Annotated in this window: 107 protein-coding genes and 2 riboswitches (1 of these 109 cut by a window edge); of the genes, 61 read left to right on the top strand and 46 right to left on the bottom strand. The window is 72.6% G+C overall.

Going from position 1 to position 112874, the window contains the following annotated elements; genetic code table 11:
• The first annotated feature begins 68 nt into the window (after positions 1 to 68).
• On the top strand, positions 69 to 875 hold the full coding sequence (locus ACZ50K_RS02085) for a hypothetical protein (protein ID WP_468896301.1): 807 nt from the start codon (positions 69 to 71) through the stop codon (positions 873 to 875).
• 62 nt (positions 876 to 937) lie between these two features.
• Entirely contained in the window at positions 938 to 2416 is a 1479-nt protein-coding gene (locus tag ACZ50K_RS02080) for a PepSY-associated TM helix domain-containing protein (protein ID WP_468896298.1), read from the top strand.
• Positions 2417 to 2476: 60 nt separating this feature from the next.
• Here the strand turns inward: ACZ50K_RS02080 and ACZ50K_RS02075 are convergent, their stop codons facing one another.
• Complete coding sequence (locus ACZ50K_RS02075) at positions 2477 to 3118, bottom strand: winged helix-turn-helix domain-containing protein (protein WP_468896295.1); 642 nt, start codon at positions 3116 to 3118, stop codon at positions 2477 to 2479.
• A gap of 482 nt (positions 3119 to 3600) precedes the next feature.
• A complete protein-coding gene (gene glnII, locus ACZ50K_RS02070) occupies positions 3601 to 4629 on the bottom strand; it encodes a glutamine synthetase (RefSeq protein WP_468896293.1) in 1029 nt (342 codons plus the stop codon).
• A gap of 183 nt (positions 4630 to 4812) precedes the next feature.
• Here glnII and ACZ50K_RS02065 point away from each other — a divergent pair, with 183 nt between their 5' ends.
• The gene (locus tag ACZ50K_RS02065; RefSeq protein ID WP_468896291.1) at positions 4813 to 5760 is read left to right on the top strand and encodes a Gfo/Idh/MocA family protein; all 948 of its coding nucleotides are present in this window, start codon (positions 4813 to 4815) and stop codon (positions 5758 to 5760) included.
• 48 nt (positions 5761 to 5808) lie between these two features.
• On the opposite strand, the gene ACZ50K_RS02060 is transcribed toward ACZ50K_RS02065, so the two are convergent.
• The 5 genes from ACZ50K_RS02060 to ACZ50K_RS02040 form a co-directional block, all read right to left on the bottom strand.
• On the bottom strand, positions 5809 to 6399 hold the full coding sequence (locus ACZ50K_RS02060) for a hypothetical protein (RefSeq protein ID WP_468896288.1): 591 nt from the start codon (positions 6397 to 6399) through the stop codon (positions 5809 to 5811).
• A gap of 53 nt (positions 6400 to 6452) precedes the next feature.
• Positions 6453 to 7874, bottom strand: coding sequence for a MocR-like pyridoxine biosynthesis transcription factor PdxR (gene pdxR / locus ACZ50K_RS02055; RefSeq protein WP_468897171.1), 1422 nt, complete (start codon positions 7872 to 7874; stop codon positions 6453 to 6455).
• Between the two features lie 111 nt (positions 7875 to 7985).
• Positions 7986 to 9230, bottom strand: a complete 1245-nt coding sequence (locus ACZ50K_RS02050) for an FAD-dependent oxidoreductase (RefSeq protein WP_468896286.1) — start codon at positions 9228 to 9230, stop codon at positions 7986 to 7988.
• Positions 9231 to 9516: 286 nt separating this feature from the next.
• Entirely contained in the window at positions 9517 to 10437 is a 921-nt protein-coding gene (locus ACZ50K_RS02045; protein ID WP_468896281.1) for a TIGR01777 family oxidoreductase, read from the bottom strand.
• A 9-nt stretch (positions 10438 to 10446) separates the two neighbouring features.
• Positions 10447 to 11112, bottom strand: coding sequence for a VIT1/CCC1 transporter family protein (locus ACZ50K_RS02040; RefSeq protein ID WP_468897169.1), 666 nt, complete (start codon positions 11110 to 11112; stop codon positions 10447 to 10449).
• 277 nt (positions 11113 to 11389) lie between these two features.
• Between ACZ50K_RS02040 and ACZ50K_RS02035 the strand changes: the two genes are divergently transcribed.
• Positions 11390 to 12475, top strand: coding sequence for a PP2C family protein-serine/threonine phosphatase (locus tag ACZ50K_RS02035; RefSeq protein WP_468896278.1), 1086 nt, complete (start codon positions 11390 to 11392; stop codon positions 12473 to 12475).
• Between the two features lie 112 nt (positions 12476 to 12587).
• Here the strand turns inward: ACZ50K_RS02035 and ACZ50K_RS02030 are convergent, their stop codons facing one another.
• Positions 12588 to 12842, bottom strand: coding sequence for a hypothetical protein (locus ACZ50K_RS02030; protein WP_468896275.1), 255 nt, complete (start codon positions 12840 to 12842; stop codon positions 12588 to 12590).
• Positions 12843 to 12941: 99 nt separating this feature from the next.
• On the opposite strand from ACZ50K_RS02030, the gene ACZ50K_RS02025 reads away from it, so the two are divergent.
• Positions 12942 to 13313, top strand: a complete 372-nt coding sequence (locus tag ACZ50K_RS02025) for an ArsC/Spx/MgsR family protein (protein WP_468896272.1) — start codon at positions 12942 to 12944, stop codon at positions 13311 to 13313.
• A 41-nt stretch (positions 13314 to 13354) separates the two neighbouring features.
• Here the strand turns inward: ACZ50K_RS02025 and ACZ50K_RS02020 are convergent, their stop codons facing one another.
• Entirely contained in the window at positions 13355 to 14794 is a 1440-nt protein-coding gene (locus ACZ50K_RS02020) for a regulator (protein WP_468896269.1), read from the bottom strand.
• A 184-nt stretch (positions 14795 to 14978) separates the two neighbouring features.
• On the opposite strand from ACZ50K_RS02020, the gene ACZ50K_RS02015 reads away from it, so the two are divergent.
• The 5 genes from ACZ50K_RS02015 (at position 14979) to ACZ50K_RS01995 (ending at position 18363) form a co-directional block, all read left to right on the top strand.
• Positions 14979 to 15269 (top strand): hypothetical protein, encoded by a 291-nt coding sequence (locus ACZ50K_RS02015; protein ID WP_468896266.1) that lies wholly within the window; start codon positions 14979 to 14981, stop codon positions 15267 to 15269.
• Positions 15270 to 15312: 43 nt separating this feature from the next.
• The gene (gene lipB, locus ACZ50K_RS02010; protein ID WP_468896263.1) at positions 15313 to 16134 is read left to right on the top strand and encodes a lipoyl(octanoyl) transferase LipB; all 822 of its coding nucleotides are present in this window, start codon (positions 15313 to 15315) and stop codon (positions 16132 to 16134) included.
• Between the two features lie 110 nt (positions 16135 to 16244).
• Positions 16245 to 17222, top strand: coding sequence for a lipoyl synthase (gene lipA / locus ACZ50K_RS02005; protein WP_468896260.1), 978 nt, complete (start codon positions 16245 to 16247; stop codon positions 17220 to 17222).
• Between the two features lie 234 nt (positions 17223 to 17456).
• Positions 17457 to 17654 (top strand): SCO2195 family GlnR-regulated protein, encoded by a 198-nt coding sequence (locus ACZ50K_RS02000; RefSeq protein WP_468896257.1) that lies wholly within the window; start codon positions 17457 to 17459, stop codon positions 17652 to 17654.
• A 10-nt stretch (positions 17655 to 17664) separates the two neighbouring features.
• Positions 17665 to 18363, top strand: a complete 699-nt coding sequence (locus tag ACZ50K_RS01995; protein ID WP_468896254.1) for a DUF4191 domain-containing protein — start codon at positions 17665 to 17667, stop codon at positions 18361 to 18363.
• A 123-nt stretch (positions 18364 to 18486) separates the two neighbouring features.
• Here the strand turns inward: ACZ50K_RS01995 and ACZ50K_RS01990 are convergent, their stop codons facing one another.
• Positions 18487 to 18954: an RDD family protein gene (locus tag ACZ50K_RS01990; RefSeq protein WP_468896251.1), complete on the bottom strand. Its 468-nt coding sequence runs from the start codon at positions 18952 to 18954 to the stop codon at positions 18487 to 18489.
• A gap of 184 nt (positions 18955 to 19138) precedes the next feature.
• Here ACZ50K_RS01990 and glnA point away from each other — a divergent pair, with 184 nt between their 5' ends.
• Positions 19139 to 20548 carry a type I glutamate--ammonia ligase gene (gene glnA, locus ACZ50K_RS01985; RefSeq protein WP_468896248.1) on the top strand — a complete coding sequence of 470 codons (1410 nt, stop codon included), beginning with the start codon at positions 19139 to 19141 and terminating at the stop codon, positions 20546 to 20548.
• 152 nt (positions 20549 to 20700) lie between these two features.
• Here glnA and ACZ50K_RS01980 read toward each other — a convergent pair whose 3' ends face one another.
• A complete protein-coding gene (locus ACZ50K_RS01980; RefSeq protein ID WP_468896245.1) occupies positions 20701 to 21654 on the bottom strand; it encodes a hypothetical protein in 954 nt (317 codons plus the stop codon).
• 272 nt (positions 21655 to 21926) lie between these two features.
• On the opposite strand from ACZ50K_RS01980, the gene ACZ50K_RS01975 reads away from it, so the two are divergent.
• The 3 genes from ACZ50K_RS01975 (at position 21927) to ACZ50K_RS01965 (ending at position 24633) form a co-directional block, all read left to right on the top strand.
• Positions 21927 to 23261 (top strand): hypothetical protein, encoded by a 1335-nt coding sequence (locus tag ACZ50K_RS01975; RefSeq protein WP_468896242.1) that lies wholly within the window; start codon positions 21927 to 21929, stop codon positions 23259 to 23261.
• Between the two features lie 233 nt (positions 23262 to 23494).
• A complete protein-coding gene (locus ACZ50K_RS01970; RefSeq protein ID WP_468896239.1) occupies positions 23495 to 24403 on the top strand; it encodes a hypothetical protein in 909 nt (302 codons plus the stop codon).
• Positions 24400 to 24633 (top strand): hypothetical protein, encoded by a 234-nt coding sequence (locus ACZ50K_RS01965; protein ID WP_468896236.1) that lies wholly within the window; start codon positions 24400 to 24402, stop codon positions 24631 to 24633. Before ACZ50K_RS01970 ends, ACZ50K_RS01965 begins: the two co-directional genes overlap by 4 nt.
• A 29-nt stretch (positions 24634 to 24662) precedes the next feature.
• Here the strand turns inward: ACZ50K_RS01965 and ACZ50K_RS01960 are convergent, their stop codons facing one another.
• Positions 24663 to 25319, bottom strand: coding sequence for a TetR/AcrR family transcriptional regulator (locus tag ACZ50K_RS01960; protein ID WP_468896233.1), 657 nt, complete (start codon positions 25317 to 25319; stop codon positions 24663 to 24665).
• Positions 25320 to 25405: 86 nt separating this feature from the next.
• Between ACZ50K_RS01960 and ACZ50K_RS01955 the strand changes: the two genes are divergently transcribed.
• Positions 25406 to 26176, top strand: coding sequence for an SDR family NAD(P)-dependent oxidoreductase (locus ACZ50K_RS01955; protein WP_468896230.1), 771 nt, complete (start codon positions 25406 to 25408; stop codon positions 26174 to 26176).
• 25 nt (positions 26177 to 26201) lie between these two features.
• Here ACZ50K_RS01955 and ACZ50K_RS01950 read toward each other — a convergent pair whose 3' ends face one another.
• The 6 genes from ACZ50K_RS01950 to ACZ50K_RS01925 all read right to left on the bottom strand — a co-directional run bounded on the left by ACZ50K_RS01950 (position 26202) and on the right by ACZ50K_RS01925 (position 35599).
• Positions 26202 to 26720: a DUF4240 domain-containing protein gene (locus ACZ50K_RS01950; protein ID WP_468897167.1), complete on the bottom strand. Its 519-nt coding sequence runs from the start codon at positions 26718 to 26720 to the stop codon at positions 26202 to 26204.
• A gap of 149 nt (positions 26721 to 26869) precedes the next feature.
• The gene (gene aceE, locus ACZ50K_RS01945; protein ID WP_468896227.1) at positions 26870 to 29554 is read right to left on the bottom strand and encodes a pyruvate dehydrogenase (acetyl-transferring), homodimeric type; all 2685 of its coding nucleotides are present in this window, start codon (positions 29552 to 29554) and stop codon (positions 26870 to 26872) included.
• 214 nt (positions 29555 to 29768) lie between these two features.
• Positions 29769 to 30392, bottom strand: a complete 624-nt coding sequence (locus ACZ50K_RS01940; RefSeq protein ID WP_468897165.1) for a GntR family transcriptional regulator — start codon at positions 30390 to 30392, stop codon at positions 29769 to 29771.
• 191 nt (positions 30393 to 30583) lie between these two features.
• Positions 30584 to 32347: a 2-oxoglutarate dehydrogenase, E2 component, dihydrolipoamide succinyltransferase gene (sucB, locus tag ACZ50K_RS01935; protein ID WP_468896224.1), complete on the bottom strand. Its 1764-nt coding sequence runs from the start codon at positions 32345 to 32347 to the stop codon at positions 30584 to 30586.
• A 58-nt stretch (positions 32348 to 32405) separates the two neighbouring features.
• Positions 32406 to 33794, bottom strand: coding sequence for a dihydrolipoyl dehydrogenase (lpdA, locus tag ACZ50K_RS01930; protein WP_468896221.1), 1389 nt, complete (start codon positions 33792 to 33794; stop codon positions 32406 to 32408).
• Between the two features lie 266 nt (positions 33795 to 34060).
• The gene (locus ACZ50K_RS01925; RefSeq protein ID WP_468896218.1) at positions 34061 to 35599 is read right to left on the bottom strand and encodes a leucyl aminopeptidase; all 1539 of its coding nucleotides are present in this window, start codon (positions 35597 to 35599) and stop codon (positions 34061 to 34063) included.
• Between the two features lie 376 nt (positions 35600 to 35975).
• On the opposite strand from ACZ50K_RS01925, the gene ACZ50K_RS01920 reads away from it, so the two are divergent.
• From ACZ50K_RS01920 to ACZ50K_RS01900, 5 genes are all read left to right on the top strand, one after another.
• Positions 35976 to 37994: a hypothetical protein gene (locus ACZ50K_RS01920; protein ID WP_468896215.1), complete on the top strand. Its 2019-nt coding sequence runs from the start codon at positions 35976 to 35978 to the stop codon at positions 37992 to 37994.
• A 118-nt stretch (positions 37995 to 38112) separates the two neighbouring features.
• Positions 38113 to 39627: a GT4 family glycosyltransferase PelF gene (gene pelF / locus ACZ50K_RS01915; protein ID WP_468896212.1), complete on the top strand. Its 1515-nt coding sequence runs from the start codon at positions 38113 to 38115 to the stop codon at positions 39625 to 39627.
• Entirely contained in the window at positions 39624 to 41228 is a 1605-nt protein-coding gene (locus tag ACZ50K_RS01910; RefSeq protein WP_468896211.1) for a hypothetical protein, read from the top strand. The genes pelF and ACZ50K_RS01910 overlap by 4 nt, the downstream gene beginning before the upstream one ends.
• Before the next feature lie 46 nt (positions 41229 to 41274).
• Positions 41275 to 41931: a spherulation-specific family 4 protein gene (locus ACZ50K_RS01905; RefSeq protein WP_468896209.1), complete on the top strand. Its 657-nt coding sequence runs from the start codon at positions 41275 to 41277 to the stop codon at positions 41929 to 41931.
• Positions 41928 to 42749 (top strand): endo alpha-1,4 polygalactosaminidase, encoded by an 822-nt coding sequence (locus tag ACZ50K_RS01900; protein ID WP_468896207.1) that lies wholly within the window; start codon positions 41928 to 41930, stop codon positions 42747 to 42749. The genes ACZ50K_RS01905 and ACZ50K_RS01900 overlap by 4 nt, the downstream gene beginning before the upstream one ends.
• Positions 42750 to 42789: 40 nt before the next feature.
• Here ACZ50K_RS01900 and ACZ50K_RS01895 read toward each other — a convergent pair whose 3' ends face one another.
• The 5 genes from ACZ50K_RS01895 to ACZ50K_RS01875 all read right to left on the bottom strand — a co-directional run bounded on the left by ACZ50K_RS01895 (position 42790) and on the right by ACZ50K_RS01875 (position 49063).
• Complete coding sequence (locus ACZ50K_RS01895) at positions 42790 to 44040, bottom strand: sensor histidine kinase (protein ID WP_468897163.1); 1251 nt, start codon at positions 44038 to 44040, stop codon at positions 42790 to 42792.
• 22 nt (positions 44041 to 44062) lie between these two features.
• Positions 44063 to 44728, bottom strand: a complete 666-nt coding sequence (locus ACZ50K_RS01890) for a hypothetical protein (RefSeq protein WP_468896205.1) — start codon at positions 44726 to 44728, stop codon at positions 44063 to 44065.
• 68 nt (positions 44729 to 44796) lie between these two features.
• Positions 44797 to 46635, bottom strand: coding sequence for a phosphatidylglycerol lysyltransferase domain-containing protein (locus tag ACZ50K_RS01885; RefSeq protein ID WP_468896203.1), 1839 nt, complete (start codon positions 46633 to 46635; stop codon positions 44797 to 44799).
• Positions 46636 to 46716: 81 nt separating this feature from the next.
• Positions 46717 to 47808 carry a nicotinate-nucleotide--dimethylbenzimidazole phosphoribosyltransferase gene (cobT, locus tag ACZ50K_RS01880; RefSeq protein ID WP_468896200.1) on the bottom strand — a complete coding sequence of 364 codons (1092 nt, stop codon included), beginning with the start codon at positions 47806 to 47808 and terminating at the stop codon, positions 46717 to 46719.
• A gap of 43 nt (positions 47809 to 47851) precedes the next feature.
• Positions 47852 to 49063, bottom strand: a complete 1212-nt coding sequence (locus ACZ50K_RS01875) for a bifunctional adenosylcobinamide kinase/adenosylcobinamide-phosphate guanylyltransferase (RefSeq protein WP_468896197.1) — start codon at positions 49061 to 49063, stop codon at positions 47852 to 47854.
• A gap of 105 nt (positions 49064 to 49168) precedes the next feature.
• Between ACZ50K_RS01875 and ACZ50K_RS01870 the strand changes: the two genes are divergently transcribed.
• The gene (locus ACZ50K_RS01870) at positions 49169 to 49381 is read left to right on the top strand and encodes a hypothetical protein (RefSeq protein WP_468896194.1); all 213 of its coding nucleotides are present in this window, start codon (positions 49169 to 49171) and stop codon (positions 49379 to 49381) included.
• Positions 49382 to 49479: 98 nt separating this feature from the next.
• Here the strand turns inward: ACZ50K_RS01870 and ACZ50K_RS01865 are convergent, their stop codons facing one another.
• Complete coding sequence (locus ACZ50K_RS01865; protein ID WP_468897161.1) at positions 49480 to 50232, bottom strand: class I SAM-dependent methyltransferase; 753 nt, start codon at positions 50230 to 50232, stop codon at positions 49480 to 49482.
• Between the two features lie 32 nt (positions 50233 to 50264).
• Positions 50265 to 50876: a DUF3043 domain-containing protein gene (locus ACZ50K_RS01860; RefSeq protein WP_468896191.1), complete on the bottom strand. Its 612-nt coding sequence runs from the start codon at positions 50874 to 50876 to the stop codon at positions 50265 to 50267.
• Between the two features lie 236 nt (positions 50877 to 51112).
• Here ACZ50K_RS01860 and ACZ50K_RS01855 point away from each other — a divergent pair, with 236 nt between their 5' ends.
• Complete coding sequence (locus ACZ50K_RS01855; RefSeq protein WP_468896188.1) at positions 51113 to 51913, top strand: PspA/IM30 family protein; 801 nt, start codon at positions 51113 to 51115, stop codon at positions 51911 to 51913.
• A 12-nt stretch (positions 51914 to 51925) separates the two neighbouring features.
• Complete coding sequence (pspAA, locus tag ACZ50K_RS01850; protein WP_468896185.1) at positions 51926 to 52204, top strand: PspA-associated protein PspAA; 279 nt, start codon at positions 51926 to 51928, stop codon at positions 52202 to 52204.
• 70 nt (positions 52205 to 52274) lie between these two features.
• On the opposite strand, the gene ACZ50K_RS01845 is transcribed toward pspAA, so the two are convergent.
• The gene (locus ACZ50K_RS01845) at positions 52275 to 53045 is read right to left on the bottom strand and encodes a hypothetical protein (protein WP_468896182.1); all 771 of its coding nucleotides are present in this window, start codon (positions 53043 to 53045) and stop codon (positions 52275 to 52277) included.
• A gap of 79 nt (positions 53046 to 53124) precedes the next feature.
• Here ACZ50K_RS01845 and ACZ50K_RS01840 point away from each other — a divergent pair, with 79 nt between their 5' ends.
• Entirely contained in the window at positions 53125 to 53964 is an 840-nt protein-coding gene (locus tag ACZ50K_RS01840; protein ID WP_468896179.1) for an adenosylcobinamide-GDP ribazoletransferase, read from the top strand.
• A gap of 12 nt (positions 53965 to 53976) precedes the next feature.
• On the opposite strand, the gene ACZ50K_RS01835 is transcribed toward ACZ50K_RS01840, so the two are convergent.
• Positions 53977 to 54111, bottom strand: coding sequence for a hypothetical protein (locus ACZ50K_RS01835; protein WP_468896176.1), 135 nt, complete (start codon positions 54109 to 54111; stop codon positions 53977 to 53979).
• 116 nt (positions 54112 to 54227) lie between these two features.
• Here ACZ50K_RS01835 and ACZ50K_RS01830 point away from each other — a divergent pair, with 116 nt between their 5' ends.
• Positions 54228 to 54953: a response regulator gene (locus ACZ50K_RS01830; RefSeq protein WP_468896174.1), complete on the top strand. Its 726-nt coding sequence runs from the start codon at positions 54228 to 54230 to the stop codon at positions 54951 to 54953.
• Positions 54954 to 55031: 78 nt separating this feature from the next.
• Here ACZ50K_RS01830 and nadA read toward each other — a convergent pair whose 3' ends face one another.
• The gene (gene nadA / locus ACZ50K_RS01825; RefSeq protein ID WP_468896171.1) at positions 55032 to 56219 is read right to left on the bottom strand and encodes a quinolinate synthase NadA; all 1188 of its coding nucleotides are present in this window, start codon (positions 56217 to 56219) and stop codon (positions 55032 to 55034) included.
• A 255-nt stretch (positions 56220 to 56474) separates the two neighbouring features.
• Between nadA and erpA the strand changes: the two genes are divergently transcribed.
• The 3 genes from erpA to ACZ50K_RS01810 all read left to right on the top strand — a co-directional run bounded on the left by erpA (position 56475) and on the right by ACZ50K_RS01810 (position 60041).
• Positions 56475 to 56831 (top strand): iron-sulfur cluster insertion protein ErpA, encoded by a 357-nt coding sequence (erpA, locus tag ACZ50K_RS01820; protein ID WP_468896168.1) that lies wholly within the window; start codon positions 56475 to 56477, stop codon positions 56829 to 56831.
• 389 nt (positions 56832 to 57220) lie between these two features.
• Positions 57221 to 59494, top strand: a complete 2274-nt coding sequence (locus tag ACZ50K_RS01815) for a hypothetical protein (RefSeq protein WP_468896165.1) — start codon at positions 57221 to 57223, stop codon at positions 59492 to 59494.
• Entirely contained in the window at positions 59475 to 60041 is a 567-nt protein-coding gene (locus ACZ50K_RS01810; RefSeq protein WP_468896162.1) for a hypothetical protein, read from the top strand. The genes ACZ50K_RS01815 and ACZ50K_RS01810 overlap by 20 nt, the downstream gene beginning before the upstream one ends.
• 67 nt (positions 60042 to 60108) lie before the next feature.
• Here ACZ50K_RS01810 and ACZ50K_RS01805 read toward each other — a convergent pair whose 3' ends face one another.
• Together ACZ50K_RS01805 and ACZ50K_RS01800 are read right to left on the bottom strand one after the other, a co-directional pair.
• Positions 60109 to 61779, bottom strand: coding sequence for a hypothetical protein (locus tag ACZ50K_RS01805; RefSeq protein WP_468896159.1), 1671 nt, complete (start codon positions 61777 to 61779; stop codon positions 60109 to 60111).
• A gap of 104 nt (positions 61780 to 61883) precedes the next feature.
• Positions 61884 to 62135, bottom strand: coding sequence for a hypothetical protein (locus tag ACZ50K_RS01800; protein WP_468896156.1), 252 nt, complete (start codon positions 62133 to 62135; stop codon positions 61884 to 61886).
• Positions 62136 to 62268: 133 nt separating this feature from the next.
• On the opposite strand from ACZ50K_RS01800, the gene ACZ50K_RS01795 reads away from it, so the two are divergent.
• The gene (locus ACZ50K_RS01795) at positions 62269 to 63246 is read left to right on the top strand and encodes a carbohydrate kinase family protein (RefSeq protein WP_468896153.1); all 978 of its coding nucleotides are present in this window, start codon (positions 62269 to 62271) and stop codon (positions 63244 to 63246) included.
• 66 nt (positions 63247 to 63312) lie between these two features.
• Here the strand turns inward: ACZ50K_RS01795 and ACZ50K_RS01790 are convergent, their stop codons facing one another.
• Entirely contained in the window at positions 63313 to 64782 is a 1470-nt protein-coding gene (locus ACZ50K_RS01790; RefSeq protein ID WP_468896151.1) for an aminotransferase class V-fold PLP-dependent enzyme, read from the bottom strand.
• Between the two features lie 283 nt (positions 64783 to 65065).
• Here ACZ50K_RS01790 and ctaC point away from each other — a divergent pair, with 283 nt between their 5' ends.
• From ctaC to ACZ50K_RS01770, 4 genes are all read left to right on the top strand, one after another.
• Positions 65066 to 66073 (top strand): aa3-type cytochrome oxidase subunit II, encoded by a 1008-nt coding sequence (gene ctaC, locus ACZ50K_RS01785; RefSeq protein ID WP_468896148.1) that lies wholly within the window; start codon positions 65066 to 65068, stop codon positions 66071 to 66073.
• The gene (ctaD, locus tag ACZ50K_RS01780; protein WP_468896145.1) at positions 66070 to 67794 is read left to right on the top strand and encodes an aa3-type cytochrome oxidase subunit I; all 1725 of its coding nucleotides are present in this window, start codon (positions 66070 to 66072) and stop codon (positions 67792 to 67794) included. Before ctaC ends, ctaD begins: the two co-directional genes overlap by 4 nt.
• Positions 67791 to 68189, top strand: coding sequence for a cytochrome c oxidase subunit 4 (locus tag ACZ50K_RS01775; protein WP_468896142.1), 399 nt, complete (start codon positions 67791 to 67793; stop codon positions 68187 to 68189). The genes ctaD and ACZ50K_RS01775 overlap by 4 nt, the downstream gene beginning before the upstream one ends.
• A gap of 114 nt (positions 68190 to 68303) precedes the next feature.
• The gene (locus ACZ50K_RS01770) at positions 68304 to 69554 is read left to right on the top strand and encodes a L,D-transpeptidase (protein WP_468896139.1); all 1251 of its coding nucleotides are present in this window, start codon (positions 68304 to 68306) and stop codon (positions 69552 to 69554) included.
• A 41-nt stretch (positions 69555 to 69595) separates the two neighbouring features.
• Here the strand turns inward: ACZ50K_RS01770 and ACZ50K_RS01765 are convergent, their stop codons facing one another.
• The gene (locus ACZ50K_RS01765) at positions 69596 to 69997 is read right to left on the bottom strand and encodes a hypothetical protein (protein WP_468896136.1); all 402 of its coding nucleotides are present in this window, start codon (positions 69995 to 69997) and stop codon (positions 69596 to 69598) included.
• Between the two features lie 210 nt (positions 69998 to 70207).
• On the opposite strand from ACZ50K_RS01765, the gene ctaE reads away from it, so the two are divergent.
• The 6 genes from ctaE to ACZ50K_RS01735 all read left to right on the top strand — a co-directional run bounded on the left by ctaE (position 70208) and on the right by ACZ50K_RS01735 (position 77386).
• Positions 70208 to 70828 carry an aa3-type cytochrome oxidase subunit III gene (gene ctaE, locus ACZ50K_RS01760; RefSeq protein WP_468896133.1) on the top strand — a complete coding sequence of 207 codons (621 nt, stop codon included), beginning with the start codon at positions 70208 to 70210 and terminating at the stop codon, positions 70826 to 70828.
• Positions 70829 to 70905: 77 nt separating this feature from the next.
• Positions 70906 to 71715: a cytochrome bc1 complex diheme cytochrome c subunit gene (gene qcrC / locus ACZ50K_RS01755; protein WP_468896130.1), complete on the top strand. Its 810-nt coding sequence runs from the start codon at positions 70906 to 70908 to the stop codon at positions 71713 to 71715.
• Positions 71712 to 72764 carry a cytochrome bc1 complex Rieske iron-sulfur subunit gene (qcrA, locus tag ACZ50K_RS01750; RefSeq protein ID WP_468896128.1) on the top strand — a complete coding sequence of 351 codons (1053 nt, stop codon included), beginning with the start codon at positions 71712 to 71714 and terminating at the stop codon, positions 72762 to 72764. The genes qcrC and qcrA overlap by 4 nt, the downstream gene beginning before the upstream one ends.
• On the top strand, positions 72761 to 74389 hold the full coding sequence (gene qcrB, locus ACZ50K_RS01745; RefSeq protein ID WP_468896125.1) for a cytochrome bc1 complex cytochrome b subunit: 1629 nt from the start codon (positions 72761 to 72763) through the stop codon (positions 74387 to 74389). The genes qcrA and qcrB overlap by 4 nt, the downstream gene beginning before the upstream one ends.
• Positions 74390 to 74523: 134 nt before the next feature.
• On the top strand, positions 74524 to 75588 hold the full coding sequence (gene trpD / locus ACZ50K_RS01740; protein ID WP_468896122.1) for an anthranilate phosphoribosyltransferase: 1065 nt from the start codon (positions 74524 to 74526) through the stop codon (positions 75586 to 75588).
• A gap of 82 nt (positions 75589 to 75670) precedes the next feature.
• A riboswitch (SAM riboswitch) is annotated at positions 75671 to 75787 on the top strand.
• Between the two features lie 210 nt (positions 75788 to 75997).
• Complete coding sequence (locus tag ACZ50K_RS01735; RefSeq protein WP_468896119.1) at positions 75998 to 77386, top strand: aminotransferase class V-fold PLP-dependent enzyme; 1389 nt, start codon at positions 75998 to 76000, stop codon at positions 77384 to 77386.
• 64 nt (positions 77387 to 77450) lie between these two features.
• Here ACZ50K_RS01735 and ACZ50K_RS01730 read toward each other — a convergent pair whose 3' ends face one another.
• Both ACZ50K_RS01730 and ACZ50K_RS01725 read right to left on the bottom strand, forming a co-directional pair.
• A complete protein-coding gene (locus tag ACZ50K_RS01730) occupies positions 77451 to 77732 on the bottom strand; it encodes an Lrp/AsnC family transcriptional regulator (protein ID WP_468896116.1) in 282 nt (93 codons plus the stop codon).
• A complete protein-coding gene (locus tag ACZ50K_RS01725) occupies positions 77729 to 78451 on the bottom strand; it encodes a rhomboid family intramembrane serine protease (RefSeq protein ID WP_468896113.1) in 723 nt (240 codons plus the stop codon). Before ACZ50K_RS01725 ends, ACZ50K_RS01730 begins: the two co-directional genes overlap by 4 nt.
• Positions 78452 to 78583: 132 nt before the next feature.
• Here ACZ50K_RS01725 and ACZ50K_RS01720 point away from each other — a divergent pair, with 132 nt between their 5' ends.
• The 5 genes from ACZ50K_RS01720 (at position 78584) to ACZ50K_RS01700 (ending at position 83998) form a co-directional block, all read left to right on the top strand.
• Positions 78584 to 78823 (top strand): hypothetical protein, encoded by a 240-nt coding sequence (locus ACZ50K_RS01720; RefSeq protein ID WP_468896110.1) that lies wholly within the window; start codon positions 78584 to 78586, stop codon positions 78821 to 78823.
• Between the two features lie 36 nt (positions 78824 to 78859).
• Positions 78860 to 80224: an NYN domain-containing protein gene (locus ACZ50K_RS01715; protein ID WP_468897159.1), complete on the top strand. Its 1365-nt coding sequence runs from the start codon at positions 78860 to 78862 to the stop codon at positions 80222 to 80224.
• 210 nt (positions 80225 to 80434) lie between these two features.
• Positions 80435 to 81460, top strand: coding sequence for a C40 family peptidase (locus ACZ50K_RS01710; protein ID WP_468896107.1), 1026 nt, complete (start codon positions 80435 to 80437; stop codon positions 81458 to 81460).
• Positions 81461 to 81750: 290 nt separating this feature from the next.
• Positions 81751 to 82785, top strand: a complete 1035-nt coding sequence (locus ACZ50K_RS01705; protein ID WP_468896104.1) for a C40 family peptidase — start codon at positions 81751 to 81753, stop codon at positions 82783 to 82785.
• Between the two features lie 64 nt (positions 82786 to 82849).
• Complete coding sequence (locus tag ACZ50K_RS01700; protein WP_468896101.1) at positions 82850 to 83998, top strand: hypothetical protein; 1149 nt, start codon at positions 82850 to 82852, stop codon at positions 83996 to 83998.
• Here the strand turns inward: ACZ50K_RS01700 and ACZ50K_RS01695 are convergent.
• Entirely contained in the window at positions 83986 to 85254 is a 1269-nt protein-coding gene (locus tag ACZ50K_RS01695) for a glycosyltransferase 87 family protein (protein WP_468896098.1), read from the bottom strand. The genes ACZ50K_RS01700 and ACZ50K_RS01695 overlap by 13 nt on opposite strands.
• Positions 85255 to 85341: 87 nt before the next feature.
• On the opposite strand from ACZ50K_RS01695, the gene ACZ50K_RS01690 reads away from it, so the two are divergent.
• Both ACZ50K_RS01690 and ACZ50K_RS01685 read left to right on the top strand, forming a co-directional pair.
• Positions 85342 to 86484, top strand: a complete 1143-nt coding sequence (locus tag ACZ50K_RS01690; protein WP_468896095.1) for a glycosyltransferase family 4 protein — start codon at positions 85342 to 85344, stop codon at positions 86482 to 86484.
• A 96-nt stretch (positions 86485 to 86580) separates the two neighbouring features.
• Positions 86581 to 88197, top strand: coding sequence for a GMC oxidoreductase (locus tag ACZ50K_RS01685; protein WP_468896092.1), 1617 nt, complete (start codon positions 86581 to 86583; stop codon positions 88195 to 88197).
• A 24-nt stretch (positions 88198 to 88221) separates the two neighbouring features.
• Here the strand turns inward: ACZ50K_RS01685 and ACZ50K_RS01680 are convergent, their stop codons facing one another.
• The gene (locus ACZ50K_RS01680) at positions 88222 to 90018 is read right to left on the bottom strand and encodes an AMP-dependent synthetase/ligase (RefSeq protein WP_468896089.1); all 1797 of its coding nucleotides are present in this window, start codon (positions 90016 to 90018) and stop codon (positions 88222 to 88224) included.
• A 226-nt stretch (positions 90019 to 90244) separates the two neighbouring features.
• Here ACZ50K_RS01680 and ACZ50K_RS01675 point away from each other — a divergent pair, with 226 nt between their 5' ends.
• The 6 genes from ACZ50K_RS01675 (at position 90245) to ACZ50K_RS01650 (ending at position 95255) form a co-directional block, all read left to right on the top strand.
• Positions 90245 to 91090: a metallophosphoesterase family protein gene (locus tag ACZ50K_RS01675; protein ID WP_468896086.1), complete on the top strand. Its 846-nt coding sequence runs from the start codon at positions 90245 to 90247 to the stop codon at positions 91088 to 91090.
• Between the two features lie 82 nt (positions 91091 to 91172).
• Entirely contained in the window at positions 91173 to 91613 is a 441-nt protein-coding gene (locus ACZ50K_RS01670) for an SRPBCC family protein (RefSeq protein ID WP_468896083.1), read from the top strand.
• Positions 91614 to 91642: 29 nt separating this feature from the next.
• Entirely contained in the window at positions 91643 to 92824 is a 1182-nt protein-coding gene (locus ACZ50K_RS01665) for an ArsA family ATPase (protein WP_468896080.1), read from the top strand.
• 71 nt (positions 92825 to 92895) lie between these two features.
• A complete protein-coding gene (locus tag ACZ50K_RS01660) occupies positions 92896 to 93372 on the top strand; it encodes a DUF5304 domain-containing protein (protein ID WP_468896077.1) in 477 nt (158 codons plus the stop codon).
• 61 nt (positions 93373 to 93433) lie between these two features.
• Positions 93434 to 94375, top strand: coding sequence for an ROK family glucokinase (locus tag ACZ50K_RS01655; protein ID WP_468896075.1), 942 nt, complete (start codon positions 93434 to 93436; stop codon positions 94373 to 94375).
• Positions 94376 to 94445: 70 nt separating this feature from the next.
• Positions 94446 to 95255 carry an endonuclease/exonuclease/phosphatase family protein gene (locus ACZ50K_RS01650; RefSeq protein WP_468896072.1) on the top strand — a complete coding sequence of 270 codons (810 nt, stop codon included), beginning with the start codon at positions 94446 to 94448 and terminating at the stop codon, positions 95253 to 95255.
• Here the strand turns inward: ACZ50K_RS01650 and ACZ50K_RS01645 are convergent.
• On the bottom strand, positions 95252 to 95836 hold the full coding sequence (locus ACZ50K_RS01645; protein ID WP_468896070.1) for a hypothetical protein: 585 nt from the start codon (positions 95834 to 95836) through the stop codon (positions 95252 to 95254). The genes ACZ50K_RS01650 and ACZ50K_RS01645 overlap by 4 nt on opposite strands.
• Entirely contained in the window at positions 95829 to 96620 is a 792-nt protein-coding gene (locus ACZ50K_RS01640) for an alpha/beta hydrolase (protein ID WP_468896068.1), read from the bottom strand. Before ACZ50K_RS01640 ends, ACZ50K_RS01645 begins: the two co-directional genes overlap by 8 nt.
• Positions 96621 to 96805: 185 nt before the next feature.
• Between ACZ50K_RS01640 and ACZ50K_RS01635 the strand changes: the two genes are divergently transcribed.
• The 5 genes from ACZ50K_RS01635 (at position 96806) to ACZ50K_RS01615 (ending at position 101708) form a co-directional block, all read left to right on the top strand.
• Positions 96806 to 97588 (top strand): lysophospholipid acyltransferase family protein, encoded by a 783-nt coding sequence (locus tag ACZ50K_RS01635; protein WP_468897157.1) that lies wholly within the window; start codon positions 96806 to 96808, stop codon positions 97586 to 97588.
• Between the two features lie 33 nt (positions 97589 to 97621).
• Positions 97622 to 98833 (top strand): MacS family sensor histidine kinase, encoded by a 1212-nt coding sequence (gene macS, locus ACZ50K_RS01630; RefSeq protein ID WP_468896065.1) that lies wholly within the window; start codon positions 97622 to 97624, stop codon positions 98831 to 98833.
• Positions 98830 to 99501 carry a response regulator gene (locus tag ACZ50K_RS01625; RefSeq protein ID WP_468896062.1) on the top strand — a complete coding sequence of 224 codons (672 nt, stop codon included), beginning with the start codon at positions 98830 to 98832 and terminating at the stop codon, positions 99499 to 99501. The genes macS and ACZ50K_RS01625 overlap by 4 nt, the downstream gene beginning before the upstream one ends.
• 127 nt (positions 99502 to 99628) lie before the next feature.
• The gene (locus ACZ50K_RS01620) at positions 99629 to 100657 is read left to right on the top strand and encodes a 6-phosphofructokinase (RefSeq protein WP_468897155.1); all 1029 of its coding nucleotides are present in this window, start codon (positions 99629 to 99631) and stop codon (positions 100655 to 100657) included.
• A gap of 58 nt (positions 100658 to 100715) precedes the next feature.
• Positions 100716 to 101708 carry a 2-hydroxyacid dehydrogenase gene (locus ACZ50K_RS01615; RefSeq protein WP_468896059.1) on the top strand — a complete coding sequence of 331 codons (993 nt, stop codon included), beginning with the start codon at positions 100716 to 100718 and terminating at the stop codon, positions 101706 to 101708.
• Here ACZ50K_RS01615 and ACZ50K_RS01610 read toward each other — a convergent pair.
• Both ACZ50K_RS01610 and ACZ50K_RS01605 read right to left on the bottom strand, forming a co-directional pair.
• Positions 101663 to 103675, bottom strand: a complete 2013-nt coding sequence (locus ACZ50K_RS01610) for an anthranilate synthase family protein (protein WP_468896056.1) — start codon at positions 103673 to 103675, stop codon at positions 101663 to 101665. The two genes, ACZ50K_RS01615 and ACZ50K_RS01610, sit on opposite strands and share 46 nt — an antisense overlap.
• A gap of 109 nt (positions 103676 to 103784) precedes the next feature.
• Positions 103785 to 103841, bottom strand: coding sequence for a trp operon leader peptide (locus ACZ50K_RS01605; RefSeq protein ID WP_468897154.1), 57 nt, complete (start codon positions 103839 to 103841; stop codon positions 103785 to 103787).
• A gap of 99 nt (positions 103842 to 103940) precedes the next feature.
• On the opposite strand from ACZ50K_RS01605, the gene ACZ50K_RS01600 reads away from it, so the two are divergent.
• Positions 103941 to 105296: a class II 3-deoxy-7-phosphoheptulonate synthase gene (locus ACZ50K_RS01600; RefSeq protein ID WP_468896053.1), complete on the top strand. Its 1356-nt coding sequence runs from the start codon at positions 103941 to 103943 to the stop codon at positions 105294 to 105296.
• 174 nt (positions 105297 to 105470) lie between these two features.
• Entirely contained in the window at positions 105471 to 105719 is a 249-nt protein-coding gene (locus ACZ50K_RS01595; RefSeq protein ID WP_468896050.1) for a (2Fe-2S)-binding protein, read from the top strand.
• 21 nt (positions 105720 to 105740) lie between these two features.
• On the opposite strand, the gene bfr is transcribed toward ACZ50K_RS01595, so the two are convergent.
• Positions 105741 to 106217 carry a bacterioferritin gene (gene bfr, locus ACZ50K_RS01590; RefSeq protein ID WP_468896047.1) on the bottom strand — a complete coding sequence of 159 codons (477 nt, stop codon included), beginning with the start codon at positions 106215 to 106217 and terminating at the stop codon, positions 105741 to 105743.
• A gap of 163 nt (positions 106218 to 106380) precedes the next feature.
• On the opposite strand from bfr, the gene ACZ50K_RS01585 reads away from it, so the two are divergent.
• Positions 106381 to 107013 (top strand): sulfite oxidase-like oxidoreductase, encoded by a 633-nt coding sequence (locus tag ACZ50K_RS01585; protein WP_468896045.1) that lies wholly within the window; start codon positions 106381 to 106383, stop codon positions 107011 to 107013.
• A gap of 48 nt (positions 107014 to 107061) precedes the next feature.
• Here the strand turns inward: ACZ50K_RS01585 and ACZ50K_RS01580 are convergent, their stop codons facing one another.
• The 5 genes from ACZ50K_RS01580 to thiO form a co-directional block, all read right to left on the bottom strand.
• On the bottom strand, positions 107062 to 107931 hold the full coding sequence (locus ACZ50K_RS01580; RefSeq protein ID WP_468896042.1) for a deoxyribonuclease IV: 870 nt from the start codon (positions 107929 to 107931) through the stop codon (positions 107062 to 107064).
• A gap of 6 nt (positions 107932 to 107937) precedes the next feature.
• Entirely contained in the window at positions 107938 to 109878 is a 1941-nt protein-coding gene (gene pknB / locus ACZ50K_RS01575) for a Stk1 family PASTA domain-containing Ser/Thr kinase (RefSeq protein ID WP_468896040.1), read from the bottom strand.
• 99 nt (positions 109879 to 109977) lie between these two features.
• Positions 109978 to 110772 carry a thiazole synthase gene (locus tag ACZ50K_RS01570; RefSeq protein ID WP_468896037.1) on the bottom strand — a complete coding sequence of 265 codons (795 nt, stop codon included), beginning with the start codon at positions 110770 to 110772 and terminating at the stop codon, positions 109978 to 109980.
• Positions 110773 to 110774: 2 nt separating this feature from the next.
• A complete protein-coding gene (gene thiS / locus ACZ50K_RS01565; RefSeq protein WP_468896034.1) occupies positions 110775 to 110975 on the bottom strand; it encodes a sulfur carrier protein ThiS in 201 nt (66 codons plus the stop codon).
• Positions 110972 to 112222 carry a glycine oxidase ThiO gene (gene thiO, locus ACZ50K_RS01560; protein WP_468896031.1) on the bottom strand — a complete coding sequence of 417 codons (1251 nt, stop codon included), beginning with the start codon at positions 112220 to 112222 and terminating at the stop codon, positions 110972 to 110974. Before thiO ends, thiS begins: the two co-directional genes overlap by 4 nt.
• Positions 112220 to 112332, bottom strand: a riboswitch (TPP riboswitch). Its footprint overlaps the gene before it by 3 nt.
• 81 nt (positions 112333 to 112413) lie before the next feature.
• Here thiO and ACZ50K_RS01555 point away from each other — a divergent pair.
• Positions 112414 to 112874: the beginning of an NAD(P)/FAD-dependent oxidoreductase gene (locus ACZ50K_RS01555; protein WP_468896028.1), read on the top strand. Its footprint extends 799 nt past the window's final position; 461 of the gene's 1260 nt are visible here — the first part of the coding sequence; it begins with the start codon at positions 112414 to 112416; its stop codon lies beyond the right edge, outside the window.

Genomic DNA, 112874 nt, shown 5'->3' with positions numbered 1-112874 from the left:
GCGGCCGGACCCGGCACCCGGGGGCCGCCGGACCGGCACGCTCCGGCGGATGGCACCATGTCCACGCCATGTCCGAAAATCCCGCGCCGCTGCGCGCCGCACGGGCCGCGATGTTCGCGGCGGTGTGCGTGGCCTTGGCGGCAGTGGGGCATTCGTCCATGTCCGGGACGGATGTTCCGGTCCCGGGGCTGCTCGCCGCCTTCGGGGTGACCGGGGGACTGGCCTGGCTGGCGGCCGGCCGGCGGCGCGGACCGGTGGGCATCACCCTGGCGCTGCTGACCGTCCAGGGCGTACTCCACCTGCTGTTCTCCGGAGCCCAGGCGCAGTCCCACGGCTCCGCCCACCACCCTTCCGCCGCACCCCCGCCGCCGCCCTCCGGCGGCCACACCCACCACCACACGCCCGGCAAGGACATGGGCGGCACGGCCATGGGCGGCATGGACGCGGGAAGCATGGACGCGGGCGGCACGCTGCCGCCCGTAGACGGCTGGGCCGACCCGGCCGGACTGGCCGAGATGGCCACGATGGCCGGACACGGCGGCCTCGGCATGATCGCCGCGCATCTGCTGGCCGGACTGTTCTGCGCCCTGTGGCTGGCCCGGGGCGAGGCGGCGGTGTTCCGGACGCTGCGCCTCCTGCGGGTGCTGGCGGCGGTCGCCGCCGATCCGCTGCGCCGGGTGCCCGCACTGCTGCGGGCCCTGGCCGGGGCCCGGCTCCGGGTCCCGCCGGAGCCGCCGCGCGCCCCCCGGCGGCGTGGCACGGAACGGCCGCGCCGGCTGCGCGGGGCCGTGCACGCCCATGCCGTGGTCCGGCGCGGGCCGCCCGGGTGGCACCTCACCCGAGCCACGGCCCCCGGCCGTCCTGCCCGCGCCTGACCGGCGCACCGGCGTGACCTGGGGCCGGTTTCCCCATGTCTGCGCCAACACCTAGGACCATCATGGCCATTGACGAAGTCCAGGACGTCCCCGTCCAGGACCAGGAGGACGACCGCGACGCCGGTCGCGAGGACCACCGCCCGGAGCGGGACACCGCCGGGCGGACCCGGGACGGCGGCTGGGCGGCCGTCCGCCCGCTGCTGCTCCGGCTGCACTTCTACGCGGGCGTGCTGATCGCCCCGTTGCTGTTCGTGGCCGCCACCACCGGCCTGCTCTACGCCCTCTCCTACCAGGCCGAGAAGATCGTCTATACGGACGAGCTGACCGTCGCCAGGACCGGCACCACCACCCTGCCGCTGTCCGGCCAGGTGGCGGCGGCCCAGGCGGCCGCGCCGAAGGGCGAGGTGGTCGCGGTGTGGCCGGCGCCCGACGCCGAGTCCACCACCCGGGTGATCATGGAGAGCCCGGAGGTCGCGGCGGACCGCACGCTGACCGTGTTCGTCGACCCCTACACCGCCGAGGTGCGCGGCAAGCTGGCCACCTCCGGTGACGCGCTGCCGCTGCGCGCCTGGCTCAGCACCTTCCACGCCAACCTCCAGCTCGGCGACGCGGGCCGCCACTACAGCGAGCTCGCCGCCAGCTGGATGTGGGTGGTGGCCCTGGGCGGGCTGGCGCTGTGGATCGGCCGCCGCCGCTCCCGCCGGGCCCTGCTGGTGCTGCCCGACCGGAAGGCCCCGAAGGGCCGCCGCCGCACCCTGTCCTGGCACGGCACGGTCGGCCTGTGGGTGGTGGCCGGCCTGGTCGTCCTGTCGGCCACCGGGCTGACCTGGTCCCGGTACGCGGGCGAGAACATCGGGCAGCTCCAGGACCGGCTCGGCGGGGCCACCCCCTCGGTGTCCGCCTCGGTGGGCGGGGCCGCCGGGGAGGCCGGCGGGGACGAGCACGCCGGTCACACGACCGGTCCCGACGGCGAGATGGTCATGCCGGAGCGGGCCGACGTCGGCCTGGACCGGGCCCTCGCGGCGGCCCGTGCCGCCGGGGTCACCGCGAGCCTGCAGATCACCCTGCCCGCCCCCGGCAAGGGCTATGTGGTCAAGGAGCGGGACCGGCAGTTCCCGGTGCACCTGGACGCGGTGTCGGTGGATCCGGCCGACGGCCGGGTGATGGACGAACTCCGCTTCGCCGACTACCCGTTGCTCGCCCAGCTCACCCGCTACGGCATCGACGTCCACATGGGCGTGCTGTTCGGCCCGGTCAACGAGCTGGCACTGGCCGCGCTCGCCCTCGCGGTGATGTTCCTGGTGTTCTGGGGCTACCGGATGTGGTGGCTGCGCCGGCCCACCCGGGACCGCCGGCTCTCGGCCGGCCGTCCGCAGCCGCGCGGCGCCTGGCGCCGGCTCCCGGTGACCGTGCTGCTGCCGGTGGCCGCGCTGGTGGCGCTCACCGGGTGGTTCGTGCCGATGCTGGGGCTGAGCCTGCTGGCGTTCCTGCTGGTCGACATCGCCCTCGGCGTGCTGGCCCGCCGCCGCGCGGCCGCCTAGGGGTCCCGGCACGGCATCGGGCCCGCACCCCCCGGGGGTGCGGGCCCGATGTGCCGGTTCTCAGGGCGCGTACTTGTAGCCGACCCGGCGGACGGTCTGGATCGCGCCCCGGTGCTGCGCGCCCAACTTGCGCCGCAGCCGGGCGACATGGACGTCCACCGTGCGGCCGTCGCCGACGTGCCCGTAGCCCCAGACGGTGGTGACCAGCTGGTCCCGGCTGTGCACCCGGTGCGGGTGCGCCACCAGGTGGGCGAGCAGCTCGAACTCCAGGTAGGTGAGGTCCAGGACCTCCCCGTCGACCTCGGCGGTCCGGCGGGCGGGGTCGATCCGCACCAGGGCGTCGCCCTCGGTCCCGGCGGCCCGCCGGTCCTGCTCGGTCCGCTGGTTCTGCTGGGGCTGCTCCGTCCGCCGCACCGGGGCCGCGGCCGCGTACTGCGGGGCGGGGGCGGCCAGCGTGACCGGCGGCTGCTGGTCGGCCGGTACGAGCACCAGGTAGCCGATCATCGGCGGCTGGCCGGGCAGGGCCGGCAGGGTGTGCTGGGGGGCCGGCAGCCAGGTGGCGCCGGGCGGCAGCAGGTCCACCACCCGGGCCACCTCGTCCCGGTCCACGGCGCGCAGGCGGTGCCTGGGCGGGGTCTGGTACGGATAGCCGGCGGGGGCGGGGGAGGTCGCGGCGGAGGAGAGGGTGCGGGTGTTCGCCATGAGTGGTCAGCTCTTTCACGCGGAGTCGGCAGGAGACGGTGACGGAGGTACGTCGTGGTCGTGCCGCGCAGACCGAAGGCCTTCGGGAAGGTCGGGTTTCGAGGTTCCGGAAGGCGTTAGAGGGCCGGCGCGTTCTTCGCGCGGCAACACACCCGGTCGAAGTCGTGGTCCTGACGAGAGGGCCAGAACGGTTCGAGGTCCTTGTGACCGATCGAGGTGTGCGGGTGGCTGGCCATGGGCTCATTGAAGCAGATGCCGGCCCGGCCGGGCAGACCCCGTCTCATATTTCGGATCGGAGTCTCATATTCAGTGACCTGTGACCGAAATGCCCTCAACTGTCGCCCCTTTCCGGGCACTCCGCGACGCCCGCCGCGCCGCGGGGGCGTGACGGGCGTCGGTGCGATACCAGGGACCGGACCAGCTGCTGGACGGGCTGGTGGACGTCCGGCCGGCCGTGACGCCGGACCGGCCGGTGGAGCGGATCAGACCAGGCCGTCCTTCTCCAGGCCGGTGCAGCAGGTGTCCACGATCAGCCGGGTCACCACATAGGGGTCCACGTTGGCGTTCGGGCGGCGGTCCTCGATGTAGCCCTTGCCGTCCTTCTCCACCTGCCAGGGGATGCGGACCGAGGCGCCGCGGTCCGAGACCCCGTAGCTGAACTCGTTCCACGGGGCGGTCTCGTGCAGACCGGTCAGCCGCTCGTCGATGCCCGCGCCGTAGTTCTTCACGTGGTCCAGCGGCTTGCTGCCCTCGCCCAGCGCCTCGCAGGCGGAGATGATCGCGCGGTAGTCCTCGCGCATCGCCTTGGTCGAGAAGTTGGTGTGGGCTCCCGCGCCGTTCCAGTCGCCCTTGACCGGCTTGGGGTTCAGGGTCGCCGAGACGTTGAAGTCCTCGGCCGTGCGGTAGAGCAGCCAGCGCGCGATCCACAGCTGGTCGGAGACCTCCAGCGGGCCGACCGGGCCGACCTGGAACTCCCACTGGCCGGGCATGACCTCGGCGTTGATGCCGGAGATGCCCAGGCCCGCCGCCAGGCAGTGGTCCAGGTGCTTCTCCACGATCTCGCGGCCGAAGATCTCGTCCGAGCCGACACCGCAGTAGTAGCCGCCCTGCGCGGCCGGGAAGCCGTTGACCGGGAAGCCGAGCGGGCGGGTGCCGTCGAAGAAGGTGTACTCCTGCTCGATGCCGAAGATCGGCTGCTGGCCGGCGAACTTCTCCGCGACCGGACGCAGCAGCGCCCGGGTGTTCGACTCGTGCGGGGTCATGTCGATGTTCAGGACCTCGCACAGGACGAGGACGTGGTCCCCGCCGCGGATCGGGTCCGGGCAGGAGAACACCGGCTGCAGCACCCGGTCGGAGGCGTGCCCCTCGGCCTGGTTGGTGCTCGATCCGTCGAAGCCCCAGATCGGCAGGTCGGCGCCGCCCGCGGGCCCGTCGATGATCTTGGTCTTGGAGCGGAGCTTCGCCGTCGGCTCGGTGCCGTCGATCCAGATGTACTCAGCCTTGAAGGTCACGGGGCCCATCCTCAGACTCTGCGGGTGCTGCGGTCGCTGCGGTGATGACCGCAGCGTGCCCGGTCGCGATTTCCCCTCCGTTGCCCGTGTGTGAACCCCGTGTTACCGAGGGTTCCGCCCCAGGTGGGGCGGTCCGGGCGGTTCGGAGCGGGCACGTCCGTACGAGTGGGGCAGACTGGGCGGGTGAGCATTTCGTACGATCTGAAGACCGGCGAGTCGTCCTCGCCCCCGCCCCCGCTGCCGCGCATCGGGCTGCTCGGGACCGGCCCCTGGGCCCAGCGTGCGCACGCCCCCGCCCTCGCCGCCCATCCCGGATCCGAGTTCGCCGGGGTCTGGGGCCGCCGCCCCGGCCCGGCCGCCGAACTCGCCGCCGCGTACGGGGTGAAGGTGTACGAAGACCCCGACGAGCTGTTCGCGGACTGTGACGCCGTGGCCTTCGCCCTGCCACCGGACGTCCAGGCGCCGCTCGCCGTCCGCGCGGCCGAGGCCGGCTGCCACCTGCTGCTCGACAAGCCGGTGGCCACCGATGTCGACGGCGCCCGCGCGGTGGCCGAGGCCGTGGCGCGGCACGGGGTCGCCTCCGTGGTCTTCCTCACCCTCCGGTTCGCCGAGCCCACCGCCGGCTGGGTGGCGGAACAGGCCGCCCGCGACGGCTGGTTCACCGCCTCCGCGCACTGGCTCGGCTCCGTCTTCGCCCCGGCCGCCGATCCGGCCGAGCAGCCCAGCGCCTACGCCGACTCGCCCTGGCGGCGGGACAAGGGCGGTCTGTGGGACGTCGGCCCGCACGCCCTGTCCGTACTGATCCCGGTGCTCGGCGACGTCACCTCCGTCACCGCCGCCCGCGGGCCGGCCGACACCGTGCAGCTGCTGCTGCGGCACGACTCGGGCGCCGCCAGCACCGCCGTCCTCAGTCTGGCCGCACCGCGTGCGGCGGCCGGGGTGGGACTGGAACTGCGCGGCACCGAAGGGGTCTTCGGGCTCCCGGACTGGGGCGATGTGCCCGGCGCCTACGGCCGGGCCGTGGACGCCCTGCTCGACGCGGCCCGCACCGGGGTCCCGGACCCGCGCGGCGCCGCCTTCGGGTTGCGCCTCACCGAGATCCTCGCCGAGGCGGAGGCCGGTCTCGGCTGAGGCTCATCCGGCCGAGGGCCATCCGGCCGAGGCTCGCTCGGCCGAGGCTCATTTGATGAACGCGTTCGCCACGATGATCACCAGTCCGAGGGTGGCGTCCGCGACCCCGATGGCCAGGGACGAGGTCAGCCGGTAGCCGACCCGCAGGGCGGTGAACGCCCCCCAGGCGAACAGCAGCGCCGTGTTCACCCCGAGCCCCACGGCCGTGGTGGCGGGCTCGTCCCAGCCCGTCACCCCGGCGATCAGCAGCAGCACCACGGTCGGCAGGGTGGCCACCACCATCGGCCACTCGTGCCACAGCGCCCGGGCCAGGGCCCGCCAGCGGTGGGTGACCGAACCCTCCTGGTGGGTGGACATGTGGTGGGCGTATCCGTGGGCCAGCCCGGCGGCGACCGCGGTCACCAGCACCCAGCTGGCGTCGTAGAAGGGGGTGTACTCCCCGCCCTTCTGGTCGAGCGCGGCCAGCAGCCCGCTCGCCAGCACGGTCCCGTACACCCCGCCGAACATCCAGTCGGCCCCGCGACGGGGCCGCTCCGGCCGCTCCGGCGGCACCGGCCATGCCCTGTTCTCCTTCTCCCCTCCTGCCCCTCGCTCCCCTCCCGGGGTCTGCACGGCCTGCTCGGGCTGTTCGGTGGTCAAGCGACCCACCCCTCCGTTTTGGTGCGAATCAATCCATTTCAACCCTTTCCACCCTACGAGGTCGCGCGGGCGACCGTTCGGACCAGGGTCTCCAGGGCCCGCTCGAAGGCGCGCTCGGGAGCGGCCGCGTACCCGACGACCAGGCCTTCCCGGGGCGGTTCGGGGAGTGCCGGGTGCCGGTAGCCGGACAGCCCGTCCAGCACCAGGCCGGCCGCCCGGGCGGCGGCCAGCGCCCGCGCCTCGGTACCGGCCGGCAGCTCGACCACGGCGTGCAGCCCGGCCGCGATCCCGGTCACCCGGGCGGCCGGTGCACCCGCCGCGAGGGTGGCGGCCAGCCGGTCCCGCCGGGCGCGGTAGCGCTGCCGCATCCGGCGCACCTGCCGGTCGTACGCCCCGCAGTCCAGGAAGTCGGCCAGCGCCAGCTGGTCCAGGGCGCTGGCCCAGGACTCCCGGACGCCCTTCGCGGCGAGCACCCGCTCCAGCGGCCCGTCGGGCAGGACCAGCCAGCCCAGCCGGATGGCGGGGGAGAGGCTCTTGCTCAGCGAACCGGCGTAGGCGATCCGGGCCGGGTCCAGCCCCTGGAGGGCGCCCGCGGGCTTGCGGTCGTAGCGGAACTCGCCGTCGTAGTCGTCCTCGACCAGCAGGGCGTCCGGCCGGGACCGGGCCCACTCCACGGCGGCCGTGCGGCGGGACGGCAGCAGGGTGCCGCCGGTGGGGAACTGGTGGGCGGGGGTCAGCAGGACGGTCCGCACCCGGGCCGGGAGGCCGCCGAGCGCCTCGCTCCGGACCCCGTCGGAGTCCACCGGGAGCGGGTGCGGGCGTACCCCGGCGGCCGCCAGGATCCCGTGGTGGAAGGGCAGTCCGTACCCCTCCACGGCCCAGTCGCGCGGCCGGACCGAGGCGAGCAGCCGCAGCCCGTTGGCGAAGCCGGAGCAGACCACGATGCGCTCGGGGTCCGCCCGGACGCCCCGGGTCCGGGCGAGGTACGAGGCGAGGGCCCGGCGGAGCTCGGGACGGCCGCGCGGATCACCGGGACCGAACGCCTCCACGGGCGCCCCGGCCAGCGCCCGCCGCGCGGACAGCGCCCAGGCCGCCCGGGGGAACGACGCCGGATCAGGCTTCCCCTGGGTCAGGTCCAGCCCGCCGCCGGTCCCGTCGCTCCTGGTGCCGGTCGCGGTGCCTGTTGCGGTGCCGGTCAAGGCGCCGGCCGTGGCGCCGGTGCCGCCCGCGGCCCGGATGGCGGCGGGGCCCGGGGCCTCGGCGGCCCGGACGGTGGCGAGGCCCTCGGCGACCCGGGTGCCGGAGCCCTGGCGGGCGGTGAACCAGCCCTCGGCCACCAGCTCGGCGTACGCGTCGGCCACCGCGCCCCGGGTCATCCCGAGGTCGGCGGCCAGCGCCCGGTAGGGCGGCAGCCGGGTGCCCCCGGCCAGCCGACCGCTGCGCACCGCCTCCCGCAGCGCCCGCGCCAGCACCATCCGGCGCGGCCCCTCACCGACGAGCTCCAGATGAAGATCGCTTCCGTTCACGCCCCGACCCTAAGCGGGACGGGCCCGCGACCGGCCGGTCCAGGGGCGCCGGGCCCGGGGTCAGGCGGCGGCCGGGACCGCCGGGGTGCGCGGGGGGACCGAGACGCCGAAGTCGCGGAGCACCGCCGAGGAGGCCCGCCGGGCCGACTGGAGCGCGCCCTGCACCGTGTTGGTGTCCCGGTGGTCCCCGCACACGTACAGCCCCGACACCACCCGCACCGGTCGCCGCAGATCGTGCGGCGGCGGCATCGCCGGGACGGCTTCGGCGGTGTGGTGGACCGTCAGCAGTTCCCAGTCCCGGGTCGCCGTGTCGTACAGCCGGGCCAGCCGGGCCGCCACCGTGCGCAGCGAGGGCGGTGGGCCGAGCACCGTGGTGGTGACCAGCGAGCGGCCGGCCGGGGCCCGGGTCGGGTCGACGGCGCTCATCACCGCCGTGTGCGCCACCGGCCACCGCGGGTTCCCGTCCAGGATCAGCGATCCGTCGGAGGGCAGCGGTGCGGGGGTGGCGTGGTGCAGCACGGTCAGCTGGTGGAACTCCGGGACCCGCAGTCCGGGCAGCAGCGCGGCCGCCGCCCGCGCGCCGGTGGCGAGCAGCACCGCCCGGCAGCGGAACGCCCCGTGCGCCTCGGTGGTGACCACGTTCACGGAGACCGACCGGACCCGGACCCCGGTGAGCACGGTGCCCGGCGGCAGCCCCGAGGAGAGGAGTCCGGGCAGTGCCCCGGCCCCGCCCTCCGGTACGGCCAGCCGGCCGCGCGCGAATCCGCGCAGGGCCAGGTCGGCGACCCGGCTTGAGGTGCCGAGGTGCGGATCGCACAGCAGGGAGGCGAGCAGCGGCCGGAGCAGCAGCGAGCCGCGGGCGCGGAGCGCGGCGGCGGCGGTCCGCTCGGGCCGGGCCAGGATCCGGTCCACCGGGAGCGCGGCCAGCCGTCCGAGGGCGGCGCCGAGCCGGGCCTGTTCCAGGGAGCGGCCGGCCAGTGCGCGGGCCGGGCTGAGGGTGCCGGCCCGGAGCTGTTTGCCGTCCTCGGTGTGGACCAGCGCGCCGGGCGCGAAGGGCCTCAGGACCAGGTCCTCCAGGCCCGGGGTGCGGTCCAGTTCCGGATAGGAGGTGTTGAGCAGCTGGCCGATCCGGTCGAGCCGGAAGCCGTCGGCCGTGTGGTCGGTGGCCATCCGGCCACCGGGGCCGTCCGCGGCCTCCAGGACGGTGACGGAGACCCCCGCCGCGATCAGATGGTGTGCCGCCGCGAGTCCGGAGACCCCGGCTCCCACAATGACGACGTCCGCGTGGTGTGCGTTGCTGAGCACGTGCCCCTCCCCGAGGTCGGCGCGGCTTTGTCTGGTCCTCTTTCCCCAACGGGCTCCAGGAATACCCGAGTCGGCCCCAATAATTTGCGATCGGCTCCGGTCGCACATCGGTCGCATGCGAGCACGAACGGTCGCACGGTGCTCCCGTCCCGGCCGCCCACCTGTCGCCCACCGGTCGCACACCGGTCATACGCCGGTCGTACGAAGGCCCCACGGCGTGCGCCCCCCGCGCCGCCGCGCGCCGTCCCGTACCAGGGTGGTCCGAGGACCGCGGCCCCCCGGACCGCTACCGGTCCGCGAGCGCCGCCCGCAGGGCCGCCTCGATCCCCGGATAGCGGAACCGGAACCCCGACTCCAGCAGCCGGGCCGGCCGGACCCGCTGACTGCCCAGCACCTCCTGGGAGAACTCGCCCAGCGCGATCCGCAGCGCGAACCCCGGCACCGCCAGCACCGTCGGCCGGTGCAGCACCCGCCCCATCGCGGCGGTGATCTCACGGTTGGTCAGCGGCTCCGGGGCGCACAGGTTCACCGGTCCGGCCGGCCCGGGAGCCCCCGGAGCGCCGATCAGATGCCGCAGGGCCGCGATGTGGTCCTCCAACGCGATGTACGACCAGTACTGGCGGCCGTCGCCCAGCCGGCCGCCCAGCCCGGCCCGGAACAGCGGGAACATCCGCGCCCAGGCCCCGCCGCCGCGGGCCACCACCAGCCCGGTGCGGGCGAACACGGTCCGCACCCCGGCCTGGTGCGCCGGGGCGGCCGCCGCCTCCCACTCCACGCACACCGAGGGCAGGAACCCCTCGCCGGCGGGTGCGTCCTCGTCCACCGCCCGGTCGCCGGTGTCCCCGTAGTAGCCGATGGCCGAGGCGTTCACCAGGACCTCCGGCGGCTGCTCCTGGGCGGCCACGGCCCGGGCCATCGCCGCGGTGCCCAGCACCCGGCTGTCCCGGATCTCCCGCTTGTAGCCGTCCGTCCACCGCCGGTCCCCGACCCCGGCCCCGGCCAGCTGCACCACCGCCGTACACCCGGCCAGCCCCGCCGGGTCCACGTGTCCGCCGCGCGGGTCCCAGCGGGCCTCGTCGGGGGCGGCGGGCGGCCGGCGCACGAAGCGGACCACCTCGTGCCCGTCCGCGCGCAGGGAACGGACGAGTGCCGTGCCGATGAGTCCGGTCGAGCCGGTGACCGCGATCCGCGTACGCATGGGGCCCATTGTGGTCCGCTATACCGATCCGAGCCAGCTGCCCACCGCGTAGGTGACGGCCATGGCGAGTGCGCCGCCCACCACGTTGCGCAGTACCGCCCGCCCGGCGGGGGCCCCGCCCAGCCGGGCACTCAGCCGGCCGCAGCCGATCAGGGCGAGCAGCACGCAGACCACGGTGACCGGCACCCGGAGGTCCGGGGGCGGCAGCACGATGGCCAGCAGCGGCAGCACGGCCCCGGTGGTGAAGGCGAGCAGGCTGGCCAGCGCGGCGTGCCAGGGGTTCGCCAGCCGCTCCGGGTCGATCCCCAGCTCCACCCGGGCGTGGGCGCGCAGCGCGTCCCGCTCGGTGAGCTGGACGGCGGCCTCCCGGGCCACGTCCGGGGAGAGCCCGCGGCCGGCCAGCAGTCCGGTCAGCTCGTCGAGCTCGGCCGCCGGATCCTCGGCGAGCTCCCGGCGCTCCAGGTCCAGGGCGGCCCGCTCGGAGTCGCGCTGGGAGCAGACCGACACGTATTCGCCCGCCGCCATCGACAGCGAGCCGGCCAGCAGTCCGGCGATGCCGGCGGCCAGCAGCGAGGACCGGTCGGTGGTGGCCCCGGCGACACCGACCACCAGTCCGGCGGTGGAGATGATCCCGTCGTTGGCGCCGAGGACCCCGGCCCGCAGCCAGTTGAGCCGGGTGCTCATGCCGTCGCCGTGCCCCGGTTCGTGATCGGGCTCCCGGCCGGTGCCGGTGCCGGTGCCCGTTCTGGGGGCGGTGTCGGGGTCGGTTCCGGGGGCGGGGCCGGCCGGGGGCGGGGCCGGGTCGCCCGGGCCGCTCGGGACGTCCGGGGCGTCTGGGGCGTACGGGTCGTCGGGCACGGGACCACTCTCCCCGGTGGAGCCCGCCGGGGAGGGCCGGGACACACCCCCCGGGCGGCGCGTCCGGGGTGCGCGGGCCCGGTGCGGGCACCAGGGTGGAGGGGTGAGACGCCGACACGAGGAGCCGGGCCGGCTCGGCGGGGCGCCGCCGCCGCGCTGGACCAGGCTGGCTCCGGCGGCGGCCCTGGTCGTCCTCGTACTGGCCCAGGAGGCCACCCCGGGCACGGTGGAGCTGGGCTTCTTCCTGGCCGCCGTGCCCCCGGTCGCCGCCTTCTCGTACGGCGCCCTGGGCACCTCGGCCTTCGCCGTGATCGTGCTGCTGCTGCTCGGGGTGTCCGATCTGGGCGTGGCCCACGCCCGGGGCGCGGACCTGGCGACCGTCGCCACGGTGGGGCTGCTCAGCGTGGTCATCGCCTGGGTCCGGCGGCGCCGGGACGCGCAGCTGGTCAGCGTACGGACGGTCGCGGAGGCGGCCCAGCTGGCGGTGCTGCCCCCGGTCCCGGAGCGGGTGGGCCCGGTGCGCTGCGCGGGGCTGTACCGGGCCGCCCAGCGCGGCACCCTGGTCGGCGGCGACCTCTTCGACGTACGCGCCGGGCCCTTCGGGGTGCGGGCGGTGGTCGGGGACGTGCAGGGGCACGGGCTGGCCGCGGTCGGCACGGTGGCCTCGCTGCTCGGCGCGTTCCGGGAGGGGGTCCTGGACGACGCCGAGCTGGCGGTGGTGGCCGCCCGGCTGGACCGGCGGCTGGTGGAGGACTCGGCGGCGGAGGAGCTCACGGAACTGTTCGCCACCGCCCTGCTGCTGGAGTTCCCGCCGGGGCGGCCGCTGGTGCGGATCCTGTCCTGCGGGCATCCGCCGCTGCTGCTGCTGCGCGGGAACGCGGTGACGGAGGTGGAGGTGGAGCCGGGGGCCCCGCTGGGGCTGGGGCTCGCCGGGGCGGCCCCGCCGGCCGTGGTGGAGCTGCCGGTGCTGGCCGGCGACCGGCTGCTGGCGCACACCGACGGGGTGACGGAGGCCCGGGACGCGGGCGGCCGCTTCTATCCGCTGCGCGACCGGGTGCCGGTGGTCTGCCCGGCGTCGGGCTCCGGGGCGGACCTGGTGCGGGGGGTGTGGCGGGACCTGGTGGCCTTCACCGGCGGCGGGCCCCGGGACGATGTGGCGCTGCTGGCGCTGACGGTGCCGGAGGAGTGACCGGCACCGCCGGCGCCCGGGGTGCGGCGGTGCGGTGGGGTGCTGCGGTGCGGTCCCGCTGTGCGGGTCGGTGCGGTGCGATGTGGCGGTGCGGCCGGTCGGTGCGGTGGGGTCAGCCGCCGTCGCGGATCAGCCCGCGGACCATCCGGCAGGTGAGGTTGGACGGACGGCGGATCCCGGTGCGGACCGCCATGGTGCGGATCTTCCGGTTGGTCGCCCGCCGGGCGTCGTAGGTCCCGGAGTCGAGCAGGGATATCGCCAGGCGCATGGCCTTGAGCCGGCGGTTGTGCGTCTCGTACCACTCGCGCGGCAGACCCGCCGGCAGGGGCTTCTTCTTCGGCGCGGAAACGATCGTGACAGCGGCCATCTACAGCCTCCCAAACGGTAGTTGGCGTCCCTTCGTGCTATCCCCGATTCTATCGGCGGGCACTGACAAAAGCCCTGGCGGAAGCCCTACGCTGGCGCCATGGAGATCTGGATCAACCCCGCCTGCTCGAAGTGCCGGAGCGCCGTGGACCTGCTCGACGCCGAGGGGGCCGACTACATCGTGCGCCGCTATCTGGAGGACGTGCCCGACGAGGCGGAGATCCGGGCGGTGCTCGGCCGGCTGGGCCTGGAGCCCTGGGAGATCACCCGGACCTCGGACCCGCTGGCCCGCGAGACCGGCGTCCGGGAGCTGCCGCGCGAGGAGACCCCGGAGGCCCGGGACCGCTGGATCGCCCACCTCGCCGCCCACCCGAAGCTGATCCAGCGCCCGATCATCACCGCGGACGACGGCACCGCCCTGGTGGCCCGTACCGAGGACGCCGTCCGCGAGGCCCTCTCCCGCAAGGGCTGACCGGCCGGGCGGCGGGACGGGCCGGGCGACCGGCCGGGGGGTCAGTGCAGGGCGGCCACCCGGTCCCGGTACTGCCGGACGGCCGGGGCGTCCCGGAACGGCTCCAGCCGCCGCTCGAAGTCCCGGACGTACTCCACCGCCCGCACCGACCGCATCTCGGTGGCCTGCTGCGCCGCCTCCGCGCCCAGCGCGCACGCCTGCTCCAGCTCGCCCAGCCCCAGCCGGGCCGTCGCCAGCACCACCCGGCAGAACAGCCGGGAACGCGCGTAGCCCGCGGAGCGCAGCTGGAGGGACCGTTCGGCGTGCTGGGCGGCGGCCCGGTACTGCTGGAGGTCCCGGTGGCAGTGCCCGAACTCGTCCGCCAGCTGCGCCTCGTCGAAGAACCGGGCCCAGTGCGGCACGTCGTCGCCGGGCCGGGCCGCGCCCAGTGAGCGCTCGGCGCGGACCAGTGCGGCGGTGGCCGCCCGGACCTCGCCGAGGACCGCGTGCCCGCGGGCCTCCGCCGAGTGCAGCAGCGCCTGCACCACCGGCGGCGGCCCCGATCCGACGCCCTGCTGGGCGACCCGGGCCAGCTGCACCGCCTCCCGGCCGTGGCCCAGGTAGACGGCCTGCCGGCTCATGGTGATCAGCACGTACGAGCCGTACGGCCGGTCCCCGGCGGCCTGGGCCAGCCGCAGCGCCTGCACGAAGTACCGCTGGGCCAGCCCATGCGCGGCGATGTCGTAGGAGGTCCAGCCCGCCAGCCGGGTCAGGTCGGCGGCCGCCGCGAACAGCCGGCGCCCGGTGGCCTCCCCGTAGGTGCCGCGCAGCATCGGCTCGGCCTCGTGCTCCAGATAGCGGACCAGGGCCTGCCGGGCGTGCCCGCCGCCGTACGCGTGGTCCAGGGTGCGGAACAGCTCGGCGACCGAGCGCAGGGCGGCGATGTCGCCGGCGGTGACCCGCTGGCCCGGTCCGCGGTCGATCTGCCGCTGTCGGGGCACCGAGGCGCGCCCCTGGGCGGGGACCCGGGCCGAGGCCGGGTCGGTGGAGCGCCCCACCCGCTCGTCGGCCCGGCCGATCAGCCAGTCCCGGCTGGGGACCACCAGGCCCGCCGGGGTGAACGCGATCTTGCGGAGCTCGGTGTGCGAACCGGAGTCCTTGCGCCACAGCCCGCTGGCGATGTCCACGGCCTCCTCCGGGGTGGCGGCGAACTCCAGGCCCGCGTAGACCGGGGCGCAGGCGTCCAGCCCCAGGTCCTGGGCCGACAGCCGACGGCCCAGCCGCCGGGTGAACACCTCCGCGATCAGCGCGGGGGTGGTGCCGCGCGGCTGCTGGCCGCGCAGCCAGCGGGTGACCGAGGTCTTGTCGTAGCGCAGGTCGAGACCGTGCTCCAGGCCGAGCTGGTCCACGCGGCGGGCCAGCCCGGCGTTGGAGAACCCCGCTTCGGCGATCAGCGCCGCGAGCTGCCGGTTGGGGACGCGCTGCGCAGGTCGTTCCGTCATCAGCTTCCACGGTCTCCTGACGTGACGGGCCGGCCACCGGCCCAGTGAACGGCGTGAATGTAGCGGCCAACCCCTGCCATACCGCCCTCTCTGCCCCACATTCATCCGATCGTGTGCAGAACCTGCGCGGCTCTTTACGGCCGCCCCTCCGTCGCCCGCCCGCACCCCGCGTACGCTGCGCTCCATGACCCGTCGGCCCCCCGCGCCGGAACCGGTTCCGGAGGCCGTTCCGGAGCGCCCTCCCCGGTCCGTGCCCGAGTCCACGATCCCGCTGCCCGCACCCGAGCTCACCGAGGCCGAGTGCCGGCGCTGCGGCACCCTCATCGCCGGGCTGGACGGGCGGTACGCCTGCGGGGTGTGCGGCTGGGTCAACGACCACACCGAGGGGCACCGGCCGCTGCCCCGGGCGGAGGACGACCCGGACCTGCCCCGGGCCCGCAGGAAGCGCCCGCCCGGCCCGCCGTACCCTTGCTGAGTGCGATACGTGCATACGGCAGGTTCAATGAGGAGGCGCTGCGGTGACTGAGCTGCGGTTTGTCCGGCTGGGCTTCGGAGCGGAATCGGTGGAGTACACCGAGGCGTGGGAGGAGCAGCGGCGCGTCCACGCGGCCCGGTTCGCCGACGAGGTCGAGGACACCTGCCTGCTGCTGGAGCACCCGCCGGTCTACACGGCCGGCCGCCGCACCGCGGAGAACGAGAAGCCGCTGGACGGCACCCCGGTCATCGACGTGGACCGCGGCGGGAAGATCACCTGGCACGGGCCCGGCCAGCTGGTCGGCTATCCGATCATGAAGCTGCCGCGGCCGGTGGACGTGGTCGCGCACGTGCGCCGGCTGGAGGAGGCGCTGATCCGCACGGCCGCCGAGTTCGGGGTGGAGACCACCCGGGTCGAGGGCCGCAGCGGGGTCTGGGTGCTCGGCGACCCGGTCGAGGAGCGGCCGCGGATCGGCGGACTCTCCCTGGACTTCGACCCCCGGCTGCACGACGAGGAGTTCGACCCCCGGCTGAACGGCCCCGAGTACGCCCCGTCCAACGCCGGGCAGCGCCGCGAGGACCGCAAGCTGGCCGCGATCGGCATCCGGGTGGCCAAGGGGGTCACCATGCACGGGTTCGCGATCAACGTGAACCCGGACAGTACCTGGTTCGACCGGATCATCCCCTGCGGGATCCGGGACGCCGGTGTGACCTCGCTCTCGTACGAACTGGGCCGCGAGCTCACCATCGGCGAGGTGCTCCCGGTGGTCGAGCGCCACCTGCGGGACGTGCTGGAGAACGCCGAACCGGCACCTCGGGTGATCGAGCGCGACAGCGGGCGGGAGACCGCCCCGGCGGCCGGCTGACCCCGGCGGGAATGGGGCCGGCCGTCCACGGGTTGGCCGACGTAAGAGCGTATGAAATTACGGGCGTACCCTGGTGGGCGCCGAGGAATCAAAGTCACAGGGAGCCGGTCGTGTCCGCAGTCGCACCCGACGGACGCAAGATGCTGCGCCTGGAGGTCCGTAACAGCCAGACCCCCATCGAGCGCAAGCCCGAGTGGATCAAGACCCGGGCGAAGATGGGTCCCGAGTACACGAAGATGCAGAACCTCGTGAAGGGCGAGGGGCTGCACACGGTGTGCCAGGAAGCCGGCTGTCCGAACATCTACGAATGCTGGGAGGACCGCGAGGCCACCTTCCTCATCGGCGGCGACCAGTGCACCCGGCGCTGTGACTTCTGCCAGATCGACACCGGCAAGCCCGAGGCCCTGGACCGGGACGAGCCGCGCCGGGTCGGCGAGTCCGTGGTCACCATGGACCTGAACTACGCCACCATCACCGGCGTGGCCCGGGACGACCTGGCCGACGGCGGCGCCTGGCTGTACGCCGAGACGGTCCGCCAGATCCACCAGCAGACCGCCGCCCGCGAGGCCGGCCACACCAAGGTCGAGCTGCTGGCCCCGGACTTCAACGCCGTCCCGGAGCTGCTGGAGGAGGTCTTCGCCTCCCGCCCCGAGGTCTTCGCGCACAACGTGGAGACGGTGCCGCGGATCTTCAAGCGGATCCGCCCCGGCTTCCGCTACGAGCGCTCGCTGGACGTGATCACCAAGGCCCGCGAGTACGGCCTGGTGACCAAGTCGAACCTGATCCTCGGCATGGGCGAGGAGCGGTCCGAGGTCAGCGAGGCACTGCGCGACCTGCACTCCGCGGGTTGCGAACTCATCACGATCACCCAGTACCTGCGGCCCTCCCCGCGGCACCACCCCGTGGAGCGCTGGGTGAAGCCCGCGGAGTTCGTGGAGCTGGCCAAGGAGGCCGAGGAGATCGGCTTCTCCGGGGTCATGTCCGGACCGCTGGTCCGCTCCTCCTACCGGGCCGGGCGGCTGTACGGCCAGGCCATGGAGAAGCGCGGCGCGGGCGCCGCGGCCACCCCCGGCGCGACGACTGTGTGAACTCGCGCACAAAGTCCTACTTGTAGGTAATACCGCATTGGCGCGGCCCCTAGGCTCTTTCCAGGAGGAGTCCGGCGGGCCGCGCCAGCATTTTCGAAGGCGTCACAGGTGTTTGACCGGCCGGTCACTCCCTGGTAACACCCAACAGTGACGCTGGGACCACAGACCGCGATCGGAGCGCCCGGGGCACCCGGGGCGCCCCGAGCACCGAGACAGCACGGAGAAAGGGAACCCATGCAGGCCGCGCCCGTACGCGCCATCGCCATCCCGACCCTTGTCGAGGCGGTCCGAGGCATCGAGTCGCTGCTCATCCGAGGTGCCCGCCGGAACGCCTGGTCGGCCGTCCTGGAGGACCGGCGACGGGCCCAGGACCGGGTCGAAACCGAACATGTACTGGAGGCCGTGGCTACCCGGACGCCGCAGGCCACGTAAACTTCGCTGTATGGCGAGGAAGTCAAACGCAGAGACTGCTGCGAACCCCGGGCGACTGAAGCAGATCGCCCTGACGTACAAGATGACCCGTAAGGCCGACTCCAAGATCGGTCTGATTCTCGCGGGCGTGGGAATCGGCACCTTCGGCGTCTTCCTTGCGATCGGTTTCCTGATCGGTCACCCGGTCTACCTGGGCATCCTGGGCTTCCTGGTCGCGTTCCTCGCGACCGCGATCGTCTTCGGCCGCCGCGCCGAGGCCGCCGCCTTCGGGCAGATGGAAGGCCAGCCCGGCGCCGCCGCCGCGGTCCTGGAGAACGTCGGACGGGGCTGGAGCACCACCCCCGCCGTGGCGATGAACCGCAACCAGGACATCGTCCACCGCGCGGTCGGCAAGGCCGGCATCGTGCTGGTCGCCGAGGGCAACCCGAACCGGCTGCGGACCCTGCTGGGCGCCGAGAAGAAGAAGATGGCCCGGATCATGCCGGACATCCCGGTCCACGACATCATCGTCGGCACCGGCGAGGGCGAGGTGCCCCTCAAGAAGGTCCGCACCACCCTGCTGAAGCTGCCGCGGGTGCTCTCCGGCCCCCAGATCACCCAGGTCAACGACAAGCTGCGCGCCATGGGCGACCTCATGAGCAACATGCCGCTGCCGAAGGGCCCCATGCCCAAGGGCATGCGGATGCCGCGCGGCGGCAAGATGCGCTGACCGGTTTCCGTATACGAACGGGGGGCGCCCCCGGAGCCGAAGCTCCGGGGGCGCCCCCCGTTCACGTATGTGACACATCCGACCCTCAGACGCTCATGCTCAGATGCGCACCTGGACGGCCGCTCAGATGCGCACCTGGACGGCGCGGGCGATCCGGTCGTGCAGACCGCGCCCGTCCCGGTCCCAGATCAGCGCCGGGACCACCAGCAGCAGCAGCACGGTCCGCAGCAGCACCCGGGGGAAGCCCAGCCGGCCGCCGGACTCCGAGACCACCCGCAGACCCAGCAGCCGCTTGCCCGGGGTGAAGCCCACCGTGCCGACCGTGAGCAGCGCCAGCAGCCCGAACAGGCCCAGCGTCCAGTTCCCCGCCGCGGCCCAGTCCCCGCCCGTGATCAGGCCGTATGCGATCAGCTGGCAGGCCATCCAGTCCACGGCCACCGCGCCCATCCGGCGCCCGAACCGGGCCACCGAGCCGGAACCGGTACGCGGCAGACCGAGCTGTTCGCCCGGGTAGCCGAAGTTCACGCCCATCGATTCCGCGGCCGCGCGGGGGCCGGAGAGCCAGGATCCGATTGCTTGCCTCTTGTCCACCCGACCACGGTACCCGTGGCGTCGCGGGCCCCCTCGCCCGGACCCCGGTTAACTTGTGCGAAACAAATGGGTCATGCTTGAGAAATCCCGTCTGCTTATGGTCGGGTCAGCGTGCGGCACCGCACTGACGCACCACGAGCTATAAAACCCGCCCTGCCCCGGGGCCGGGAGTAGGAGGAGTTGGATGTTCAAGAACGCCGACGAAGTGAAGCAGTACATCGAGGAGAACGACGTCAAGTTCGTCGACGTCCGCTTCTGCGACCTGCCTGGTGTGATGCAGCACTTCACCATCCCGGCGCGAGCGTTCGACCCGGCGGAGGAGCTCGCCTTCGACGGATCCTCGATCCGCGGCTTCCAGGCGATCCACGAGTCGGACATGGCCCTGCGCGCCGACATCACCACCGCGCGTCTGGACCCGTTCCGCAAGGACAAGACGCTCAACATCAACTTCTTCATCCACGACCCGATCACGGGTGAGGCCTACAGCCGCGACCCGCGCAACATCGCCAAGAAGGCCGAGGCCTACCTCGCCTCCACCGGCATCGCCGACACCGCGTTCTTCGGCCCCGAGGCCGAGTTCTACGTGTTCGACAGCGTGCGCTTCGCGACCTCCGCCAACGAGGGCTTCTACCACATCGACTCCGAGGCCGGCGCCTGGAACACCGGCTCCGAGGAGAACAACCGCGGCTACAAGGTCCGCTACAAGGGCGGCTACTTCCCGGTCGCCCCGGTCGACCACTTCGCCGACCTGCGCGCCGAGATCTCCCTGGAGCTCGACGCCCAGGGCCTCCAGGTCGAGCGCCAGCACCACGAGGTCGGCACCGGCGGCCAGGCCGAGATCAACTACAAGTTCAACACGCTGCTGGCCGCGGCCGACGACCTGATGCTCTTCAAGTACATCGTGAAGAACGTCGCCTGGCGCAACGGCAAGACCGCCACCTTCATGCCGAAGCCGATCTTCGGCGACAACGGCTCGGGCATGCACGTGCACCAGTCGCTGTGGGCGAACGGCGAGCCGCTGTTCTACGACGAGGCCGGCTACGCGGGCCTGTCGGACACCGCCCGCTACTACATCGGCGGCATCCTCAAGCACGCCCCGTCGCTGCTGGCCTTCACCAACCCGACGGTGAACTCGTACCACCGCCTGGTCCCGGGCTTCGAGGCCCCGGTCAACATGGTGTACTCCCAGCGCAACCGCTCCGCCGCCATGCGCATCCCGATCACCGGCTCGAACCCGAAGGCCAAGCGCGTCGAGTTCCGCGCCCCGGACCCGTCCTCCAACCCGTACCTCGCCTTCGCGGCGCTGCTGCTCGCGGGCCTGGACGGCGTCAAGAACAAGATCGAGCCCCTGGAGCCGATCGACAAGGACCTCTACGAGCTCTCGCCCGACGAGCACGCGAGCGTCCCGCAGGTCCCGACCAGCCTGGAGGACGTCCTCAAGGCCCTGGAAGCCGACCACGAGTACCTCCTGGCCGGCGGTGTCTTCACCCCCGACCTGATCGAGACCTGGATCGACTACAAGCGCACCCACGAGATCGCCCCGATCGCCCAGCGCCCCCACCCCCACGAGTTCGAGCTCTACTTCGACCTCTAAACCGGTCCGGCCCGCTGTCGGAGGCCCCGCCCCTCTCCCCGGAGAGCGGCGGGGCCTCCCGCGTTGTGCCGACCTGTGTGTGCGGGTGGCCCCTTCCGATGCTGGTTCGAGGCCCAGTGGACCCGGGCCGTCCACGATCCGGGCCGCTGGGACTAGGCCGCTTCCGGCACGCGCCAGACGATGCGGAAACGCAGATGAGGCGGAAGACCGAACCTGCCGACCGGGCCGATCTCCTTGATGAGATAGCCGAAGATCTGGTGATGCGCCTCCTCGGAGAGGTCCTCCCAGGTCTCCGGGGTCGCCGTCATGACCTCCCGCATCAGGGGCAGGTCCTTTTCCGCGAGCAGCATGGCGATGCGGTCCTCCCGGTCCATGTCCGTATCGGCGTGCATCGCGTTGATCGACCGCTGGAGCAGGTTCGGCTCGACCGCCAGACGCGCGAGGATGCGCTCGCAGCCGTGGACGAACGCCGTGTGCGCGTCGACCGCCTCCTGGTCGGGGTAGTGGTAGCCGAAGGGGCTTCCCTGTTCGGCTCCGAGGTAGTCGCCCTTCAGCGCCCGCAGAAGCGCCCGGAGGGCGAACTCGGCGCCATGATCCTCGATGAGCCGGACCCCCACCTGCACCCATTCGTCTTCCGAGAGGATGGGCTCGTGCGGCACGGCCAGCGAGGGGTCGATCTCGATGGCGTTGAACGGGTTGATCATCAATCCGACCACCGCCTCGCCGGTCCACTGCCCGTCGTCCGCACCCCAGCCTTGCGACAGAGCCAGTTCGCGGGCGGATTTCATCGTGTCCGGCTCGCCTTCGGTCACCGCGCGCCACAGCGGCAGGAAGCGGGCCACCTCGGCCGCAGGGTCCCGCGCCGGGTTGACGCAGGCTGCCGAGAGGACCGCGACGATCGACTGGACGGTTTCCCACCGCGGAACGGTGAGTCCCCTGATCGCCGTCCGGACCCCCTCATGGCTGATCTTCGCAGGATGGTCCCCGTCGGCGATGAGCTGGCTCACCTTGCGCATGCCGGGCCTGCCCGCCGCCCGGTGCAGTTCTTCCAGGGCACGCGTCAACTGCTCGTGAGCGTGGTGGCGGAGCTCGGAGCTCGGAGTCATGGATGTGCTGTCCCTTCGGCTTCACCGACACCTGTCAGATCGTGCCAAGAGGGTAAAAGCCGCAGGCGAGCGTGGGTGCGTCAGATTCCGCCAAGTTTTCCGGCCCGCGCGCCAACCGACGACAAGTCGCTCCGGAGGGGCCGGAGCATGGAGTCAGCGCGCACCACCAGAGGATCTGTCCCGGCTTGAGGAGTTGCCCGACCATGCACATTCCCCCCTACGCCCATGCGGAGATACGGTCCGCGCTGCCGGCCGTCCCGACATCCCGCCATGTGGACGGTCTGGACTGCTGCCTGTGCGACACCCCGTTCGAAGGTCGCCCGTACGTCGCGCTCGGCCCCACGGCCGAGTCGGGTTTGTTCGGATGCCGCGCGTGCCTGACCCGATGCGTGGCCAAGGCCCGCCGGGCCCGCCACGCGGACCTGACTCAGGACGCCGAGCAGACAAGAGCGGAGTCCGCGGCATGGCAGGCCGCGCGCGATCGGCACGTCAACCTGCTCGGAAGGGTGCGCCGGGCTGCGGACGCGGTGGCCGAGCTCGCTCGGTCCGAGGATCCCGACCCCCTGCAGGTCGCCTGGCTGCTGATCTCACTGGAGTCGGCGCGTGCGTGGGCCCCGGAACCGCCCCGGCCACCGGCATCGGCCGTCGACGAGCAGCAGGAAACGAGGGACGCGGCCTTCCGCCTCGACCTTGCCATGATCGCGGCGCGCGAAGCGGTGGCCGAGCGGCTCGCCTACCACCTGGTCAACGAGGCACAGGGCGAGGATCCGGAGATGTGCGAGGAATTCGAATGCCCCGAAGGGTGCTCCGGGCGCCATGACTCCTCCCACATCGACTGCGGCCCGGACAGCATCTACGAGGATCTGGCCCGTCACGGCATCACGGTGGAACGCCCGGAAGCCCCATGGGGCCCGTCGGCCGCCGCTGCCGTCGGTGACGCATCGGAAAGCCGGCAGCCCCTGCCCGAGCTGGCGGAAGGAGCTCTCGCCCTCCTGACGCATTTCGGCATCGATGCGGAGGACACGGCCGCGCTGGTGAGCGCGGCGGCGGTCGGTCTGGTCCAGGAGGCCTGGCGCGACAGCCCGTTGGACGCCATCCACGCGTCGGGCACCGGCCCGAACGACGGAGAGGTCTTCGCGCAGAGCGTGGACCTCTACCGCCGGGCACGCACCGCATGGGAGGCGGCGAAGGAGGACGGACCCGACGCCCTGCTCGGATTCCTCGCCGTCGCCTCGGCATTGGACCTTCCCTGGGCCGGCGGTTCGAGCTTCGCCCTCAGCAAGGCCACCGGACCACTCACCGAGTTCGTCCAGCACGTCGACGACCGTGTCTGGTTCACCTCGAAGGTCATACGCGAGCAGGGATGGCGGGCGGCCGTGCTGCACAGGGCGACCTCGGCCGCCGTCAAGGCTCCGAACCACTTCGGCATGCCCGGGTGGCCCGCCGTCGTCGCGTCCGCCATGGAACGCCTCGCTCGGCTGGACCTGGCGGATGCCCCGCCGGCCCTTGGGGATCTGGCTCAGGTGGAGAACCACCTCCTCGAAGCACCCGACCGGCTCGGTACGGATGCCCTCGAATGGATCTCGGTCCGCGGCCTGCTGGCCTGAACCCCTGCCACTTGCAACGCAGTTCACCGTACGGAGGGCTAGGCCCCGCAGCGCGGTGTAGCGTGGAACGAGTCGGCCCGTGGAGGGTCGGTTGGTGGCAGCATCCCGAGGGCCCGGCACCCTGGGAGCCACTTGATGGGCGTGGTTCGCCCAGCTCCATGCAAGGCCTTCGTCGGTCCATCGGGTATGTGCCCTGAGTGCCAGTGCCAGCCGGGGTGGTACGAGGTATTCGCATGCCCAGAAGCACGGTCCGAACCACCGCCCGCCTCCGGATGCGGTATCTGGGCGAGCCCAGGGAGGCCGCCGTGGCGGCCGTCCCTCGTGACGGGACGCTCGGCCTGGACACCTGCACTCCCGAGCAGCGCAGACTGCGGGCACTGATCGCCCTGGGGCTGTTCAACCGTCCCGGAGAACTGGAGCCCTACGATGGCGCAGCCGCATGGGGGCTGCACACCCTGGTCGCCTACGACGTCGTCGCCTCGCCGCAGTACGACCGCCTGGTCCTGATCACGGACGTACCGCACAACGTCGCCCCCTACCTGCTGCCCCGCGATCACGGCGGCACTTCGCTGCCCGGACTGCGCCTGGAGGAGTTCAGGGGGCGGCACACCTATGTGGCCCGACACCTGCCCACGGGAGCGCAACTCGTCGTCACCGGCAACCGCTCGGGAACCTGGGGCGGGGTGAGCCGCCCGACACCCCACTGGGACTTCCACCCGGCGAGCGAGCCGGTCACGGAGTCGGAGCGTGACCGGCTGCGGGCCGTGCCCGAGATGAGCGAGGACGCCGAGCGTCTTCTCGCGGGTCTCACGTCCCGCATCGCCGCGCAGGACATCGGTGGGCGGTGGGCCATCGGCAACTGGTTCTCCGACCCGCTGCTGCGCCCCGGCTGGCTCGACGGCGGTGGGAGGAACCGCTATGCCAAGCAGCTGCGGGGCCAAGGGAGCCGGTGGGTCCTCCGTTGGAACGGGTTCCCCTACGTCGAGGACGTCGCGGCATCCCTGACCGACCCCCGCGCAGGAGTCCCCGGGGCGCGCGCCCGGTACGGGGACGACCACGTCGAGATCCGGTTGGGTTCGACGACCCTGAGCCTGGCCGGGAAGGCGGCCTCCGCACCCCTGTCCGCCGAGGTCGCCCGATGAGCTGGGACAGGTTGAGCCTGATCGTCCTCGCGTCCTTCGGCTGCCTGATGCTCGTCCTGACGCAGGTCGGCGAGGTGCTGGCGAAACTGCCCGGGATCATCAGGGCCTGGCGGGCGGTGCGGGAGGAGCTGTCGAACGGAACGGTTCGAAACGGATCGTCCCCCTCTGCCGAAACGGAACGGCCCGCGGTGGAGGGGGAGGCGCCCGGCCGGACCGGGGCGGAGGGGTGAACCCGCCCGAGACGCGGGGGCTCACGGGCTCACGGGTTCAGGAGGGTCATGCCTCTGGTGAGTTCGTGGAGGGAGTGGACTGCCAGGGCGGCGGGGGAGCCCGGGCCGGTGGGTGGGGTGTCGGTGGTGGACCAGGTTTCCAGGGAGACGCGGATGGCGTCGGTGGCGGCGGCGGCGAGGAGGCGGATGGCGAGGGGGTCGGCGGCCGGGCCGGCCAGGCGGGCCAGGATCGGGACCAGTTCCTCCTCGGAGTCCTGGTTGACCCGGTACCAGACGGCCCGGAGGGTGGGGTCGCCGAGGGAGGCGCGGAGCAGGCTGCGGGTCCATTCCAGGCCCTCTTCGAGGGCCACCGGGCCGGTCAGGGAGCGGGTCACGGCCCGTTCCAGGGCTTCGGCCAGCGGGGTGCCCGGGACCTCCTCGGCCAGCAGGGCCCGCCATTCGTCGCCGCCGCCCGCCAGCAGCGGGGCCACCGCCTCCTGCTTGTTGCGGAAGTAGCGGTAGAAGGTGCGCAGGGCCACGCCGGCGCGGTGCGCGATGTCCTCGGCGGTGGTGCCGTCGGGGCCGTGCTCGGCGAACAGTTCGCAGGCCGCGCGGGCGATGTCGAGCTGGGTGGCGGCCTTGCGCCGTTCGGTCAGCGACCGGGCGCCCGGGCCGGGGAGGGGGGAGTACGGACGAGGGGATCTCACGGGGGAAGCGTACCTCTGGACGCTCCAGGCAATTGCATTCATTGTCGCTCTGGCAAAACGTGCCACCTGCTCGTACCCTCGCACCCATGAACCGTTACGAAGGACGACGCGTCCTCATCACCGGCGGCGGCTCCGGCATCGGCCGGGCCACCGTCCACCGCATCCTCGCCGAAGGCGGACTGGTCCACGCGGTCGACGTGGACAAGGCCGGCCTGGAGGCCACCGCCGCCCGGGCGGCCGCCGACGGGACCGGCACCCGGCTCGGCACCGCCGTGCTCGACATATCCGACGAGGCCGCGGTCGCCGCGGGCGTGGCCGCGGCCGTGGAGGCGCTCGGCGGGATCGACGTGCTCGTCAACGCGGCCGGGATCCTCCGCTCCGAGCACACCCACAAGACCACCCTGGACCTCTGGAACAAGGTCATCTCGGTCAACCTGACCGGCACCTTCCTGATGATCCGCGAAGCCCTCCCGGCGCTGCTGGCCGGGGACGCCCCCGCCGTCGTCAACTTCAGCTCCACCTCGGCCTCCTTCGCCCACCCCTACATGTCCGCGTACGCGGCGAGCAAGGGCGGGATCCAGTCGATGAGCCACGCGCTGGCCGCCGAGTACAGCAAGCAGGGGCTGCGGGTGGTCTGCGTGGCGCCCGGTTCCATCGAGAGCGGGATGACCACGGGGAACGGCCCCGGTCTGCCCGAGGACACGGACTGGTCGCTGTTCACCAAGCTGGCCCCGGCCCTCGGCCGGGGCTTCGCGGGCCCGGACACGGTCGCCGGTGTGGTCGCCATGCTCGGTTCCCAGGACGGCGCCTTCATCACCGGCACCGAGATCCGGATCGACGGCGGCACCCACGCCTGATCCGGCAGGATCCGAAAGAGACGGCCTAACCGCCGAAGCGCTCCCACAGCCGGGGGAAGCGCTCCGCCAGCACGGCTTCGTCCTCGAAGTCCAGCGGAGCGCCCTCCGGCTCGGCCGCCTGGGCCGGGATGCCCAGGTCGGGGGCCACCACCCCGGTGAGCTGTTCGTACGCCTCGTCCGCCGCGTACCCCAGCTCCTCGCCGTCCCCGTCGATCTCCTCGTCGAACTCGTCCAGCAGCTCCGCCAGCCGGTCCGGGTCGTGCACCGCGCCCTCGAAGACCTCCCGGCCCTGGCCGATCAGCCAGCAGCGGAAGTAGTCGAAGGCGTCGTCGCTGGCCCCGTCGAGCAGCACCCAGGCCGCTCCCCACAGGTCCCAGGTGTACGCCCGGTTGTAGCGGGCCTCGAAGTGCCGCGCGAAGTCCAGGACGGAGTCGGGGTCGAGCTGTGTCAGCCGCTCCACCAGCAGCTCGGCGTGCTCCTCGGGGTCGCCTTCGGCGGCCTCGCGGGTACGGTCCACGATCTCCCAGAACTCCGTCTCGTCCATCACGGCTCAAGCATCCTGGGTCCGCCCGCATGCCGCCACCGCTCATACGGCCAAAGGCCGGTGTCCGACCCCCGTCAGAGGGGTGGACACCGGCCTTCGTGCGGTACGGCGGTACGACGGTACGGCGGTACGGGACCTCGGCGCGCGGCCTACAGGCCGTAGCGCTCCCGGGCCTCCTTTATGGCCGAGGCCGGGACCTCGCCGCGGCGGGCCAGCTGGGCCAGGGCGGCGACCACGATGGACTGCGGGTCGACGCCGAAGTGGCGGCGGGCGCCCTCGCGGGTGTCGGAGAGGCCGAAGCCGTCCGTGCCCAGCGAGGTGTAGTCCTGCGGGACCCACTGGCTGATCTGGTCCGGGACCTGGCGCATCCAGTCGGAGACCGCGAGCACCGGGCCCGGGGCGCCTTCCAGCACCCGGGTGACGTACGGGGTGCGCTCCTCGCCGCGCAGCAGCGCCTCGTCGCACTCCAGGGCGTCCCGGCGCAGCTCGCCCCAGGAGGTGGCGGACCAGACGTCGGCGGCCACGTTCCAGTCGGCGGCGAGCAGCTTCTGTGCTTCCAGCACCCAGTGGATCGCGGTGCCGGAGGCCATCAGCTGGATCTTCGGGGACTCGGCGGCCGGGGCCGCCTCCGCCAGGTCGGCCGCCGTGTTGAAGCGGTACAGACCCTTGACGATGCCCTCTTCGACGCCTTCCGGCATGGCCGGCTGCGGCTTGGGCTCGTTGTAGACGGTGAGGTAGTAGAAGACGTCCTCAGGCTGCTCGCCGTACATGCGGCGCAGACCGTCCTTGACGATCACCGCGATCTCGTACGCGAAGGCCGGGTCGTAGTTGAGCGACGCCGGGTTCGTGGACGCGATCAGGTGCGAGTGGCCGTCCGCGTGCTGGAGGCCCTCACCGGTCAGGGTGGTGCGGCCGGCGGTGGCGCCGACGATGAAGCCCTTGCCGAGCTGGTCGGCGAGCTGCCACATCTGGTCGGCGGTGCGCTGCCAGCCGAACATGGAGTAGAAGATGTAGAACGGGATCATCGGCTCGCCGTGCGTCGCGTAGGACGTACAGGCGGCGATGAAGTCGGCCATGGCGCCGGCCTCGGTGATCCCCTCGTTGAGGATCTGGCCGTCCTTGGCCTCCTTGTAGTACATCAGCTGGTCGCGGTCGACCGGCTCGTACGTCTGGCCCAGCGGCGAGTAGATGCCGGCCGACGGGAAGAGGGACTCCATGCCGAAGGTGCGGGCCTCGTCGGGGACGATCGGGACCCAGCGCCTGCCGGTCTCCTTGTCCCGCATCAGGTCCTTGACCAGCCGGACGAAGGCCATGGTGGTGGCCATCTCCTGCTTGCCGGAGCCCTTGAGCAGCGGGGCGTAGGACTTGTCGGCGGGCTGCGGCAGGGCGACCTGGTGGACCTTGCGGGCCGGGGCCGGGCCGCCGAGGGCCGCGCGGCGCTCGTTCAGGTAGCAGACCTCGGGGCTGTCCGCGCCGGGGTGGCCGTACGGGACCTTGCCGTCGGCGAAGGCGCTGTCCGGGATCGGGAGGCCAAGGAGGTCGCGCATGTCCTTGAACTCGTCGACGGTCAGCTTCTTCATCTGGTGGTTCGCGTTCTTCGACTCGAACCCGGCACCCAGGGTGTAGCCCTTGACGGTCTGCGCCAGGATGACCGTCGGCGCGCCCTTGTGCTCCAGGGCGGCCTTGTACGCGGCGTAGACCTTGCGGGGCTCGTGGCCGCCGCGGGAGCGGTGGAAGCACTCGGCGATCTTCGCGTCGGAGAGGACTCCGGCCAGCTGCACGAGCTCGGCGTTGGCGCCGAAGAAGTGCTGGCGGATGTAGGCCACGTCGCGGGTCGCGTACGTCTGGAACTGCGCGTCCGGCACCTCGCGGAGGCGGCGGACCAGGGCGCCGGTGGTGTCGAGCTGGAACAGTTCGTCCCAGGCGGAGCCCCACAGCGACTTGATGACGTTCCAGCCGGCGCCGCGGAACTGGGCCTCCAGCTCCTGGACCACGCGGAAGTTGGCGCGGACCGGACCGTCGAGGCGCTGCAGGTTGCAGTTGATGACGAAGGTCAGGTTGTCGAGCCGCTCGCGGGAGGCCAGGGCCAGGGCGGCGGTCGACTCGGGCTCGTCCATCTCGCCGTCGCCCAGGAAGGCCCAGACGTGCGAGTTGGCGGTGTCCTTGATGCTGCGGTTCTGCAGGTAGCGGTTGAACCGCGCCTGGTAGATCGCGGAGAGCGGGCCGAGGCCCATGGAGACCGTGGGGAACTCCCACAGCCAGGGCAGCCGCCGCGGGTGCGGGTAGGAGGGGAGGCCGTTGCCGCCCGACTCCTGCCGGAAGTTGTCGAGCTGCTGCTCGGAGATGCGCCCGTCGAGGAAGGCGCGGGCGTAGATGCCGGGGGAGGCGTGGCCCTGGATGTAGAGCTGGTCGCCCGACCCGTCGGCTTCCTTGCCGCGGAAGAAGTGCTGGAAGCCGGTCTCGTAGAGCCAGGCCGCCGAGGCGAAGGTGGCGATGTGGCCGCCGACGCCGTACTTGGAGCCGCGGGTCACCATGGCGGCCGCGTTCCAGCGGTTCCAGGCGGTGATCCGGGCTTCCATCGCCTCGTCACCGGGGAACTCCGGTTCGGCGGCGGTGGGGATGGTGTTGACGTAGTCCGTCTCCAGCAGCTTGGGCAGCGCCAGGCCGGCGGCCTCGGCGTGCTGGAGCGTACGGCGGAGCAGGTACTCGGCGCGGCGCGTACCGGCGGCCTTGGCAACGGCATCCAGGGAGGCCGCCCATTCGGCGGTCTCCTCGGAGTCGCGATCCGGGAGCTGGTCGAGCTCGCTCGGAAGCTTTCCTACGGGGTCGGACATCGGTGTGCGCCGCCTTCCGGACTAAGGAGGGGGGTGAAGAAAGGAACCCTGACGGGCAGGACAGGGCCGATGGTCCCGGTTGGGGTCCGTCGATGACTGTAAGGCGCTGATCGATGATCGATCAAACAAAAGTGGTCATCAAATGACCGGAGTGAGAAAAGTCGGCACCGGGTGCCAGGAATTTAGGCACCCGGTGCCGGTCAAACCGGGACAATCAGGCCCTCGGGGCGCACCCCAGGACGTGCTGCTTCACCAGCAGACCGATCTCCGGATCCTGCCTCCGGAAGGCCTGGATCAGCGCCTCGTGCTCCTCGGCGTAGGACTTCTGCACCGTGCCCAGCCAGCGGATCGACAGGGCGGTGAACACCTCGATGCCCAGGCTCTCCCAGGTGTGCAGCAGCACGCTGTTCCCGGCCGCCCGCACCATCTCCCGGTGGAAGCCCACCGTGTGCCGCACCTGGCCGGTGCCGTCCCCGGCCCGGTCCGCCTCCCACAGGGCCGCCACATGGGGCTCCAGGGCCCGCGGGTCGGCGGCCAGCCGGGGGGCCGCCAGCTCCGCCGCGATCTGCTCCAGACCCGCCCGCACCGGGTAGATCTCCTCCAGGTCGGCCGCCGAGAGGTTCCGCACCCGGACGCCCTTGTTGGGCGCCGACTCGATCAGCCGCAGCGTCTCCAGCTCGCGCAGCGCCTCCCGCACGGGCGTCTGGCTCACCTCCAGCTCCACCGCGATCCGCCGCTCCACGATCCGCTCACCGGGCTTCCAGCGCCCGCTGACGATGCCCTCCACGATGTGCTCGCGAATCTGCTCGCGCAGTGACTGCACCACGGGCGGCGTGATCATCGGGTGTTCATCTCCTGTGGGGTCGCGCGGGGCCTGGCGCCCTGTCTGTGGACCGGGCCCGAGGCCTGGCCTGAGGACGTGCCTGACGACTGACGAGGGTACTGATGCGTAGACAATACGGCGCCCCCGCCCGGAAGGTGTCCGGGCGGGGGCGCCGTGGTGCCGCGGGCGCTGTGCCGCGAGCGGTGCTACAGGCCGAGCTCGACCTCGAACTCGCCGGCTTCCAGGATCGCCTTGACGGCGCTCAGGTAGCGGGCGGCGTCCGCGCCGTCCACCAGGCGGTGGTCGTAGGACAGCGTCAGGTACGTCATGTCGCGGATACCGATGTTGGTGCCCTCGGCGGTCTCGATGACCACCGGACGCTTGACGGTGGCGCCGATGCCCAGGATGGCGACCTGGTTCGGCGGCACGATGACGGTGTCGAACAGCGCACCGCGCGAACCGGTGTTGCTGATGGTGAAGGTCGCACCGGACAGCTCGTCCGGGGTGATCTTGTTGCCGCGGACCTTGCCGGCCAGCTCGGCCGTGGCCTTGGAGATGCCCGCCAGGTTGAGGTCGCCCGCACCCTTGATGACCGGGGTCATCAGGCCCTTCTCGGAGTCCACGGCGATGCCGATGTTCTCCGAGTCGAAGTAGGTGATGGTGCCCTCGTCCTCGTTGATCCGGGCGTTGACGACCGCGTGGGCCTTCAGCGCCTGGGCCGCGGCCTTGACGAAGAACGGCATCGGGGACAGCTTGACGCCCTCGCGGGCGAGGAAGCCGGCCTTGGCCTTCTCGCGCAGCTTCATGATCTTGGTGATGTCCACCTCGACCACGGAGCTGAGCTGCGCCTGCGAATGCAGGGCCTTCATCATGTTGTCGCCGATGACCTTGCGCATGCGGGTCATCTTGACCGTCTGACCGCGGAGCTCCGAGACAGCTGCCACCGCGGCCTTGGCGGCCGGAGCGGACGCGGCCTGAGCCGGAGCCGGAGCGGCGGCGGCCTTGGCGGCCTCGGCGGCGGCCAGGACGTCCTGCTTGCGGATGCGTCCGCCGACACCGGTGCCGGAGACGGTGTTGAGGTTGACGCCGGACTCCGAGGCGAGCTTGCGCACCAGCGGGGTCACGTACGCGGCCTCGTCGCCGGCGGCCGGGGCCGGAGCCGGAGCCGGGGCGGCCACGGGGGCCGGGGCGGCGGCCGGAGCCGGAGCGGCAGCCGGAGCCGGAGCGGCCGGAGCCGGGGCCGGGGCGGCCGGAGCCGGGGCGGCCGGAGCGGCGACGGGAGCCGGGGCGGCCGGGGCCGGAGCCGGGGCGGCGGGGGCGGCAGGCGCGGCGGGGGCCGCACCGGCGACACCGATCACGGCCAGACGCGCGCCGACCTCGGCGCTCTCGTCCTCGTTGACCAGGATCTCCAGCAGGGTGCCGGCGACCGGGGCGGGGATCTCGGTGTCGACCTTGTCGGTGGACACCTCCAGCAGCGGCTCGTCGGCCTCGACGGTCTCGCCGACCGACTTCAGCCAGCGGGTGACGGTGCCCTCGGTGACGGACTCGCCCAGGGCGGGGAGCACGACATCGGTGCCGGAGGCGGCCGGGGCGGCCTCGGCGGCGGGGGCGGCCGGCGCCTCGGCGGCCGGGGCGGGGGCGGCGGGGGCCTCCGCGACCGGAGCCGGAGCGGCCGGGGCCTCGGCGGCGGCCGGCTCGGCGGCCGGAGCCTCGGCCGGGGCCGGGGCGCCGGAGCCGTCGTCGATGACGGCCAGCTCGGCGCCGACCTCGACGGTCTCGTCCTCGGCGACCTTGATGGAGGCCAGGATGCCGGCGACCGGCGAGGGGATCTCGGTGTCGACCTTGTCGGTCGACACTTCGAGAAGCGGCTCGTCGGCCTCGACGCGCTCGCCCTCGGCCTTCAGCCAACGGGTGACAGTGCCCTCTGTGACGCTCTCACCGAGCGCCGGAAGGGTTACGGAAACCGACATGGTTTCAGTTGCTCCTTACGAATGTGCGGAAGTGGTCGTCGCGCCCGTGACTGAACGGTTAGTCGTGGGAGTGCAGCGGCTTGCCGGCCAGGGCCAGGTGGGCCTCGCCGAGCGCCTCGTTCTGGGTCGGGTGCGCGTGGATGAGCTGCGCGACCTCGGCCGGCAGGGCTTCCCAGTTGTAGATCAGCTGGGCTTCGCCGACCTGCTCGCCCATCCGGTCACCGACCATGTGGACGCCGACCACGGCACCGTCCTTGACCTGGACGAGCTTGATCTCGCCCGCGGTCTTCAGGATCTTGCTCTTGCCGTTGCCCGCCAGGTTGTACTTGAGGGCCACGACCTTGTCCGCGCCGTAGATCTCCTTGGCCTTGGCCTCGGTGATGCCGACGGAGGCGACCTCGGGGTGGCAGTACGTCACCCGCGGCACGCCGTCGTAGTCGATCGGGACGGTCTTGAGACCGGCCAGGCGCTCCGCGACGAGGATGCCCTCGGCGAAGCCGACGTGCGCCAGCTGCAGGGTCGGGACCAGGTCGCCGACGGCCGAGATCGTGGGCACGTTGGTCTGCATGTACTCGTCGACCAGGACGTAGCCGCGGTCCATGGCGACGCCCTGCTCCTCGTACCCCAGGCCCTGGGAGACCGGGCCGCGGCCGATGGCGACGAGCAGCACCTCGGCCTCGAAGGCCTTGCCGTCGGCCAGGGTCACGCGCACACCGTTCTCGGTGTACTCGGCCTTGTCGAAGAAGGTGCCCAGGTTGAACTTGATGCCGCGCTTGCGGAACGCGCGCTCCAGGATCTTCGAGCTGTTCTCGTCCTCGACCGGCACGAGGTGCTTGAGGCCCTCGATGACGGTGACGTCGGTGCCGAAGGACTTCCACGCCGAGGCGAACTCGACGCCGATGACGCCGCCGCCCAGGATGATCGCGGACTCGGGCACCCGGTCCAGGACCAGCGCGTGGTCCGAGGAGATGATGCGGTTGCCGTCGATGTTCAGGCCCGGCAGGGACTTCGGCACGGAGCCGGTCGCCAGCAGGATGTGGCGGCCCTGGACACGCTGGCCGTTCACGTCGACGGAAGTCGGGGAGGAGAGCCGGCCCTCGCCCTCGATGTAGGTCACCTTGCGGGAGGCGACCAGGCCCTGCAGGCCCTTGTACAGGCCCGAGATGACCTCGTCCTTGTACTTGTGGACCCCCGCGATGTCAACGCCCTCGAAGGTGGCCTTGATGCCGAACTGGGAGGCCTCGCGGGCCTGGTCCGCGATCTCGCCCGCGTGCAGCAGAGCCTTCGTGGGGATGCAGCCGTTGTGCAGGCAGGTGCCGCCGAGCTTGTTCTTCTCGATCAGGGCAACGTCCAGACCCAGCTGGGAAGCGCGCAGCGCCGCGGCGTAACCGCCACTGCCACCGCCGAGGATCACTAGGTCGAAAACGGTGCTGGCGTCGTTCGCCACGTCACGTCCTCCATGCATGTACGCCGGGCACCGGTCCTCTGTGACCGGGCGGCGGCTGGTCATCGGCCGCTTGATTCTTCGGCCCTGTGGTGGGGGCCCTGTCCTGCCGAGAACCCATCTTCGCATTTGTCGGCGGTGCGCGGGACGGCGGGCCCGTTACCTTGGGGTAGGAATCGACCGGATCAAGAGTGTTTCGTTACGGGCGAACGCACCCCCGGCCTCGCCGGGGGTGCGCAGCGTCACACGGAGCCCCTCGGGGCCCCGGGTCAGCCCAGGTCGCCGGTGGCGGTCCGCTCGGCCAGCCGGACCAGGGTGCGGACGGCGGAGCCGGTGCCGCCCTTGGGGGTGTAGCCGTACGGGGCGCCCTCGTGGAAGGCCGGTCCGGCGATGTCCAGGTGGGCCCAGGTGATGCCCTCGCCGACGAACTCCTGGAGGAAGAGGCCGGCCACCAGGCCGCCACCCATCCGGACGCCCATGTTGGCGATGTCGGCGGTGGGCGAGTCCATGGACTTGCGCAGGTCCTGCGGGAGCGGCATCGGCCAGGAGGCCTCGCCGACCTCCTCCGCGATCTCGTGGATCGAGGTGCGGAAGGCGTCGTCGTTGGCCATGATCCCGAAGGTGCGGTCGCCCAGGGCGAGCACCATGGCGCCGGTCAGGGTGGCGACGTCGACGATGGCGTCCGGGTTCTCCTCGGAGGCGCGGGTCAGCGCGTCGCCCAGGACGAGGCGGCCCTCGGCGTCGGTGTTCAGCACCTCGACGGTCTTGCCGCTGTACATGCGCAGCACGTCGCCGGGGCGGGTGGCCGAGCCGGAGGGCATGTTCTCGGCGAGCGCCAGCCAGCCGGTGACGTTGACCGGCAGGCCCAGCTTGGCCACCGCGACCACGGCGGCGAACACGGCGGCGGCGCCGGACATGTCGCACTTCATGGTCTCGTTGTGGCCGGCCGGCTTGAGCGAGATGCCGCCCGAGTCGTAGGTGATGCCCTTGCCGACGAAGGCCAGGGTCTTGGTCGCCTTGGCGTGGGTGTAGGCGATCTTCACCAGCCGGGGCGGGTTCGCGGAGCCCTGGCCGACGCCCATGATGCCGCCGTAGCCGCCCTTGAGGAGGGCCTTCTCGTCCAGCACCTGGACCTTGACGCCGAGTTCCTTGGCGGTGGTCTGGGCGACCGCGGCGAAGGCCTCGGGGGTGAGGTCGTTCGGCGGGGTGTTGATCAGGTCGCGGGCGATGTTCACCTCGGTCGCGACGACCTTGGCGCGCTCCACGGCGGCCTTGTGGTCCTTGTCGCGGGGCTTGGCGCCGAGCAGGGCCACCTCGGCCAGCGGGCCCTTGGGGCCGCCCGCCTTGGCGTCCTTGCGGACCTTGTCCGCGCCGCCCTGGTAGGCGGTGAAGGCGTACGCGCCGAGCAGCGCGCCCTCGGCCACGGCGGTGACGGCGGAGGCGTCCTCCAGCGGCAGCGCGAACCCGGCCTTCTTGGCACCGCTCAGGGTGCGGGCGGCGGCACCGGCCGCGCGGCGCAGCGTCTCCTCGTCGTAGGACTCGTCCTTCTCCGGGACGGCGCCCAGTCCGACCGCCAGCACGACCGGGACCTTCAGGCCGTCCGGGGCGGGCAGCTTGGTCACCTCGGCTTCGCCGCCCGAGGCACCGAGGGCTTCGAGCACGGTGGCGAGCTTTCCGTCGAACGCCTTGTCCACGGCCTCGGCGCCGGCCGCGACGACGAGGCCCTTGGGGCCCTTCGCCACGCCGACCACGAGGGCGTCGGCGCGCAGCGTCGCCGCGCCGGCAGTGCTGAGAGTCAGAGCAGTCACGGTGGTGAGGTCTCGCTTCCGTATGTGTGTGTGGGGCGCACGGCCCATGCCGGGTTCGCCGGTCTTCCGCGGCGATCGTATTCCGGCCCGGCCGCCGCCGGAAATGAGCGTACGCGCAGCTGGTCTTCCGTACGCCACTCGAAGGTTTGTCAAGTTGTTCGATCAGTAGGCCATGAGGTTCACCCATCTGTGGCTACTGTTCAACGTTTGCCTTTTGGATCGGGCGGGGTCCGAGAGACTCGGCTCACTCTCGCAAGGGGACGCGGGGTCCCTTTGCATGATTTCCACAGAGCCTCCCCGGCCCGGCACCACCGCCAAGGGCCGTCGTCGAGGGATGCCTGCGGGGGGAAAGGCCGACATGGTCAAGAAGAACCGGATGAACAGAATCGCCGCAGCATGGGCCGCGGCAGCTCTGATGTCCGTCGCGGTACCCGCTTCGCTCGCCACGCCCGCCACCGCGGCCGTGGTCCCGCGCATCGACCTGAAGGTGCTCGTCGTCGACGACGGCGGCAGCTCCATCGAGGCGATCACCACCGAACTCCGCGACACCGGAGTCCCGTTCACCCGCATCGACCTGGGCAGCGGCAGCCGCCCGGTGATCGACGCGGCCTTCCTCGGCGACACCGTGGACGGACGGCCGCGGGCGAAGTACCAGGGGGTGGTACTGCCCAACGAGAACCCGTTCGGCGAGGGCTCCGCCGAAATGGCCGCGCTGGCCGCCTACGAAACGGCGTACGGCATCCGCCAGGTCGACGCCTACACCTGGTCCCACCCGGGAGTCGGCCTCGAATACACCGACAACGGCGGCTACGCGGGCCAGCTCGACGGCACCGAGGCCACCGTCACCGCGGCCGGCAAGGCGGGCCCCTTCGGCTATCTCGCCGGGGCCGTCGAGTTCGAGGACAACTCCCCGCTGGTCCCGGAGAGCTACGGGTTCATGGGCAAGCCGCGCCCCGGCTACACCAGCTACCTCGACGCCCCGGTCGGCACCGGCCGGGCCTCGCTGCTCGGCGAGTACACCCACGACGGGCGCAGCGAACTGGTCGTCACCTTCGGCTACAACCAGTACCAGCGGCAGTACCGGCTGCTGGCCCGCGGCATCGTGGACTGGCTCACCCAGGGCGTCCACCTCGGCCAGAGCCGGAACTACTTCGCCGTGCACGTGGACGACGTCTTCGCGCCCGACGCCCGCTGGAACTCCGAACTCAACTGCACGCCGGGCGACTACGCCTGCGCCGGCGGCGAGGGCAAGGAGAGCACCATCCGGATGACCACCGGCGACGCCCAGTACGCCGCCCAGTGGCAGCAGGCCAAGGGCTTCAAGCTGGACATGGTCTTCAACGCCGGCGCGGGGGAGGAGTGGAAGGCCGAGAACGGCGGCAGCGACCCGATGACCGACCGGCTGGTCGCCGACCGGGCCCGGTACCGCTGGATCAACCACACCTTCACCCACCCGTTCCTCGGCTGCGTCCAGAACACCGCGGTGGTCCCCTGGACCTGTGTGAAGAACTCCCAGGGCGCCGTCCAGTACATGAGCCGCGCCGAGATCTCCGCGCAGATCCGCGACAACAACAACTGGGCCGCCTCGAAGGGGATCTCCCTGGACCGGACGGAACTGGTCACCGGTGAGCACTCGGGCCTGCGGACCCTGCCCCAGCAGCCCGTGGACAACCCCAACCTGGCCGGGGCGCTCGCCGACAACGGGGTCCGCTGGATCGCCAGCGACAACTCCCGGGAACCCGCCCAGCGGCCGGTCGGCAACGCGCTGACCGTGCCCCGCCACCCGATGAACGTCTACTACAACACCGGCACCAACGCCGAGATGGCCGACGAGTACAACTGGATCTACACCTCCCGCGCCGACGGCGGCAGCGGGATCTGCGAGGACAACCCCGGCACCTCCACCTGCCTGCCCGCCCCGCTGGACACGGCCACCGGCTTCCTCGACCACATCGTCCCCCAGGAAGCCCGCATCGCCCTGCGGCACGTCCTCGCCAACGACCCCCGCCCGCACTACGTCCACCAGTCCAACCTCGCCGAGGACCGCACCCTCTACCCGGTGCTCAACCAGGTCCTCGACACCTACCGCGCGCTGTTCACGGCCGGCACCCCGATCGTGAACCAGAGCCAGAAGGACTCCGGCGTGGAGTTCCAGCGCCGCGCCGACTGGGACAAGGCCCTCGCCGAGGGCAAGGTCACCGCCTACCGGATCGGCACCGCGGTCACCGTCAAGGCCCCCACCGGGGTGCTCGCCCCGATCACCGCCCCCGAGGGCACCCGCAAGCAGCTCCTGCTGGGCACCGCCGTCTTCGGCACCGCCTACGCCGGGACCCGCTCCAACTGGACCGGACCCGAGCTGCTCCAGTCGGCCGTCACCCTCAAGCTCCCGAGCTGACCCGACGGCCCCACCGCCCCGAAGCAGCACAGCACCACAGCAGGTCGCACCACCCGAGCCGGCGCTCCGCACGACCCACGGGCGCCGGCCCCTTTTCCGTCCTGGGGGGACACACCACATGAGTCATGGGCGCCATGTCACCATGCTCACCGAAGGCACCTACCCACATGTCCACGGCGGCGTCAGCACCTGGTGCGACCAGCTCGTCCGGGGCATGCCCGAGGTCGACTTCAACGTCATAGCCCTGACCGGCAGCGGCCGGGAACCCGTCACCTGGGAGCTGCCCCGCAACGTCTACCGGCACACCTCCGTACCGCTCTGGGGCCCGCCGCCCCGGCGCAGCCGCCGCACCGCCCTCCGCGGCCGCGCCCACCGCCGGTTCACCGAGGTCTGGGAGCAGTTCCTGCTCTCCCTCCTCGACCCCGCCCACGGCGGATTCGGCAGCGCCCTGCGCGAACTCGCCGAGCTCGCCCGGTCCGGCCGGCTCGCCCCGGCCCTGCGCTCCGAGACCGTACTGCGCACCCTGACCCACGTCTGGACCCGCCCCGGGCTGTCCACCGCCCCGGCCGCGCCCACCATCCACGACGCGCTCACCGCCACCGACCTGCTGGAGCACGCGCTGCGCCCGCTCGGCGTCCGGATCCCGCCGGACAGCGTCGCGCACGCGGTCAGCAGCGGGCTGGCCACCCTGCCGGCGCTGGCCGCCGGCTATCTCGACGGGGTGCCGTTCCTGCTCACCGAGCACGGCATCTACCTCCGCGAGCGCTACCTCGGCTACCGCACCGCCGAACAGCGCTGGCCGGTCAAGGCGCTGATGCTCGGCTTCTACCGGGAGCTCAACTCCGAGGGCTACCGGCAGGCCGACCTGATCACCCCCTGCAACCAGTACAACCGCCGGTGGGAGGAGCGCGGCGGCGCCCCCGCCGACCGCATCCGCACCGTCTACAACGGGGTCGACCCGCACCGGTTCCCGGAGGCCGGACCCGAACCGGAGGTCCCCACCCTCAGCTGGTGCGGCCGGATCGACCCGATCAAGGACCTGGAAACCCTGTTCCGCGCCTACGCGTTCCTGCGCGAGGAGATCCCGGAACTGCGGCTGCGGCTGTTCGGACCCGTCCCGGCGGGCTGCGAGGACTACCGGCTCCGGCTGGGAGAGCTCGCCGTCGAACTGGGCGTGGCCGATGGCATCGCCTACGAGGGCCGGATCGAGGACGTGGCCGCCGCCTACGCGGCCGGCAGCGTGGTGATGCTCTCCAGCATCAGCGAGGGCTTCCCCTTCAGCATCATCGAGGCCATGTCCTGCGGCCGGACCACCGTCTCCACCGATGTGGGCGGGGTCCGGGAGGCGGTCGGCGACACCGGGCTGGTGGTCCCGCCGCGCGAACCCGAACTGATGGCCCGCGCCACCCTGGCCCTGCTGCGCGACGACGCCCGGCGGGCCGAGCTGGGCCGGCTGTCCCGGCAGCGGGTGGTGGAGAAGTTCACCCTGGACCAGTCGGTGGACGGCTTCCGCCACATCTACCGGGAACTCGCCGGCCAGCCGGTGCTGCCCGTCCACCCCGGCGACGACTGGACCCGGCGGCTCGTCGACCCCTGGTACCGCGAACTGGCCGCCGACGGGAGCATGTGGTGAGCGGATCCCTCTGGCTGAAGCCCCCCGGCCCCGAGGGCCGCCCGGGGCCCGGCCGCCCGGACGGCGGCGCCCTGCCCGCCATCCCGAGGCCCCGCCGCTCCGGCCCCCAGGTCCCGCACGGCCCCCAGGCCCCGGACGCCGTGACCGGCCCGCCCGGCGCCGACCCCATGGACGAGCTGGCCGAACGCATCGACACCCTGGTGGCCGCCGCCGTCCACCCGGACGAGGTCGCCGCCCTCCTGGAGTCCGACGGGATGACGGACGAGCACATCCGGCTCGGCTACGGCCGCCACGACTCCTTCGGGCTGGCCGAGGACCTCTACGCCAAGGTGCCGCGCAGCTTCCCCGAACCGGCCACCGCCACCGACCCCTGGAAGGTCTCGCTCACCGCCTGCCTGCTCCGCGGGGTCATCTTCGCCCTCCCGGGCCTGGCCTACCTGCTCGGCGGGCCCCTGCTGGAAGGCCCGCCGGACCGGCTCGGACTGCCCGCCGGGACCCTGACCCTGCTGGCCGGTGCCCTGATCGGCTGGGTGTGGGACCAGACCCTCTCGCACCGGGCCTACTCCTGGCTCGGCCTGGGCGACCGGGCGGCGGCCGGCCGCACCCTGCTGGCCGGTGCCCCGGCCGGTGCCCTGCTCGGCGCCGGGGCGGCCTGCACGGTGCCCGGCGGGCCCCCGTTCAGCTACGCCTTCGCGGCCGGACAGGCCCTGTACGTGGGGGCCGCGACCGTCCTGCTGGTCCTCGGCCGGGAGCGGCTGCTGTTCTTCGCCCTGGGCCCGATGGCGGCCGGCGCCCTGGCCTGCCTGGTGCTGGACCCGCCGGTCCCGCTGCGGGTCGGACTGCTCCTGGTGTCCCTGGCCGCCGCCTGCGCCCTGGCCGTCGGGGAACTCCCGGTGGCCGACGGACTGCGGTCGGCCGGCCGCCGGATCCGCGGGCTGTGCTCGCGCGGCTCGGGGGAGGGGCCGGTGCGCTGGCGGGTGCTGCGCGGCGGCGAGGACGAGTCCGGCCCGCGCGGGCCCCGGCTCACCGACTCGGTGCCCTTCGGGGTGTTCGGCCTCGGCACCGGACTGCTGGTGCTGTACGCGGCGCTCGGCGAGGTGATGGCGGGCGGCCCGGCCGAGGCGGTCGCGGCCCCCTCCGCGGTGGCCCTCACCCTGAGCATGGGCCCCGCCGAATGGTTGCTGCACCGGTTCCGCAGCGGCAGTCTCGCCGGGCTGCGGGCCGCCCGCTCCTCCGGCGCGTTCCGCCTCGCCATGGGCGCCACCCTGGTGCGCTGTCTGCTGGGCTATCTGGTGGTGCTGCTGGCCCTGGGGGCCGCCGGCACCCTGCTGTGGCCGGGAGCGCCCGCGCTGAACGGGGTCCGGGTGGCCAGTCTGCTGCTGCTGGGCACCGTGATGTGGACGGGGCTGCTGCTCCAGTCCTTCGGGGCCATCCGGATCGCCGCGGCGGTCTGCGCGGCGGCCGCCGCCGCGCAGTCCCTGGCGCTGCTGTCCGGGACGGGCCAGCCGCGGCTGGTCCAGGTGGTGGTCGCGGGCACCGCCGGCCTCGTGCTGGCCGTCCTGGCCGCCACCCTCCTCAGCCGGGCCACCGCCCACCGCTGACCCCCGCGCGGCGGCACCGATCGACCGCCCCGACCCGAAGGACGTCATGCTGCTGGTCCCGCTCTACGAGCACCCCGACCACCACCCCACCGCCTGGGACGCCCTGGTCCGGGCGGCCGACCGCCTGCACTCGGTGGTCCTCAACCCGGACAACGGCCCCGGCAAGGGCCCCGACCAGCGGTTCGCCGAGGTGGCCGGGCGGCTGACGGACGCCGGGGTCCCCGTCCTCGGCTACGTGGACACCGACTACGGGCGCCGCCCGCACGCCGCGGTGGTCCAGGACCTGCTCCGGCACCGTGACTGGTACGGGGTGGACGGGGCCTTCCTCGACCAGGCCGCCGCCGAGGTCGAACTGCTGCCGCACTACCGGCGGCTGGCGGTGGCCGCCCGGGCCGCCGGGGCGCGCACCCTGGTCCTCAACCACGGGGTGCACCCGCACCCCGGGTTCGCCGAACTCGCCGATCTGCTGGTCACCTTCGAGGGCCCCTGGGACGCCTACCAGGACGCCGAGGTCCCGCAGTGGACCGCCGGGCATCCCGCCCAGCGGTTCTGCCACCTGGTCTACGCGGTGCCGCCGGGCGGTGCCCCGGACACCGCGGCCGCGCTGGCCGCCGAGCGGCACGCCGGGGTGCACTGCGCCGTCCCGGGCAGCGGCGCCCACCCGTGGGGGACCCTCCCGTACACCCTGGAGGCCACCGGATGAGCGGGCCCGGCCGGGCCCGCCGGGCCCTGCCGGCCGTGCTGCTGGCGCTGCTGCTGCCGGCCGCCGGCTGCACCGCCGCCGAGGAGGCGGCCCCCGGTCCGGCCCCGGCCCCGGTCGGCCCGCGCTGGCGGCCGGCCCCCGGCACCGGCTGGCAGTGGCAGCTCAGCGGCCGGCTCGACACCTCCGTGGACGCGCCGGTCTACGACGTGGACGGGTTCGACACCGGCGCCGGGCAGGTCGCCGCGCTGAAGGAGAAGGGCCGCCGGGTCATCTGCTACCTCTCCACCGGCGCCTGGGAGGACTTCCGCCCGGACGCCGGGAAGTTCCCGGCCGTACTGCTCGGCGAGGGCAACGGCTGGGAGGGCGAGCGCTGGCTGGACATCCGCCGCACCGACCTATTGGAGCCGCTGATGGCCGAACGGATCGGGATGTGCCGCGAGAAGGGCTTCGACGCGGTGGAGCCGGACAACATGGACGGCTACCGCAACCGCACCGGCTTCCCGCTGACCGCCGCCGACCAGCTCCGCTACAACCGGCTGATCGCCCGGCTGGCCCATGACCGGGGGCTCGCCGTCGGGTTGAAGAACGACCTGGACCAGATCCCGGAGCTGGTCGGCGACTTCGACTTCGCGGTCAACGAGCAGTGCGCCCAGTACCGGGAGTGCGAGAAGCTCACCCCGTTCGTCGCGGCGGGCAAGGCGGTGTTCCACGTGGAGTACGAGCTGCCGGCCGCCCGGTTCTGCGAGACCTCCCGGCGGCTGCGGCTGAGCTCGCTGGAGAAGAAGTACGAGCTGGGGGCCTGGCGCAGGACCTGCTGAGGACCCGCGGGGCGCGGGTCCCCAAGGGCGCGGGGCCCGTTCAGAGGGGCAGCACCACGTGCACCCGGTAGCCGCCGCCGTACCGGGGGCCCGCGTAGCAGGAGCCGCCGAGGGCGCCCGCGCGTTCCCGCATGCCCAGCAGCCCGTGGGTGCCGCCGGGCCGGACGGCCGGGTCGGCGGCCGACCCCGCGGCCGGGTCGGCCGGCTGTCCGCTGCCGCCGTCGTCGAGCACGGTGACCTCCACCGAGCCGCCCACCCGGACCACGCTGACCTCGGCCCTGGCCCCGGGCCCGGCGTGCTTGCGGACATTGGTCAGGGCCTCCTGGATCACCCGGTAGGCGGCCAGGTCCACGGCGGCCGACAGGGGTGCCTCGGCTCCCGTGGGCCGGTCCACGGCCAGCGCCACCGGCAGTCCGGCGTTGCGGAAGGTGCCGACCAGTTCGTCGAGCACGCCCAGCCCGGGGGCCGGTTCGGTCGGTGCCTGCGGGTCCCCGGACTGGCGGAGCAGCCCGACGGTGGCGCGCAGCTCGTTCAGCGCGGAGCGGCTGGCCTCCCGTACGTGTGCGAGGGCCTCCTTGGCCTGGTCCGGCCGCTTGTCCATGACGTGCGCGGCCACTCCGGCCTGCACGTTGACCAGGGCGATGTGGTGGGCGACCACGTCGTGCAGGTCGCGGGCGATCCGCAGCCGCTCCTCGGCGACCCGCCGGCGGGCCTCCTCCTCGCGGGTCCGCTCGGCCCGCTCGGCGCGTTCCCGGATGGCGTCCACGAAGGCCCGCCGGCTGCGGACGGCGTCCCCGGCCGCCGCGGCCATCCCGGTCCAGGCGAAGATCCCCAGGTTCTCCTGGGCGTACCAGGGCAGCGGCCCGGACAGCATGGCCACCGCGGTCGTGCCGGTCATGGTGAGCAGGCCGACCCGCCAGGTGGTGGGGCGGTCGGTCCGGGCCGCCACCGTGAAGAGGGCGACCACCGTGCAGATGACCACGGGCGCCCGCGGGTCCCCGGTGGCGAGTTCGGTCAGGGACAGCGCGCTGGTGACGGCGAGCACCGCCCGGGGCGCCCGCCGCCGCCAGACCAGCGAGGCGGAGCCGAGCACCATCAGGACGAGGGACAGGGACTGCGGGGTGCGGGTGCCGAAGGTGGGCCCGTGCGGGCCGTGCGGGTCGGCGAAGGATCCGACGACCATGCTGAGCAGCACCCCGAAGGCCAGTACGGCGTCGGTGGCGAGGGGATGCGTCCGCGACCAGTCGAGCGTGGAGCGGACCGCTCCGCCGCCCGTTCCCGGCCGGGGCAGGAGGGGTGTCGTCGTCACCCGCCTACGGTACGGCCTGCCCGCGCGGACCGGACCGGCCCGGACCAGGCCCCCGCCGCCGGGCCCGGGCGTCCCGGAGCGAGAGGACCCCGATCAGCACCAGGACGGCGGCGATGGCCGCGAGGTGCTCCTTGCCGGCCAGGTTGTCCTTCACCAGCACCTCGCCGATCATCACCAGGACCACCAGCCCGGCGGTCAGACAGGCGCGGTAGCGCCAGCAGACGTACACGGCGAGCCCGACCACCGCCGCCGAGGGGCCGGTGTCGTTGACCAGCAGGTCGGAGGCGGGCAGCCCGAGCGGGTGGTCGGGGCCCAGGGCCAGCCCGATCCGGGCGTAGCCGGTGCCGGCCAGGGTGGCCAGATAGCCGACCAGCAGGGTCCGCCACCAGCCCACGCAGATCTCGGCGATCCCGAAGACCAGCAGCATCTGGGCCAGCGCCCCCCACACCGGCAGGTCCAGGGCGGGCACGAACAGGGACAGCGGGGTGCGCAGCAGGGCCGGCCAGAGCGGGTCGGAGGCCTTCACGGAGCCGAGGTCCTGGACGAACCGGAATCCCCAGGACTGGTTCTGGACGATCTGGAAGACGGCGGTGAGGGCCACCGCGGCCAGGGTCATCGGGACCGCCCGCCACTTCCGGCGGACCAGGGCCCCGCGGACGGTCCGGTACATCGGCCCCCACTCCCGGAGGGCGGCCCGCCGGAGCGGGCCGGGGGTTCCGGGGGGTCGGTTCCCGGGGGTCAACGCATCGTCTCCAGGTGCCTGCGGTGCATCCACTTCGGCAGCCCGGGGGCCTCCAGGAAGCCTTCGGCGCGGCCCGCCGCGATCCCGATCCGCAGCAGGTCGGAGCTCTTCTCGAAGAGCATGAACCGCGGTTCCCAGATCGGCCGGTACTTGGCGTTGGCCCGGTAGAGGGACTCGATCTGCCACCAGCGGGAGAAGAAGCTCAGCAGGGACCGCCACAGCCGGAGCACCGGGCCGGCGCCGAGCCGGGAGCCGCGCTCGAAGACGGACCGGAACATGGCGAAGTTCAGCGAGACCTGGGTGACCCCGATCTCCTTGGAGCGTTCCAGGAGTTCGATGACCATGAACTCCATCAGCCCGTTCTCGGAGTCCCGGTCGCGGCGCATCAGGTCCAGGGACAGTCCGGCGGGCCCCCAGGGCACGAAGGAGAGCACGGCGCGGAGTTCGCCCCGGCCGTCGGTGCACTCCAGCATCACGCACTGGCCGTCGGCGGGGTCGCCCAGCCGGCCCAGCGCCATGGAGAACCCGCGCTCGGTGGCGCCGTCGCGCCAGTCGTCGGCGCGGCGGACCAGGTCGGCCATCTCCTCGGCGGGGATGTCGGCGTGCCGGCGGATCCGTACGGTGTAGCCGGCCCGCTTCACCCGGTTGTAGGCCTGCCGGACGGTCCGCATGGCGCGGCCCTCCAGGGTGAACTCGGCGGTCTCCACGATGGCCTCGTCGCCGAGTTCCAGGGCGTCCAGCCCGTGCCGGGCGTAGACCGTCCCGGCCTCCTCGCTGGCGCCCATCACGGCCGGCACCCAGCCGTGCTCGCGGGCCTCGGCCAGCCAGGGCTCGATGGCCCCGGGCCAGGCCTCGGGGTCGCCGATGGGGTCGCCGGAGGCCAGTGAGACCCCGCCCACCACCCGGTAGGTGACGGCGGCCTTGCCGGTGGGGGACCAGATGGCGCTCTTCTCGCGGCGCAGCGCGAAGTAGCCGAGGGAGTCGCGGTCGCCCTGCCGGGCGAGCAGGGCGCGCAGCCGCTCCTCGTCCTCCGGGGTGATCGGGTCGACGGCGCGGCGGGACCGGAAGGCGGCCAGCAGCACGGCGAGCAGCAGCAGGAAGGACATGGCGTTGATGGCCACGTCCACCCAGCCGGGGGTGGTGATGTCCGGCCAGCCGCGGTCGTTCTCGGCGAGGGTGACCAGCCGCATCACCCCGTACCGCCAGCGGCTGGGGAAGGAGGCCTCCCAGTGGTCGGGGGCGGTGTTGGTGGCGCCCACCAGCAGGGCGGCGACCAGGGAGGTGACCAGCAGTCCGGCGACGGCCACGGCGGCGGCCAGCCTGGGGTTGGAGCGGTCGCCCTTGGCGTAGAACTCGCGGCGGCCCAACAGCAGGGCGGTGACGAAGGCGGCGCTCAGCCCGAGGGAGATCCAGTTCTGCGGGTGGGCGCGGATCTCCGGGTAGTCGGGCAGGCAGAAGGCGGCCAGGAACAGGGCGAGGAACAGCCCGCCGAGCACCAGGTTCAGGATCCAGGCGGCCCGTTTGCGGCGGCCCATGGTGACCGCGAGCAGCAGGGAGAACAGCCCGGAGCCGAATCCGGCGGTCAGCAGGTACGGGGTGTAGAAGTCGGCGGTGTTGTGGGCGCGGAGGTCCTGCCCGAGGGAGACCCAGACCGCGCTGAGGAAGTTGACGAAGGTGACGGCGCGCAGGTACCAGACCGCGAAGGCGGCGCCGCGTCGCGAGCGGGGGGTGCCCCGGCCGCCGGTCGGGTGATCGGTGCTGCCGTGCGGATCGCGACCGGGTCCACGGTCCTCGTTCCGGACGGGTGCTGCGCTGGCCAAACGGACCTCTCCCATGAAAAGCGATCATATGGGGCATCGCGCTGCATGAGGGTGTCCGACGACGGCGGCCCGGTCGGGGCCGCCGTCACCAGCGGCTCATCCGGCCGTCTCCACCTCGGGGATCCCGGCGGGTTCCACGGGCTCGGGGAGCTCGGGAAGTTCCGCGGCGAGCGCGGCGGCCGCCTGGACGAGGGGAAGCGCGAGCAATGCCCCGGTTCCTTCCCCCACAGTGACGCCGTGGTCGAGCACGGGGTTGAGCGCCATCCGGTCCAGCGCCTTCGCCTGCCCCGGCTCACCGCTGGCCTGACCCGCCAGCCACCAGTCCGGGGCCCGGAACGCGGCCCGCTGCGCCACCAGCGCACAGGCCGCCGACACCACCCCGTCCAGGATCACCGGAGTACGGCGCACCGCGCACTGGAGCAGGAACCCGGTGATCGCGGCGACATCCGCGCCGCCGACCGCCGCCAGCAGCTCCAACTGGTCGCCCAGCACCGGACGGGCCCGCCGCAGCGAGTCCCGGATCGCCGCGCACTTGCGCATCCAGGCCAGATCGTCGACCGGGACCCCGCCGCGCCCGGTGACCACCGAGGCATCGGTCCCGCACAGCGCGGCCACCAGGGTGGCGGCGACCGTGGTCCCGCCGACGCTCAGATCACCGAGGACCACCAGGTCCGTACCGGAGTCGGCCTCCTCGTCGGCGATCCGCATGCCCAGCCGCAGCGCGGCCTCGGCCTCGGCGACGGTCAGCGCGTTCTCCACATCGGTCCGGCCGCTGCCGCGCCGCACCCGGTGCCGCACGACCTCCTCGGGCAGCAGCCCCGGATCGCAGTCCAGACCGGCGTCCACGATCCGCACCGAGGCACCGAACCGGTCGGCCAGCACGGCCACCGGGCTGCGCCCCTCCAGCACGGCGCGGACCAGTTCGTGCGCCGAGCCCGCGGGCCGGGCCGAGACCCCGAGGGCCGCCACCCCGTGGTCCGCCGCGAACAGCACCACCTTGGGACGCTCGATCGGCCGCACCGGCACCCGGCCCTGGGCGGCCGCCAGCCAGTCGGCGAGCTCGTCCAGCCGGCCCAGGGCGCCGGCCGGCACGGCCAGCCGCTCACGGCGTTCCTCGGCGTCACGCCGGACGCCCCCGTCGGGGCGCTCGATCAGATCGGAGAACTCGTCGAGATTCAGCGTGGTCATCTTCCGAACAGTACAGGCGCCCCCGGGCCCCATCCCCGCCCGCTCAGTCCCCGCCCTTGAGGATGAGCGCCTGCCCGGCGACCACCAGCAGCACCTGCTCGCACTCGCCCGCCACGGCCGCGTTCAACCGCCCCAGCTCATCGCGGAAACGCCGTCCGGCGGGGGTGGCCGGCACCACCCCCGACCCGACCTCGTTGCTGACCGCCACCACCGTCCGCCGGGTGGCCCGGACCGCCGCCGCCAGCTCCTCGGTCCGCTCCCGCAGCCGCTTCTGCCCACCGCCGGCCCACACCTCCTCGTCCCAGGCGCCGACCCGGTCCATGGCGTCGGTCAGCCACAGCGCCAGGCAGTCGATCAGCAGCGGTGGCCCCTCCGTGGCGAGCAGCGGCACCAGCTCGCAGGTCTCCAGGGTCCGCCAGGAGCCGGGCCGCCGCTCCCGGTGCAGGGACACCCGGCCCGCCCAGTCCGGATCGCCCTCCCGGGCGCCGCCGGTGGCCACGTAGACCACCTCGGGGAACGCGGCCAGCCGCTGCTCGGCCTCCACCGACTTCCCGGACCGGGCCCCGCCCAGCACCAGGGTCCGCCGGGGCGGCCCCGGCAGCGCGCGGTACTCCCCGACGGACAGGGCGGAGCCGTCCGGCACGGCCCGCGCCCCGGCGGCCGCGCACCGCCGGTCCAGCTCCGCGCCGGGCGGCACGTCGTGGTCCAGGTGCACGGCGATCACGTCGGTGCCCGGGCCGACCGCCCCGGAGGCCCGCAGCCGGGCCAGCGCGTCCGGCCGCCCCAGCACATCGGCGAGCACCGTGTCGTACGGCCGCTCCCCGTCCTCCGCGGAGGTCCCGGCAGGGGAGCCGCCGGGCGGCAGGTAGAGCAGCCGGTCGCCGGCCGGGCCGGTCACCTCGTACCCGGTGCCGGGCGCGTCCATCGGCACGGCCCGCACCCGGTGCCCGCTGATCACCGAGAGCTCCCGCCCGTCCGGCACCCGGCCGGCCGCGGGCAGCCCCGGCGGCAGTTCCACCGGCGGCCCGTCGTGCGGATGGGTCAGCAGGACCTGCCGCACCCCGCCGAGCGACCGTCCGGCCCGGGCGGCCGCCAGCACCGCCCCCGGGGTCAGGTCGAGCAGCAGTGCCCCGTCCACGAGCACGGAGGTGGCCGCCCGGGCGCGGGGGCCCACGGAAACGGCGCAGGCGGCGCAGGGACAGCCGGGGCGGGGCAGTCCTTCGGGGGTGCCGGTGCCGAGCAGAGTCAGTTCCACAGGGAAGATCCTCCCGCGTCCCCGCGGGTGGTGCTCGCCCGGTTAGTCTGCGGGCAGACTCACCGAGAGCAGTCGACGAGCAGCGGACGAGCAACGGAGGCGGACATGGCGTGGACGTGGCGGTTCGAGACGGCGGACGGCACCGAGACCGCACCGGCGTTGGTGCCTGAGGAGTTCACCACCCAGGGCGACGCCGAATCGTGGATCGGGGAGTTCTGGAAGGAACTCCTGGAGGGCGGCGCCGACCGGGTCCGGCTGTCGGACGACAACGGTACGGAGATCTACGCGATGAGCCTGCGCGAGGCCCTGGACGCCTGAGCGGCGCTCCGGAACCCGGTATGCGGGTGTCCGGACACGACGGTGCCCCGGACCCCCGTGTCGGGGTCCGGGGCACCGTCGCAACGGCCCGGCGTGCCTCAGCCGCGTACGCCGCAGAGGTGCAGCAGGGCGGCGACACCGCGGTAGGGGTCGGTGCGGCCGGCCCGGTCCTCCGCCGCCAGCAGCCGCTCCAGGTCCTCGTCCGAGGGCACCGCGGCCTGGTCCCCGGCCCCGTCGGTGAAGACCCGGACCCCGTACCAGCTGTGCAGGGGTGCCCCGATCCCGGCCAGGGTGGACCGCAGGTCGCCCAGCCGGTCGGCCCGGACCTCCAGGCCCAGCCGGTTGGTGTAGTCGACGGAGTCGAAGGAGCGGAGCGCGCCCGTCCAGTCCCCGGCCAGCCCCGGCCGCATGGCCAGCGCGTCACCGTTGCGGACGAGCAGGGACAGCAGCCCGCCGGGCGCCAGCATCCGGGCCAGCCCGGCCAGCATCCCGTCCGGCTCGGGCACGTACATCAGCACCCCGTGGCAGAGCACCACGTCGAAGGAGCCCGGCAGGAAGTGCGCGCCGGTCTCCCGGCCGTCGCCCTCCAGGAACCGGACCCGGTCGCGGATCCCGGCCGGCTCGGCGGCCAGCGCGGTCCGGGCCACGTCGAGCATCCCCGGGTCCTGCTCCAGCCCGGTCACCATGTGGCCGGCCCGGGCCAGCCGGAGCGCCTGGGTCCCCTGGCCCATGCCCACGTCGAGGACGCGGAGCCGCTGGCCGACCGGGAAGTGGTGGGCGATCCGCTCGTCGACCTGGCGGCCGACGAGCTCCTGCCGGACGGCGTTCCGCAGCCCGCCGAGGCCTTCCAGCCAGCGCGCGGCGCCGTCCGAGAACCCCTCGCTCAGGGTCGTTCCCCTCGCTTGACCTGCGGCTTCGGCAGCCGCAGCCGGCGCATCTGGAGGGTGCGCATCAGACCGTAGGCCACCGCGCCACCGCGCTTGGGCTGGTCCGGGAAGCGCTCGCCCAGGGCCTTGCGGAGCCGGATGAACAGACCGATGGAGTCGAGGATGATCAGCGCGATCACACCGAGCCACAGCAGCAGCGCGACGTTCTGGATCGAGGGGACCCGGATCATGCTGAGCACCAGGATGAGCACCGCGAGCGGCAGGAACATCTCGGCGACGGAGAAGCGGGAGTCCACGTAGTCGCGGACGAACTTGCGGACCGGGCCCTTGTCACGGGCGGGCAGATAGCGCTCGTCCCCGTTGGCCAGCGCCTCGCGCTGCTTGGCCATCTCGACGCGGCGCCGTTCGCGGGCGCGCTTGGCATCCTCCTTGCGGTTGCCGGTCGATGCCACGACGGCCTTGCGCTGCGACTGTGCGACAGCGCGCTTGGGCGTCGGGCGGCCCTTGGGGGCCTGCGGGTCACGGGGCTGCGAAGGATCGGCGCTCACCTTGTCGGTGGCGGCGGCCTTCTCTTCCTTGGAGGAACGGCTACCAAACACAAAACCCAAGCGTACGTGGTCGTGCGCGGCCGCCCCACCCCGGCGGGGAACGATCCGGCAACGGCGTGCGTCTTCCGGGTGTAGGGGATCACCGAGGGGGTCACGTACTCCTTACGCCTGACGGAACGGCGGCGTACTCGTCCTGGAGGAGGAGCGCATCGGCGTCCGATCAGTGAGGTAATGGAGTCAGGGCCCGTACTGTGGTCCCGCAGCCGTAGTCCGTCAGAAGGGGGCGCGCGAAGCCCATGAGCGGTGTCATGAAGCGTATGGGGATGATCTTCCGCGCGAAGGCGAACAAGGCCCTTGACCGGGCCGAGGACCCGCGCGAGACCCTCGACTACTCGTACCAGAAGCAGCTGGAGCTGCTCCAGAAGGTGCGCCGCGGCGTCGCCGACGTCGCGACCTCCCGCAAGCGCCTGGAACTCCAGCTGAACCAGCTCCAGGGCCAGTCCGCGAAGCTGGAGGACCAGGGCCGCAAGGCGCTGGCCCTGGGCCGCGAGGACCTGGCCCGGGAGGCCCTGTCCCGGCGCGCCTCGCTCCAGCAGCAGGTCAGCGACCTGGAGGTGCAGCACCAGACCCTCCAGGGCGAGGAGGAGAAGCTGACCCTCGCGGCCCAGCGCCTCCAGGCCAAGGTGGACGCCTTCCGGACGAAGAAGGAGACCATCAAGGCCACCTACACGGCCGCCCAGGCGCAGACCCGGATCGCGGAGTCCTTCTCCGGGATCTCCGAGGAGATGAGCGACGTCGGCCTGGCCATCCAGCGGGCCGAGGACAAGACCGCGCAGCTCCAGGCCCGCGCGGGCGCCATCGACGAACTGCTGGCCTCCGGGGCCCTGGACGACCAGTCCGGGCTCGGCGCCAAGGACGACATCCAGGCCGAACTGGACCGCCTCTCCGGCGGGACCGACGTGGAGCTGGAGCTGGCCCGGATGAAGGCCGAGCTGGCCGGCGGCCCGCAGGCCCCGGCGATCGAGGGCGGCGCCGCCGGCACCGACCGTCCGTCGCAGCAGCAGTCGCAGAGCCCGCACCGGTTCGACAAGCAGTAGGACGGGGCCGTCATGATTGTCCGCATCATGGGGGAGGGCCAGGTCCGGTTGGGGGACGAGCACCTCGCCGAGCTCAACACGCTGGACGACGAACTGCTGGCGGAGATGGAGAGCGGGGACGGGGCGGGCTTCCAGCGCACCCTGGCCGCCCTCCTGGACAAGGTCCGCGAGCTCGGCAGCCCGCTGCCGGAGGACTCCCTGGAGCCCTCCGAACTGATCCTGCCCGCCCCCGACGCGAGCCTCGACGAGGTCCGCGCCATGCTCCGCGACGACGGCCTCATCCCCGGCTGACGGCTGACGGCTGACGGCTGACGGCCGGCGGCAGGTGTCTGACGGCCGGCATCTGACGGGGCCGGCCGCCTCAGGCCGGCGGGGCCGGCGGCCGCAGCGGCCGCTCCTCGTCCGGCGCCCCGCCGATGAAGTCCTGGATCCTGCGCCGCGGCACGGCCCAGCGCCGGTCGTGACGGTACGCCCGCAGTCCCGCCTTGGCGCGGGCCCGCGGGCGCCCGCCGTAGAACCTCTTCGCGTACGGCGAGTCCGGCCGGGCCAGCCGGACCGCCCCGATCAGCGCCACGAACGGCACCAGGATCCCCACCAGGGCGGTGCGCGCCTTGCCCTTCCACAGGGCGATCAGCGCCAGGAAGAAGTTGCCGGCCACGTTCATGACGACCACACCGCGGCTCTGCCGCTCCTCGTAGGTCAGGTCGTTCACCCCGAAGGGCAGGAATCCGCCCAGCACCAGGGCGACCAGCGCGGCGGTCAGCACCACGATCTCCACGCTCTTGCGGCCCTGCTCGCTCCAGTACACGTCGTCCAGGTGCAGGATCAGCGCGAACTCGTCGAGGACCAGCCCCGCACCCAGCCCGAAGATCACCGCGGAGAGGTACGCGCCGAACCCGTACCGGCCGCTGCCCACCGCCCCGAACCCGCCGATCACCACCAGGATCACCCCGGGAACCACGTGGTGGACGTGCATCCCGCCCGGGGTGATGTTCTTGAACGGTCCCCGTCCGGCCCGGATCAGCCGGGTGATCATGCGGGTGACCAGGAAGGAGGCGACGAAGGACAGCAGCGCGAGGAACAGCGGGAGCTTCCCCGGTTCCACGATGTTCCGGTACCACCAGTGATCCATGATCCGGCTCTCCCTCCGGTGGCATTTGCCCGGTAAGGGGTAATTTACCGGTCGGATGGAGCAGGTAGCGTTCCCCGCGATGAACGACTCGCACTCCGATCCCCACGCCCGCCCCGGCCCCCCGGCGGACCCGTGCCCCGACCCGCCCCGGGAACGGGCCTCGCTCGGCGACGGCATCCGCTTCGCCTTCGGCACCCTCACCGTCTTCCCGGCCCGGATCACCCGCTGGGACCGGCCCGCCGCCCGCACCGGCATGGCCTGCGCCCCACTGGCCGGCCTGGCCGTGGGCCTCTGCGCCGCGGTCCCCGGACCGCTGCTGCTCCTCCTCGGCGGCGGACCGCTGCTGGCCGCCGCCGTGACCGTCGCCGTCCCCGCCCTCCTCACCCGGGGCCTGCACCTGGACGGGCTGGCCGACACCGCCGACGGCCTGGGCAGCGCCAAACCGGCCGAGGACGCGCTGCGGATCATGAAGCAGTCCGATATCGGACCCTTCGGCGTGGTCGCCCTGCTGCTGGTCCTGCTGATCCAGGTCGCCGCCCTCGCCGACCTCTACGCCGAGGGCTGGGCGTACGGCGCCCTGGCCACCGTGGTCGCCGCCGTCACCGCCCGGCTCGCCCTCACCCTGGCCTCCCGCGCCGGGGTCCCGCCGGCCCGCCCCAGCGGCCTGGGCGCCGCCGTCGCCGCCGTCGTCCCCACCCGCACCGCGCTCGCCCTGGCCGCCCTGGTCGCCGCTGCGGCCGGCCTCGCGGCCCTCCCGATCGGCCCGTACGCCGCCGCCGCGGTGCTCGCCGCCCTGCTGGCCGCCGAGTTCCTGCTCCGCCGCTGCGTCCGCCGCTTCGGCGGCGTCACCGGCGACGTCTTCGGCGCCCTCGCCGAAACCGCCGCGACCACCACCCTGGTCACCCTCTCCCTCGGCTGACCACCCGGCCGGCTATCCGAGGCTGTCGGCCCGTTCCGCGAGGGCCCGCAGCTCGGCGGACGCGCCACGCCCGGCGACGAGGACCAGGTCCCGGACCACCGCGCGTGCGGCGAGGTCGACCGCCGTGGAGACGGCCTGGACTTCCACGCTGAGGAGCGGTGTCCTGCGCCGTGGCCGACGCGAGGGGGACGGTCCCGGGGGGCCGGGCGTCGGGAGCCGGGTGTGCGGCGGGGGGTCGGGGGGTGGCGCGTACGCTCCGTCGTGTGGAAGAGATCGTGGTCGGAGCGTTTCCCGGTGCCGCGCCCATCAGGGTGCTGCTCGCCGATGACCAGGCGCTGCTGCGCAGCGCCTTCCGGGTGCTCGTGGACTCGGAAGCGGACATGGAGGTGGTCGGGGAGGCCTCCGACGGGGCCCAGGCCTACGCGCTGGCCGGGGAACTGGCCGCCGACGTGGTCCTCATGGACATCCGGATGCCGGGCACGGACGGGCTCGCCGCCACCCGCATGATCAGCGCGGATCCCGCGCTGGCCGCCGTACGGGTGGTGATGCTGACGACCTTCGAGGTCGACGAGTACGTGGTCGAGGCCCTGCGGGCCGGCGCCTCCGGCTTCCTCGGCAAGGGCGCCGAACCCGAGGAGCTGCTCAACGCCATCCGGATCGCCTCGGCCGGTGAGGCCCTGCTCTCCCCGGCCGCCACCAAGGGGCTGATCGCCAGCTTCCTCGCCCAGGCCGGTCCCGACGCCGCCACCGGGGTTCCCGGCGGCCGGCACGCCGAGCGGCTGGCCGCGCTGACCGTCCGCGAGCGCGAGGTCCTGGTGCAGGTGGCCGGGGGGCTGTCGAACGACGAGATCGCCGGCCGGCTCGCCGTCAGCCCGCTCACCGTCAAGACCCATGTCAACCGGGCCATGGGCAAGCTCGGGGCCCGGGACCGGGCCCAACTGGTCGTCATCGCCTACGAGTCCGGACTGGTCCGGCCGCGCGCCGAATAGGCTGGCGCCCGGCCGGCCGGGCGCCCGGAACTACGGGAGGGGCGCCCCGTGGGGCGCCCCTCCCGGACACACGAACCGCTACGGCAGCGCCAGCATCCGCTCCAGTGCCAGCTTCGCGAAGCTCTCGGTCTCCTTGTCCACCCGGATCTGGTTGACCAGGTTGCCCTCGGCCAGGGATTCCAGGGTCCACACCAGGTGGGGCAGGTCGATGCGGTTCATCGTCGAGCAGAAGCAGACCGTCTTGTCGAGGAAGACGACTTCCTTGTCCTCGGCGGCGAATCGATTCGCCAGCCGCTTGACCAGGTTCAGCTCGGTGCCGATGGCCCACTTGGAGCCGGCCGGGGCCGCCTCCAGCGCCTTGATGATGTACTCGGTGGAGCCCACGTAGTCCGCGGCCGCCACCACCTCGTGCTTGCACTCGGGGTGCACCAGCACGTTGACGCCGGGGATCCGCTCGCGCACGTCGTTCACCGAGTCCAGCGAGAACCGGCCGTGCACCGAGCAGTGCCCGCGCCACAGGATCATCTTGGCGTTCCGCAGCTGCTCGGCGGTCAGTCCGCCGTTCGGCTTGTGCGGGTTGTAGAGCACGCAGTCGTCCAGGGACATGCCCATGTCGCGGACGGCGGTGTTCCGGCCCAGGTGCTGGTCCGGCAGGAACAGCACCTTCTCGCCCTGCTCGAAGGCCCAGTCCAGGGCCTTCTTCGCGTTGGAGGAGGTGCAGATGGTGCCGCCGTGCTTGCCGGTGAAGGCCTTGATGTCGGCGGAGGAGTTCATGTACGAGACGGGCACCGTCACATCGGCGATCCCGGCCTCGGTCAGCACGTCCCAGCACTCCGCGACCTGCTCGGCGGTGGCCATGTCGGCCATCGAGCAGCCGGCCGCGAGGTCCGGGAGGACCACCTTCTGGTCGTCGGTGGTCAGAATGTCGGCGGACTCGGCCATGAAGTGCACACCGCAGAACACGATGTACTCGGCCTCCGGCTTGGCCGCCGCGTCCCGGGCGAGCTTGAAGGAGTCACCGGTGACGTCCGCGAACTCGATGACCTCGTCACGCTGGTAGTGGTGCCCGAGGATGAAGACCTTGTCCCCGAGCTTCTCCTTGGCCGCACGGGCCCGGGCCACCAGGTCCGGGTCCGAGGGGGACGGCAGGTCGCCGGGGCATTCCACCCCGCGCTCGCTCTTGGGGTCGGCTTCGCGGCCGAGCAGCAGCAGGGCAAGGGGCGTCGGCTGGACGTCCAAAGGCTGGGCGGTGGTCACGACACGCACCCTTTCTGTTCCGCGACTACGAGACTCGGTCCTGGTCGGTCCAGGAAGATATCGGCTTCTCGTCTATTTGACGCTATCTATCATAACCGCTTCACGTCACTTTGACGATGCCGATAGTGTCGATGTGACGAATTCGCCCCTCGTCATCGGTCCGACCCACCCCTCCACATCCGTGTGCGAGCATGGGAATGAATCCGAGGCCGCGTCGGTTGCAGCCGACGGCAAGAGTCCGCCCCACTTCGGGAGTGAATGCAGATGTCCGTTCAGGACGAGAAGACCACTGTGAGCGACGGCATCCTCCTGTCCGACGCCGCCGCCGCCAAGGTCAAGGCCCTGCTGGAGCAGGAGGGCCGCGAAGACCTGGCCCTCCGCGTCGCCGTCCAGCCCGGTGGCTGCTCCGGCCTGCGCTACCAGCTCTTCTTCGACGAGCGCTCGCTCGACGGCGACGTCGTCAAGGACTTCGACGGCGTCAAGGTGGTCACCGACCGCATGAGCGCCCCGTACCTGATCGGCGCCTCGATCGACTTCGTCGACACCATCGAGAAGCAGGGCTTCACCATCGACAACCCCAACGCCACCGGCTCCTGCGCCTGCGGCGACTCCTTCAGCTAAGCGCTCCGGGGGCCTCCAGCCCCGCTGCGCGAAGACGGCCCCCAGGACCCCACCGGTCCTGGGGGCCGTTTCGCGTCGCCTCGGCCGGTTGTGGTCGGAAGGTGTGGCCTGATCGCGACCGCCTCTCATGAGCTTGCGTAATAACTGGGCAAAGCGGCTGGACGGACCTCCCTCAAGCGTTGCTCAGATCCGACTCCCCCCTTGTGGTTGAACCGACATAAAACGATCAACCGCCGGCCTGTTCGGAGTCCGCCCCTCCGGATGAAGTGCCTGGTCAAGGCACTCCTGATGTGGTCCCATCGACACCGTCCGGGCAGCAAAGTGCCTGGTCAGAACGGTTCCATGGGGGGAACGTGAAGTCGAGCAAGACCGGTCGTGGTGACCGGGGTATGAAACTGCTGATCTCCGGCGCACTCATGGCCGGCCTGGTGACCGCACCGACGGTCGTCGGCGCGACCGAAGCCGCCGCCGCGGAGCAGTGCGAGTCGTACGTGGCCGCGTACGTCCTGGAGGACACCGGACTCCTCGGCACTCCGCAGATCTTGCGCAAGTACTACGACTGGAGGCCGAAGTCCGGTAACAAGGACGGCACCTTCGTCGAGGACGCGCGAACCGCCACGGTGCCGGGGCTGACCTACCTCTTCGGCGGGGGGAACGGGGTCTTCTACGGTTTCGACCGGGTCGACGGTGCGCTGCAGTCGTACAAGGACAAGTCCGCCACCGGAGGTTCGATGCTGACTCCGGTCAAGACCTACGGAGGCGACTGGACGCCGGCGGAGCGCGTATGGGCCAGTGCGGGTGACGTGCCCGCGGGCACCGGTCCCGTGCTCTACAAGAGCACCTACGGGCGAATCTTCGAGCAGAAGAACGACGGATCGATCTCGATCTATGCCCAGGGCGAGGCCGAGACCGGCGACGGCTCGGTCCTGTGGCGAGCGACGATCCCCGCCACGGCCCCCGTAGCTGCGGCGCTGCGAGGCGCCGATGAAGTCTGGGCGACCGCGGGCCACGTCTACTCGCTCAAAGGCGCGGTGCTGACCCGCTGGACCTACAAGGAGAACCTGCCTGACGGCCGGCCGCCGATCCACGACCCGGAAGTCGTTGCCACTGGCCTGACCGCCGGTACGACGGCTGCGTGGTCTCCGGGGCCCGGGACGCTCTACACCCGGGCAGGTGCAGGACCCGTCAAGAGCTACACCGGCGACTCGTACGCCACGGCGTCGACCGACGTCCGCTCATCGATGCCGGAGGGCCGCGTGCTGACGGACGTGGCGGCGTGCCTGGTGGACCCGGCCGGAGGAAAACCGGTCATCCCCGGTACCACTCCGCCTCCGTCCGGTCCCGAGACTCCCGTCCAGCCGGAACCCGTTCCCGAGAAGCCGACGGGGCCACGCAGGGTGTCCGGGAAGTTCACCCTCGGCAGTGGGGCCCCGGCCGCAGGACTGAAGGTGGACGTCCGGGCCGTCAACCCCGAGCTGATGAACGCTGACGGTTCCGATACGAGACTGCCGGTTCTCGGCACGGTCACGACCGGGAGCGACGGGAGCTGGTCCCTGGTTCTCCCGGAGAAGCTGCCCGCCAAGGTCCAAGCGGCGGCGGACGCCAACGGCGGCATCGTGAACGTCACTGCTGCGACCGGCGCGGTGACGACCTCCGGCGTTCGCATGTTCGGCTCGGACACCCTTCCGGCCGTGCCGGAGCCGATCGAACCGGCGGGTGCGGCTCCCGGCGAGCTCGCCGCCGCTGCTGCCGCGGAACCCGAGCACACTGTGGCGCTGCTGCCGGCCGCGGAGGGCACCGCTCCCACGGAAGAGGCACCCTCACCCGCCGAGGGCGCGAACTCCTACGCTGCCACGCAGGCGGCGAACCCCCGTGCCAACCCGACCGCTCCGAAGCCCAAGTGGCTGAGTGACCGGGAGCCGGCGCCGGCTCAGTTCAATCCGTACCTGATCAACGGCAAGGACCTCAGCGCCGAGGCGGTCCGTCCCGAGCCGGTACCCACGGGCAGCGAGACCTGCTATTGGCTGAACAGGGTGCTGAGCAAGGACGTGCAGTACACGATCGTCGGCGAGGCGCACGCCTACTTGGACGCCTACGCATCCTTCGAGTTCGAGAGCAAGCTCTCGAACGGCTTCGACATCATGATCAAATCTTCCGGTAAATGGACCCTCGGCGGCACGGTGGCGATGAACTCCTGGGCCGCGACGAGCACTGGATTCAGCAATCGGGGGCCGAAGTTCGCCACGCACTACCGAATCCCGATCATGTACCACAAGCGCAAGGTGACGTACTACTGCGGTGGTGTGCCCCGGAGTAGCTACGAGGAAGTCGTGCCGGTCGGTTACCACGTTCCCGCCGGGGGGTACGCCGGCGTCACCGGCAGGAACCTGCTCTTCGCAAACGGCTATGAGGCCTTCCGTAAATCGGACCCGGAGAAGCGCAGCGTGGTGTGGCCCGGCACGTACACGCAGATCAGTACCGGCCGCAGCCTCAAGTACACCACCGCCGCAACCCCGTTCTACCTCTCGATGTCCGTGTACACGCAGTACGACAGGGACCACAAGCAGCGGATCCTGGCCGGCACCCAGCCCATCAAACATGACATCTGGGGCTACAGGTCCCGCGTGGGAGCGGGGAATCCAGGTGTCTTCTACTCGTACTAGGACGGCGCTCGCCGTGGCGGCGGTGGTGATCGGGCTGCTGCCCGCGTCCCCGGTGACGGGGGCGCCCGCCGGTGTGGGGGAGATCGCGGGCAAGGGCCTCTACAACGGGGCGGAGCCCGGGATGGAGGCGGGCACCGAGAACGCCAAGGTGGGGGAGGAGTGGTGGGTCGCGCTGCCGTTGGTGCTCAATGACACGGACGCGCCCCTGCGGCTCACCGGGACCACCATCGAGGACCTCTCCGGAGGGCTCAGGGTGATGGAGTACGCGGCGTTCGACGCGGCCGAGACGGATGGTGTCCCGCTGCTCTGGCCCGATGGCAACGGGACGATCGACTTTCGGAAGCTGAAGAACCACGCCGGGAGGGCGATCGAGCTGGCGCCCGCGCCGGACGGGGACAACAACGTCTTCTTCATGGCCCGGATCCGGGTGGAGACCATCGAGGGCGGGCGGTTCACGCGCTGCCGGCTGCACTACACACAGGGCGGGCGGAAGTACTACCAGGACTCACCCTGTCGGGCCATCATCAGCGGGGTTCCCGAGGACTGAGGGCGAACGGAGGCCCGCACCGGGATTCCGGTGCGGGCCCTTCGGCTGGTGGTGGTCGGGGGTCGGGTCAGGTGCGGGGGAGTTCCTCGGCGGTGGTCGCGTCCAGGACCTTGCGGTCGCCCAGGGGGCGCTCCAGTTTGGCCGTCATCGACATCTCCTGGGCCAGCAGGATGCAGGCCCGGCCCGGCTCCTTCGGCGTGTCGACGATCCGCACCATCACCGACTCCGGGTGCTCCGAGACCTCCAGCCCGTAGGTGCTGCACGCGCCGCCCCAGAAGTGCACGGTCAGCTCGCGGTCGGCCGCGTCGTACGAGAACCCCGGGACCGTCTTCACACCGGTCTTCGCCGTCTGCTCGGCCGTCTGGGCCACCGTGTGGCCGGGGCCGCCGTCGCGGCCCGCCACCTCGAACAGCCAGGCCGGCACCAGGGCCCGGGCCCCGTCCACCGTGCCGCCGGTCAGCCCGAGGACCGCACCGACCACCGTCTCGGTGCGCGGGGGCTTGATCGGGCGCGGCTCAGGGTTGCAGGGGGCCGGGTCCTGGGTGCCCACGCCGTCGGTCCGTACGGTCTCGCTGTCCAGGGGGACGGCGGTGGCGCATCCGGGCGGGCCGGTGACCGGCCGGGAGGCCGCGTTCAGCCGGTCCAGGGCCTCCTGGGCGGCGACCACCGGACGCTCGTCCGTCGGCTCGGGGGCCTTCAGCTCGCCGCTGCCGGCCACCACCGATCCGTCCGCACCCACGCTGATACGGGTGGACCAGCCCTGGCTCGGGAACCCGAGGAACACCGGGTCGGCGACGACCACCCGGACCGGGCCCTGGGTCAGCCGGGTGTCCAGCTTGGCGCCGAGCAGTCCGGTGGCGCTCAGCACCGGGGCCGCGGCCGCCTTCGCCGCCTCCTCCGGGACGGGGGTCCCGCCGGTCCCCGGCGCCGGGGCGCCCGGGGCCACCGGGGGTTCGGGCAGGGTGGCCGGGCCGCAGGTGTCCTTGCCGCGGACGCAGTCGTCGCCGCCGGTCGCGCGGTGCCGGGTGAAGTTCCAGGTGCCGGGGGCCTGCCGGTTCACCTGGAGCCGGGGGCCCTCGCCCTCCCGGTCGGTGCCCACCCGCCACAGCTCGCCGGTGAGCCGGGGAGTGCCCGGTACGCCGAGTGCGGCGGCGAGGCGGGCCACCTCGGCCTCGGTCACCTGGCCGGTCGCCTTGAGCACCGGGGCCCGGTCAGGGCCGGTGGGCAGCGGCCCCTTGGCCTCGTACACCACCCGTTCGCCGGAGGGATCGGGTTCCCCCGGGGCGATTCCGGGCGGCGGATCGGTGTCCCGGGAGGTGCCGGGGGAGCCCCCCGGGGAGGGGGCGCCCTTGGCGGCGGCGTCCTGGGCGCTCAGCGTGGCGGAGGCCGAGCCGCCGCCCTGGGCGGCGGTCGCCCAGTAGGCGGTGCCGCCGCCGGCCAGCAGCACCGCGGTCGCGACCGCGGCGACCGCCGCGCCCGACCGCCGCCACGGCCGCCGCCCCGTCCCGGCCTCGGCACCCGGACCCGCCGCCGCCTCGGAGTCGGTCCCCGCGCCCGGGCCCGCGCCCGCGGCATCGCCCGCCGCCGCCCCGGACCCGAGCGCCGTGGGCGCCGCGCCCGTCCCGCCGACCGCGCCGGTACCGCCTGCCGCGCCCGTCCCGCCTGCCGCGTCCGCCCCGTGTGTCCCGTCCGTCCCGTCCGCCGGGTCGGTCGTGCCGGGGTGCTGTCCCTTGTCCACCGCATCGCTCCTTCGCCTGCCGTGCCGACCGTGGTGCCGGTGGGACGGAACAGAAGGGCAACCGGTTCCCGTAACTCCCGCGGGCGCCCGCGGGAGTTCCTGCCCTACTGGTCCCCGTACTGCGCGGTGCCCGCGATCAGCCGGGCCGAGGCCGCCGGCACCCGGACCCCGTGGATCCGGTCGGCGCTCACCGGCGCCGGGGCGGGTTCCGCCGGGACCGCCCAGTGCGGGGCCATCCTGGCGCAGTCGCCGAGGAGTTCCGCGAAACCTGGCCTGCCGAAGGCTTCCCCGGCGCGCCCGGGGCCGCTGTACTGGGCGGTGTACGAGGGGTGAACGACGCTGTTCGAGGTGGTCATGGGGGCACCGTAGGCCGGGAAGCCCTCGTCCGGTAAGAGCTACTATCGGGTAGTTTCGCCCGGTCGGTCGACCGTTCCCGACCGGGTAGCGTGGACTGTCCCCTTGCCGCCCCTTCGCAGGAGCATCCACGCCGTGCGTATCGCAGTCACCGGCTCCATCGCCACCGACCACCTCATGACCTTCCCCGGCCGCTTCGCCGACCAGCTGGTCGCGGACCAGCTGCACACGGTCTCCCTCTCCTTCCTCGTCGACAACCTCGACGTCCGACGGGGCGGGGTCGGCCCGAACATCTGCTTCGGCATGGGGCAGCTGGGCAGCCGGCCGATCCTGGTCGGCGCCGCGGGCTCCGACTTCGACGAGTACCGCGCCTGGCTGGACCGGCACGGGGTCGACACCGAGTCCGTACGGATCTCCGAGGTGCTGCACACCGCCCGCTTCGTGTGCACCACGGACGCCGACCACAACCAGATCGGCTCCTTCTACACCGGGGCCATGAGCGAGGCCCGGCTGATCGAGCTCAAGGCCGTCGCCGACCGGGTCGGTGGCCTCGACCTGGTCCTGATCGGAGCCGACGACCCGGAGGCGATGCTCCGCCACACCGAGGAGTGCCGGACCCGGGGCATCCCGTTCGCCGCCGACTTCTCGCAGCAGATCGCCCGGATGGACGGCGACAACATCCGCACCCTGATGGAGGGGGCGGCGTACCTCTTCTCCAACGAGTACGAGAAGGGCCTCATCGAGTCGAAGTCCGGCTGGACCGACGAGGAGATCCTCGGCAAGGTCGGCATCCGGGTGACCACCCTCGGCTCGCGCGGGGTGCGGATCGAGCGGGCCGGCGAGGAGCCCATCGTCGTGGGCTGCGCGGAGGAGACCGCCAAGGTCGACCCGACCGGTGTCGGCGACGCCTTCCGCGCGGGCTTCCTGACCGGTCTCGGCTGGGGCGTCGGCCTGGAGCGGGCCGCCCAGGTGGGCTGCATGCTCGCCACCCTGGTGATCGAGACCCTGGGCACCCAGGAGTACACGCTGGCCCGAGCCCACTTCATGGAGCGGTTCACCAAGGCCTACGGCGACACCGCCGCCGCCGAGGTCGGCGCCCACATCGGCGGCTGACCCGAGGCGACCGGCGCCCGGCGCGCCGGGGAGCGGCGCCGCGCCCCACGGGGGTGCGGCGCCGTCTCAGTGGGCGCGCCGGACCCGGTACGCGACCCCGGCCGCCCCGCCATCCGTCGCCCCGGCGCCCGTCGCCCCGCCATCCGTCGCCCTGGCGCCCGCAGCCCCGGCCCCGGTCTCGGCGTCCGCCTCCGGCGCCGGGGACTCGCCGAGGTAGTCGTGCCCGAGCATGGCGCACCAGGCGGGGATGTCCAGCCGGGCCACCTCGTCGTCCGACAGCACCGTGACCACGCCGCCCACCGGGACCCGCCCGATGGCCCGGGCCAGTTCGATCACCGGCTGCGGGCAGCGCAGCCCCAGCGCGTCCAGGGTGAGCTCCGCCGCCTCCGGCACGGCCGGCGCCGGGGCCGACACGCCGAGGGTCTCGCGGACCCCGGCCACCGCCCGGGGCAGCGCCTCCAGGAAGGCGTTGACCTCCTCGGCGGTGGTCCCGGCCGGCAGCGAGACCCGGACGTTGCCCTCCGACAGCACCCCCATCGCCTTCAGCACATGGCTGGGCGTCAGCGTGGAGCTGGTGCAGGAGGAGCCGGAGGACACCGAGAACCCGGCCCGGTCCAGCTCGTGCAGCAGCGCCTCCCCGTCCACGTAGAGACAGGAGAAGGTGACCAGGTGCGGCAGCCGCCGCTCGCCGTCGCCCACCACCTCCACGTCCGGGACCAGTCGGGCCACCCGCCGCCGGATCCGGTCGACGAGCACCCGCAGCCGGGCCGCCTCCGTGTCCGCCTCGGCCCGGACCGCCCGCAGGGAGGCGGCCGCCGCCACGATCGCGGGCAGGTTGGCGAACCCGGGGGAGCGCCCCGACTCCCGCTCGTCCGAAGGGTGTTGGGGGGAGAAGCGGACCCCCTTGCGGACCGCGAGCAGACCGACCCCGGGCGGGCCGCCCCACTTGTGGGCGCTCGCGGCGAGCAGCGACCAGCCGTCCGCGACCGGTCCCCAGCCCAGCGACTGGGCGGCGTCCACCAGCAGCGGCACCCCGGCGGCCGCGCAGTGCCCGGCCACCTCGGCGACCGGCTGGACCGTGCCCACCTCGTGGTTGGCGGACTGCAGACAGGCCAGCGCGGTGTCCGGGCGCAGCGCCGCGGCGTAGCCGGCGGCGGACACCGCGCCGGTCCGGTCCACCGGGACCTCCGTCAGGGTGCCGCCGCGCGCCTCGTGTTCCCGGGCCGCGTGCAGTACAGAACTGTGTTCGACCGCCGATACGGCCAGGTGGCCGCCGACCCGCCGGCGGCCCGCGAGGGCTCCGGCGATCCCCGAGTGAACCGCGTGCGTCCCCGAAGGAGTGAACACGAGCTCGTCCGGACGGCAGCCCACCGCCTCCGCGGCGGCCTCCCGCGCGGCGTCCAGCAGCAGCCTCGCCCGCCGGCCCTCCCGGTACAGCCGGGCCGGGTCCGCCCAGCCCTCGTCCAGGGCGGCCTGCAGGGCCTGCCGGGCGACCGGGTGCAGCGGGGCGGCGGAAGCGGCGTCGAAATACGGCATCCGGTCACCGTAGAGCAGCCTCCGGGGGCCCCGGGTCAGGGGTCGTCAGTCCGCTGCCCGGCCCCGCAGTTCGGCGCCGGCCAGACCGTCCCCCGTACGGGGGAGCCACCCCTTCGGGGGCAGTAGCGGCGCGTTGGGCACCCTCCCCGCGCGACCCCAAATAGCGTCCAGTAGGGTTTGGTCCGCATAAACATCCAAACCCCTGCCTGCGTCAGGGCCGGCGACCGACCCGACAGACGGCCGCGGCCGGCCGCGCGGGCCGAGACTCTCGGGAAGGCGCTACGTGAGTCCCTACGGCTCCGACCTCCCCCATCGCCCGAAGGGCATGGGAGGTACCCCCATGCCGCGGCGCCCGATGCGGCGGAAGCTGCTGCAGGCGCTGACGGCGGGTGCGGTCCTGGCAACCGCCACCGGTTGCTCGTACACATATAAAGACTTCCCCAACCTCGGAATGCCGGACCCGATCACCGAAGAGGCTCCGCGCATCCTCTCGCTGTGGCAGGGGTCGTGGGCGGCCGCACTGGTCACGGGCATCCTGGTCTGGGGCCTGATCATCTGGAGTGTGATCTTCCACCGGCGCAGCCGCACCAAGGTGGAGGTCCCGCCGCAGACCCGGTACAACATGCCCATCGAGGCCCTGTACACCGTGGTCCCGCTGATCATCGTCTCGGTGCTGTTCTACTTCACCGCCCGGGACGAGTCGAAGCTCCTCGCGCTCTCCGCGAAGCCCGCCCACACCATCAACGTGGTCGGCTTCCAGTGGAGCTGGGGCTTCAACTACGTCGAGGACGTGGACGGCGACCCGGCCACCGGCAAGGCGGGCGAGGTCCCCAAGGAGCTCGCCAACATCCCGGACCGGTACACCAAGGACTTCCCGGCGGGCGCCGAAGGCGTCTACCAGAAGGGCGTCCCGAGCGACCGGAACCCCGAGAAGGGCTGGCCGGGTCCGACCCTCTACCTGCCCAAGGGCGAGAAGGTCCGCTTCATCCTGTCGTCCAACGACGTCATCCACTCCTTCTGGGTGGTCCCGTTCCTGTTCAAGCAGGACGTCATCCCGGGCCACACCAATGTCTTCGAGGTCACCCCGACCGAAGAGGGCGTCTTCATGGGCAAGTGCGCCGAGCTCTGCGGCGTCGACCACTCCCGGATGCTCTTCAACGTGAAGGTCGTCTCGCCGGAGGAGTACCGGGCGCACCTCAAGGAACTGGCCGAGAAGGGGCAGACCGGCTTCCTGCCGGCCGGCATCAAGCAGACTGACCCGGCCCGGAACGCGGAGACGAACAAACTGTGAGCATCCTCAACGAACCCCAGGGTGCCGCCGCAGACTCGTACGAGAACGAGCTGCCGGTACGCCGCAAGCAGCCGGGAAACGTGGTCGTGAAGTGGCTCACCACCACTGACCACAAGACCATCGGTACGCTCTACCTGGTCACCTCGTTCGTGTTCTTCATCATCGGCGGCGTCATGGCGCTGTTCATGCGCGCCGAGCTGGCCCGTCCGGGCACGCAGATCATGTCGAACGAGCAGTTCAACCAGGCGTTCACCATGCATGGCACGATCATGCTGCTGATGTTCGCCACCCCGCTGTTCGCGGGCTTCGCGAACTGGATCATGCCGCTGCAGATCGGCGCGCCCGACGTGGCGTTCCCGCGGCTGAACATGTTCGCGTACTGGCTGTACCTCTTCGGCTCGACCATCGCGGTGGCCGGCTTCGTGACGCCGAACGGCGCCGCCGACTTCGGCTGGTTCGCCTACTCCCCGCTGTCGGACGCGGTCCGTTCGCCGGGCATCGGCGCCGACATGTGGATCATGGGTCTGGCCTTCTCCGGCTTCGGCACCATCCTCGGCTCGGTCAACTTCATCACCACGATCATCTGCATGCGCGCTCCCGGCATGACGATGTTCCGCATGCCGATCTTCACCTGGAACGTGCTGCTGACCGGTGTCCTGGTCCTGCTCGCCTTCCCGGTGCTGGCCGCCGCGCTGTTCGCGCTGGAGGCCGACCGGAAGTTCGGTGCGCACGTGTTCGACTCCGCCAACGGCGGAGCACTGCTCTGGCAGCACCTCTTCTGGTTCTTCGGCCATCCAGAGGTGTACATCATCGCGCTACCGTTCTTCGGAATCATTTCCGAGGTCATCCCGGTCTTCTCCCGGAAGCCGATGTTCGGCTACATCGGCCTGATCGCCGCCACCATCGCGATCGCCGGCCTCTCGGTGACGGTGTGGGCGCACCACATGTACGTCACCGGCGGTGTGCTGCTGCCGTTCTTCTCCTTCATGACCTTCCTGATCGCGGTACCGACCGGTGTGAAGTTCTTCAACTGGATCGGCACCATGTGGAAGGGCTCGCTGTCCTTCGAGACCCCGATGCTCTGGGCCGTCGGCTTCCTGATCACCTTCACCTTCGGTGGTCTGACCGGCGTCATCCTGGCCTCGCCCCCGATGGACTTCCACGTCTCCGACTCGTACTTCGTCGTCGCGCACTTCCACTACGTCATCTTCGGCACCGTGGTCTTCGCGATGTTCTCCGGCTTCCACTTCTGGTGGCCGAAGTTCACGGGCAAGATGCTGGACGAGCGCCTCGGCAAGATCACCTTCTGGACGCTGTTCATCGGCTTCCACGGGACCTTCCTGGTGCAGCACTGGCTGGGCGCCGAGGGCATGGCCCGCCGTTACGCCGACTACCTGGCGGCCGACGGCTTCACCACCCTGAACACCATCTCCACGATCAGCTCCTTCCTGCTCGGCCTGTCGATGCTTCCCTTCATGTACAACGTGTGGAAGACCGCCAAGTACGGCAAGAAGATCGAGGTCGACGACCCGTGGGGCTACGGCCGTTCGCTCGAATGGGCGACTTCCTGCCCGCCGCCGCGGCACAACTTCCTCACCCTGCCGCGGATCCGTTCCGAATCCCCGGCGTTCGACCTGCACCACCCGGAGATCGCGGCCCTCGAACACCTTGAGGACCACACCCCCGCGGCCGTCACCGGTGGCAAGGAGGCCGGCAAGTGAAGATCCAGGGCAAGATGTTCCTCTGGCTCTCCGCCTTCATTCTGATCATGGCCGTCGTGTACGGCGTGTGGTCGAAGGAGCCGGTCGGCACCACCGCTCTGTTCCTGGCCTTCGGCCTGAGCGTCATGATCGGCTACTACCTGGCCTTCACGGCCAAGCGCGTGGACGAGATGGCCCAGGACAACAAGGAGGCCGACGTCGCGGACGAGGCCGGCGACCTGGGGTTCTTCTCCCCGCACAGCTGGCAGCCGCTCTCCCTGGCCGTCGGTGGCGCGCTCGCCTTCAGCGGCGTCATCTTCGGCTGGTGGCTGATGTACTTCTCGGCTCCGGTCATCCTGATCGGCCTGTGGGGCTGGGTGTACGAGTACTACCGCGGCGAGAACCAGAACCAGTAGGAACCCGCCGCAGCAGTCGGACCCGGGGCCCGGACACCTCTTCGGAGGAGTCCGGGCCCCTCGTTTGCAGTCACCCCGCGCGCAGTGATCGTCATATGTTCATAGCGTTGCCTCATGAGTCACACACCGCGTCTTTGGACGGTCATCGGCTGCTCCCTGCTGGTCGCGTCCCTCGGGGCCGGCGCCACCGCCTGCGGGGGCGGCGACACCCCGCGCTCGTCAGGCCCCTACGACGCGGCCGATCAGGTCGCCTTCAACCAGGCCGCGGGCTCCCGGCCCGTCGACCCCGACCGGCCGCTGGAGGTGACCGCCAAGGGGCTGGACGGCAGCCGGATCACCGATGTGACCGCCGTCGACACGCACGGACGCCGACTGGCGGGCGAACTCTCCGCCAAGGGCGACCGCTGGCACAGCACCGTGCCGCTGGCCGCGGGTGTCCGCTACAACGTCACCGTCCGCACCGAGGACGCCGGCGGGGCCCAGGGCCAGCGCACGCTGACGTTCGAGACCACTCCGGCGAAGAAGGTCCTCCAGGTCGAATTCGGCCCGGAGGCGGGCACCTACGGCGTCGGACAGCCCGTCACGGCCGAGCTCAACGAGCCGGTCAAGGACAAGGCCGCCCGCGCGGTGGTCGAGCGCGCCCTGGTCGTCGAGACCTCGCCGAAGCCGGTGGAGGGCGCCTGGCACTGGGTGGACAGCACCCATCTGCACTTCCGCCCGAAGGAGTACTGGCCCGCCAACTCCACCGTCGCCGTACGGAGCAACCTGGAGGGCATCCGGATCGGCGACCACCTGCACGGTGCCGCCTCCAAGCCGCTCAAGCTGGACATCGGCGACCGGGTCGAGGTCATCACCAACGCGGCCACCCACTGGATGACCTTCAAGCGCAACGGAGAAGTGGTCAACTCCATCCCGATCACCACCGGGAAGCCCGGGTTCTCCACCCGCAACGGCATCAAGGTGGTGCTGGGCAAGCAGTACTACGTCCGGATGCGCGGCGACACCGTCGGCATCGGCGGCAGCGAGTACTACAACCTCGACGTGTACTGGGCCACCCGGGTCACCTGGAGCGGTGAATACGTGCACGCAGCGCCGTGGTCGGTCGGCTCCCACGGATACGAGAACGTCAGCCACGGCTGCACCGGCATGAGCACCGGCAACGCCGCCTGGTTCTTCGAGAACATCCGCGAGGGCGACCTCGTCCACGTCGTCAACAGCATCGGCGAGGACATGGACCCGTTCGGGAACGGATACGGCGACTGGAACCTGGACTGGAAGGACTGGAGGGAGGGCAGCGCCCTCCTCAAGGGCACCCAGGACGGCCGCAGCCCCGCCGACGCGGCACGGCTGCGGCCCCAGGTGTAACAGGCCCCCGGGAGGGGACCGTCAGGGCCCGGTGGGCCCGGTCAGGAGTTCACGGAGAGCCGCGTCCGCAGCAGTGCGGCCAGCGCCTCCGGGAACGCCACCGGGTCCACCGGAAGGGTCACCGCCGCGTCCGCGCGGCTCCAGGTGGCCAGCCAGGCGTCCTGCGGGCGCCCCATCAGGAGCAGCACCGGGGGACACCGGAAGATCTCGTCCTTGATCTGCCGGCACACACCCATGCCTCCGGCCGGCACGGCCTCGCCGTCCAGCACGCAGACGTCGATGCCGCCCTGCTCCAGCTCGCTGAGCACGGCCGGAAGGGTGGCGCACTCCGTGAACTCCACCGGCGGCAGGTCCGCCGCGGGCCGCCGCCCGGCGGCCAGCCGCACCTGCTCCCGGGTGCTCGCGTCATCGCTGTAGACCAGAACCCGCGCAGTCGCCCGCATTCGTTCCTCCACGTGTCACATGAATCACGCTTGATGATGCGCCGGATGCTACTCCGTCCGATGTGCCGTCAACATCGGTTCCGCCGCGCCGGTGATCACGTCCGCAAGGCGCTCCAGGGGCCGATCTGATGGGCCGTTCGGGCAGTGCACACCCCTCGGACACTCCGAACGGCACCCCCCGGGGTGAGGGCGGGATAAGCGACCGACATAATGTCGGTCGTGGCGACAGCAACGACAGTAGATACCGGGCACGCGCACCCGACGGTCAACAGGCCGAACCTCGTCAGCGTCGGAACCATCATCTGGTTGAGTTCCGAGCTGATGTTCTTCGCGGCCCTCTTCGCGATGTACTTCACCCTGCGATCGGTGACGGGCGCCGAGTACTGGACGGAACAGGCTTCGAGCCTGAACCTCCCGTTCTCGGCGACGAACACCACGATCCTGGTGCTTTCCTCGCTCACCTGCCAGCTCGGCGTATTCGCCGCCGAGCGCGGTGACGTGAAGAAGCTCCGATCGTGGTTCATCATCACGTTCGTCATGGGTGCGATCTTCATTGGCGGCCAGGTGTTCGAGTACACCGAGCTGGTCAAGCACGAGGGCATGAGCCTCTCGTCCGGTCCGTACGGCTCGGTGTTCTACCTGACCACCGGCTTCCACGGACTGCACGTGACGGGCGGACTCATCGCCTTCCTGCTGGTCCTCGGCCGGACGTACGCGGCCAAGAGGTTCACCCACGAACAGGCCACCTCGGCCATCGTCGTGTCCTACTACTGGCACTTCGTCGATGTCGTCTGGATCGGCCTCTTCGCCACGATCTACCTGATCAAGTAGCGAACACGTCGCCGGGCCCGGCCCCGGCAACTCATCCAGAAACACCGACGCAGAAGATCCTGACACCGGGGTAATCCGTGAAAAAGCTCTCCGCACGACGACGCCATCCGCTGGCGGCGGTCGTCGTTCTACTCCTCGCGCTGGCGGCCACTGGGGGGCTGTACGCCGCCTTCGCCCCCGCGGGCAAGGCGCAGGCCGATGAAACCGCCCAGTCCCTCGCCATCGAGGAGGGCAAGAAGCTCTACGCCGTGGGTTGCGCAAGCTGCCACGGAACCGGCGGTCAGGGTTCCTCTGACGGCCCCAGCCTGGTCGGCGTCGGCTCAGCGGCCGTCGACTTCCAGGTGAGCACGGGCCGCATGCCCGCCCAGCAGCCCGGCGCCCAGGTGCCGAAGAAGCCCAACATCTACACCCAGGCCCAGATCGACCAGCTGGCCGCGTACATCGCGTCCCTCGGCGCCGGCCCGATCACGCCGACCGAGAAGCAGTACGACCCGGCGGGTGCCGACATCGCCAAGGGTGGCGAACTGTTCCGCAACAACTGCGCGCAGTGCCACAACTTCACCGGCGAGGGCGGTGCGCTCACGCACGGCAAGTACGCCCCCAACCTTGAGGACGTCTCGCCGAAGCACATCTACGAGGCCATGATCACCGGCCCGCAGAACATGCCTTCCTTCCCGGACACGACCATGCCGGAGAAGGAGAAGAAGGACATCATCGCGTACCTCCAGCACGTGAACGGCGAGTACTCGACCAACCCGGGTGGTCTCAAGCTCGGTGGCCTCGGCCCCGTGTCCGAGGGTCTCTTCGGCTGGGTGTTCGGTCTGGGTGCGCTGATCGCTGTCGCCGTCTGGGTCGCGGCCCACACCGCTAAGGCCAAGAAGTCATGAGTAGCCAAGACATTCCCGAAGAGAACCTGCCGACTGCGCAGGACGCCCACCACGGTGGCGTAGCGGTTGCGGACGACCCGTTCGCCGACCCGGGCCTGCCGGCCCACAAGCCGCGCATCCAGGACATCGACGAGCGGGCGGCCAGGCGCTCCGAGCGCACGGTCGCGATGCTGTTCACGCTCTCGATGCTGGCCACGGTCGGCTTCATCGCGTCCTACGTGATCCTCCCGGTCGACAAGATCGTGTTCATCTGGCCCATCGGCAAGGTGTCCGCGCTCAACTTCGCCCTGGGCCTCACCCTCGGCGCCGCCCTCTTCTGCATCGGCGCGGGCGCGGTCCACTGGGCCCGCACCCTGATGTCCGACGAAGAGGTCGCCGACGAGCGCCACCCGATCGCCGCCCCCGCGGACGTCAAGGCCAAGGTCCTCCAGGACTTCGCCGACGGCGCCCGCGAGTCGGACATCGGCCGCCGCAAGCTCATCCGCAACACCATGTTCGGCGCGCTGGCCCTGGTGCCGCTCTCCGGCGTGATGCTGCTGCGCGACCTGGGCCCGCTGCCCGAGGACAAGCTCCGCAAGACCATCTGGGCGAAGGGCAAGCTGCTCATCAACCAGAACACCATGGAGCCCCTGCGCCCCGAGGACATCGTGGTCGGCTCGCTGACCTTCGCCAAGCCGGAAGGCCTGGAGGAGGACGCGCACGACTACCTGTCCGAGATCGCGAAGGCCGCCCTGATGATCGTCCGGATCAAGCCGGAGGACATCAAGGACAAGCAGGAACTCGAATGGTCCCACGAGGGCATCGTGGCCTACTCGAAGATCTGCACCCACGTCGGCTGCCCGATCAGCCTGTACGAGCAGCAGACCCACCACGTGCTCTGCCCGTGCCACCAGTCCACTTTCGACCTCTCCGACGGCGCCCGCGTCATCTTCGGCCCGGCCGGCCACGCCCTTCCGCAGCTGCGGATCGGCGTGAATGACGAAGGCTTCCTCGAAGCGCTCGGCGACTTCGAAGAGCCCGTCGGTCCTGCCTTCTGGGAGCGCGGATGAGCACTGCCACAGAAACCAAGGAGCGCAAAGCGCCCGCCGGCGAGCGTGTAGCGGACTGGGCGGACGGCCGCCTGGGCATCTACACCCTCGCCAAGGCGAACATGCGCAAGATCTTCCCGGACCACTGGTCCTTCATGCTCGGTGAGATCTGCCTCTACAGCTTCCTGATCATCATCCTCACGGGTGTGTACCTGACGCTGTTCTTCCACCCGAGCATGAACGAGGTCGTGTACCACGGCTCGTACGTGCCGATGCAGGGCGTCCGGATGTCCGAGGCCTTCGCCTCGACCCTGGACATCAGCTTCGACGTCCGCGGCGGTCTGCTCATCCGGCAGATCCACCACTGGGCGGCCCTGATCTTCGTCGCCGCGATGCTCGTGCACATGATGCGCGTCTTCTTCACCGGCGCGTTCCGCAAGCCCCGCGAGGTCAACTGGGTCTTCGGCTTCCTGCTGCTGGTCCTCGGCATGTTCACCGGTTTCACCGGTTACTCCCTGCCGGACGACCTGCTCTCGGGCACCGGTGTCCGCTTCATGGAGGGCGCGATCCTGTCCGTGCCGATCGTCGGCACGTACCTGTCGTTCTTCCTCTTCGGCGGCGAGTTCCCCGGCCACGACTTCGTCGGACGGTTCTACTCGATCCACATCCTGCTGCTCCCCGGCATCATGCTGGGCCTGGTCGTGGCGCACCTGATCCTCGTCGTGTACCACAAGCACACCCAGTACCCGGGCCCCGGCAAGACGAACAAGAACGTCGTCGGCATGCCGCTGCTCCCGGTCTACATGGCCAAGGCCGGAGGCTTCTTCTTCCTGGTCTTCGGTGTCATCGCGGTCATCGCGGGCATCGCCTCGATCAACCCGATCTGGGCGCTCGGCCCGTACGTCCCGGACCACGTCTCCACGGGCGCGCAGCCCGACTGGTACATGGGCTTCTCCGAGGGCCTGATCCGCGCGATGCCGGGCTGGGAGATCAACCTGTGGGGCCACACCCTGGTCCTGGGCGTGTTCATCCCGCTGGTGATCTTCCCGCTGGTGCTGGTCGCGATCGCGGTGTACCCGTTCGTCGAGTCCTGGGTCACCGGGGACAAGCGCGAGCACCACATCCTGGACCGCCCGCGCAACGCCCCGACGCGCACCGCGTTCGGCGTGGCCTGGATCACCTGGTACGTGATCCTGCTGATCGCCGGTGGAAACGACATGTTCGCGCAGTTCTTCCACCTGTCGATCAACTCGATCACCTGGTTCGCCCGGATCGGCTTCTTCGTCGGCCCGGTCATCGCCTTCGTCATCACCAAGCGGATCTGCCTCGGCCTCCAGCGCCGGGACCGGGACAAGGTGCTGCACGGTCGGGAGACCGGCATCATCAAGCGCCTGCCGCACGGTGAGTTCGTCGAGGTCCACGAGCCGCTCTCGCAGGGTCAGCTGCACACGCTCACCCAGCACGAGCAGTACCGCCCGCTGGAGCTCGGCCCGACGGTCGACGAGAACGGCGTGGAGCGCAAGGTGACACGAACCGAGAAGCTTCGCTCCAAGCTGAGCAAGGGCTTCTACGGTGAGGGCACTCAGATCGACAAGCCCACAATCGAGGAATACAAGGAGATTCAGGATGGCCACGGCCACCACTGAGTCCTGATTCCGGCTGAAAACTGATCGCCACGGCAGGAGCCCCGTCCAGGGTCTGGACGGGGCTCTTTGCCGTCCTCCGCGGCTGGCTAGGCTGGTGTCCCATCGATCGGACTGTGGACCCAGGAGCGAGGACCATGAACGTTGTGACCCCGGCGGGCGGCGACAGCGTGGCGGACAGGACCTGGCCGTCCGTCCTCGACGCCCTGCTGAACGGCCAGGACCTGGCCGCCGCCGACACCGCCTGGGCGATGGACCGGATCATGCGCGGCGAGGCCACCGACGCGCAGATCGCCGGTTTCGCCGTGGCCCTGCGCGGCAAGGGCGAGACCGTGGCCGAGATCACCGGCCTGGTCGAGGCCATGTACCGGCACGCCAACCTGATCGAGGTGCCCGGCCGGACGGTGGACATCGTCGGCACCGGCGGGGACGGCGCCAAGACCGTCAACATCTCCACCATGTCCTCCATCGTGGTGGCCGGCACCGGCGCCAAGGTGGTCAAGCACGGCAACCGGGCCGCGTCCTCCGCGAGCGGCGCCTCGGACGTGCTGGAGAAGCTCGGCGTCAACCTGGACCTCACCCCCGCCCGGGTGGCGGAGGTGGCCGAGGAGGCCGGGGTCACCTTCTGCTTCGCCGTCAAGTTCCACCCGGCGCTGCGGCACGTGGCGGCCGCCCGCCGGGAACTCGGCATCCGCACCACCTTCAACTTCCTCGGCCCGCTGACCAACCCGGCGAAGGTCCGCGCCCAGGCCACCGGTGTGGCCGACGCCCGGATGGCGCCCATCGTGGCCGGGGTGCTGGCCGAACGCGGCTCCTCCGCCCTGGTGTTCCGCGGCGACGACGGCCTGGACGAACTGACCACCACGGCCACCTCCCGGGTGTGGTGGGTGCGCGGCGGCGAGGTCGTCGAGCAGTCCTTCGACCCGCGGGACGTGGGGATCGACCTGGTCGACGTGTCCGCGCTGCGCGGCGCCGACGCCTCGTACAACGCCGATGTGGCCCGCCGGCTGCTGGCCGGTGAGACCGGTCCGGTGCGTGACGCGGTCCTGCTGAACTCGGCCACCGCCCTGGTCGCCCTGGACCCGACCAGCGGCACCCTGGAGGAGCAGCTGGCGGCCGGTATCGCCCGGGCCGCCGAGTCCATCGACTCCGGGGCCGCCCGCGCCGCCCTGGGGCGCTGGGTGGCGGCCAGCAACGCCTGACCCGCCGCTCGCCCGCCGGCCCCGGTCCAGCATGCGGACCGGGGTCTTGCGTTTCTTCGATCATGTGGCAGGATGCTTGCCAGGTCACGAGTGACAGCGTCAAGGCCCCGGCTCGCTGTCCGGCAACCCTCCTTCCGTGGCGGGGTGCCCCGGGTGATGACCAGGTCGAGGGCAGCAAGGCCCTCGGCAAGCGCGGATCCCTCGACACCAGGGGTCCTGGTCCTCCGAGGAGCTCCTTCCGTGAGCAAGCGAATGCGATAGGCGCCCAGCGCCCTTTCTTCACCCCTCCGCAACGGCCCCCGTCGGGCCACCGCGTCGAGGCCATACCCGTACCCCGCACACGGCACCCGTGTGTCCGGCGACGGGCCGTCGAAGCCATTCCGCCCCTGCCCTACCGGGAGACACCGCCATGTCCGCGAGCCTGAACACCGCTGCCGCCGCCGCCACCGACTCCGACGTGTCCGCCGCCTGTGCCGAGCCGCTGCCGGTCCTCGGCCGGGAGGTCACCGTGCCCCTGGTCACCGGCGGCGAGGTCACCTACGCGGCCCTGGACTACGCGGCCAGCGCCCCCGCCCTCCAGCGGGTCTGGGACGACGTGGCCGCCTACGCCCCCTACTACGGCAGCGTGCACCGCGGCGCCGGCTACCTCTCCCAGCTCTCCACCGACCTGTTCGAGCAGAGCCGGGTCACGGTCGCCGAGTTCCTCGACTGCCGGCCCGCCGACCAGGTGGTCTTCACCCGCTCCACCACCGACTCCCTCAACCTGCTCGCCTCGGTGCTGCCGGCCGGCTGCCAGGTCTTCGTCTTCGAGACCGAGCACCACGCCTCGCTGCTGCCGTGGACCGATGCCGAGGTCACCTACCTCAACGCCCCCCGCACCCCCGCCGAGGCCGTCGCCACCCTGGAGCGGGCCCTCGCCGACCGCGACCCGTACGGCCCCGCCCTGGTCTGCGTCACCGGCGCCTCCAACGTCACCGGCGAGCTGTGGCCGGTGAAGGAGCTGGCCGCGGCCGCCCACGCGCACGGCGCCCGGATCGTGCTGGACGCCGCCCAGCTGGCCCCCCACCACCCGGTGTCGGTCCGCGAGCTGGACGTGGACTGGGTCGCCTTCTCCGGCCACAAGCTGTACGCGCCCTTCGGCTCGGGCGTGCTCGCCGGCCGGGCCGACTGGCTCCAGGAGGGCGAGCCCTACCTCGCGGGCGGCGGCGCCTCCCGCAAGGTGGCCCGCCGCGAGGACGGCGGCGTGGACGTCGAGTGGCACACCACGGCCGCCCGCCACGAGGCCGGCTCCCCGAACGTCATCGGGGTCTACTCCATCGCCTCCGCCTGCAAGGCCCTGACCGAGGCCGGGTTCGAGGGCCTGGTGGCCCGCGAGCGGCACCTCATCGCCAAGGTCCGCGAGGGCCTCGCCGACGTCCCGGCGGTCCGCGTGCTGTCCCTCTTCGGGGACGACGCCCCCCGGGTCGGCGTCATCTCCTTCGTGGTGGACGGCTGGAACAGCTCGCACTTCGCCGCCGCGCTCTCCGCCGAGTACGGCATCGGGGTCCGCGACGGCCTGTTCTGCGCCCACCCGCTGGTCCGCACCCTGCTCGGCAGCGAGCCGCAGGCCCAGGGCGAGTGCGGTGCCCCCGAGGCGGCCCCGGGGGAGCGCTCGCTGAACGCGATCCGGGTCAGCTTCGGCGCCGGTACCCCCGACGAGCACGTGGACCGGTTCGTCCGCGCGGTGCGCGAACTCGTCGAGGACGGCGCCCGCTGGCAGTACCGCACCCAGGACGGCCGCTGCGTCCCGGCCGTCTGAGCCGGCCCGCGACACGGAGGAGCCCCGGCGGGCGACCCGCCGGGGCTCCTCCGTGCGCGTCGGGTCAGGCGTCGAGACCGATGGCGAAGGCCGCTTCCAGGTCGTGCTGGGAGTAGGTGCGGAAGGCCACGTGGGTGTCGGTGGCCTCGACCCCCTCGATCTTGCTGATGCTGCCCGGGATGATGTCCGCCAGGTCGTCGTGCTTGGCCACCCGGACCAGCGCGATCAGGTCGTAGGTGCCCGTGACCGAGTAGACCTCGCTGACGCTTTCCAGCCTCGCGATGGACTCGGCGATCTCGGGGATGCGGTCCACGCTGGTCTTGATGAGCACGATCGCGGTGATCACGGCTGGCTGTCTCCCTCGGTGGCCGTCGCTGGTCGCCTCACTCTATCCATACGGCGGTAGCGCACCCAGGCGTAGAGGAAGCCCAGCGAGAAACCGGCCAGATGGGCCAGATAGGCGACCCCCGGACCGCTGCCCGCCCGCTGGGCGGCCACCCCCTGGAGGGCGAACCAGAACAGCAGCACCATCCAGGCCGGGAACCGCAGCGGCAGGAAGAAGAGGAAGGGGAACAGACTGGTCACCCGGGCCTTGGGGAACAGGCACAGGAAGGCCCCCAGGACCGCCGAGATGGCCCCGGAGGCGCCCACCAGGGTCTCGGTGGAGGAGGCGTTGGCCGCCGCGTAGGCCACCAGCGAGAGATAGCCGGTGGCCAGGTAGAAGAGCAGGAACTCGGCCCGGCCCATCCGCTCCTCCGTCATTCCGCCGAAGACGTGCAGGAAGAGCAGGTTGCCCAGCAGGTGCAGCCAGCCGCCGTGCAGGAACAGGGCCGTCAGCGGGGTGAGCAGTTCCCGGCCGGTGCCGGTGAACAGCTCGGCGGGGACCACGCCCCAGCGTCTGAAGTACTCCGTCCCGGCGGCCGCCAGCTCCTCGCCGGTTCCGTAGTCGGGGTTGAGGCCGGACGCGGGGCCCAGCAGGAACACCACGCAGCAGCCGGCGATCAGGGCACGGGTGACCACCGGACCCCGGGCCGCCTCGCGCAGCGCCCGCCACCTTACGATCATGTGAAAGAGCATGGCGTAACCGGACGGATACCGATCGCATGCCCCGCCGATGCCGGGCGGGCCGTAGGGTTACGTGCTGGCCGCCCGGGAGGCGGTTTACTTGAAAGAGCGACGAAGGAGAGAGTCCGCGCGATGACGGTTCCCCTGCCGACCACGACGACCCGGTGGCGCTGCACCCTGTGCGGCAACCTGACCCGGTTCGACGTCACCCGTTCCTCGAAGGTCGTGGAGTACGTCCACCTCGACCTGGCCGGTGAGCCCAAGGTCGAGGAGCGCGAGGTGGTCAATGAGACCATCGAGTCGGTGCGCTGCCGCTGGTGCAACGCGGTGGACCAGATCGAGCTCGTGGACAGGCCGGGCGCGGACTCCTGACGGAGCGAGGACCCGACGGAACGGTAGGGGTGACGGATTGTGGAGCCAGCAAGCGGTGCCGAGCCGGCCGGTGCGGCCGGTGACGCCGCGGAGGCACTCGACCGCCCGCTGCCGGAAGGCGTGCGGCGCCGGGTCGTCGCGCTCGTCTCGGACGCCTTCGGCGGACTGACGGTCGCCGACCTGCCCGCGCAGCTGCGGCAGTACGCCCGGTTCACCCCCTCCCGCCGGGCCAAGTTCGCCGGGAACGCGATGGCCGCCGCCGTCGAGTCGGACGCGGTGTTCCGCGGCCGGGTCGGCGAGAAGTTCCGGGAGGCCCATCCGGAACTGGCCGCCTCCCTGGACGCCTCCGCCCCGCCGGCCGCCGCCGATCCGCTGGACATCGCGGCCGCCGCCTATGTGCTGCGCCCGTCCGGCTGGGCGAAGCTGGTGGCCGCCGCCGGCGAGGAGGCGCAGCGCGCCGACGCCGAGCGGCTGGGCGAGGAGGGCCGGCGGGAGCTGGAGCGGCTGCGCGAGGAACTGGCCGCCGCCCGGGAGGCCCAGCGCAGCGGCGGCGAGCAGCTGAGGGCCGAGCTGGAGGCCGCCCGGCGGGAAGCGGAATCGCTTCAGCGCAAACTCCGCAGCGCCCTCAGCGATGTGAAGCGCGGTGAGGCGGCGCTGCGGAAGACCGGTGCCGAGATCGAGGGCATCCGCGGCGAGGCGGCCGCGCAGGTGGCCGCCGCCGAGAGCGAGACCCGGCGGCTGAAGGCCAGGCTGGCCGAGACCGAGTCGGCCCTGGAGGCCTCCCGGCGGGCCAGCCGGGAGGGCCGCAGCGTGGAGGACATGCGGCTGCGGCTGCTGCTGGACACGGTGCTGGACGCGGCCCAGGGGCTGCGCCGGGAGCTGGCGCTGCCGCCGGTGTCCACCCGGCCGGCCGATTCGGTGGACGCGGTGGAGCCGGGCCGGATGACCCCGAAGGACATCGCGGCCAGGGCCCTGTCGGAGACCGATCCGGCGCTGCTGGACCAGCTGTTGGCGCTGCCGCAGGCCCATCTGGTGGTGGACGGCTACAACGTGACCAAGACCGGCTATCCGACGATGCCGCTGGAGAAGCAGCGGCTGCGGCTGCTGGGCGGGCTGTCGATGCTGGCCGCGCAGACCGGTGCCGAGATGACCTGTGTGTTCGACGGGGCCGAACTGGCCGCGCCGGTGCTGCTGGCGCCGCCGCGCGGGGTGCGGGTGCTGTTCTCCAAGCCGGGCGTGACGGCCGACGAGCTGATCCGCCAGCTGGTGCGCGCCGAGCCCCCGGGCCGGCCGGTGGTCGTGGTGTCGGCGGACCGGGAGGTCGCCGACGGGGTGGCCAAGGCCGGTGCCCGGCCCGTTGCTTCCGTTCTGCTCCTGAAGCGGCTTTCGCGCGTCTCGTAACTCCTGCCCTCAATGCCCGAATTGAGGGAACGGAGGGTCAATCGGTCGACACGCAGCGTGCGGTGAAGGTAAAGAACCTGGTCGGGCAACGGATTTTTTCCCGCCAGGATTTGAACTGATCACAACATGGTCACTAGGGTCGGCCCAAACCTTCGTGCGGTTGATCACTCGTCCGAGTGGCGGCGGAGGTACGCAAAGGAGCTCGCCTCCGTGGCCTCCCACCGCCGACCCAAGCAGCCCAACCGCGCCCGTGTGACCGTGCTCACCGCAACGGCCGCGGCCGCAGTGGCCCTCTCCTCCCAGGCGGCGACCGCCGCCCCCGCCAAGCCGGGCAAGGACGAGGTCAAGGCGAAGGTCGACGCGCTCTACGAGGAGGCCGAGAAGGCCGCCGAGAAGTTCAAGGGCGCCAAGGAGCAGCAGGAGAAGCTGGAGAAGGAGATAGGCCACCTGCAGGACCAGGTGGCCCGCGGCCAGGGCGAGCTCAACGAGCTCCGCAACACCCTCGGTTCGATGGCCTCCGCCCAGTACCGCACCGGTGGCATCGACCCCTCCCTCGCGCTGTTCCTCTCCTCCGACCCCGAGGACTACCTCGACCAGGCCGCCGCCCTCGACCAGTTGAGCGGCCAGCAGCTGGAAGCCGTCCAGAAGATCCAGGCGAAGCAGCGCGGTCTCGCGCAGAAGCGCCAGGAGGCGGCCGGCAAGCTCAAGGACCTGGACGCCACCCGCAAGGTGCTCGGCGAGAAGAAGGACGCCATCCAGGGCAAGCTCGGCGAGGCCCGCAAGCTCCTCAACACCCTCACCGCGCAGGAACGCGCGAAGCTGAAGGAGGAGGAGACCCGCGCCACCCGCAACGACGGCGAACGGGTCAAGCTCGGCAACGTGAAGGCCTCCGGCGTGGCCGGCGCCGCCCTGCGGGCCGCCCAGACCAAGCTCGGCGCCGCCTACGTCCCGGCCGCCGAGGGCCCCAACTCCTTCGACTGCTCCGGCCTCACGCAGTGGGCCTACCGGCAGGCCGGGGTGAAGATCACCCGCACCACCTGGACCCAGGCCAAGGAAGGCACCCGGATCCCGCTCAGCCAGCTCCAGCCCGGGGACCTGGTCTTCTTCTACGGCGACCTGCACCACGTCGGCCTGTACGCCGGCAACGGCATGACCCTGCACGCCTCCAACCCGCGCGGCGGGGTCAAGTACGAGAAGATCAGCTACATGCAGCCGCAGTTCGGCGTCCGCATCTGAGGCTCCGGGCGATCCGGCGCTCCGGGCACCGCCGGCCGCTCCCGGCGCCCGCCGTCGCCTCCGCGAGGCGCGCCGGACGTCGACCGTCCGGGCGAATTCCCAGAACCCCCCGCACCCGCACGCCCCGCCGATGACCTGCGTACCTCGGCGGGGCGTCACCGTGCGTGCACGCGGCGGGTCGTTGGCCGGGGTGTCCCCGCGCGGCTACTGTCTGCCAGCGCGGAACCCGGCCACGGCCGTCCACGGGGGGCGGACCCGGGTCCGCGCAGCGGAAGGGAGTGCGGCTTCCCTTGGGAACCCATCGTCGGCCGGCAACCGCGGGCCCGGAACGGCGCGCGAAGGTCACCGTCCTGTCCGCCGCCGTGGCGGCCACCGCCACCGTGCTCACCGGCGGCCCGGTCCAGGCCGCGCCCGCGGACCCGGCGGCCGGCGCCCGCGCCCGGGTGGACCGGCTCTTCGAAGAGGCCGAACGCGCCACCGAACGCTTCAACGAGGCGGGGGAGCGCACCGACCGGCTCCGCGCCGAGGTCCGCCGCGCCCAGGACGAGGTGGCCCGCGGCCAGGACCGCATCAACACCATGCGCGGGGTGCTCGGCGCGTTCGCCGGGGCCCAGTACCGCTCCGGCGGCCTCGACCCCACCATGGAGCTGCTGCTCACCGAGGACCCCGACGACTACCTGGAGAAGGCCGGCACCCTGGACCGGCTCACCGGCCGGCAGGCCCGGCAGCTCGCCGAACTCCGCGAGGAGCAGCGGGAGCTGACCCAGCAGCGCCGGGAGGCCACCGCCAAGCTCACCGAGCTGGAGCGGCTGCGGGCGGACGTGGCCCGGCACAAGCGGGCCGTCACCTCGAAGCTGGCCGCCGCCCGGCAGCTGCTGAACGCCATGCCCTCGCCGGAACGGGCCGCCTACGAGCGGGCCTCCCGGGACGGCGGGCGCGGCGCCGGACTGCCCGAGGCGGGCGGGCCCGGACCCTCCTCCGGCCGCGCCGCCGCCGCGGTGAACGCCGCCCGGGCGGCGGTGGGCCGCCCGTACGTCTGGGGTTCCACCGGACCTTCCGGGTTCGACTGCTCCGGGCTGATGGTGTGGTCCTACCGGCAGGCCGGGGTGGCGCTGCCGCGCACCTCGCAGGCCCAGCGGTACGCCGGGCGCCGGGTCCCGCTCTCCGAGGCGCGCCCGGGGGACCTGGTGACCTACCGCTCGGACGCCAGCCATGTCGGGATGTACGTGGGCAACGGCCAGGTGATCCACGCCCCGTACCCGGGCGCCCCGGTCCGCTACGACCCGGTCGGCATGATGCCGGTCTCCTCGGTGACCCGCCCGTGAGCGCGACCGTCACCCCCACCATGGCCCCGCCCGGCCGCTGACCGGCCCGCCGTACCATCGGCGGATGCGCCCCCGCCTCCTCGTGCTGCTCCTCGTGCTGCTGCTCGGCCTGCCGGCCGGGTGCACGGGGTCCGCCGGGCCCTCCGGGGCCGGGCCGGACGGAGCGGCGGAGACCGGGCGGCAGCTGCGGCGGGCCGTGGCCGACTGGGCGGCGGCCGGCGGCGGCCGGCCCGCCGGAGTGCCCTTCGCCTCCTGGACCTACGAGGCCGGGGAGGTCCGGCCCGGTGCCGCGGGGGACCGGGCCGTGGTCCGGGCCCGGCTCCGGTACCGGCTGGACGGGCACGACCCGGCACCGGCCGGCGGGGCCCGGGAGCTGGCGCTGACCCGGACCGACGGCCGCTGGCGGGTCACCGCCGACCGGCCCGCCCCCGGGACCCCGCCCGAACTCTGGGACCAGGGGCCGGTGCTGGCGGTCCCCGGCCGGCACGCGCTGGTGCTGGGCACCGGACCCCGGGAACCGCTCGCCGCGATCGCCGCCGAGGCAGACCGGGCCGTCCCGGCCGTACGGGCCGGCTGGCCGGGGGAGTGGCCGGGCCGGGCGGTGCTGCTGGTGCCCGGCTCGGAGGAGGCGATGGAGGCCCTGACGGGCTCCCCGCCCGGCTCCTACCGGGGCATGGCGGCCGTCACCACCGGCCGGGTCGGGGCCTCCCCGGCCCCGGCGGACCGGGTGGTGGTCAACCCCGGGGGGTACCGGGAGCTGTCCGCCGACGGCCGCCGGATCGTGCTGGTCCACGAGCTGACCCATGTGGCCACCCGGGCGCAGACCTCGGCCGGCACCCCGATGTGGCTGTCCGAGGGGTTCGCCGACTGGGTGGCCTACCGGTCCGACGGCCGCCCGCCCGGGGAGATCGCCCCGGCCCTCCGGCGGGCGGTACTGGCCGGCCGGGCCCCCGAGGAGCTGCCCGGGAACGCGGCCTTCGCCTTCGGCGGCGACCAGGAGACCCTCTCCCGGGCCTACGAGGAGGCCTGGCTGGCCTGCCGGACGATCGCCGAAGGCTGGGGCGAGGACGCCCTGGTCCGGCTCTACCGGGCCGCCGCCCGCACCCCGCTGCCGCAGGCCCTTGCGGAGACCCTGGGCACCGGGCTGCCCGGCCTCACCGCCGCCTGGCGGGAGGCCGTACGGACCGTACCGGGCGCTCCTCAGGCCCCCTGAGGAGCGGCCGGGGCCGAACCGGCCCGGCCCGCCGGGGCCGCGACCGACTCCCCGGAACCGCCCGAGCCGCCCGAACCGTCGGAGTCCCCGGCGCTCGCGGAGCCCCCGGAAGTCCCCGACAGCGGCGGCAGGTCAGCCCGGTCCGCCGTCCACAGCACCCGGCAGGCCGCCACGGCCACCCACACCAGCAGCGCGTTGCGGATCACGATCAGCACGATGCCGAGCCAGTCGCTGCGCACGATCTCGTCGAAGAAGGTCGGGAACTCCAGCTGGGTGAACCCCGTCGCCACCAGCAGGATCCGGGCCGGCCGGAGCATCCGGGAGTCCGGCACGGTCAGACAGACCGCCGCCAGCGCCACCAGCCACACCAGGTACTGCGGGCTGATCACCCGGCTGGTCAGGGTGAACAGGAGCACCGCCGCGAACGCGGCGTCGAAGACCACCCGGTCGTCGCCGGCCCGCAGCCGGGCCCGCAGCCGCCACACCAGCAGCCAGCCGAACACCACCGCGGTCAGGGCCAGCGAGACCCGGCTGACCGTCTCCACCCAGGGCCCGAGGAACTCCACCGAGCCGTAGTTCAGCTTCACCTCGCCCTCCCACCAGCCGAAGGCGCGGGCGAAGTGCAGCGGCAGCGCGCCCAGGGACTCGACCTCGGTGCCCCGGTCCCGCTGGAAGGTGAGGAACGCCAGGGAGCCGGGCATGGCCAGCGCGAACAGCAGGAGCAGTACGGCGCCGGCGCCCGCGGCGGTCAGCCAGACCGTCCGGTTGCGGACCCCGGCCAGCAGCAGCGCCGGCCACACCTTGAGCACCGCGCCCAGCGCGATCAGCGGGCCGCGCACCCGGGGCAGCAGCAGGGCCGCCACGGCCACCGCCGAGACGAAGATGTCGTACCGGGCGTACGCGGTCGGGCCGATCAGCGGGACCGCCCACACCCAGTACCAGGCGCCGCGCGGGGCGCGCCGGGCGAGCAGCCAGGCGACCAGGGCGTCGGCCGCCAGGCAGAGCAGCACGAAGGCGGCGGTGTAGGAGAGGAAGGGCAGCAGCCCGGGCGCCATCACGGGCAGGGCCGCGCCGGGCGGGTACTGCCAGGTGACGTCGTCGAGGGGATACGTTCCGTTGCGGAGGACGCCGAACCAGCCCTGGTAGATGACGCGGACGTCGGTGGTGACGTCCGATCCCGGCAGCGGGATCACCCGGAAGGTGCAGAGCAGCAGCAGGATCCTGGTGGCCGACCAGGTGAGAGGAAGCTTGGACACGGCGTCATTCTGCGCAGGTCCGGACCAGGGAGGCCATCGGACTCGGCAATCGAGACGCGTCCGGTACTCCGGTACTGTCGGCAGGCGATGCACAAGACGCTGATCGTGACCAATGACTTCCCGCCGCGGCCCGGGGGTATCCAGGCATTCCTGCACAACATGGCCCTGCGCCTGGATCCGGACCGGATCGTGGTCTACGCCTCGACCTGGAAGCGCGGCGAGGAGGGCCGGGAGGCCACCGCCGCCTTCGACGCGGAGCAGCCGTTCCCGGTGGTCCGCGACCGGACCACCATGCTGCTGCCCACGCCCCGGGTGACCCGGCGGGCGGTGGGCCTGCTGCGGGAACACGGCTGTGAGTCGGTGTGGTTCGGGGCGGCCGCCCCGCTCGGGCTGATGGGTCCGGCGCTGCGCCGGGCCGGTGCCCGCAGGCTGGTGGCCACCACGCACGGCCACGAGGCGGGCTGGGCCCAGCTGCCGGCCGCCCGGCAGCTGCTGCGGCGGATCGGCGAGGGCACCGACACGATCACCTATCTCGGCGAGTACACCCGGAGCCGGATCGCCTCCGCGCTGACCGACCGGGCGGCCGGGCGGATGGTGCAACTGCCGCCGGGCGTGGACGAGAAGACCTTCCACCCCGGCTCGGGCGGTGACGCGGTCCGGGCCCGGCTGGGGCTGTCCGACCGCCCGGTGGTGGTGTGCGTGTCCCGGCTGGTGCCGCGCAAGGGCCAGGACACCCTGATCCGGGCGATGCCGCGGATCCTGGCGGAGGTCCCGGACGCGGTGCTGCTGATCGTGGGCGGCGGCCCGTACGAGGCGGAGCTGCGCAAGCTGGCCGCCGAGGGCGGGCTGTCCGGCTCGGTGGTGTTCACCGGGGCCGTGCCCTGGTCCGAACTCCCGGCGCACTACGGGGCGGGGGACGTGTTCGCGATGCCCTGCCGGACCCGGCGGGGCGGTCTGGACGTGGAGGGCCTCGGCATCGTCTATCTGGAGGCCTCGGCCACCGGGCTGCCGGTGGTCGCGGGGGACTCCGGCGGCGCCCCGGACGCGGTGCTGGACGGGGAGACCGGCTGGGTGGTCCGGGGCGGGGTCCCGGAGGACTCGGCGGACCGGATCGTCACCCTGCTGGAGGACCCGGAGCTCAGGGCCCGGATGGGTGCCCGGGGCCGGGCCTGGGTCGAGGAGAGGTGGCGCTGGGACCTGCTCGCGGAGCGGCTGCGCGAGCTGCTGTGAGGCGGGTCCCGCCGGTCGAGCCATAACTGACTGTCCCTCGGATGTGTGTCGGGAACGCGTATGGGCGGACGGCCGGATTCCGCCCATGATGCGGCCATGACACCTCAACTGACGCGTCGTCATATCCTGGGTCTGGGAGCCCTCCAGACCGCGGCCGCCCTCGGGATCACCCGGATCGGCCTGTCCGCCGCGGCCGCCGCCGAACCGCCGCCCGCGCAGTACGCCCCCGCCATCGTGGTCGGCTCCGGCTACGGATCGGCCGTCGCCGCCCTCCGGCTCGGCCAGGCCGGCGTCCGTACCGTGGTCCTCGAAATGGGACGGCTCTGGGACGGCCCCGGACCCGACGGCAAGGTCTTCCCCTCCACCAGCGCCCCCGACCACCGCTCCATGTGGTTCCGCAACCGCACCGAGGCCCCGCTCGCCCAGTTCCTCTGGCTGGACGTGGTCAACCGCGACATCACCCCCTACCCCGGGGTCCTGGACCGGGTCCACTACGGCGCCATGTCCGTCTACGTGGGCCGCGGGGTCGGCGGCGGCTCCCTGGTCAACGGCGGCATGGCCCCCACCCCCCGACGCTCCTACTTCACCGAGGTCTTCCCCGGGGTCGACGCCGAGGAGATGTACGGCACCTACTACCCCAGGGCCCGCCAGATGCTCGGGGTCAACGACATCGACCCCGCCTGGTTCGAGTCCACCGACTGGTACCGCTTCGCCCGCGTCTCCCGCAAACACGCGCGGAACACCGGCCTGAAGACCGTGTTCGTGCCCAACGTCTACGACTTCGGCTACATGCAGCGGGAAGCGGCCGGCCAGGTCCCCAGGTCGGCCCTGGCCGGCGAGGTCATCTACGGCAACAACCACGGCAAGAAGAGCGTGGACAAGACCTACCTCGCCGCCGCCCTCGGCACCGGCAACGTCACCATCGAGACCCTCCAGCGGGTCGTCGGGGTGCGCCCCGACCCGGCCGGCGGATACGTCCTCACCGTCCAGGGCAGCGACCTCACCGGCAAGGTCACCGGCACCCGCGAACTCGGCTGCCGGCAGCTGTTCCTGGGCGCCGGCAGCCTCGGCACCACCGAGATCCTGCTGCGCGCCCGTGAGACGGGCACGCTGCCCGCCCTCAACGACCAGGTGGGACTGGGCTGGGGCGGCAACGGCAATGTGATGACCGCCCGCGCCAACCACCTCTGGGACACCGTCGGCGCCCGCCAGGCCACCATGCCCGCCCTGGGCATCGACGACTGGGACAACGCCTCGAACCCGGTCTTCGCCGAGATCGCCCCGCTGCCCATGGGCCTGGAGCACTGGATCTCCATGTACCTGGCGATCACCAAGAACCCCGAACGCGGCCACTTCACCTACGACCCGGCCACCGACTCGGCCCGGCTGAACTGGCGGAGCGAGCAGAGCACCCCGTCCGTACAGTCCGCCAGACGCCTCTTCGACCGCATCAACCGCACCAACGTGACCGTCTACCGGCACGACCTGTTCGGCGGCAACCGGGCCTTCGCCGAGGACTTCACCTACCACCCGCTGGGCGGCTGCGTCCTCGGCAGGGCCACCGACTCCTACGGCCGCGCCCACGGCTACCGGGGCCTCTACGTGGTGGACGGCTCCCTGGTCCCCGGCTCGCTCGGGGTCAACCCCTTCGTCACCATCACCGCGCTCGCCGAACGCAACATGGCCCGCGTCCTGGCCGAGGACCCCCGCTAGCGGGGGGCCCGGCGGACCGGGGGATCAGCCCCGGTACAGCGCCTCGATCTCGTCCGCGAAGTCCTTCGCCACCACGTTCCGCTTCAGCTTCAGCGAGGGCGTGATGTGACCGGACTCCTCCGTGAACTGGGAGCCCAGAATGCGGAACTTCCGCACCGATTCCGCCTTCGACACCGCCGCGTTGCCGTCGTCCACCGCCTGCTGGACGGCGGCGATCAGGTCCGGGTCCTCGCGCAGTTCCGCCGCGGTCACCCCGTCCGGCTTGCCGTTCTCCCGCGCCCACCGGCCGAGGAACTCCTCGTCCACGGTCACCAGCGCGGCCACGAACGGCCGGGCGTCGCCGACCACCATGCACTCCGCGACCAGCGCGTGCGCCCGGATCCGGTCCTCGATCACCGCGGGGGCCACGTTCTTGCCGCCGGCCGTGACGATGAGCTCCTTCTTCCGGCCGGTGATGGCCAGATAGCCGTCCTCGTCCAGGGTGCCCACGTCACCGGTGTGGAACCAGCCGTCGGTCAGCGCGTCGGCGGTAGCGGCCTCGTTCTTCCAGTACTCCTTGAAGATGTGCTCCCCGTGCAGCAGCACCTCCCCGTCGTCCGCGATCCGCACCACGGAGCCGGGCAGCGGCTGGCCGACCGTGCCGATCTTCTGCCGGTCCCACGGGTTGAAGGCGGTGGCCGCGCAGGACTCGGTCAGGCCGTAGCCCTCCAGCACGGTGAACCCGATGCCCCGGAAGAAGTGGCCGAGCCGCTCGCCCAGCGGGGCGCCGCCGGAGATCGCGTACTCGCCGCGGCCGCCGAGCACCGCGTGCAGCTTGCTGTAGACCAGCTTCTTGAAGACCTTGTGCTTCAGCTTCAGCCCGAACGAGGGCCCGCCCGGCAGGTCCAGCGCCCGGCTGTACGCGATGGCCGTCTCGGCCGCCGCGTCGAAGATCTTCCCCTTGCCGTCGGCCTGGGCCTTGGCCCGCGCCGAGTTGTAGACCTTCTCGAACACCCGGGGCACGCCCAGGATCAGCGTGGGCCGGAAGGACTGGAGCTCGTCGGTCAGGTTCTTGATGTCCGGTACGCAGCCGAGCCGGATCGGCGCCAGCACGGCCGCCACCTCCACCAGCCGGCCGAAGACATGGGCCGCCGGCAGGAACAGCAGCACCGAGCACTCACCGGTGCGGAACAGCGGGCTCAGCCGCTCCACCACGTTCCCGCACTCGGCGAAGAAGTTGCGGTGGGTCAGCACACAGCCCTTGGGGCGGCCGGTGGTGCCCGAGGTGTAGACGATGGTGGCCGGGTCGTCGGCGTTCGCCAGCGCGCTGCGCTCGTCGACCTGCTCGTCGCCGACGGACTCACCGGCGGCCCGCAGCTCCTCCAGCGCGCCCCCGTCGATCTCCCAGACCTCCCGGAGCTCCGGCAGCCGGTCCCGCAGGGCGGCCACGGCCGCACCGTGCCCGGGGGCCTCGACCACCACGGCCACCGCGCCGGAGTCGCCGAGGATCCACTGGATCTGCTCGGGGGAGGAGGTCTCGTACACCGGGACGGTGACCCCGCCGGCGGTCCAGATCGCGAAGTCGGTCAGCACCCACTCGTAGCGGGTGCGGGAGATCAGGGCCACCCGGTCGCCCGGCCGGACACCGGCGGCGATCAGGCCCTTGGCGACGGCCCGCACCTCGGCCAGGAACTCGGTGGCGGTGACGTCCTGCCACTGCCCGGCGACCTTGCGGGCCATCACGGCGGTGTCCGGATGCTGCGCGGCGTTGCGGCGGATGAGATCCGTCAGGTTCCCGTCCGACGGGACCTCGTACAGGGCCGGAAGGCTGAACTCGCGCAAGACTGCTGCTCCTCTGGGGCGCCATCGCCACGATGTGGACCGACCGGACGTTACCCACCGGTAGTGCGTTCCGATAGGGGGAACCGGCCAGATGTTCCGTGCGTCACATGACGCGGCCTTATCGTGCCGACGATAGTCCACCCCTTTCGCGACTCGGAAGTAACCGCAGGTCCGACGGCTTTAACCGGTCTACCCACGGAGCCCGGGCCGCCCTAGGGTGATCGGCATGGGTGGCTTGAACATCGATCTGCGGTCCACGGGTACCGAGCGGGCCGGGGGCCCGGCGCGCGGGGCGCGCCGCAGGGCGCACAACCGGGTGCACGTGGTCAGTGACGTGCACGGCAACGCGGCGGCGCTGGCCCGGGCCGGAGAGGGCGCCGACGCCCTGATCTGCCTCGGGGACCTCGTCCTCTTCCTCGACTACGCCGACCATTCGCGCGGGATCTTCCCCGACCTCTTCGGAGCCGAGAACGCCTCCCGGATCGTCGCCCTGCGCACCGAGCGCCGGTTCGCCGAGGCCAGGGAGTTCGGCCGGGCCCTCTGGGGCGGCATCGACCGGGAGAAGGCCATCGAGGAAGCGGTCCGGCGCCAGTACGCCGAGATGTTCGCGGCCTTCCCCACCCCGACGTACGCCACCTACGGCAATGTCGACATCCCGACCCTCTGGCCCGAGTACGCCGGAACCGGCACCACGGTCCTGGACGGGGAACGGGTGGAGATCGGCGGCCGGGTCTTCGGGTTCGTCGGCGGCGGCCTGCCCTCCCCGATGCGCACCCCGTACGAGGTGGACCTGGAGGAGTACGCCGCCAAGGTCGAGGCGCTCGGCGAGGTGGACGTGCTCTGCTCGCACATCCCGCCGGAGGTCCCCGAGCTCTGCTACGACACCGTCGCCCGGCGGTTCGAGCGCGGCAGCGCCGCCCTGCTCGCCGCCATCCACCGGGTCCGCCCCCGCTACGCCCTCTTCGGCCACGTCCACCAGCCGATGGCCCGCCGGATGCGGATCGGCGCCACCGAGTGCGTGAACGTCGGCCACTTCGCGGCGACCGGGCGGCCCTGGGCCCTGGAGTGGTGATCCTCCGGCGCGCGGTAGCCTTCCAGCGGCGGCCGGAGGCCTGCCGCACGATCCTCGAACACTCCCCGGAGGAGCCACCGCGATGGCGGAACACACCAGCTCTAGCATCACGATCGAGGCGGCGCCGGCCGACGTCATGGCCGTGATCGCGGACTTCGCCCGCTACCCGGAGTGGACCGGCGAGGTGAAGGAGGCCGAGGTGCTGGCCACCGACGCCGAGGGCCGCGCGGAGAAGGTCCGCCTGCTCCTGGACGCCGGCGCCATCAAGGACGACCACACCCTGGCGTACACCTGGAAGGGCGCCGACGAGGTCAGCTGGACCCTGGACAAGTCCCAGATGCTCCGCCAGCTGGACGGCTCCTACCTGCTGGCGCCGCTCGGCGACGGCACCCGCACCGAGGTGACGTACCAGCTCACGGTGGACGTCAAGATCCCGATGCTCGGCATGATCAAGCGCAAGGCCGAGAAGGTGATCATCGACCGGGCGCTGGCCGGCCTGAAGAAGCGCGTCGAATCCGCCTGACCCCCGCACCACAGGAGCACCCCACCCCCATGCACACCCTGCTCGTCACCGGCCCGGGCGGCGCCGGGCGGACCACCGTGGCCGCCGCCACCGCCCTCGCCGAGGCCCGCCGGGGCCGACGGGTGCTGCTGCTCTCCGGGGACGCCACGGACCCCCTCGAAGGCCTCCTCGGCCCGGCCCGCGGCCCCGCCGCGGAGGTCGCCGACGGGCTGACCGCCCTGCCGGTCGCCGCCGACGGTCTGTGGCGGGCCCGGATCGACTCCGGCGACGAGGTCCGCGAGCAGCTGGTCGCCCTCCAGGAGCGCGGCACCTCCGTCCTCGGACTCCTCGGCGCCCGCCCGCTCGGCGCCGAGGAGCTCACCGCCCTGCCCGGCGCCGAACAGTTCGCCCTGCTCCGCGCCCTGCGCCGGTCGGCGGAGACCGGGTTCGACCTCACCGTGGTCGACCTGCCGCCGCTCCACCAGGCCGTCACCACCCTCGCCCTCCCCGCCCAGCTCCGCCGCTACCTGAGCCGGCTGCTGCCCCCCGAACGGCAGGCCGCCCGCGCCCTGCGGCCCGTACTGGCCCAGCTCGCCGGAGTCCCGATGCCCGCCCGGTGGCTCTACGAGACCGCCGCCCGCTGGGACCGGGAGATGGCCGCCGTGCAGGCCGTGATCGAGGCCGCCACCACCGCCGTCCTGCTGGTCGCCGAGCCCGGACCGGGCGCCGCCGAGGAGCTCCGGCTCGGCCGGCTGGGCCTGGCCCTCCAGGGCCTGGCGGTCGGCCCGGTCGTCGCCAACCGGCTGGTACCGGACGGGGGCACCGACCCCTGGCTGACCGGCCTGGCCGCCCGCCAGCGGGCCGCCGCCGGAGAGTGGCCCGGCCACCTGCCGCTGCCCCACCTGGGCCGGGCCCCGGAGGGCCCCGCCGACCTGGCCCTCCTCGACCCCGGCCCGGCCGTCCTCCCGGAGCCCCCGCACTGGCCGGTGGCCGACCGGACGGCCGAGGACGGACTCCTGACCTGGACGGTGCCGCTGCCGGGCGCCCGGAAGGCGGAACTGGACCTGGTCCGGCGCGGGGACGAGCTGCTGCTCACCGCCGGACCCCACCGGAGGATCGTTTCGCTGCCCTCCGCGCTGCGCCGCTGCACCGTCTCCGGCGCCGCTCTCACCGACGGCGCCCTGCGGATCCGCTTCACCCCCGACCCCGCCCTCTGGCCCGCGGCCCGCTGACCGGGGCACCGTTCCTCCGTTCGGGTACCGTCGAAGGTGTCCGCCCCGCAGCTGCCGCAGGAGAGTCCGCCATGAGCGAGGCCACCGACCGCCCCCACGACGAAGACGCCTGGGCCAAGGCCTGCGCCGAGGACCTCGCCGAGGAGAAGGCCCGCCGGCGGGCCGGGCAGGGCCCCGCGGCCGACGGCCTCGGCACGGCCGCGGAAGAGCTCTTCAAGCTCTTCGAAACGGTCGCCGACAAGGTGAGCGCCCTCGACAACCCGCTGATCACGGGCGCCGCACAGGGCGCGGTCCGGCAGTTCACCGAGATCGTCGACCAGGCCAGGACCGCCGCCAAACCCGTCATCGAGCGCAACCCGGAGGTCTTCGACCACCTCGCGGCGGCCGGCTCCGAACTGCTCGCCGCCTACCGCTCCGCCGTGGCCGGCCACGAGCACCGCTGGACCCGCGACGACCCCCGGGACCCCCGCACCGCGCCCCGGGACGAGCGGACGGAGGACCCGGAGGGCGAAGACCCCGCCGGATCCGGCCGGATCGACCTCGACTGACTCTCCGCCACCCTCGGGTACCGTTGGCCGTGGCGGGGTTTGACCGGAAACCGAGGGACTAATGGGACTCACCATCGGCGTCGACATCGGCGGCACGAAGATCGCGGCCGGCGTGGTCGACGAAGAGGGCACCATCCTTGAGACGTACAAGGTGCCCACCCCGCCGACCGCGAGCGGCGTGACGGAGGCGATCTGCAACGCCGTCTCCGAGGTCAGCAGCAACCACACCATCGAGGCCGTCGGCATCGGTGCCGCCGGCTACGTGGACGACAAGCGGGCGACCGTGCTCTTCGCCCCCAACATCAACTGGCGCCACGAACCACTGAAGGACAAGGTCGAACAGCGCATCGGCCTGCCCGTGGTGGTCGAGAACGACGCCAACTGCGCCGCCTGGGGCGAATACCGCTTCGGCGCCGGGCAGGGCCACGAGGACGTCATCTGCATCACCCTCGGCACCGGCCTCGGCGGCGGCATCATCATCGGCAACAAGCTGCGCCGCGGACGCTTCGGCGTGGCCGCCGAGTTCGGCCACATCCGGGTGGTCCCGGACGGCCTGCTGTGCGGCTGCGGCAGCCAGGGCTGCTGGGAGCAGTACGCCTCCGGCCGCGCCCTCGTCCGGTACGCCCGGCAGCGCGCCAACGCCACCCCGGAGCGCGCCGAGATCCTGCTCCGGCTCGGCGACGGCACCCCCGAGGGCATCGAGGGCAAGCACATCAGCGAGGCCGCCCGGGCCGGCGACCCGGTCGCCGTGGACTCCTTCCGCGAGCTCGCCCGCTGGGCCGGCGCCGGACTCGCCGACCTGGCCTCGCTGTTCGACCCGTCCGCGTTCATCGTCGGCGGCGGGGTCTCCGACGAGGGCGAACTGGTCCTGGACCCGATCCGCAAGTCGTTCCGCCGCTGGCTGATCGGTGGTCAGTGGCGCCCGCACGCCCAGGTGTTGGCCGCCCAGCTCGGCGGCAAGGCCGGACTGGTCGGCGCCGCCGACCTCGCCCGCCAGGGCTGACCGCACCCCCGCCCGTGCTGCCCGCCGCGCCCCCTGTGGGCGCGGCGGGCAGCGGCATATCTTGCTGGGCATGGATGACTTGCCCGACCTGCCGCAGTCCCGCACGGAGTCCGACGGCTCAGTCGTGATCCGGGTGCTCAGCTACAACATCCGCTCGCTGCGCGACGACGAGGAGGCGCTGGCCCGGGTGATCCGGGCCTGCGCCCCCGACCTGGTCTTCGTCCAGGAGGCCCCGCGCTTCTTCCGCTGGCGCAAGCACGCGGCCCGGCTGGCCTCGAAGACGGACCTGGTGGTGCTGGGCGGCGGTGCCACCGCGGCCGGCCCCCTGCTGCTCTGCTCGCTCCGCGCCTTCGTGGAGAGCACCGAGGACGTCCTGCTGCCGCGGACCCCCGGACTCCACCGGCGCGGGTTCGCCACCGCCGTGGTCCGGATCGGCGCCGCCCGGATCGCCCTGCTCAGCGCCCACTTGTCGCTGGACCGCACCGAACGGCTGGCCCAGGCAGGGCTGTTGGTGGACCGGGTGCGGCAACGGGACGCCCCGTACGCCCTGGTGGCCGGGGACATCAACGAGACCCCGGCCGGACCGGCCTTCGGCCGCCTCGCCGCCGAACTGACCGACTGCCGCACCGCGGCCCCCTGGGGCGGCGGCCCCACCTTCCCCTCGGCCGGCCCGGACCGCCGGATCGACGCGGTCTTCGCCGCCGGCGCGGTCCAGGTCCTGGGCTGCGGGGTGCCGACCACCCTCCCCGGAATCACCCCCGCCGACCTGGCAGCCGCCACCGACCACCTCCCGGTCCTGGCCGCCCTCCGCCTCCCGGCCGCCCCGCCGGAGAGGCCGGACGGGCCGGAGAGGCCGGACGGGCCGGAGGGGACCGGCTAGACGACCGCCCCGCGGCCGGGGTCGTCGTCCTCCTCGTCGTCGTGGGCCATGCGGCCCACCAGAGTGGCGAAGCCGCCGAGGAAGCCGCCCACCCCGAGGGTGGTCAGCCACCAGGTCATCTCCCAGCTCAGCAGGACCGCCAGCAGCAGCAGGACCGGCCCGCCGACCACCGCCAGCCACGCGAACTTGGTGGTGGTGTCGGCGGCCGGCAGCGGCGGCGGCTCCGGCGGGACGAAGTGTCCCTCCTCGCCGTCCCCGTCGGCCGGCTCGGCCAGCGAGTGGTCCCGCGGGCCGCCCCCGCCCACGCCCGGGGCGAACACCACCGAACTGCCCAGCGGGGCCGGCGGGGCGGCCGGCCCGGTGTCCTTCTCCGGCGGCTTCGGCGCGGCCGTCGCGGCCGGCGGTTCCGGCGGTTCCGGCTTGACGTCCTCCTCCGGCAGCAGCAGGTCCTCGATCGGTTTGAACGGCCGCGACCCCGGCGGGTCCGGCGGCTCCTGGCCGTACCCGGCGACGATCGCCGCCCAGGCCGCTTCCTCGTCGAGCGGCGGGACGCCGCCCACGGGCTCCTCCTGCTCAGCCACCGGTGCCCGCCCCCTCCCTGAAACGCGGCTCGTCGACGTGTCCCGTGAGCCGGCCGATGAACGCATAGCTGTCCGCGAAGATCCGCTCCGCATCATGGTCCAACGTCGCGACGTGGTAGCTCTGTTCCAGCAGGGTCTCGGTCACGTCCGTGGAGGACACCCGGGCCAGCACCCGCGCCGAGTCCACCGGCGGCACCACGTGGTCCTGCGGGCTGTGCAGGAGCAGCAGCGGCTGGGTGACCTGCGGCAGCTCCTTGTCCACCAGCTGCAGGAACTGCCGCAGCGAGTGCGCGGCCCGGGTCGGGACCCGGTCGTAGCCGACCTCCTGGGAGCCCGGCTTGGCGATGTCCGAGGCGATGCCCGGGGTGGAGCGGACGAAGTGCTTGGCCACCGGCAGGGCCACCGCCAGCGGGTCGTGGATCTTGTTCGCCGGATTGACCAGGACCAGCCCGCGCACCGCGTCCCCGTGCCGGGCCGCCAGCCGCAGGCTCAGCGCGCCGCCCATGGACAGTCCGAACACGAACACGGTGGCGCACCGCTCCAGCAGCTCGCGCAGCGCCCGGTCGACCTCCGCGTACCAGTCCTGCCACCCGGTCAGCTGCATGTCCTCCCAGCGGGTGCCGTGTCCGGGCAGCAGCGGCAGGGACACCGTCAGTCCGCGCTCGGCCAGGTACTCGGCCCACGGCCGCAGGGACTGCGGGGAGCCGGTGAATCCGTGGCAGAGGAGGACGCCGACCTCTCCGCCCTCGTGGCGGAACGGCTCGGCACCGGGGAGGACGGGCACCAGGATCTCCTTGGAGGCGATGGGCGGGAGGGGTGTTCGGGGGCGGGTGCGCTGTGTGACTTCACCGTACGCGACGGGACAGGCACCGACCAGGGTCGAAGGCCCGCTCGCGGCCCCGGGAGGGGTTGACGGGTTAAGGTCTGTTCGACGGACACAGGAAGGCTGCTCAGTTGATCTACGGCGCAATGAAGTTCTCCATCGGCGGGTCCCTGAAGCTCGCCTTCCGGCCCTGGGTGGAGGGCTTGGAGAACATTCCCGCCGAGGGTCCGGCGATCCTGGCCTCCAACCACCTCTCGTTCTCCGACTCCTTCTTCCTGCCCGCCGTGCTGGACCGGAAGGTCACCTTCATCGCCAAGGCGGAGTACTTCACCTCCCCGGGTGTGAAGGGCAGGCTGACGGCCGCCTTCTTCAAGGGGGTGGGCCAGCTCCCGGTGGACCGGTCCGGCGCCCGCGGCGCGGGCGAGGCCGCGATCAGGAGCGGGATCGAGGTCATCGAGCGCGGTGAGCTCTTCGGCATCTACCCGGAGGGCACCCGGTCGCCCGACGGCCGGCTCTACCGGGGCAAGCCCGGCGGTCTGGCCCGGGTGGCGCTGGCCACCGGCGCGCCGGTGATCCCGGTCGCGATGATCGACACCGAGAAGATCCAGCCGCCCGGCAAGGTGGTCCCCAAGCTGATGCGTCCGGGCATCCGGATCGGCAAGCCGCTCGACTTCAGCCGCTACCACGGCATGGACGGGGACCGCTTCATCCTGCGCTCGGTGACCGACGAGGTCATGTACGAGATCATGAAGCTGTCCGGCCAGGAGTACGTGGACATCTACGCCACGGCCGCCAAGCGCCAGATCGCCGACGCCGAGAAGGCGGCCAAGGGCGAGGCCAAGGCGGAGGCCAAGGCCGGGGCCGAGGCCGGGAACGACGCCAAGGGCGAGGCCAAGGACGAGTCCAAGGGCGGGCCGGTCGGCGAGTAGCGGCGGGTCCGCGGGGGCGGGGCGGGGGAGACGGTGAAGCGCGAGCGTGTCGTGGGCATGTCGGTCGAGCAGCCGCTGTGGCGTGCCCTGACGGCCTACCGGGTCCTCACCATGGTCTACGCGGCGCTGCTGTTCGCCTCGGCCTACGGCGAGTTCCGGCGCCCCGGCCTGGCCATCGGCTACCTGGCCCTGCTGTTCCTGTGGACCCTGGCCACCCTGTCCAGGGTGGCCAACGCCCGCAGCTGCACCCGGGCCTTCCTCGGCGCCGACCTCGGCATGGCCCTGACCGGGATCCTGCTCACCCCCGTGGTGGACTCGGCGGCCCGGATCGCGGACGGCGGGCCCACCCTGCCGTCCATCTGGACGGCCGGCTCGGTGCTCGCCTTCGCCCTCAAGGGCGGCTGGCGCTGGGCCCTGTTCGCCTCCTCCTTCGTGGCCGTCGCCAACATCGTGCAGCGCGGTGAACCCACCCGGGACACCCTGCACAACGTGCTGCTGGTGTGGGTCGCCTCCATCGCCATCGGCTACGTGGTCGAGGTCGCCCGGGCCAGTGAGGCCACCCTCGCCCGCGCCCTGGAGATCGAGGCCGCCACCCGGGAGCGGGAACGGCTGGCCCGGGACATCCACGACGGGGTGCTCCAGGTCCTGGCCATGGTGCAGCGGCGCGGCAGCGAGATCGGCGGCGAGGCCGAGGAGCTCGGCCGGATGGCGGGGGAGCAGGAGGTGGCCCTGCGCACCCTGGTCTCCAGCGGTCTGCTGCCCGCCTCCCGGGTCTCCCGCGACGCCTCGCTGGGGGCGCTGGTGGACAGTGTGGAGGTGGCCGAGCCGGACCACGGGGACGGGGAGCTGGACCTGCGGTCGCTGCTGGCCCCGCACGCCGGCTCCCGGGTCAGCTTCGCGGAACCCGGCGGCCCGGTGCCGCTGCCCGGTCCGGCGGCCCGGGAGCTCGCCGCGGCCGTCGGCGCCGCCCTGGACAACGTGCGCAGGCACGCCGGGGACTCGGCCCGGGCCTGGATCCTCCTGGAGGACTGGGGCGACGAGGTGGTCGTCACGGTCCGGGACGACGGGCCGGGCATCGCGCCCGGCCGGCTGGACCAGGCGGCCGGCGAGGGCCGGATGGGGGTGGCCCTGTCCATCCGGGGCCGGCTCCGGGAGCTCGGCGGCACCGCCGAGCTGGTGTCCGTACCGGGACAGGGCACCGAAGTGGAACTGAAGGTACCCAGGGGGAGGACGGACCAGGCATGACGGACGCGAACGAGATCAGGGTGATGGTCGTCGACGACCATCCGATGTGGCGGGACGCGGTCGCCCGCGACCTGGCCGCCGCGGGCTTCGACGTGGTCGCCACGGCGGGCGACGGCCCGCAGGCGGTCCGCCGGGCCCAGGCGGTCCGTCCCCAGGTGCTGGTGCTCGACCTCAACCTGCCCGGACTGCCGGGGGTGCGGGTCTGCAAGGAGCTGGTCGGCGCCGATCCGGCGCTGCGGGTGCTGGTGCTGTCGGCGAGCGGGGAGCACGCCGACGTCCTGGAGGCGGTCAAGTCCGGTGCCACCGGGTACCTGCTGAAGTCCGCCGGGGCCGAGGAGCTGATCGACGCGGTCCGCCGGACCGCCGTGGGCGACCCCGTCTTCACCCCCGGTCTGGCCGGCCTGGTCCTGGGCGAGTACCGCCGGCTGGCCACCGAGCCGGCCCCGGCCACCGCCGGGGAGCCGGCCGCCCCGCAGCTCACCGACCGCGAGACCGAGGTGCTCCGGCTGGTCGCCAAGGGCCTGTCCTACAAGCAGATCGCCGAACGGCTGGTCATCTCGCACCGCACCGTGCAGAACCACGTCCAGAACACCCTGGGCAAGCTCCAGCTGCACAACCGGGTGGAACTCGTCCGCTACGCCATAGAGCGCGGCCTCGACGACGCCTAGGGCCATCACCCCTGAGGGTGAACCTGGACCGGTCAACCTCCCTTGATCGCACCGGAATTGACGCTCCCGGGTGGCGCGGTGTGACCTGAGTCTCACTAGCGTGGACCTCATGGCGAAGGGAGATTCCATGAAGGTCGGAGTGCTGACCGGCGGCGGCGACTGCCCGGGGCTGAACGCGGTGATCCGCGGGGTGGTCCGCAAGGGCGTCCAGGAGTACGGCTACGAGTTCATCGGGTTCCGCGACGGCTGGCGCGGTCCGGTGGACGGGGACACCGTCCCCCTCGACATCGCCGCGGTGCGCGGGATCCTGCCGCGCGGCGGCACCATCCTCGGCTCCTCGCGGACCAACCCGTTCACGGTGGAGAACGGGGTCCGCTCCATCAAGGAGAACCTCGCCAAGTACGAGGTGGACGCGCTGATCGCGATCGGCGGGGAGGACACCCTCGGGGTCGCCGCCCGGCTGCACGGGGAGTTCGGGGTGCCCTGCGTCGGGGTCCCCAAGACCATCGACAACGACCTGTCGGCCACCGACTACACCTTCGGCTTCGACACCGCGGTCGGCATCGCCACCGAGGCCATCGACCGGCTCCACACCACCGCCGAGTCCCACATGCGGGTCCTGGTCGTGGAGGTCATGGGCCGGCACGCGGGCTGGATCGCCCTGCACTCGGGGCTGGCGGGCGGCGCCAACGTCATCCTCATCCCCGAGCAGCGGTTCGACGTGGACCAGGTCTGCGCCTGGGTGACCTCCCGGTTCAAGGCCAGTTACGCGCCGATCGTGGTGGTCGCCGAAGGGGCCATGCCCAAGGACGGGGACATGGTCCTCAAGGACGCCACCAAGGACTCCTTCGGGCACGTCCGGCTCTCCGGGGTCGGCGAGTGGCTGGCCAAGGAGATCGAGTCGCGCACCGGCAAGGAGGCCCGGACCACCGTCCTCGGCCACGTCCAGCGCGGCGGCACCCCCAGCGCCTTCGACCGCTGGCTGGCCACCCGCTTCGGGCTGCACGCCATCGACGCCGTCCGGGACGGTGACTTCGGGAAGATGGTCGCCCTCCAGGGCACCGACGTGGTGCGGGTGCCGATCGCGGAGGCCACGGCCCGGCTGAAGACGGTGGACCCGGAGCTGTACCGGGAGGCCGGGGTGTTCTTCGGCTGAGCGGGCTGCCACGGGTCGTATCGTGACGAATCCACCCGTACGACCCGTGGGAGCTGTCGTGGAGATCTTGGCGTTCGGTGTGCAGTCGGACGAGAGGCCGATCATCGAGGAGGCCTTCGGGGACCTCCACGAGGTGCGCTGCCTCGACGTCTTCCTCACCGAGGACACCGCGCCCATCGCGGCCGGCTACGAGGTGGTCTCCTCCAGCGTGAACGCCGACCTCAGCGCGCGGGTGCTGAACATCCTGGCGGCCGGCGGCACCAAGATGATCGCCCAGCGCTCCACCGGCTTCAACAACATCGACCTGGACGTGGCCCGCCGTCTCGGCCTCACGGTCAGCCGGGTCTCCTACTACTCGCCCTACTCGGTGGCCGAGTTCGCCTGGACCCTGGCCATGGCCGTCAACCGGAACATCGTCCGGGCCTCCAACCGCACCAGGGACTTCGACTTCCGGCTGAACGGCCTGATGGGCCGGGACTTCCGGGGCCGCACGGCCGGGGTCCTCGGCACCGGGAAGATCGGCGAGGCCTTCGCCCGGATCGCCGCCGGCTTCGGCATGGAGCTGCTGGGCTGGGACGTGGTGGAGAACCCGGCCTGTCTGGAGCTGGGCATGCGGTACGTGGACAAGGAGGACCTGTTCGCGCTCTCCGACCTGATCAGCCTGCACGTGCCGCTGCTCGACTCCACCCACCACATCATGGACGCCAAGGCGCTGCGGATGATGAAGGACGACGCCATCCTGGTGAACTCCAGCCGCGGCGGCCTGGTGGACACCGAGGCCCTGGTCACCGAACTCCGGTCCGGCCGGTTCACCGGCGTCGGCCTGGACGTCTACGAGGCCGAGGCGGGCCTGTTCTTCATGGACCGCTCCCTGGAGGCGGTGGAGGACGACACCCTGGCCCGCCTGATCACCTTCCCCAATGTGCTGGTCACCTCCCACCAGGCCTACTACACCCACGACGCGGTGGGCCAGATCGTCGACACCACCGTCGCCAACGTGGCCGACTACCTGGCCGGCCGCCGGTCCGAGAACACCCTCTCCCCGGCCTGAACACCGGCCCCACCAGCGGTCCGGCCACCGGTCCCTCCCGCGGCCCCGCCACCGGCCGACACCCCGGCCAGCAGCGAGCCCAGCAGCTCCGCCCCGCGCAGGGTGAGCACCGACTCCGGATGGAACTGGACCCCGGCGAACCCCGGGCCGCGCAGCGCGTACACCTCGTGCCCGGCCGGGTCCCGGGCCACCTCCACCCCGCGCCCGGCCAGGTCGGCGGCCTCCTCCGGGCCGCAGGAGGCCGTGAAGGTGTTGTAGAAGCCGACCACCTCGGGGGAGCCGAACAGGTCGATCTCCAGCTGCGCCCCCTGGGCCGGCTCGGCCTTGCGCACCAGCGGCAGCCCCAGCTCCGCCGCCAGCAGCTCGTGCCCCAGGCAGACGCCCAGCAGCCCGTGCCGGTGCCCGGCCAGCAGCTCCGCCGTCAGCCCGCGCAGCAGCCGCATCCGGGGATCGGCCGGGTCCGCCGGGTTCCCCGGCCCGGGCCCCAGCACCACCGGGCCCGGGTGGGCCAGGGCCGCCGCCCGCAGGCCCGGATCGTCGAAGCGGCGCACCTCCACCGGGTGGCCGGCCACCCGCAGCACATGCCCGAGCATGGCCGTGAACCGGTCCTCGCCGTCCACCACCAGCACCCGCCCGGCCGGCTCCGCGGGCCGCTCCTGCATCCGCAGCCAGAACGGGGCCAGACCGGCCCGGCGGTCCGCCAGCGCCGCCCGCACCCGGGGGTCGTCGGCCAGTCTCCCGGCCCGCTCCCGGACCGCCGCCGGGGCCGCCGGACGGACCCCCAGCGCGGCCAGCACCCCGGCCGCCTTGGCATGGGTCTCGGCCACTTCCTCGGCCGGAACCGAGTGCCGGACCAGGGTGGCGCCGACCGCCACCCGCAGGGTGCCGTCCGCGGCGATGTCCGCCGTCCGGATCAGGATCGGCGAGTCCAGGGTCTGCGCCCCGGCCGCGTCCCGGCCCAGCAGGGCCAGCGCCCCCGCGTAGTAGCCGCGCCCGCCGCCCTCCCCGAGCGGCTCGTGCCGCCGGATCACCCGGCAGGCGTTCTCCACCGGGGAGCCGGTGACGGTGGCCGCGAACATGGTCTCCCGCAGCACCTCGCGCACGTCCAGGGAGGACCGGCCGCGCAGCTCGTACTCGGTGTGCGCCAGATGCGCCATCTCCTTCAGCCGGGGCCCGACCACCACCCCGCCCCGGTCGCCGACCGCGCACATCATCTTCAGCTCCTCGTCGACCACCATGGAGAGCTCCTCGGTCTCCTTGCGGTCGGCGAGGAAGGACAGCAGCGAGTCCACGGTGGGCCCGTCCGCCGGATAGCGGTAGGTGCCGCTGATCGGGTTCATCACCACCGTGCCGCCCGACATCCGCACGTGTACCTCGGGGCTGGCCCCGACCAGGGTCCGCTCCCCGGTGTGCACCACGTACGTCCAGTAGGCCCCGCGCTCGCCCGCCAGCAGCCGGCGGAACAGGGCGAGCGCCGCGGCCCGGTCGAAGCCCGCGATCCGGCCCCGGTAGGTGCGGCGGATGACGAAGTTGGCGCCCTCGCCCCGACCGATCTCCTCGGCGACCACCCGTCCGACGGTGTCCGCGTACTCCTCGTCGGTGATGTCGAAGCCGCCGCCGGTGACGGTCACCGGCCGGTCCGGCAGGGCCGCCAGCACCTCCGCGAGCGGGAAGGCGTACGCCCGCTCGGCGCACAGCACGCTCAGCGGGGTGCCGTCGTCGGTGGCCTCGAACCCGCGCTCGCGGATCTGCCGGAACGGGACCAGGGCCAGGCTGGGCAGCTCCCGGACCGGGAGGTCGGCCAGCAGCGCGACCTCCCGCACCGGGCCGGTCAGCAGCTCCACGGTGTCCGTGTCGCGGCCGGGGGTGCGCCGCCGGAGCAGGGCGAAGGGAGGCCCCTGCGGGTCCAGCAGCCGTTCGAGGACCTGATGGATCGGGGGGCGGGTTCCTGAGGTTTCCACGGGCATGGGAGCGGTCCCTTCCGGGTCGGGAAGGAGGGAGCGGCCGCGGAAAACGAAGAAGGCCGCCCCCTCGGGCGGCCTTCGCGTCTGTGCGTCTGGTTCGGGTACGCGCAGTTCAGTGGGCCGCCGGAGGAGCGGTCCACCACCAGTTCTGGTTCGAGTGCGCGAACATGCGCAGACCATACACCCGCAACCTTGATCGGAGAGACAGCGCGTCTCACTTTGTGAGCGGCGAACCTGAGCACCACATTCACGCCGTAGTGTTTACGGGGTGACCGTGAACGCTGAAACCCAAGCCCCCGCCGCCAAGGCGACCTGGCGAGACCTTCCCGCGGCGCAGCAGCCTTCGTACCCCGATGCCGAGGCTCTGCGCGCTGTCGTCGCGGACCTCGAGTCGTATCCCCCCCTCGTGTTCGCGGGTGAATGCGACCAGCTGCGCGCCCGTCTGGGAGCCGTCGCCAAGGGCGAGGCGTTCCTGCTGCAGGGCGGCGACTGCGCCGAGGCCTTCGATGCCGTGTCCGCCGACCACATCCGCGCCAAGCTGAAGACGCTGCTCCAGATGAGTGCCGTCCTGACCTACGCGGCCTCCGTGCCGGTGGTCAAGGTCGGGCGCATCGCCGGCCAGTACTCCAAGCCGCGCTCCAAGGACACCGAGACCCGCGACGGCGTGACCCTGCCGACCTACCGCGGCGACTCCGTCAACGGCTTCGCCTTCACCGAAGAGGCCCGGATCCCGGACCCCGAGCGGCTGAAGCGGATGTACCACGCCTCCGCCTCCACCCTGAACCTGGTGCGCGCCTTCACCACCGGCGGCTACGCCGACCTGCGGCAGGTGCACGCCTGGAACCAGGACTTCGTGCGCTCCTCCCCGTCCGGGCAGCGCTACGAGCAGCTCGCGCGGGAGATCGACAACGCGCTGAACTTCATGAAGGCCTGTGGCACCGACCCGGCCGAGTTCAAGGCCGTCGAGTTCTACGCCTCGCACGAGGCCCTGCTGCTGGACTACGAGGGCGCGCTGACCCGCACCGACTCGCGGACCGGCAAGCTGTACGACACCTCCGGCCACATGGTGTGGATCGGTGAGCGCACCCGGCAGCTGGACCACGCGCACATCGAGTTCTGCTCGCAGATCGCCAACCCGATCGGCATCAAGCTGGGCCCCACCACCACGGTGGACGAGGCGCTGACCTACATCGACCGCCTCGACCCCGAGCGGGAGCCGGGCCGGCTCACCTTCGTGGTCCGGATGGGCGCCGACAAGGTCCGCGACAAGCTGCCCGTGCTGGTCGAGAAGGTCACCGCCTCCGGTGCCACCGTGGTCTGGGTCACCGACCCGATGCACGGCAACACCTTCGAGGCGGCCTCCGGCCACAAGACCCGCCGCTTCGACGACGTGCTCGACGAGGTCAAGGGCTTCTTCGAGGTCCACAAGGCGCTGGGCACCCACCCGGGCGGCATCCACGTGGAGCTCACCGGTGACGATGTCACCGAGTGCGTGGGCGGCGGCGACGAGATCTTCGTCGACGACCTGCACCAGCGCTACGAGACCGCCTGCGACCCGCGGCTCAACCGCAGCCAGTCCCTGGACCTGGCCTTCCTGGTGGCGGAGATGTACCGCGACCAGTAGGCAGGACCGGTAGGCGCGATCAGTAGGTGCCTTCCTACGACGACGGGGCGCGGATCGATGTGATCCGCGCCCCATCGTCATGGAGAGGGCTTTTAGGTCACCCTAAGTTTGGGTACGGTTAGGTAAGCCTCACCGAATAGGGGATGGCTCGCCCGAACCGTTCCTGTCAGGGAGGTGGACCGCGTGTACGTCTGCTCGTGCTTCGGTGTCACCGACAAGCAGGTCAAGGACCACGCGGCCGCGGGCGCCTGCACCCCCCGGCAGATCGCCTCGGCCACCAAGGCCGGAACCGACTGCGGCTCCTGCGTGCGCACCATCCAGGGCCTGCTGGGCCGCGGCGCGTGCCCCCGCCGGGCCCTCCTGGAGAAGGGCGAGCCGGCCGCCGTCCTGGCCGCCGGCACCGAGCTGGCCGAAGCGGCCTAGCCGGTCCCGGTGCGGCCGTCGCTAGCTGGGCTGCTCGATCAGCTGGGCGATGTAGAGCGGCTCACCGAGGGACTCGATCAGTTCCAGCTGGGTGTCCAGGTAGTCGATGTGGTGCTCCTCGTCCTCCAGGATGTCCTCGAAGAGACGCGCCGAGGTCACGTCGCCCTTGCCGCGCATCACCTCGATCCCGCGCTTCAGCCGGTCGATGGCCTCGACCTCCACCTGGCGGTCGGCCTGGAACATCTCGGTCAGGGTCTGGCCGACCCGGACGTGGAAGAGGCGCTGGTAGTTCGGCAGCCCGTCCAGCATCAGGATGCGCTCGGTGATCTTGTCCGCGTGCTTCATCTCGTCGATGGATTCTTCACGCGTGTACTTGGCGAGCTTGGTCCAACCCTTGTTGTCCTGGATGCGGTAGTGCAGCCAGTACTGGTTGATCGCGGTGAGCTCGCCGGTCAGCTGCTCGTTGAGAAACTCAAGGACCTCGGGGTCGCCCTGCATCGCAGAGGCTCCTTCCAAGCAATGTCAGCTAGGTGACTGGGCAGGTGGCCGCATCCTTGCACCGCCGCCGGAGGTCGTCCAGTAAGTGCCTCCTTAGTAGGAGTTGCCCGAATCGGGGTCGAACTGGTCCGGACCACCCCCGGCCGTCTGTCACCATGGAGTCATGGGTCAGCCGGAAAGCCGGGAATCTCCGGGAGCGCAGCAGTCGGAGCTTCCCCCGGGGCAGCGGCTCCAGCGAGGCTGGCCGGTCACGCACTACGGTCCGGTCCCCAAGTTCAAGCCCGACCGCTGGGAGTTCCGGGTCTTCGGGGCCACCGCGGACGGCGAGAAGCACTGCTGGAACCACGAGGAGTTCTCGGCGCTGCCGTTCTCCACCGTGGTGGCCGATCTGCACTGCGTGACGAAGTTCAGCATGACCGGGGCCGAATGGGGCGGTGTGCCGGCCCGGAGCCTGCTGGCCCTGGCCCCGCCGGACCCCCGGGTCACCCATGTGATGGTGTGGGCCGAGTACGGCTTCAGCTCCAACCTGCGGCTGGCGGACTTCGCTTCGGAGCGGACCGTCTTCGCCACCCACCAGGGCGGCGAGCCCCTCACCGCCGAACACGGCTTCCCGCTGCGGCTGGTGGTCCCGCACCTGTACGCCTGGAAGGGCCCCAAGTGGGTCCGCGGCATCGAGTACATGACCGCCGACCGCCGGGGCTTCTGGGAGGAGCGCGGCTACCACAACATCGGCGACCCCTGGCGGGAGCAGCGCTACTCGTACCAGGAGGAACCGGGCGACGGTCCGGAACTCTGACCGCAGGGTGACACCCGTGGTCCCGGTGGACCACGGGCCGGCCGCCGGCTAGCCCGACCCGCGGAGCTCCTTCAGCAGGGCCACGTCCGCCGCGTGCCCCTCCTTGCCGCCCGGGGTCTCGATGATCAGCGGCACCCCGGCCGTCTCCGGGTGCGAGCAGAGCTCGGCGAAGGCCTCCCGGCCGATGTGACCGGCGCCGATGTTGGCGTGCCGGTCCCTGTGCGCGCCCACGCCCTCCTTGGAGTCGTTGGCGTGGATCAGCTTCAGCCGGCCCGGCCCCACCGCCTCCACCAGCAGGTCCAGGGTCTCCTTGGCGCCGCCGGGCCCGGCCAGGTCGTGACCCGCCGCGAAGACATGGCAGGTGTCCAGGCAGATCCCCAGCTTGGGGTGGGACTCCAGCACCTCGAAGTACGGGGTGAAGTCCCAGGTCCGCGAGCACAGCGAGGAGCCCTGGCCGGCCGTGGACTCCAGCAGCAGGAACGGGTCGTCGTCACGGGTCAGTTCGTCCAGCAGCGGCAGCAGGTGCTCCCCGACCTGGGCCAGCGCCACCTCGCGCGGCCGTCCGCCGGTGGCCGAGCCGGTGTGCACCACCACGCCCAGCGCCCCGATCTCCCGGCCCCGGCGCAGCGAGTGCCGCAGCGACTCCACCGACTTCTCCACCGTCGCCGGGGTGTGCGAGCCGAAGTTGATCAGGTACGGGGCGTGGACGTAGGCCGGGATGCCCCCGGCGGCGCACCGCTCGCGGAACAGCTCGTCCTGCGCCGGGTTCCCGACCGGGGTGGCCCAGCCGCGCGGGTTGGCCACGAAGACCTGCACGGCCTCCGCGTCCAGCTCACGGGCGTAGGCCAGCCCGACCGAGGCGAGTCCGCCGGCCACGGGCACGTGCCCGCCCACCGGGTTGCGTACGGCGTCTTCCACGTGCGGTCACAGTCCCTTGGTGCGGATGGTGATGGTGCTGCCCTCGGGGGCGCTCTGGCCGGCCGGCACGGACTGGGCCGCCACGGTGTCGGAGAACGAGAGGAAGGGCCGGTCCACCTTGACCTCGAAGCCGGCGGCCTCCAGGGTGCTCCGGGCCTCGTCCACGTCCCGCCCGGTCACCTCGGGCACCGGGACCTGCCGGGGTCCCTTGGAGACGGTCAGGGTGACGGTGTCCCCGGCCGCGGCCTGGGTGCCGGCCGCCACCGACTGGTTGGCGACCCGGCCGGCCGGCTGCTGGGAGTTCACCTGTTCCGGGGCCAGCCGCACCTTCAGCCCGAGCTCCTCCAGACCGCTGCGGGCCTCCTCCACGGAGTCCCCGACCACGCCCGGCACCGGCACCGGCCGGCCCTTGCTCACCAGCAGGGCCACGGCCGTGTCCGGGGCCCGCTTCTCCCCGGCCGCCGGATCGGTGCTGATCACGGCGCCCTGGGCGATGTCCTGGCTGAAGGCCTGGCCGACCATGCCGGGTGCCAGCCCCTCCGCGGCCAGCGCCGCCTTCGCGGCCGCCAGCGGCTTGCCCTTCAGATTGGGCACGGACACCAGCTCGCGGCCGCGGGACACCGTCAGGGTGACCGAGCCGTTGCCGCGGATCCGCTCCCCGGGCGCCGGGTCGGAGCCCATGACGGTGCCGCGCTCAAAGGTGTCGCTGAACTTCTTGTCGATCCCCTTCAGCCCGAGACCGGCCGCCGACAGCTCCTGGCGGGCCTGCGCCTCGCTCTTCCCGAGCAGGGCCGGGACCCGGGTGAACTGCCCGGAGTTGATGTACCAGACGCCGGTGCCCAGCCCGAGGGCCAGCAGCACCCCGGCCACCGTCAGGAACAGCCCGCGCCGGGAGCCCGACGCCCCGCCGCTGCGGGATCCGGCCGTCCGCAGCCGGGCGGCCCGGCCCGGCCGGGCCGCGGGCATCGGCGGGGAGGCCAGCCGGGAGGTGCGCTCCACCGGCTGCCGGGTGGTCAGCGGCCGCGGCACCACCCCGGTGCGGTCCTCGGACGCGGACCGCGCCCCGGCCCGGGCCTGCGGGGGTACGGCGTCCAGCTCGGCGTCGGTCAGCCCGGCCCGGGCCTCCCGGGCCAGCGCCAGCAGTGCCACCGCGTCCGTGGGGCGCTGCTCCGGGGTCCGGGCGGCGGCCCGCGCCACCAGGGAGTCCAGGGCGGCGGGGAGTCCCGGTACGGAGGCCGAGGGGGCCGGCACGTCCGCGTTCAGGTGCTGGTAGATCACCTGGGCGGGGGAGCCGCCGGTGTGCGGCTTGGCGCCGGTCAGCATCTCGTAGAGCACCACGCCGCAGGCGTAGACGTCGACCCGGGTGTCGGTGGCGCCGTTCTCGATCTGCTCGGGGGCCAGGTAGGAGACGGTGCCGAGCACCGAGCCGGTGGTGTGGGTGACCGAGTCCACGCTGCGGACCAGCCCGAAATCGGCCACCTTGACCCGGCCGTCGTCCCCTATCAGCACGTTCTCGGGCTTCATGTCCCGGTGCACGAAACCGGCCCGGTGGGCCGCGCCGAGGGCGGCCAGCACCGGCTCCAGGATGTCCAGGGCGGCCCGGGGGGCCAGGGCGCCGCGCTCGCGCAGCACGTCGCGCAGGGTGCAGCCGGAGACGTACTCCATGGCCAGGTAGACGTAGCCGCCGTCGGTGCCCTGGTCGAACACGGCCACCACGTTGGGGTGGGCCAGCCGGGCCACGGACTTCGCCTCCCGGATGAACCGGTCGACGAAGCCGTGGTCGGCGGCGAGCGCCGGGTGCATCACCTTGAGGGCGAGCACCCGGTCCAGGCGGGTGTCCAGGGCGCGGTAGACCGTGGCCATGCCGCCGACCGCGATCCGGGCGTCGACGCGGTAGCGGCCGTCGAGCACGCGCCCGACGAGGGGGTCATCCAGGGTCGTATCCACCCGCCGATTCTACGAGCGCCACCTGTGCCTCCCGTCCGGGTGCCCCCGCTTGCAGCCCAGCTGTGACGTGCGGGCCCGGGCCGCCGGGCCGGCCGGGGGTCAGAACGCGGGCCGCTCCGGATCCAGGTGGGCGAGGCCCCCGGTGGGGGAGGAGGCCTCGGCGAACCGGCGGACCGGGATCCGGCCGGCCCGGTGGGCCAGCCGGCCCGCGGACACCGCGTCCCGCATCGCCGCCGCCATCAGCACCGGCTCCTGCGCCCGGGTGACGGCGGAGGCCAGCATCACCGCGGCGCACCCCAGCTCCATGGCCAGGGCCGCGTCGGAGGCGGTGCCCGCCCCGGCGTCCAGGATCACCGGCACCCCGGCCCGGTCCACGATCAGCTCGAAGTTGTGCGGGTTGCGGATGCCGAGCCCGGAGCCGATGGGGGAGCCCAGCGGCATGACGGCCGCGCAGCCCACGTCCTCCAGCTTCCGGGCCAGCACCGGGTCGTCGCTGGTGTACGGCAGCACCGTGAACCCGTCGTCGACCAGGGTCTCCGCTGCGTCCAGCAGCTCGACCCCGTCCGGGAGGAGGGTCCGCTCGTCGGCCACCACCTCCAGCTTGATCCAGTCGGTGCCGAGGGCCTCGCGGGCCAGCCGGGCGGTCAGCACCGCCTCGCCGGCCGTGTAGCAGCCCGCCGTGTTCGGCAGCACCCCGATGCCGAGCCGGGTCAGCACCGAGAGCACCGAGCCCTGGACCGTGGGGTCCAGCCGGCGCATGGCCACCGTGGTGAGCTCGGTGCCGGAGGCCACCAGGGCCCGTTCCAGCACGTCCAGGCTGGGGGCTCCGCCGGTGCCCATGATCAGGCGGGAGGAGAAGGTCCGGCCGCCGAGCGTGAAGAGGTCGTCGGCCATGGTCAGCCTCCCTGTACGGCGGTGAGGACCTCGACGCGGTCCCCCTCGTCCAATGTGGTCGCGGGCCACTGCCCGCGCGGTACGACGGTCTCGTTGAGGGCCGCCGCGACCCCGGACGGGGCCCGGGTCAGGGCCGCCACCACCAGGTCCAGGGTGGTGCCGGCGGCGATCTCGCGGGGCTCCCCGTTGACGGAGATGGTCATGCGTACGACTCCTCGAAGGCGGCGGGAGCGGCTGCCGGGGCGGCCGCACCGGACCCGGCCGGGAACCGGCGGGGGCTGAACGGGCGCCCCTGTTCGGGGAGTTCGCCGGTGACCAGCAGTTCCGCCAGCAGGTCCCCGGTGACCGGGGTCAGCAGCACCCCGTTGCGGTAGTGGCCGGTGGCCAGGTGCAGTCCGGGCAGTGCGGTCGGGCCGAGCAGCGGAGCGTTGTCGGGGGAGCCCGGGCGCAGTCCGGCCCGGCTCTCGGTGAGCGGGAGTTCGGTGATCCCGGGCACCAGCTCGTGGGCGTCCCGCAGGAGTTCGTACACCCCGCCCGCGGTGACGGTGGTGTCCCAGCCCAGTTCCTCGCTGGTGGCGCCGATGACCAGCTCGCCGTTCTCGCGCGGCACCAGGTAGACATGGCTGCCGCGGACCACCGCGCGGACCGTCCGGGACAGGAACGGCGCGTAGGCGGCCGGCACGGTCAGCCGCAGCACCTGGCCCTTCACCGGCCGGACCGGCACGGCCGCCTCCGGGGGCACCCCGGCCAGCCGACCGCTGAGGCTCCCGGCGGCGAGGACCACCTGGCCGGCGGACACCTCGGTGCCGTCGTCCAGGAGCGCCCCGGCCGCCCGGTCGGCGACCACGGTGAGCCGGGCCGCGGCGGCCCGGTGGAAGACCACCCCGGCCCGCTCGCAGGCGGCCAGCAGGGCGGCCGCCAGCAGCCGGGGGTCCACCTGGTGGTCGCCGTCCACCCGCAGCCCGCCGCGCACCCCGGGGGCCAGCATCGGTTCCAGCCGGCGGCACTCGCGGCCGGTCAGCCACTCCGACCGGAGCCCGCAGCGGCGCTGGAGCGCGTGCAGTTCGCGCAGGTGCAGCCGGTCGTCGGAGTCCAGGGCCACGGACAGGGTGCCGCAGGCCCGGTAGCCGATGCCGAGGCCGCCGCTGGCCTCGGCGAGCTCGGCGGCGAACTCCTCGTAGCGGGCGGCCGAGGCCAGGTTGAGGGCGAGCAGGGTCTCCTCGCCGTAGTGCAGTTCGGTGACGGCGGCCAGCATGCCGGCCGCGACCAGGGCGGCTCCGCCGCCGGGCGCCGGGTCGGCCAGGGCCACGGTCAGCCCGCGCCGGGCGGCCCGCCAGGCGGTGACCAGGCCGATGATCCCGCCGCCGACGACCAGGACGTCCGGACTGCGGGTGCCCGGACCACGGGTGCCCGGACTGTGGGTGTCCGGCCTGTGGGTGGATGAGTGCATGGGCGTCCAGCCCCTCCCTTCGCCGGCATGATCCGGATCAGGTTCGTACGGTCGGAGGCCGTCCAGCCTCCCTCTCAGCCCGGTGCGCCCGGACTCCCGCGGATGGGTACGGTGGCCAGACTAACCCCCGCTCCGAGGGCCGGGTAAGGCTGCCTATTCCTGACGGATCGTCAGCTGATTAGGGTGTCGGCGTGAACGAGCAGACGGAACAGATCGAACAGATCGAACGGATCGAACGCGCCGAGGACCCCGGGCGGCCCGGCGTGGTGATCGTCGGCGCCGGCATGGCCGGGGTGCAGACCGCCGTGGCCCTGCGCGAAGCCGGCCACCGCGGCCCGGTCACCCTGCTGGGAGCCGAACCCCACCAGCCCTACGACCGGCCCCCGCTCTCCAAGGCGGTGCTGCTCGGCAAGGCCGAGGACTCCGCGTTCGACGTGGACTTCGAGGAACTCGGCATCGACCTGCGGCTCGGCGTGGAGGTCACCGGCCTGCGGGCCGCCGACCGCCAGGTCGACACGGCCGCCGGCCCGGTGCCGTACGAGGTGCTGGTCCTCGCCACCGGCGCCGAACCCCTCACCCTCCCCGGCGCCGATGGCGTCCCCGGAGTGCACCTGCTGCGCACCCTGGACGACGCGGCACGGCTCCGACCGGT

The sequence above is a fragment of the Streptomyces sp. NPDC033845 genome (genome assembly GCF_055576225.1).
Note: the sequence above shows the minus strand (reverse complement) of the source record. Positions and strands in the feature narration are given on the sequence as shown.

Bases quoted from the DNA above. Each gene is read 5' to 3' on its own strand.
- glnA (WP_468896248.1), top strand. From the start codon at position 19,139: ATGTTCAAGAACGCCGACGAAGTGAAGCAGTACATCGAGGAGAACGAC.
- ACZ50K_RS02000 (WP_468896257.1), top strand. From the start codon at position 17,457: ATGCAGGCCGCGCCCGTACGCGCCATCGCCATCCCGACCCTTGTCGAG.
- ACZ50K_RS01900 (WP_468896207.1), top strand. From the start codon at position 41,928: ATGAGCGGGCCCGGCCGGGCCCGCCGGGCCCTGCCGGCCGTGCTGCTG.
- ACZ50K_RS01790 (WP_468896151.1), bottom strand. From the start codon at position 64,782: ATGCCGTATTTCGACGCCGCTTCCGCCGCCCCGCTGCACCCGGTCGCC.
- ACZ50K_RS02040 (WP_468897169.1), bottom strand. From the start codon at position 11,112: ATGAGCACCCGGCTCAACTGGCTGCGGGCCGGGGTCCTCGGCGCCAAC.
- ACZ50K_RS01610 (WP_468896056.1), bottom strand. From the start codon at position 103,675: ATGCCCGTGGAAACCTCAGGAACCCGCCCCCCGATCCATCAGGTCCTC.
- ACZ50K_RS01690 (WP_468896095.1), top strand. From the start codon at position 85,342: ATGCACAAGACGCTGATCGTGACCAATGACTTCCCGCCGCGGCCCGGG.
- ACZ50K_RS01855 (WP_468896188.1), top strand. From the start codon at position 51,113: ATGAGCGGTGTCATGAAGCGTATGGGGATGATCTTCCGCGCGAAGGCG.
- ACZ50K_RS01965 (WP_468896236.1), top strand. From the start codon at position 24,400: ATGAGCTGGGACAGGTTGAGCCTGATCGTCCTCGCGTCCTTCGGCTGC.
- ACZ50K_RS01765 (WP_468896136.1), bottom strand. From the start codon at position 69,997: ATGCGGGCGACTGCGCGGGTTCTGGTCTACAGCGATGACGCGAGCACC.
- pelF (WP_468896212.1), top strand. From the start codon at position 38,113: ATGAGTCATGGGCGCCATGTCACCATGCTCACCGAAGGCACCTACCCA.
- ACZ50K_RS02030 (WP_468896275.1), bottom strand. From the start codon at position 12,842: ATGGCCGCTGTCACGATCGTTTCCGCGCCGAAGAAGAAGCCCCTGCCG.
- ACZ50K_RS01670 (WP_468896083.1), top strand. From the start codon at position 91,173: ATGGCGGAACACACCAGCTCTAGCATCACGATCGAGGCGGCGCCGGCC.
- ACZ50K_RS01725 (WP_468896113.1), bottom strand. From the start codon at position 78,451: ATGATCGTAAGGTGGCGGGCGCTGCGCGAGGCGGCCCGGGGTCCGGTG.
- ACZ50K_RS01720 (WP_468896110.1), top strand. From the start codon at position 78,584: ATGACGGTTCCCCTGCCGACCACGACGACCCGGTGGCGCTGCACCCTG.
- ACZ50K_RS01620 (WP_468897155.1), top strand. From the start codon at position 99,629: ATGAAGGTCGGAGTGCTGACCGGCGGCGGCGACTGCCCGGGGCTGAAC.
- ACZ50K_RS01815 (WP_468896165.1), top strand. From the start codon at position 57,221: ATGAAACTGCTGATCTCCGGCGCACTCATGGCCGGCCTGGTGACCGCA.
- qcrB (WP_468896125.1), top strand. From the start codon at position 72,761: ATGAGCACTGCCACAGAAACCAAGGAGCGCAAAGCGCCCGCCGGCGAG.
- ACZ50K_RS01635 (WP_468897157.1), top strand. From the start codon at position 96,806: ATGAAGTTCTCCATCGGCGGGTCCCTGAAGCTCGCCTTCCGGCCCTGG.
- ACZ50K_RS01980 (WP_468896245.1), bottom strand. From the start codon at position 21,654: ATGACTCCGAGCTCCGAGCTCCGCCACCACGCTCACGAGCAGTTGACG.
- ACZ50K_RS01700 (WP_468896101.1), top strand. From the start codon at position 82,850: ATGCGCCCCCGCCTCCTCGTGCTGCTCCTCGTGCTGCTGCTCGGCCTG.
- ACZ50K_RS01950 (WP_468897167.1), bottom strand. From the start codon at position 26,720: ATGGACGAGACGGAGTTCTGGGAGATCGTGGACCGTACCCGCGAGGCC.
- ACZ50K_RS02085 (WP_468896301.1), top strand. From the start codon at position 69: ATGTCCGAAAATCCCGCGCCGCTGCGCGCCGCACGGGCCGCGATGTTC.
- trpD (WP_468896122.1), top strand. From the start codon at position 74,524: ATGAACGTTGTGACCCCGGCGGGCGGCGACAGCGTGGCGGACAGGACC.
- ACZ50K_RS01770 (WP_468896139.1), top strand. From the start codon at position 68,304: ATGAGTCACACACCGCGTCTTTGGACGGTCATCGGCTGCTCCCTGCTG.
- qcrA (WP_468896128.1), top strand. From the start codon at position 71,712: ATGAGTAGCCAAGACATTCCCGAAGAGAACCTGCCGACTGCGCAGGAC.
- ACZ50K_RS01625 (WP_468896062.1), top strand. From the start codon at position 98,830: ATGACGGACGCGAACGAGATCAGGGTGATGGTCGTCGACGACCATCCG.
- ACZ50K_RS01655 (WP_468896075.1), top strand. From the start codon at position 93,434: ATGGGACTCACCATCGGCGTCGACATCGGCGGCACGAAGATCGCGGCC.
- ACZ50K_RS02025 (WP_468896272.1), top strand. From the start codon at position 12,942: ATGGAGATCTGGATCAACCCCGCCTGCTCGAAGTGCCGGAGCGCCGTG.
- thiS (WP_468896034.1), bottom strand. From the start codon at position 110,975: ATGACCATCTCCGTCAACGGGGAGCCCCGCGAGATCGCCGCCGGCACC.
- ACZ50K_RS01970 (WP_468896239.1), top strand. From the start codon at position 23,495: ATGCCCAGAAGCACGGTCCGAACCACCGCCCGCCTCCGGATGCGGTAT.
- ACZ50K_RS02080 (WP_468896298.1), top strand. From the start codon at position 938: ATGGCCATTGACGAAGTCCAGGACGTCCCCGTCCAGGACCAGGAGGAC.
- ACZ50K_RS01995 (WP_468896254.1), top strand. From the start codon at position 17,665: ATGGCGAGGAAGTCAAACGCAGAGACTGCTGCGAACCCCGGGCGACTG.
- ACZ50K_RS01870 (WP_468896194.1), top strand. From the start codon at position 49,169: ATGGCGTGGACGTGGCGGTTCGAGACGGCGGACGGCACCGAGACCGCA.
- ACZ50K_RS01845 (WP_468896182.1), bottom strand. From the start codon at position 53,045: ATGGATCACTGGTGGTACCGGAACATCGTGGAACCGGGGAAGCTCCCG.
- ACZ50K_RS01955 (WP_468896230.1), top strand. From the start codon at position 25,406: ATGAACCGTTACGAAGGACGACGCGTCCTCATCACCGGCGGCGGCTCC.
- cobT (WP_468896200.1), bottom strand. From the start codon at position 47,808: ATGACCACGCTGAATCTCGACGAGTTCTCCGATCTGATCGAGCGCCCC.
- pspAA (WP_468896185.1), top strand. From the start codon at position 51,926: ATGATTGTCCGCATCATGGGGGAGGGCCAGGTCCGGTTGGGGGACGAG.
- bfr (WP_468896047.1), bottom strand. From the start codon at position 106,217: ATGCAGGGCGACCCCGAGGTCCTTGAGTTTCTCAACGAGCAGCTGACC.
- ACZ50K_RS01885 (WP_468896203.1), bottom strand. From the start codon at position 46,635: ATGGGAGAGGTCCGTTTGGCCAGCGCAGCACCCGTCCGGAACGAGGAC.
- ACZ50K_RS01735 (WP_468896119.1), top strand. From the start codon at position 75,998: ATGTCCGCGAGCCTGAACACCGCTGCCGCCGCCGCCACCGACTCCGAC.
- ACZ50K_RS01840 (WP_468896179.1), top strand. From the start codon at position 53,125: ATGAACGACTCGCACTCCGATCCCCACGCCCGCCCCGGCCCCCCGGCG.
- ACZ50K_RS01665 (WP_468896080.1), top strand. From the start codon at position 91,643: ATGCACACCCTGCTCGTCACCGGCCCGGGCGGCGCCGGGCGGACCACC.
- thiO (WP_468896031.1), bottom strand. From the start codon at position 112,222: ATGCACTCATCCACCCACAGGCCGGACACCCACAGTCCGGGCACCCGT.
- pdxR (WP_468897171.1), bottom strand. From the start codon at position 7,874: ATGGTGCTGGCGCGGGCGCTGCGGGAGGCGGTGCGCAGCGGTCGGCTG.
- ACZ50K_RS01570 (WP_468896037.1), bottom strand. From the start codon at position 110,772: ATGGCCGACGACCTCTTCACGCTCGGCGGCCGGACCTTCTCCTCCCGC.
- ACZ50K_RS01660 (WP_468896077.1), top strand. From the start codon at position 92,896: ATGAGCGAGGCCACCGACCGCCCCCACGACGAAGACGCCTGGGCCAAG.
- ACZ50K_RS01905 (WP_468896209.1), top strand. From the start codon at position 41,275: ATGCTGCTGGTCCCGCTCTACGAGCACCCCGACCACCACCCCACCGCC.
- ACZ50K_RS02045 (WP_468896281.1), bottom strand. From the start codon at position 10,437: ATGGGCCCCATGCGTACGCGGATCGCGGTCACCGGCTCGACCGGACTC.
- ACZ50K_RS01920 (WP_468896215.1), top strand. From the start codon at position 35,976: ATGAACAGAATCGCCGCAGCATGGGCCGCGGCAGCTCTGATGTCCGTC.
- erpA (WP_468896168.1), top strand. From the start codon at position 56,475: ATGTCCGTTCAGGACGAGAAGACCACTGTGAGCGACGGCATCCTCCTG.
- ACZ50K_RS01685 (WP_468896092.1), top strand. From the start codon at position 86,581: ATGACACCTCAACTGACGCGTCGTCATATCCTGGGTCTGGGAGCCCTC.
- ACZ50K_RS01800 (WP_468896156.1), bottom strand. From the start codon at position 62,135: ATGACCACCTCGAACAGCGTCGTTCACCCCTCGTACACCGCCCAGTAC.
- sucB (WP_468896224.1), bottom strand. From the start codon at position 32,347: ATGTCGGTTTCCGTAACCCTTCCGGCGCTCGGTGAGAGCGTCACAGAG.
- ACZ50K_RS02075 (WP_468896295.1), bottom strand. From the start codon at position 3,118: ATGGCGAACACCCGCACCCTCTCCTCCGCCGCGACCTCCCCCGCCCCC.
- ACZ50K_RS01890 (WP_468896205.1), bottom strand. From the start codon at position 44,728: ATGTACCGGACCGTCCGCGGGGCCCTGGTCCGCCGGAAGTGGCGGGCG.
- ACZ50K_RS01650 (WP_468896072.1), top strand. From the start codon at position 94,446: ATGGATGACTTGCCCGACCTGCCGCAGTCCCGCACGGAGTCCGACGGC.
- ctaE (WP_468896133.1), top strand. From the start codon at position 70,208: ATGTCGGTCGTGGCGACAGCAACGACAGTAGATACCGGGCACGCGCAC.
- ACZ50K_RS01585 (WP_468896045.1), top strand. From the start codon at position 106,381: ATGGGTCAGCCGGAAAGCCGGGAATCTCCGGGAGCGCAGCAGTCGGAG.
- ACZ50K_RS02020 (WP_468896269.1), bottom strand. From the start codon at position 14,794: ATGACGGAACGACCTGCGCAGCGCGTCCCCAACCGGCAGCTCGCGGCG.
- ACZ50K_RS02015 (WP_468896266.1), top strand. From the start codon at position 14,979: ATGACCCGTCGGCCCCCCGCGCCGGAACCGGTTCCGGAGGCCGTTCCG.
- aceE (WP_468896227.1), bottom strand. From the start codon at position 29,554: ATGTCCGACCCCGTAGGAAAGCTTCCGAGCGAGCTCGACCAGCTCCCG.
- ACZ50K_RS01675 (WP_468896086.1), top strand. From the start codon at position 90,245: ATGGGTGGCTTGAACATCGATCTGCGGTCCACGGGTACCGAGCGGGCC.